The 90,713-nt window shown below is 66.1% G+C and carries 61 protein-coding genes, 2 tRNA genes, 3 pseudogenes and 1 riboswitch; of the genes and pseudogenes, 43 read left to right on the plus strand and 23 right to left on the minus strand.

Annotation, left to right across the window (positions count from 1 at the left end; genetic code table 11):
- Nucleotides 1-56: 56 nt before the first annotated feature.
- Nucleotides 57-770, minus strand: coding sequence for a phosphoserine phosphatase SerB (serB, locus tag BSTEL_RS02830; protein ID WP_034526909.1), 714 nt, complete (start codon nucleotides 768-770; stop codon nucleotides 57-59).
- Between the two features lie 38 nt (nucleotides 771-808).
- Between serB and BSTEL_RS02835 the strand changes: the two genes are divergently transcribed.
- The 6 genes from BSTEL_RS02835 to pafA are packed head-to-tail and all read left to right on the plus strand — an operon-like array spanning nucleotide 809 to nucleotide 7,470.
- Nucleotides 809-1,537 carry a DedA family protein gene (locus BSTEL_RS02835; RefSeq protein WP_084686075.1) on the plus strand — a complete coding sequence of 243 codons (729 nt, stop codon included), beginning with the start codon at nucleotides 809-811 and terminating at the stop codon, nucleotides 1,535-1,537.
- A 16-nt stretch (nucleotides 1,538-1,553) separates the two neighbouring features.
- A complete protein-coding gene (gene arc, locus BSTEL_RS02840; protein ID WP_034526912.1) occupies nucleotides 1,554-3,107 on the plus strand; it encodes a proteasome ATPase in 1,554 nt (517 codons plus the stop codon).
- Nucleotides 3,108-3,134: 27 nt separating this feature from the next.
- Nucleotides 3,135-4,844, plus strand: coding sequence for a depupylase/deamidase Dop (gene dop / locus BSTEL_RS02845; protein WP_034526915.1), 1,710 nt, complete (start codon nucleotides 3,135-3,137; stop codon nucleotides 4,842-4,844).
- A gap of 41 nt (nucleotides 4,845-4,885) precedes the next feature.
- Complete coding sequence (locus tag BSTEL_RS02850) at nucleotides 4,886-5,743, plus strand: inositol monophosphatase family protein (RefSeq protein ID WP_034526917.1); 858 nt, start codon at nucleotides 4,886-4,888, stop codon at nucleotides 5,741-5,743.
- Between the two features lie 54 nt (nucleotides 5,744-5,797).
- The gene (locus tag BSTEL_RS02855) at nucleotides 5,798-6,007 is read left to right on the plus strand and encodes a ubiquitin-like protein Pup (RefSeq protein WP_034526920.1); all 210 of its coding nucleotides are present in this window, start codon (nucleotides 5,798-5,800) and stop codon (nucleotides 6,005-6,007) included.
- Nucleotides 6,007-7,470, plus strand: coding sequence for a Pup--protein ligase (pafA, locus tag BSTEL_RS02860; protein ID WP_034526922.1), 1,464 nt, complete (start codon nucleotides 6,007-6,009; stop codon nucleotides 7,468-7,470). Before BSTEL_RS02855 ends, pafA begins: the two co-directional genes overlap by 1 nt.
- 92 nt (nucleotides 7,471-7,562) lie before the next feature.
- Here the strand turns inward: pafA and BSTEL_RS02865 are convergent, their stop codons facing one another.
- The 3 genes from BSTEL_RS02865 to purB form a co-directional block, all read right to left on the minus strand.
- Nucleotides 7,563-7,847: an HU family DNA-binding protein gene (locus tag BSTEL_RS02865; protein ID WP_034527014.1), complete on the minus strand. Its 285-nt coding sequence runs from the start codon at nucleotides 7,845-7,847 to the stop codon at nucleotides 7,563-7,565.
- Nucleotides 7,848-8,022: 175 nt separating this feature from the next.
- Nucleotides 8,023-10,491 (minus strand): lysylphosphatidylglycerol synthase transmembrane domain-containing protein, encoded by a 2,469-nt coding sequence (locus BSTEL_RS02870; RefSeq protein WP_051922799.1) that lies wholly within the window; start codon nucleotides 10,489-10,491, stop codon nucleotides 8,023-8,025.
- A gap of 40 nt (nucleotides 10,492-10,531) precedes the next feature.
- Nucleotides 10,532-11,968: an adenylosuccinate lyase gene (gene purB, locus BSTEL_RS02875; protein ID WP_034526926.1), complete on the minus strand. Its 1,437-nt coding sequence runs from the start codon at nucleotides 11,966-11,968 to the stop codon at nucleotides 10,532-10,534.
- A 268-nt stretch (nucleotides 11,969-12,236) separates the two neighbouring features.
- Between purB and BSTEL_RS02880 the strand changes: the two genes are divergently transcribed.
- Nucleotides 12,237-12,908 (plus strand): ECF transporter S component, encoded by a 672-nt coding sequence (locus BSTEL_RS02880; protein ID WP_034526928.1) that lies wholly within the window; start codon nucleotides 12,237-12,239, stop codon nucleotides 12,906-12,908.
- 151 nt (nucleotides 12,909-13,059) lie between these two features.
- Here the strand turns inward: BSTEL_RS02880 and BSTEL_RS02885 are convergent, their stop codons facing one another.
- Nucleotides 13,060-13,272, minus strand: a complete 213-nt coding sequence (locus BSTEL_RS02885; RefSeq protein WP_034526930.1) for a Nif11-like leader peptide family natural product precursor — start codon at nucleotides 13,270-13,272, stop codon at nucleotides 13,060-13,062.
- A 380-nt stretch (nucleotides 13,273-13,652) separates the two neighbouring features.
- On the opposite strand from BSTEL_RS02885, the gene BSTEL_RS02890 reads away from it, so the two are divergent.
- Complete coding sequence (locus BSTEL_RS02890; protein ID WP_034526933.1) at nucleotides 13,653-14,054, plus strand: DUF4186 domain-containing protein; 402 nt, start codon at nucleotides 13,653-13,655, stop codon at nucleotides 14,052-14,054.
- Nucleotides 14,055-14,165: 111 nt separating this feature from the next.
- Here the strand turns inward: BSTEL_RS02890 and BSTEL_RS02895 are convergent.
- Nucleotides 14,166-14,239, minus strand: a tRNA-Arg gene (locus tag BSTEL_RS02895).
- Nucleotides 14,240-14,601: 362 nt separating this feature from the next.
- Between BSTEL_RS02895 and BSTEL_RS02900 the strand changes: the two genes are divergently transcribed.
- The 3 genes from BSTEL_RS02900 to BSTEL_RS02910 are packed head-to-tail and all read left to right on the plus strand — an operon-like array spanning nucleotide 14,602 to nucleotide 17,977.
- On the plus strand, nucleotides 14,602-15,318 hold the full coding sequence (locus tag BSTEL_RS02900) for an ABC transporter ATP-binding protein (RefSeq protein ID WP_156963139.1): 717 nt from the start codon (nucleotides 14,602-14,604) through the stop codon (nucleotides 15,316-15,318).
- Nucleotides 15,315-16,478, plus strand: coding sequence for a COG1361 family protein (locus BSTEL_RS02905; RefSeq protein WP_034526935.1), 1,164 nt, complete (start codon nucleotides 15,315-15,317; stop codon nucleotides 16,476-16,478). The genes BSTEL_RS02900 and BSTEL_RS02905 overlap by 4 nt, the downstream gene beginning before the upstream one ends.
- Nucleotides 16,475-17,977, plus strand: coding sequence for an ABC transporter permease (locus tag BSTEL_RS02910; RefSeq protein WP_034526942.1), 1,503 nt, complete (start codon nucleotides 16,475-16,477; stop codon nucleotides 17,975-17,977). The genes BSTEL_RS02905 and BSTEL_RS02910 overlap by 4 nt, the downstream gene beginning before the upstream one ends.
- Before the next feature lie 55 nt (nucleotides 17,978-18,032).
- On the opposite strand, the gene BSTEL_RS02915 is transcribed toward BSTEL_RS02910, so the two are convergent.
- The gene (locus tag BSTEL_RS02915) at nucleotides 18,033-20,210 is read right to left on the minus strand and encodes a 1-deoxy-D-xylulose-5-phosphate synthase (RefSeq protein WP_034526944.1); all 2,178 of its coding nucleotides are present in this window, start codon (nucleotides 20,208-20,210) and stop codon (nucleotides 18,033-18,035) included.
- Between the two features lie 226 nt (nucleotides 20,211-20,436).
- Here BSTEL_RS02915 and BSTEL_RS02920 point away from each other — a divergent pair, with 226 nt between their 5' ends.
- The 4 genes and pseudogenes from BSTEL_RS02920 (at nucleotide 20,437) to BSTEL_RS02935 (ending at nucleotide 23,651) form a co-directional block, all read left to right on the plus strand.
- The gene (locus BSTEL_RS02920) at nucleotides 20,437-21,429 is read left to right on the plus strand and encodes a zinc-binding dehydrogenase (RefSeq protein WP_034526946.1); all 993 of its coding nucleotides are present in this window, start codon (nucleotides 20,437-20,439) and stop codon (nucleotides 21,427-21,429) included.
- 70 nt (nucleotides 21,430-21,499) lie between these two features.
- Nucleotides 21,500-21,997, plus strand: coding sequence for a 5-(carboxyamino)imidazole ribonucleotide mutase (purE, locus tag BSTEL_RS02925; RefSeq protein WP_034526948.1), 498 nt, complete (start codon nucleotides 21,500-21,502; stop codon nucleotides 21,995-21,997).
- A pseudogene (purK, locus tag BSTEL_RS02930) lies at nucleotides 21,981-23,147 on the plus strand (5-(carboxyamino)imidazole ribonucleotide synthase); the annotation flags it as partial. The gene purE and the pseudogene purK, both read left to right, overlap by 17 nt.
- An 87-nt stretch (nucleotides 23,148-23,234) precedes the next feature.
- Nucleotides 23,235-23,651: a Fur family transcriptional regulator gene (locus BSTEL_RS02935; RefSeq protein ID WP_034526951.1), complete on the plus strand. Its 417-nt coding sequence runs from the start codon at nucleotides 23,235-23,237 to the stop codon at nucleotides 23,649-23,651.
- Nucleotides 23,652-23,701: 50 nt separating this feature from the next.
- Here the strand turns inward: BSTEL_RS02935 and BSTEL_RS11330 are convergent, their stop codons facing one another.
- Nucleotides 23,702-24,913 carry an FIVAR domain-containing protein gene (locus tag BSTEL_RS11330; RefSeq protein WP_051922800.1) on the minus strand — a complete coding sequence of 404 codons (1,212 nt, stop codon included), beginning with the start codon at nucleotides 24,911-24,913 and terminating at the stop codon, nucleotides 23,702-23,704.
- A 797-nt stretch (nucleotides 24,914-25,710) separates the two neighbouring features.
- On the opposite strand from BSTEL_RS11330, the gene BSTEL_RS02945 reads away from it, so the two are divergent.
- The 3 genes from BSTEL_RS02945 to BSTEL_RS02955 all read left to right on the plus strand — a co-directional run bounded on the left by BSTEL_RS02945 (nucleotide 25,711) and on the right by BSTEL_RS02955 (nucleotide 30,560).
- Complete coding sequence (locus tag BSTEL_RS02945; RefSeq protein ID WP_034526953.1) at nucleotides 25,711-26,625, plus strand: metal ABC transporter solute-binding protein, Zn/Mn family; 915 nt, start codon at nucleotides 25,711-25,713, stop codon at nucleotides 26,623-26,625.
- Nucleotides 26,626-26,811: 186 nt separating this feature from the next.
- Nucleotides 26,812-28,968 (plus strand): sulfatase-like hydrolase/transferase, encoded by a 2,157-nt coding sequence (locus BSTEL_RS02950; RefSeq protein ID WP_084686076.1) that lies wholly within the window; start codon nucleotides 26,812-26,814, stop codon nucleotides 28,966-28,968.
- 38 nt (nucleotides 28,969-29,006) lie between these two features.
- A complete protein-coding gene (locus BSTEL_RS02955) occupies nucleotides 29,007-30,560 on the plus strand; it encodes an aldehyde dehydrogenase family protein (RefSeq protein ID WP_051922808.1) in 1,554 nt (517 codons plus the stop codon).
- Between the two features lie 285 nt (nucleotides 30,561-30,845).
- Here BSTEL_RS02955 and purD read toward each other — a convergent pair whose 3' ends face one another.
- From purD to purF, 3 genes are all read right to left on the minus strand, one after another.
- Nucleotides 30,846-32,114 carry a phosphoribosylamine--glycine ligase gene (gene purD / locus BSTEL_RS02960; protein ID WP_034526955.1) on the minus strand — a complete coding sequence of 423 codons (1,269 nt, stop codon included), beginning with the start codon at nucleotides 32,112-32,114 and terminating at the stop codon, nucleotides 30,846-30,848.
- Nucleotides 32,115-32,173: 59 nt separating this feature from the next.
- A complete protein-coding gene (gene purM / locus BSTEL_RS02965; RefSeq protein ID WP_034526957.1) occupies nucleotides 32,174-33,211 on the minus strand; it encodes a phosphoribosylformylglycinamidine cyclo-ligase in 1,038 nt (345 codons plus the stop codon).
- A 157-nt stretch (nucleotides 33,212-33,368) separates the two neighbouring features.
- Nucleotides 33,369-34,877 (minus strand): amidophosphoribosyltransferase, encoded by a 1,509-nt coding sequence (purF, locus tag BSTEL_RS02970; protein WP_034526959.1) that lies wholly within the window; start codon nucleotides 34,875-34,877, stop codon nucleotides 33,369-33,371.
- 238 nt (nucleotides 34,878-35,115) lie between these two features.
- Here purF and BSTEL_RS02975 point away from each other — a divergent pair, with 238 nt between their 5' ends.
- The 4 genes and pseudogenes from BSTEL_RS02975 to BSTEL_RS02990 all read left to right on the plus strand — a co-directional run bounded on the left by BSTEL_RS02975 (nucleotide 35,116) and on the right by BSTEL_RS02990 (nucleotide 39,473).
- On the plus strand, nucleotides 35,116-36,855 hold the full coding sequence (locus tag BSTEL_RS02975) for a Y-family DNA polymerase (RefSeq protein WP_034526962.1): 1,740 nt from the start codon (nucleotides 35,116-35,118) through the stop codon (nucleotides 36,853-36,855).
- Nucleotides 36,856-37,007: 152 nt separating this feature from the next.
- A complete protein-coding gene (locus BSTEL_RS02980) occupies nucleotides 37,008-37,226 on the plus strand; it encodes a hypothetical protein (protein WP_034526964.1) in 219 nt (72 codons plus the stop codon).
- Nucleotides 37,227-37,373: 147 nt separating this feature from the next.
- Nucleotides 37,374-38,788: pseudogene (locus tag BSTEL_RS02985) on the plus strand (Na+/H+ antiporter NhaC family protein).
- 61 nt (nucleotides 38,789-38,849) lie between these two features.
- Nucleotides 38,850-39,473, plus strand: a complete 624-nt coding sequence (locus tag BSTEL_RS02990; RefSeq protein ID WP_156963140.1) for a hypothetical protein — start codon at nucleotides 38,850-38,852, stop codon at nucleotides 39,471-39,473.
- An 81-nt stretch (nucleotides 39,474-39,554) separates the two neighbouring features.
- Here BSTEL_RS02990 and BSTEL_RS02995 read toward each other — a convergent pair whose 3' ends face one another.
- The gene (locus tag BSTEL_RS02995; protein ID WP_420796389.1) at nucleotides 39,555-40,118 is read right to left on the minus strand and encodes a DNA-deoxyinosine glycosylase; all 564 of its coding nucleotides are present in this window, start codon (nucleotides 40,116-40,118) and stop codon (nucleotides 39,555-39,557) included.
- A gap of 285 nt (nucleotides 40,119-40,403) precedes the next feature.
- Between BSTEL_RS02995 and BSTEL_RS11335 the strand changes: the two genes are divergently transcribed.
- A complete protein-coding gene (locus BSTEL_RS11335) occupies nucleotides 40,404-44,693 on the plus strand; it encodes a fibronectin type III domain-containing protein (RefSeq protein ID WP_162178973.1) in 4,290 nt (1,429 codons plus the stop codon).
- 92 nt (nucleotides 44,694-44,785) lie between these two features.
- Here BSTEL_RS11335 and BSTEL_RS03005 read toward each other — a convergent pair whose 3' ends face one another.
- The 4 genes from BSTEL_RS03005 to purT all read right to left on the minus strand — a co-directional run bounded on the left by BSTEL_RS03005 (nucleotide 44,786) and on the right by purT (nucleotide 51,480).
- Entirely contained in the window at nucleotides 44,786-44,968 is a 183-nt protein-coding gene (locus tag BSTEL_RS03005; RefSeq protein ID WP_051922802.1) for a hypothetical protein, read from the minus strand.
- Nucleotides 44,969-45,334: 366 nt separating this feature from the next.
- Nucleotides 45,335-49,087, minus strand: coding sequence for a phosphoribosylformylglycinamidine synthase (locus tag BSTEL_RS03010; RefSeq protein WP_034526968.1), 3,753 nt, complete (start codon nucleotides 49,085-49,087; stop codon nucleotides 45,335-45,337).
- A gap of 179 nt (nucleotides 49,088-49,266) precedes the next feature.
- Nucleotides 49,267-50,019, minus strand: coding sequence for a phosphoribosylaminoimidazolesuccinocarboxamide synthase (purC, locus tag BSTEL_RS03015; protein ID WP_034526971.1), 753 nt, complete (start codon nucleotides 50,017-50,019; stop codon nucleotides 49,267-49,269).
- A 159-nt stretch (nucleotides 50,020-50,178) separates the two neighbouring features.
- Nucleotides 50,179-51,480: a formate-dependent phosphoribosylglycinamide formyltransferase gene (gene purT, locus BSTEL_RS03020; protein WP_051922803.1), complete on the minus strand. Its 1,302-nt coding sequence runs from the start codon at nucleotides 51,478-51,480 to the stop codon at nucleotides 50,179-50,181.
- A 226-nt stretch (nucleotides 51,481-51,706) separates the two neighbouring features.
- On the opposite strand from purT, the gene BSTEL_RS03025 reads away from it, so the two are divergent.
- A complete protein-coding gene (locus BSTEL_RS03025; protein ID WP_034526974.1) occupies nucleotides 51,707-52,957 on the plus strand; it encodes a pyridoxal phosphate-dependent aminotransferase in 1,251 nt (416 codons plus the stop codon).
- Between the two features lie 9 nt (nucleotides 52,958-52,966).
- Nucleotides 52,967-54,166 (plus strand): glycosyltransferase, encoded by a 1,200-nt coding sequence (locus tag BSTEL_RS03030; RefSeq protein WP_034526977.1) that lies wholly within the window; start codon nucleotides 52,967-52,969, stop codon nucleotides 54,164-54,166.
- Here the strand turns inward: BSTEL_RS03030 and BSTEL_RS03035 are convergent.
- Both BSTEL_RS03035 and BSTEL_RS03040 read right to left on the minus strand, forming a co-directional pair.
- Nucleotides 54,150-55,187 carry a threonine aldolase family protein gene (locus BSTEL_RS03035; protein ID WP_034526979.1) on the minus strand — a complete coding sequence of 346 codons (1,038 nt, stop codon included), beginning with the start codon at nucleotides 55,185-55,187 and terminating at the stop codon, nucleotides 54,150-54,152. The two genes, BSTEL_RS03030 and BSTEL_RS03035, sit on opposite strands and share 17 nt — an antisense overlap.
- A gap of 200 nt (nucleotides 55,188-55,387) precedes the next feature.
- Nucleotides 55,388-55,463: transfer RNA gene (locus BSTEL_RS03040), tRNA-His, on the minus strand.
- On the opposite strand from BSTEL_RS03040, the gene BSTEL_RS12050 reads away from it, so the two are divergent.
- Entirely contained in the window at nucleotides 55,437-55,964 is a 528-nt protein-coding gene (locus BSTEL_RS12050) for a hypothetical protein (RefSeq protein ID WP_156963141.1), read from the plus strand. The genes BSTEL_RS03040 and BSTEL_RS12050 overlap by 27 nt on opposite strands.
- Before the next feature lie 10 nt (nucleotides 55,965-55,974).
- On the opposite strand, the gene BSTEL_RS12055 is transcribed toward BSTEL_RS12050, so the two are convergent.
- The gene (locus tag BSTEL_RS12055) at nucleotides 55,975-56,211 is read right to left on the minus strand and encodes a hypothetical protein (protein ID WP_156963142.1); all 237 of its coding nucleotides are present in this window, start codon (nucleotides 56,209-56,211) and stop codon (nucleotides 55,975-55,977) included.
- A 2,322-nt stretch (nucleotides 56,212-58,533) separates the two neighbouring features.
- Between BSTEL_RS12055 and rpsL the strand changes: the two genes are divergently transcribed.
- The 12 genes and pseudogenes from rpsL (at nucleotide 58,534) to gmk (ending at nucleotide 77,670) form a co-directional block, all read left to right on the plus strand.
- Entirely contained in the window at nucleotides 58,534-58,905 is a 372-nt protein-coding gene (gene rpsL / locus BSTEL_RS03045) for a 30S ribosomal protein S12 (protein WP_003825774.1), read from the plus strand.
- A 5-nt stretch (nucleotides 58,906-58,910) separates the two neighbouring features.
- Nucleotides 58,911-59,381, plus strand: a complete 471-nt coding sequence (rpsG, locus tag BSTEL_RS03050; RefSeq protein WP_034526982.1) for a 30S ribosomal protein S7 — start codon at nucleotides 58,911-58,913, stop codon at nucleotides 59,379-59,381.
- A gap of 30 nt (nucleotides 59,382-59,411) precedes the next feature.
- Nucleotides 59,412-61,535 (plus strand): elongation factor G, encoded by a 2,124-nt coding sequence (fusA, locus tag BSTEL_RS03055; RefSeq protein WP_034526984.1) that lies wholly within the window; start codon nucleotides 59,412-59,414, stop codon nucleotides 61,533-61,535.
- Between the two features lie 140 nt (nucleotides 61,536-61,675).
- Nucleotides 61,676-62,875: an elongation factor Tu gene (gene tuf, locus BSTEL_RS03060; RefSeq protein WP_034526986.1), complete on the plus strand. Its 1,200-nt coding sequence runs from the start codon at nucleotides 61,676-61,678 to the stop codon at nucleotides 62,873-62,875.
- Nucleotides 62,876-63,550: 675 nt separating this feature from the next.
- Nucleotides 63,551-68,590 (plus strand): type ISP restriction/modification enzyme, encoded by a 5,040-nt coding sequence (locus tag BSTEL_RS03065; RefSeq protein WP_051922804.1) that lies wholly within the window; start codon nucleotides 63,551-63,553, stop codon nucleotides 68,588-68,590.
- A 568-nt stretch (nucleotides 68,591-69,158) separates the two neighbouring features.
- Nucleotides 69,159-69,518 carry an endonuclease domain-containing protein gene (locus BSTEL_RS03070; protein WP_034526988.1) on the plus strand — a complete coding sequence of 120 codons (360 nt, stop codon included), beginning with the start codon at nucleotides 69,159-69,161 and terminating at the stop codon, nucleotides 69,516-69,518.
- A gap of 450 nt (nucleotides 69,519-69,968) precedes the next feature.
- On the plus strand, nucleotides 69,969-70,526 hold the full coding sequence (gene efp, locus BSTEL_RS03075; RefSeq protein WP_034526990.1) for an elongation factor P: 558 nt from the start codon (nucleotides 69,969-69,971) through the stop codon (nucleotides 70,524-70,526).
- Nucleotides 70,527-70,592: 66 nt separating this feature from the next.
- On the plus strand, nucleotides 70,593-71,006 hold the full coding sequence (gene nusB / locus BSTEL_RS03080; RefSeq protein WP_034526993.1) for a transcription antitermination factor NusB: 414 nt from the start codon (nucleotides 70,593-70,595) through the stop codon (nucleotides 71,004-71,006).
- A 179-nt stretch (nucleotides 71,007-71,185) separates the two neighbouring features.
- Complete coding sequence (carA, locus tag BSTEL_RS03085; RefSeq protein ID WP_420796390.1) at nucleotides 71,186-72,406, plus strand: glutamine-hydrolyzing carbamoyl-phosphate synthase small subunit; 1,221 nt, start codon at nucleotides 71,186-71,188, stop codon at nucleotides 72,404-72,406.
- 1 nt (nucleotide 72,407) lies between these two features.
- Nucleotides 72,408-75,791, plus strand: a complete 3,384-nt coding sequence (gene carB, locus BSTEL_RS03090; RefSeq protein ID WP_034526998.1) for a carbamoyl-phosphate synthase large subunit — start codon at nucleotides 72,408-72,410, stop codon at nucleotides 75,789-75,791.
- A gap of 37 nt (nucleotides 75,792-75,828) precedes the next feature.
- Nucleotides 75,829-76,737 (plus strand): annotated as a pseudogene (gene pyrF / locus BSTEL_RS12475) (orotidine-5'-phosphate decarboxylase); the annotation flags it as partial.
- A gap of 348 nt (nucleotides 76,738-77,085) precedes the next feature.
- Entirely contained in the window at nucleotides 77,086-77,670 is a 585-nt protein-coding gene (gmk, locus tag BSTEL_RS12675) for a guanylate kinase (protein WP_238567610.1), read from the plus strand.
- Nucleotides 77,671-78,028: 358 nt separating this feature from the next.
- On the opposite strand, the gene BSTEL_RS03100 is transcribed toward gmk, so the two are convergent.
- Both BSTEL_RS03100 and thiD read right to left on the minus strand, forming a co-directional pair.
- Entirely contained in the window at nucleotides 78,029-78,460 is a 432-nt protein-coding gene (locus BSTEL_RS03100) for a thiamine-binding protein (protein ID WP_051922809.1), read from the minus strand.
- 19 nt (nucleotides 78,461-78,479) lie between these two features.
- Nucleotides 78,480-79,286 (minus strand): bifunctional hydroxymethylpyrimidine kinase/phosphomethylpyrimidine kinase, encoded by an 807-nt coding sequence (gene thiD / locus BSTEL_RS03105; RefSeq protein ID WP_034527000.1) that lies wholly within the window; start codon nucleotides 79,284-79,286, stop codon nucleotides 78,480-78,482.
- 167 nt (nucleotides 79,287-79,453) lie between these two features.
- On the opposite strand from thiD, the gene BSTEL_RS03110 reads away from it, so the two are divergent.
- Both BSTEL_RS03110 and BSTEL_RS03115 read left to right on the plus strand, forming a co-directional pair.
- The gene (locus tag BSTEL_RS03110) at nucleotides 79,454-80,662 is read left to right on the plus strand and encodes an AAA family ATPase (protein WP_034527053.1); all 1,209 of its coding nucleotides are present in this window, start codon (nucleotides 79,454-79,456) and stop codon (nucleotides 80,660-80,662) included.
- Between the two features lie 130 nt (nucleotides 80,663-80,792).
- Nucleotides 80,793-81,503 (plus strand): ATP-binding cassette domain-containing protein, encoded by a 711-nt coding sequence (locus BSTEL_RS03115; RefSeq protein WP_084686078.1) that lies wholly within the window; start codon nucleotides 80,793-80,795, stop codon nucleotides 81,501-81,503.
- Between the two features lie 767 nt (nucleotides 81,504-82,270).
- Here the strand turns inward: BSTEL_RS03115 and thiC are convergent.
- Together thiC and thiM are read right to left on the minus strand one after the other, a co-directional pair.
- The gene (thiC, locus tag BSTEL_RS03120) at nucleotides 82,271-85,021 is read right to left on the minus strand and encodes a phosphomethylpyrimidine synthase ThiC (RefSeq protein ID WP_034527002.1); all 2,751 of its coding nucleotides are present in this window, start codon (nucleotides 85,019-85,021) and stop codon (nucleotides 82,271-82,273) included.
- Nucleotides 85,022-85,201: 180 nt separating this feature from the next.
- Nucleotides 85,202-86,092 carry a hydroxyethylthiazole kinase gene (gene thiM, locus BSTEL_RS03125; RefSeq protein ID WP_051922805.1) on the minus strand — a complete coding sequence of 297 codons (891 nt, stop codon included), beginning with the start codon at nucleotides 86,090-86,092 and terminating at the stop codon, nucleotides 85,202-85,204.
- Nucleotides 86,086-86,195: riboswitch (TPP riboswitch) on the minus strand. (Overlaps the previous gene by 7 nt.)
- A 182-nt stretch (nucleotides 86,196-86,377) precedes the next feature.
- Between thiM and BSTEL_RS03130 the strand changes: the two genes are divergently transcribed.
- The 3 genes from BSTEL_RS03130 (at nucleotide 86,378) to ftsZ (ending at nucleotide 90,565) form a co-directional block, all read left to right on the plus strand.
- A complete protein-coding gene (locus tag BSTEL_RS03130; RefSeq protein WP_034527006.1) occupies nucleotides 86,378-87,853 on the plus strand; it encodes a glycine--tRNA ligase in 1,476 nt (491 codons plus the stop codon).
- 194 nt (nucleotides 87,854-88,047) lie between these two features.
- Nucleotides 88,048-89,295: a tRNA dihydrouridine synthase DusB gene (gene dusB / locus BSTEL_RS03135; protein WP_420796391.1), complete on the plus strand. Its 1,248-nt coding sequence runs from the start codon at nucleotides 88,048-88,050 to the stop codon at nucleotides 89,293-89,295.
- 142 nt (nucleotides 89,296-89,437) lie between these two features.
- Nucleotides 89,438-90,565 (plus strand): cell division protein FtsZ, encoded by a 1,128-nt coding sequence (gene ftsZ, locus BSTEL_RS03140; protein WP_051922806.1) that lies wholly within the window; start codon nucleotides 89,438-89,440, stop codon nucleotides 90,563-90,565.
- Nucleotides 90,566-90,713: the final 148 nt, after the last annotated feature.

Raw genomic sequence — 90,713 nt, forward strand, 5'->3', positions numbered from 1 at the left:
CACCGGTTTTGCGCACCAAAATCGCGCATAGCGCATAGGAAAGGAAGGAAAGGGAATCAGCGGCGTAGGAAGTCGAGGACCTTCGTCAGGTCGCGTTCGTTGATGGCCTCGTGGGCGGCCAGCTGGGTCTTCGGCTTCGCGCAGAACGCGATGCCGAGCCCCGCGGCCTGGATCATCGGGATGTCGTTCGCGCCGTCGCCCACGGCCACGGTTTGCACCATCGGGATGCCGTCGCGTTTCGCCCATTCGCGCAGCGCGTGCAGCTTCACCGTCTTGCACACGATGTCGCCGACCACCTTGCCGGTGAGACGGCCGCCGCGCACGTCGAGACGGTTCGCGAGCCAATGGTCGATGTGCGCCTCCTCGGCGAGACGGTCCACCACCTCATGGAATCCGCCGGACACGACGCCCACCTTCCAATGGTGCGCGTGCAGCTCGTCGATGAGCGCCAACGCGCCGTGCGTGAAATGCAGCTTGTCGTGCACCGTGTCGAACACGGAGACCGGCAGCCCCTCCAACAGTGCCACGCGGGCGCGCAACGCGTCGCAGAACTCGAGTTCGCCGCGCATCGCACGCTCCGTCACCTCGGCGATGCGTTCGCCGCAGCCGGCCGCCTCGCCCAGCTCGTCGATGACCTCCTCGTCGATGAGCGTCGAATCGACGTCCATGACCAGCAGTCCCGGCTCGGCGAGCGTCGGCGGCTCCGGAAGATCGTGTCCGGCCGCGCCGGCGTCGTGTTCGTCAAGGAATTGCGTGGTTTCAAGCGTCATGCCTCCGATTGTCGAAAAACCTTGGGACAATACCCCCTATGCTTTTCGACGCCATCCATGACGCCACGATCACGACCGCAACGGCCGTCAGCACCCCCACCCTCGCCGCCTCCGCCGCCGCGCCTGTCTGCCCGACCGGCGACGGCGGCCTCATCCAGATCATCACCGACTGGCTCGTCTCCCTCATGGAGACGGTCGGCGGCATCGGCGTGGCCCTCGCCATCGCCCTCGAATCGATCTTCCCGCCGATCCCCTCCGAAGTGATCCTGCCGCTCGCCGGATTCACCGCCTCCCGCGGCACCCTGCATCTCGCCGAGGCGATCATCTGGGCGACCGTCGGCTCCCTCGTCGGCGCGTGGGCGCTGTACGGCATCTCCCGGTGGGTGGGCCTGCATCGCATCCACAAGGCCGCCGACAAGATCCCCGGCGTGAGTCGCAACGACGTGGACAAGGCGAACGACTGGTTCACCCGCTACGGCACGTGGAGCGTGCTCATCGGCCGCGTGATCCCCGTCGTGCGCTCGCTCATCTCCATTCCCGCCGGCTTCAACCGCATGAACTTCCTGCACTTCACCGGATGGACGCTGCTCGGCTCGGCCGTATGGAACACGATCCTCGTCTCCGCCGGCTACTTCCTCGGCGCCGGATGGTGCTCGATCCTGGGATACCTCAACGTGTTCGAGGATGTGGTCATCGTCGCCTTCATCGTGGTCATCGCCGTGTGGGCCGTGCGCAAGGTGCGTACAGTGATGCAGAACAGACGATGAACGGAAAGGAGCGACGATGAGCGAGGAGACCGCCCGCGAACTGGCGGAGGCGAACGACCGGCTCATGGCGAGGAACCATGCGCTCGCCGAGGCGCTGAACCGCGCCGGCAAGGAGCTCACCAAGGCGCGCTCGCAGTTGGCGCAGCTCGCCCAGCCGCCGCTCACCTTCGCCACGATGGTGAAGGTCGACTCGTCGCGCATCGACGACATGGGCGTCCAGCACGCATCCGCCGAGGTCATCGCCGGCACGCGCCGCATGGTCGTGCCCGTCGCCGCGAACCTCAACGCGTCCCGTCTCGCCGCCGGCGCCACCGTCGTGCTCAACGAGAAGATGGTGCTCGTCGAGCAACGTGACCATGACGTGCTCGGCCCGGTCCGCACCGTCACTGAGACGCTCGCCGACGGCCGTCTCGTCGTCGCCGACGCGGGCGGCAATCCGAGCGTCGTCCGCCGCGCCAGCGCGCTCGCCTCCACCGCGTTCGACAAGGGCGACCGTGTCGTCGTCGAGGCGTCCGGCCGCATCGCCGTCGCCGCCCTGCCGAAGCAGGACGACGCCGACCTCGTGCTCGAGGAGACGCCCGACGTCACGTTCGACGACATCGGCGGCCTCGACCGTCAGATCGACCGCATCCGCGACGCCGTCCAACTGCCGTTCCAGCATCGCGACCTGTTCGCCCGCTACGATCTCGCCGCGCCCAAGGGCGTGCTCCTGTACGGTCCTCCCGGCAACGGCAAGACGCTCATCGCGAAGGCCGTCGCCCACGCGCTCGCCGAAGGCGTGGACGGCACGGGCACGGGCAAACCCGGCGTGTTCCTCTCCGTGAAGGGCCCCGAACTGCTCAACAAGTTCGTCGGCGAATCGGAGCGTCTCGTCCGCCTCATCTTCCAGCGTGCGCGCGAACGCGCCGCCGACGGCCGTCCCGTCATCGTGTTCATCGACGAGATGGACTCATTGCTGCGCACGCGCGGCTCCGGCGTCTCCTCCGACGTGGAGACGACGATCGTGCCGCAGTTCCTCGCCGAATTGGACGGCGTCGAATCGCTCGGCAACGTGATGGTGATCGGCGCCTCCAACCGCGTCGACATGATCGACCCGGCCGTATTGCGTCCGGGCCGTCTCGACGTGAAGATCCGCATCGACCGGCCGGACGGCGAGGCGGCCGTCGCCATCGTGCGCCACTATCTGACCGACGACCTGCCGCTCGAACACGGTCTCGACGCGGACGCGCTCGCCCGCGTGCTCGTGCGTGACATCTACACGCGTTCCGCACGCCGTCATCTCGCCGACGTGCGCGACGAGCACGGCACGTGGAACGCGCTGTTCCTCGCCGACGTGACGAGCGGCGCAAGCCTCAAGAACATCGTCGACCGGGCGAAGACGCTCGCCGTGAAGGCGTCGATCGAACGCGGCGGCGACGTGGCGATCGGCGTGGACCTGCTCGCGCGGGCCGTCGAGGACGAGTTCGCGGAGACCCGCGACTCGCTGCTCGACGCCGATCCCGTGCAGTGGAGTCGCGTCAACGGCTTCGACGCCGGAACCGTCACCGCGATCCGCGGCGTGGAACAGTAGCCGTGGAACAGTAGCAAGGAGTGGAACATGACCGTCAGACGAGTGATGGGGACGGAGACCGAATACGCGGTGTCGCAGCCGGGCGTCGCCTACTACCAGCCGGTCAAACTGAGCTTCGACGTGGTCGGCGCGGCCGCCGACGAGGCCACACGGCACATCCGCTGGGACTACCGGCAGGAGGACCCGGTCAACGACGCGCGCGGCACCAGGCTCGACCGTGCCGCCGCGCGCCCCGACATGCTCACCGACGCGCCCCAGCTCAACATCACCAACGTGATCGCCCCCAACGGCGGACGCATCTACGTGGACCACGCGCACCCCGAATACTCGGCGCCCGAAACCACCGACCCGTTCCAGGCGCTGCTCTACGACCACGCCGGCGACCGGCTCATGCTCGCCGCCGCCCAAGCCGCCAGCGCCGCCGATCCCGAACTCAAGGCGTCCAGACGCCCGGTCGTGCTCCACCGCAACAACGTGGACGGCAAAGGCGCCAGCTGGGGCACGCACGAAAACTACATGATGCGCCGCGACGTGCCGTTCGCGGACGTGGCAGCCTTGATGACCGCGCACTTCGTCTCCCGTCAGATTTGGGCCGGTTCCGGCAGGGTCGGCATCGGCGAGGCGAGCGAGACCCCCGGCTTCCAATTGAGCCAGCGCGCCGACACGATCCACGCGAAGATCGGCCTGCAGACCACGTTCGACCGGCCCATCATCAACACGCGCGACGAATCCCACTCCACCGGCGAATTCCGCCGCCTCCACGTGATCGTCGGCGACGCGAACCGCATGGACGTGCCCCAAGTGCTGAAGCTCGGCGTCACCTCCATCCTCCTGTGGACGCTCGAACACGCGCGCGAGGCCGGCTACGACCTCGACACGCTGCTCGGCTCCCTCCAACTCGCCGACCCGGTCGAGGCGATGCACACCGTCTCCCACGACCTGACGCTCGCCGCCGGACTGCCGCTCGAAACCGGCGGCACGACCACCGCGTGGCTCATGCAGGTGGCCCTGCGCCGCGCCGTCTACGAGGTCGCCGCCGCCACGCTCGGCACCGACACGAAGGGCGAACCCGCATGGGAGGACCGCGAGACCCGCAACGTCATGGCCATGTGGGGACAGGCGCTCGCCGACACCGCCGCCATCCGTCACGCCGACGACGACAAGCGCCTCACGATGAAGGCGGAGGCCGGGCGCGTCGAATGGCTGCTCAAATGGCAGCTGCTCGAAAAGCTGCGCCGCAAGATCGCCGGCAGGAACGGCATCGGCGCCGGCACCGCTGCCGCCTTGTGGGCCGACGCGCGCCTCGCCGCCGTCGACCTGTCCTGGGCGGCGCTCGACCCGGCGAAATCCGTGTTCGCGAAACTCGCCGCCGTGGGAAGCGCCGAACGCCTCGTCGACGACGACGCGCTCGCCCACGCCGCCCAGAACCCGCCCGAGACGACGCGCGCCTGGCTGCGCGCCGCGCTCGTGCGCACGTTCCCCGCCGACGTCGTCGCCGCCAGCTGGTCGCACCTCACCGTGCGCAAGCCCGCCGCCGCAGGCGACGACGCGGCGGACGCGATGCCGGCGACGTACGGCAACGCGTCCGTCGCCGAGGCGACGAGCGTGCGCCCCGGCGACCTCGTCAGCCTCGACATGTCCGACCCGCTCGCCTTCCGCAAGGAGAACGTCGAGACCGCGCTCGCCGAAGCGAACGACGCGGCCTCGCTGATCGAACGGCTCGCGCTGCGCCGATAGCCGCACGACACCGCCACAAAACACCGATAAGATGGTGAACCATGGCACAACAGGAGAATCTGCGCGACCTCGCGATGAAGGTCGCCGCCATCGCCCAGGCCGCCGGCAAACACGCCCTGCAGGATCAGATGGCACCGCATGACATGCTCATCTCACGCGACAAGCCGGAGGAACAGTCCAACGCGGAAGTCGACGGACGACTGCTGCGCTACATGTCCGGCCGTCTCGCTGACATGGAGCACTTCGACGGCTTCTGGCAGACGCGCCCCGCGCAGTCCCGTCCCGGGCAGCGCTACTGGTGCGTCGGCAAGATCGACGGCACCATCAACTACATCCGCAACATGAGCGAATGGGCCGTCACCGTATCCCTGTTCGAATTCAACGAGGAGGGTTCCGCGCAGCCGATCCTCGGCGTCGTGCACGCGCCGGCGCTCGGCGAGACGTATCTCGCCGCGAAGGGCGCGGGCGCGCTGCGCATCCGCAACACGCCCGTCGGCGAGAAGCGCGAGAAGGTCGTCCCGTCCATGACCTCCTCGCTGGACGGCGCGGTCGTCAGCTTCGGCATGTCCTACGTGCCCGGCGAGGCCGACCGCGCGCTGCACACCGTCGCCGCGCTCGCCGAAGGCCATCCCGCCGACATCAAGCGCGTCGGCCCCGCCTCCCTCGACCTGTGCAAGGTGGCCGACGGCACGTACGACGCGTACTTCGAGCCGATGCTGCACGATTGGGACATCCCCGCCATCTCCGCGGCCGCCGTGGTCGTCTGGGAGGCGCAGGGCACGCTGCGCCGTTGGAACGGCAACGGCATCCACTGGCGCCGGAACAACGACGTGCTGTGCACGAACGGTCTGATCGACCGGGAGCTCAAGCCGTATCTCATCCAACGCGACGGCGAGTGACGGTCGGACGGACGGACAAGGCGTACAGACAAGGAAGGAACGGAAGGGATCATCATGCCTCAGGAATTCGCACAGGCGAACCGGCAGGGCCGGACGGACGGGCAGGCCGCGGGCGAGGACCTGCAGTCCATGGCCGCGCAGGCCGCGCAGCAGTCGGACGTCGAATTCGACGCGCTCGATGCGGTGCTCGACGACATCGAATCCACGTTGGAGACCAACGCCGAGGAGTACGTGAACAGCTTCGTGCAGAAGGGCGGCGAGTGATGCCGCAGCTGCGCGACAGCGGCACGCGCGCCGCCCATGAGGCGGGCGCGACGCCGGCCGCCGAACTCGACGGCTTCATGCGCATCTTCGGTGTCGAGACCGAATACGGTGTGTCCGTCACGGGTGCCGACCGTCCGGTGGACGCCGGGCAGGTCGCGATGACCATGTTCCAGCCGGTCGTCTCCCGCGCCCGTTCGACGAACACGTATCTCGACAATGGCTCGCGCCTCTACCTGGACGTCGGCTCCCACCCGGAGTACGCGACCGCGGAGGCGCGCGACCCGTTCGACGCGCTTGCGCAGGACGCGGCCGGCGAACGCGTGATGGCGTCGCTCGCGGCCGACGCGCAGACGCGGCTTCGCGCGGGCCACGGCGAAGACGCGACGATTCACGTGTTCAAGAACAACGTGGACTCCGCCGGTCACGCGTTCGGCTGCCACGAGAACTATCTCGTGCGCCGGTTCGTGCCGTTGGAGACGATCGAGCGGCAGCTGCTGCCGTTCCTCATCACCCGCCAGCTGTACACGGGCGCCGGCCGGTTCACGCCGGACGGCTTCCAGATCACGCAGCGCGCCGACTTCCTCGACGAGGCGGTCTCGTCCGCCACGACGCGCTCCCGCCCGATGGTGAACACGCGCGACGAGCCGCACGCCGACCCCGAATCGTTCCGCCGCCTGCACGTCATCATCGGCGATTCCAACCGCTCCCAGTGGGCCACGTGGATGAAGCTCGCCGTCACGCACCTCGTCCTGTGCGTGATCGAGGACGCGGTGCGCCGCGGGCGTCCGAGCGGATTCGAGGATCTCACGTTCGACGATCCGGCCGCCGCGAACCGCGCGGTCAGCCGCTGGCTGGACGCGGGGGAGCGGCGGGTCGGCGATGCCGGGGCCGCCGGCATGCCCGACCCGCTCGCCATGCAGCACCGCTATCTCGACATCGTCGAGGCGTTCGTGCGCGACCATCACGACGCGGTCGCCGCGTCCCTGCCGAAAAGCGAGGTCGACGTCGTGCTCGCCGATTGGCGGTGGGCGTTGGAGATGCTGGAACGCCGGGACTTCCTCGCGTTGTCGACGCGCGTCGACTGGGCGGCGAAGCACGTGCTCGCCTCCGCGATGCGCCGTCGCAGGCCGGATCTGGACTTCGCGCAGCTGGAACGGATGGAGCTCGACTACCACGACGTGGCCAACGGGCGGCTCTACGGGTCTCTCGTCGCGCACAGCCGGTTGCAGGTGCTTCTGGAGGATTCGACCGTGGCGGCCGCGAAGCATGAGCCGCCCGCCGACACGCGCGCCGCGCTGCGCGGCGCGTTCGTGCGGCGCGCGCTCGACACGGGCGCGCAGTTCTCCTGCGACTGGACGACGCTCGTCGTCACCGCGCCGACCCGCCGCGAGGCGACGCTCCTCGACCCGTTCGGCGCCGAACCGTCCGACGCCTACCGCGCGTTGATGGCCGCGATGGAGTGAGAGGGTACAGGGAGACATACGCGAGGGCCTCCGCACCGATTCGGTGCGGAGGCCCTCGAAGTTCTATGCTGCTACACCGCTGGGCGGAAGGCTCACTTGGTGGTGACGGCCTTCTTCAGCAGGGAGCCGGCGGAGATGCGCACGCCGTAGGTGGCGGGGATCTCGATGGTCTCGCCGGTGCGCGGGTTGCGGCCCGTGCGGGCGGCGCGCTTGACGCGCTCGGCGGAGAACAGGCCGGTCAGCTTCAGGCCTTCGCCGGACTGCATGGCCTCGACGAACACATCCTGGAAGGCGTTGACGGCGGCCTCGGCCTGGGCCTTGGTCAGGTTGGACTTCTGGGCGATCTTCGAAACGAGATCAGACTTGTTGTATGCCATGAACAGCATCCTTCTTTGTCCGGGGACCGGCAACTTGGCCGCCGGTCCGTTTATTTCATCAATGATGATAGCGCATGATGAGGCCAAACAGCGCATTTTTCAACGATTTCACGTGTTCCGCGACGGATTTTCACGGATTTCGCGGATTGGTGGAACCCGCTCATTGCGGGAACCGTCACACGAGGTTGCGCTTGTCGAGCCACTTCATCGCCAACGCCCCCAACGGGATGCGCAGCCAGTAGAAGACGACGCGGTGCAGCAGCGTCGCGGACAGGGCCACGCCCTGCGGCACGCCCACCGCGGCGAACGAGACGGTGAGCGCCGCCTCCACGCCGCCCAGGCCGCCCGGTGTCGGCACCGCCGAACCGAGCGCGTAGGCGAGCATGAACACGAACGTCGTCTCGATCGGATTCGTGTTCACGCCGAACGCGAGCAGCGCCGCCCAGAACGCGAGCCCCGTCGTGATGTTCTGCAGAAGCGCGCCGGCGACGCTCACCGTGAGCTGGGCGGGCTGGCCGAGCACGTCGAGCAGCTGGTTGAGATAGCGTTTCGCGACCGGCACGAGCCGCTGCATGACGGTATGGCGCACCGGCGGGACCATCATCGCGACGGAGAACACGGCGACGGCGATGCCGAACACGATCGCCAGCGTGTTCGTCGGAATCATGCCGGAGAACGTGTTGCGTCCCGTGAACAGGCCGATGACCACGATGATCACCGCGTACGTCGCATAGTAGACGACGAGCGCCGCGCTCATGATCGCGGTCGCCGCCGTATTGCGGTAGCCGGATCGGCGCAGGAACTGGAGGTTCACGAACGAGGGGCCCACGCCCGCGGGCATCGACACGGTCGCGAAGCCGCCCGCCACTTGGCTCATGAACACGCCCGCCGGGTTGCGCCGGTCGCGGTCCATCAGCGCGCCGAGCGAGACCGACGACCCGATCCAGCCGCACAATCCGAACGCGAGGCAGACGAGCGCCATGACCGGATTCGCGTTGCGCACCGCGGCGATGATCTCGTCGGGGCGCATCTGCGTGAACACGACGACCGCGGCGACGATGAGCAGCAGCATCGTGATCATCGAACGCAGCGAGAACCGCGCCAACGTGACCGTCTCCACGGGGGCGTCCGCGGCGTCGGACTGGACGGCGCCGGCGGCCGCCGGCACGCCGTCCGACGACGCGGCGACGGTTTCGGCGTCGTCGTCGCGGCGCGGCGCGACCGCCTCACGCAACGATGTGAGCGTGGACTTGTCCCACGAGTCGAGCGCGCGCGTGGGGGCGGGCACCGCGATCTTCTGGATGAACGGGGCGATCGCGGCGAGCGTCGCCTCGTCCCACGCGTCGCGGGCCGCCGCCACCGCCTCGTCCACGCCGATCAGCGCGGCGAACAGGGCGAGCAGCTGGACCTTGTCCAACGCGACGTTGGCGGGGGAGGACGCGGCGTCGCCGTTCTGCCATCCGGCGATCACCGGCGTGCCGTCCTCGAAGCGCGACAGCACGCCCGGCGTGATGCGCCGGTGCGTGTAGCCGCGACGGTTCGCGACGGCCAGATAGCGCATGTAGTCGACGGCGTCGGCGCGCGTCAGCGTGTTCGGGTTCGCGGCGAGCTCCGTCGTATGCGCGTTGAGGATGAGGATCGCGGACTCCTCGGTGTCGGCGATCGCGTAGGGCGCCGGCGCGGGCAGCTTCACGTTGTGCAGGCCGAGCAGCATCGACAGGTGATGCTGGACGGCGTCGCGCGCCGACCGGTCGCGGCGCATCGCCACGCCGGAGAAGCGCAGCCAGTCCCACAGCTGTTTGAGATAGCCGGCCGTATGCGTCTGCGCGTCCAGCACGGACACCGTGTACCGGCCGCCGTCGCGGGTCTCGAGATCGTAGATGCGCGAGCCCTCGACCAGATCGTCGTCGAGGGAGGCGCTGAGCGAACGCACGCCCGGCGACGGGTCCTCGCGGCGCACCAGCGACGACGGGTCAAGGCCGACGCCGCGCAGCGCGGCCGCCAGATCCTCGCCCCACACGCCCTTGTTCTGCGTGCCGACCGCGAACCGGATGAGCATGCCGACCGTGCGCCCGCAGGCGAACGAGACGAGCATGCCGGTCACCGAATGCCAGGAGAGCACCACCATGACCGCGGCCGTCGCATACAGGATGTTCCACCCCCATTTGACGCTGGAACGCGTGCGGCGCGGGCCGGCGACGGTGAGGAACGAGGCCATGCCCGCGTACATGTTCGGCAGCAGTCCGGAGCCGAACGCGGTCGCGGCGGAGGCGAGTGACAGGGCGAGCGTCTTGTCGGCGAGCCCGCTGATGCCGGCGGACGCCAGCCAGACCGCGCCGTACCCGGCGAACATGGAAAGCGCGGAGACCGCGGACTGCAGCCATTCGCGGCTGAGCAGCAGCTGGCACAGGACCATAACCACGATGACGAGCGTGGCGAACTGCTGCAGGACGGTGGACGGGATCCCGGCCAGCCAGTCGATGGCCCGGGCGGCGGTGTGCGCGTCGGATTCGACGCCGCGCGTCATGCCGCCCAGATATACGGCGAACACCATGACGACGGCCGCCAGTCCGAGGGACATGGCGGCGCGTGTCAGATCACCGAAGTCGTGTGTGCGCCGGGGCGCCACATCGTCGATGTGCATGGGCTTATGCGGCTCCTTGCAGGGTGCGGGGTGGGACGGGTCAGCGATCGAAGGCGACGAGCTTCGAGGCGACGCCCGTGTACGTGGCCGGGGTGAGCGCCTTGAGACGGGCGGCGGTCTCCGGATCGAAGGACTGCTGGTCGATGAACGCCTCGACCTGCGCCTGGTCGATCGTGTGGCCGCGCATGAGCTCCTTGACCTTCTCGTACGGCTTCTCCATGCCCGGCAGGCCGCGCAGCTCGCAGGCGCGCATCGCCGTCTGGATGGGCTCGCCGAGCACCTCCCAGTTCTCGTCGAGCTCGCGCGTGATGACGTGCTCGTTCGGGTGGATGGACTTGAGGCCGCCCATCAGGTTGTACAGGGCGAGCTGCGAGTAGCCGAGCGCCGAGCCGATGTTGCGCTGCGTGGTCGAATCGGTCAGGTCGCGCTGCCAGCGGGACTCCACCAGCGTGGCGGACAGCGTGTCGAGCAGCGAGCAGGACAGCTCGAAGTTGGCCTCCGCGTTCTCGAAGCGGATCGGGTTGACCTTGTGCGGCATCGTGGAGGAGCCGGTCGCGCCCTTGACGGGCACCTGGGCGAACACGCCGCGCGAGATGTACATCCACACGTCCACGCACAGGTTGTGCATGATGCGGTTCGCGTGGGCGATGGTCGAGTAGAGCTCCGCCTGCCAGTCGTGGGATTCGATCTGCGTCGTCAGCGGGTTCCAGGTCAGGCCCATACGGTTCTCGACGAACTCGCGGGAGACGGCGATCCAGTCGACGTCCGGGCAGGCGGCCAAGTGAGCGCCGAACGTGCCGGTCGCGCCGTTGATCTTGCCCAGGTACTCCTGGTTCTCGATGTGCTTGAGCTGGCGGTTCAGACGGTAGACGTAGACGGCGAGCTCCTTGCCGAGCGTGGTCGGCGTGGCCGGCTGGCCGTGCGTGAGGGAGAGGAGCGCGAGGTCCTTGTGCTCCTCGGCCTTGGCGGCGAGATGGTCGATGATCTCCTTGAACGCCGGGGTCCAGACGTTCTCGACGGCGTTCTTCACGCAGCGGGCGATCGACAGGTTGTTGATGTCCTCGGAGGTGCACGCGAAGTGGACGAGCGTCTTGAGACGGTCGTTGATGTGCGTGGAGCCGGCCGGGGCCTTGGCGAACTGGTCATCGATGTAGTATTCGACGGCCTTCACGTCATGGTGCGTGACGGCCTCGTGCGCGGCGTGCTGCTTGATGCCCTCGGCGCCGAAGTCCTCCGGGATGGAGCGGAGGAACGCCTTCTCCTCCTCGGTGAACGGCTCGACGCCGTCGATGATCGGCCGATTGCCGTTGCCCTCGAAGCCGTTGGCCAGGAGGATCATCCACTCGACCTCGACGCGCATGCGCTCGCGGTTGAGGGCCGGCTCGCTCAGGTATTCCACGAGCGGGGCGGTGGCGTTGTGGTAGCGGCCGTCGAGCGGCGTCAGTGCGATTGCGGGGGAAATATCGGTAAGCTTCATAGTTGTTAGGGTACTTCCAGCCGTGAACCGGGGGAATGGCTGCGATTTGTGCCGTTCTGTGCGGTTTCTCTGTGCGATATTGTGCGGTTTTGCGGCTGTTCGCCCCCGTTTACATGGCCGTTTCCCGCGACCGTATACTGGCATGCGGCGTTCCCGCCCGGACCGCGCAGGTCAAGGAGCGCCGACGCGGGGCGTCGTCACGACGCCGGCGCCATCGTATCGTACCGTGCGCGGTCTTGGGAATCATCGAAGGGATCGTGGGAACAGCATGTCCGCCATCACCGATCGTCAATCATCGCAATCATCGAACTCCGTCGCGCCGGAAGCCGCGCACGACGGGACGCGCCTCAAGTGGCGGCCGCTCGACATCGCCGTCGGCGCGACGCTTGGCGTCGCCTGCGGCGTCATCTTCTGGGGCTTCAACTTCGCGTACATGCCGATCTCGTCGTTCCTCGGCGCCGTGCTGCCGGGACTTGCCAGCGTGACGCACGCCATGTGGTACTTCTCCGGCACGCTCGCCGTGCTCGTCCTGCGCAAGCCGGGCGCCGCGCTCTACGTGAACGTGGTCGGCACGCTCGTCGAGACCGTGATCGGCAGCCAGTACGGCATCGGATTCGTGATCGTCTCCGCGCTGCTGCAGGGCGTATTCGCCGAGATCCCGTTCTTCGTGACCCGCTACCGCGTGTTCAACCTGCCGGTCTCGATCGCCTCCGGCGCGATGGTCGCGCTCGAATACGGCTTCTATCTGCTGTTCTTCCGCTACCAGGGCGTGGCGCTCACGAGCCCGCGCGGCATCGTGCACATGATCTCCGAGGTGACGGGCGGCGTGGTGCTGAGCGGCGTCATGCCGTGGTTCCTCATGCTCGCCCTCGCCTCGACCGGCGTGCTCGACCGCCTCGCCTCCGGCCGGGCCCTGCTCCGCGCCCGTCCCCAGGCCTGACGCGCCGATTCGGCTCCCTCTGACGAGGGAGCTGTCAGCGAAGCTGACTGAGGGAGAGAAAGCGGGCGTCAGCCCGCATACGCAAACAGCGGACCTTCCGAAAGGAAGGTCCGCCGCTCTGCTCTGTATTACGATTACGCACCGGCCCGGCTCAGATGCCGAACTCCGCCTCCGCCACGGACTGCACCGAATCGCCGACCAGCTCGGCCGTATCCGACTTGGCCTGCTCAATGCGGCCGAAGAACGCGTCCGCCTCCTCGTAGGTCAGCGGATGGCCCGCCTCCTTGGCGATGGCCATGACCTCGTCGATGGTCTGCGCCGCCGCAAGCTTTTCGTCAAGTTCCTTCTCGCTGATGCCAGTCATAGTCGACTCCTTGCGTCTCGTACCGCGGCCGTCGCACATACGCCATCGGCGTCGGTGTCGTCGTGCGCCGCGGATTTCAGGAACCCCGCCCTCGGGATTCCCCGGCTGATTCCCGTTCTAGTCGTTTCCGGTCCGGGTGGGTAGCGTTCCGCCCGGCGTTTCTCCATATCCGTCACGGTTCGCTCCGTGCCTGTCACCGTTCCTTCCCCGTCCGTCACGCTTTGCTCCTTGGTTTGCCATGGGAATGTGCGTCGAATCATGGAGCGAACCGTGACGGTCGTGGAGGGAGCCGTTGGATTCACGGAACGAACCGTGCTAATCCGGGAGTGAACGGATGATGACGACGTACGGACGCACACGGACGACGAGGAGGATCCGATATGGACGATGACGAACGGCGGTGGATCGGCGGGACATTGGAACGGCTTTCGCATTCGGCGTTCCGCGCGAAATTCGAACTGACCGCCAAGGACCGCGCCTATGCGCGCGACAAAGGCAAGGCGACCATCGACCGGCATGCGCGCGAGATGCTGCGCGCCCGCGTCGGCGACGCCGAGCCGAGGAACGACGGGCGGCAGACCCCGTGGCGCGGGCATCCGGTGTTCACCGCGCAACACGCGACCGCCACCTGCTGCCGCGGATGCATCGAGAAATGGCATCACATCCCCAAAGGCCGTGCACTGACCGACGCGGAGGTGGACCGTCTCGCCGACCTCGTCATGGCATGGATCGAACGCGACCTCGTGAACCATCCCGTGAATCAACCCGCCGGTCCGAGATGACGTGTCCGGCGGCGCGCGCCGAAACGGTACGCCGGGGACCATCAGGGACGCAACGGGGATGACGGAAAAATCAAACCCCTTGGAATCGTTGGAATTCCAAGGGGTTTCCAGTGACCCCGGCCGGGCTCGAACCGGCGACCTACAGATTAGAAGTCAGTTGCTCTATCCAGCTGAGCTACGGGGCCAAACCCGTCACACTATAGCGGCTGGGGTGGAACGGCGCATGGAAGTGGCGCATGGGACGGCACACGCGCTTGCACGCCCATCGGGGAACACCCCTAGGGGATGCGGCGACGGACCGGTAGCTATACACTGGCCCTGGAAACGGCCCGACGGCCGGACCGAGGAAGGAAGTCCGTCAAGGACGACGAACGAAAAACGGGATACAGACGCATGCGACCGATGCGCGCACGTCCCGCAGGAGTGGAAGAGGGCCGCGACCATGCCGAAGCCAGAGGAGCCGCACGGATCGCCGATATCACGCGGACCGCAACGATTACACGGACCGCAGCAATCACGCGAACCGCGGGAATCCCACGCGCCTCCGATGATCGAAGTGCGCGACCTGCGCAAGGAGTATCCCGCCGACGACGAGACCGTGGTCGCGCTCGCCGGCATCGACCTGGTCATTCCGCGCGGCCAGATCTGCTGCATCTATGGTGAATCCGGATCCGGCAAATCCACGCTGCTCAACCAGCTCGCCGGCATGGAGAAGCCGACCCGCGGCGGCGTGCGCATCGGCGGCACCGTCATCTCCCGTCTCGACGAGCGCGAGCTCGCCGCGTTCCGCCAGCGTCATCTCGGATTCGTGTTCCAGTCGTACAATCTGCTGCCCAACCTCACCGCCGTGGAGAACGTCGCGATGCCGCTCATGTTCCGCGGCGTACCGAAACCGGAGCGCGAACGGGCGGCGCGCGCCATGCTGAGACACGTCGGCCTCGGCAGGAGGTTGTCCCACTATCCGACGCAGATGTCCGGCGGGCAGCAGCAGCGCGTCGGCATCGCCCGCGCGTTCGTCGCCAGGCCTCAGGTCGTGTTCGCCGACGAGCCGACCGGCAATCTCGATTCCAGGACCAAGATCGACGTGATGGAGATGATCGTCTCCTTCGCGCGCTCTCTTGACCAGACGATCGTGCTCGTCACGCACGACGACAACATGGCCGCCTACGCGGACCGCGTCGTCACACTGCTCGACGGCCGCATCATCGACGATCGCGTCATCGACCATACGACCGACATCCCGAGCCAAGGAGACCCACGATGACCCCATCCATCCACCGCGCCCTCACCGCGTTCACGGTGCTGCTCGCCACGCTGGCGCTCGCATGCTCCGTCGCCGTTGCGGCCACGCCGTCGTCCGCCTTCGCCGACGACTCCGCGACCACGGCCGACCAGGGCTCGTCCGTCACGGCTCCCGCTCCGATCTCCGGCCCGGTGCCGAACATCATCATCACGAACTTCACGTACGGCGACGGGTCGGTGGCGGTCGGCAGCGACTTCACCCTCACGTTCACGTTCCAGAACATGGGCCGCGTGGCGGTCGGCAACATGGTCGTCACCGTGGACGGCGGCGAGAACTTCGCCATCTCCGGCGGCACGAACACGTTCTACTTCGACACGCTGTACGCCGGCTGGTCGCTCACGCAGAGCGTGCCGATGCAGGCGCTGCAGAGCGCGAAGAGCGGCGCCCAACCGGTGAATGTGAGCTTCCGGTACGAGTACGTCGACAACGGCGCGCGCTCGTCGAACACGTCCGACATCCGCATCTCCGTGCCGGTCTCGCAGCCGGACCGCTTCCAGCTCAACGATCCGGTCGTGCCCGAGGGCGTGACCGTCGGCGCGGAGACGACGATCACGATGGACTATGTGAACAAAGGCAAGGGCGACATCGCCAACGTGGAGGCGTCGATTGAGGGCGACGGACTCGAGACGACCGTCAAGACGCAGTACGTGGGCAACGTCGCGTCCGGCGCGAACGGCTCGATCGGTTTCGCGTTCACACCGACGCAGTCCGGTGCGATCGAGGCGAAGCTGCATGTTGCCTACGAGGATTCCGACGGTCATGCGCAGTCGAAGGAGTTCCCGGTCACGATCGAGGCGGCCGAGCCGGCGCCGACGCCCGACGACATGGGCGCGACGGTGGAGGAGCCGCAGCCCGCCGTACCGTGGTGGGCGGTGGCGCTCGTCGCAGGCGGCATCGTGCTGCTGGTCGTCGTGGTCGTGGCGCTCGTCGTGCGCCGCCGTCGCAGGAAGCGCAAGGCGAAGGCCGATGCCGCGGACGACGAGGATTGGGACGATTGGGGAAGGCCGGTGTCCGCGTCGTCGGCTCCGGCGCAGCCCGCCGACGCGGTCGCCACGCAGGTGATCGCCGGCGCCGGTACGATCGGCGGCGCCTCGGCCTCCGATGTGAAGGGGCGTGCATGAGATTCGCGGACATCCTGCGATTGTGCGGGCAGAACCTGCTGCGCCGCAAGTCGCGCACGATTCTCACCGTGCTGGGCGTGGTCGTCGGATGCTGCTCGATCGTCATCATGGTCTCGCTCGGTGCGGGACTGACCGAGCAGAACCGTGCGATGCTCAGACAGATGGGCGACCTGACCATCATCAACGTGTACGCGCAGGGCTCGGCCTCCGGCGCGATGACGATGGGCGGCGCGTCCTCCTCCGGTTCGGGTTCGGGCACGTCCGCGAAACTCGACGACGCGACCATCGACGACATGAAGCGGATTCCCGGCGTCGTCGGCGCGAGCGCGCAGATGACGCTCGACACGCCGGTGCGGCTCACCGCCGACAACGGGCGGTACATCGCCGACTACGGCACCATCGAGGCCGTGGATCTGAGCCAGCTCGACGTCCTCGGATTCGCGATCGCGGACGGCGCGAAGCCGGTGAAGGACGACGAGGTGCTCGCCGGCCAGTACTTCGCCTACCAGTTCATGGACAAGTACCGTCCCGAGGGGCAGAACTACCGGCAGCAGCCGTATGACATGGGCGACGGCACCGTCATGGAATGCGACGACATGGGCAATTGCGCCGCCGTGCCCGCGGACCAGGCGAAGGGCGCGTTCTTCGACCCGATGACCACGCAGATCACGCTCACCATCGGCGACGAGGAATCGGGCGGCGCCACGGCCGCGACCGGCACGACCGGCGCTACGGGGACTTCGGACGGCGGCTCCGGCACCGCCGCATCCACCGCGCCGAACGTGTTCAAGCTCAAGGTGACCGGCACGCTCAAGGAGGACTACAACAAGGGGCAGTCCACCTCCAACGGCCTGCTCATGGACCTGGACCAGCTCAAGGCGATGATTGCGAAGGCCGACAGGACCGCGGCGAAGACCACGACCTACGGTTCGGCGCTCGTCAAGGTCTCCGACATCTCGCAGGTCTCCGACGTGGAGCAGCAGATCCGCGACATGGGCTTCGGCACGAACTCGAGCGAACAGACGCGCAAGAGCCTCGAGGAGCAGTCGCGCGCCATCCAGCTGGTGCTCGGCGGCATCGGCGCGGTCTCGCTGCTCGTCGCCGCCATCGGCATCACCAACACGATGATCATGTCCGTCACCGAACGCACGCGCGAGATCGGCATCATGAAGGCGCTCGGCTGCTACGTGCGCGACATCCGCATCATGTTCCTGGGAGAGGCGGGATTCATCGGTCTGCTCGGCGGCCTGATCGGCTGCGTGGTGAGCGCCCTCGTCTCGCTCGTCATCAACCTGATCGCGTTGGGCGGCGTGAACGGCACGACCATATGGAACGCGATCGTCGGCGGCGAGGACGTGAGCCGCGTCTCCGTGATCCCGTGGTGGCTGTACCTGTTCGCGTTGGCGTTCTCTTGCGCGATCGGCGTCGTCTCGGGCTTCCAGCCCGCCAACCGCGCGGTGAGGATTCCCGCGCTCGACGCCATCAGGAACGACGGCTAGCGCGGGGTCGGCTGGCCGTCGTGGCGAGGCCGCCGGCCGACCGGGAGGCCGCCGGTCAGCGGCCGAGCGTCTCGCGGATGCGGCGCGTGATCGTCTTCACGGTGAGCCCGTAGCGCTCGTTGAGTTCCGTCAGCGGCACGCGGTCGGTGAACTCCTTCGCAGCGCCGAAGTTGAGCACGCGCATGCCGTCACCTGCACCTGCACCGTCACCTGCACCTGCACCTGCGCCCGTGGCCCCGTGGTTCGCGTAGTACGCGGTCACCTTCTCGCCCCAGCCGCCTTCCAGCTGTCCGTCCTCCAGCGTGACGACGAGGCGATGCCCGTCGCGCAGCGCCTCGAGCGCGGCGACGTCGAGCGTCGTGCACTGCCGCGGGTCGATGAGGGTCGCGTCGATGGGGGAGCGGCTGGTATCCGCGCCGGTCTCGCCGGTCTCGCCGGTCTCGCCGGTCGCGTCATCGGTGTCCGTCGTCGGCGCGGACAGCGCCTCGACGACCCGCTCGCCCAGCGGATGCGTGTTGCCGAGCGCGATCACCGCCACATCGGCACCCGCATGATCCACGCGGTACGCGAGCATGTCCGCCGCCTTCGCGTCCCCGCGCCCCCTGGAGGGGGAGCTGCCGTCCGCAGGACGGCTGAGGGGGTGTCCGCCGTAATCGAACTCCCCGCGCAGCACCGCCTCGGGCGACGACTCGCGTCCCAGCGCGCGTTCGCGGTCGAGGATCGCCTGACCGGGCACGCGGATCACCACCGGACCGTCCGGCGCATCGGCCGCGTCCGCCGGCGACGTCGCCCACGCGAGATCGTCGAGATAGTCGCGCGTCGAGGTGGGGACAAGCATCGTGACTCCCGGGATGTTCGCGAACATCGCGACGTCGTACGCGCCGGAATGTGTGTTGTCCGAACCGGACAGGCCGCCGAGGAAGTCGAGGACCGTCACTCGCGAACGGTTGAGGCTCATCTCTTGGAAGAACTGGTCGTAGGCGCGTTGGAAGAACGACGCGGTCGTCGCCACCACCGGCGTGCCGCCCGCCTTCGCGATGCCGGCCGCGAACGTGACCGCATGCGCCTCGGTGATGCCCGTGTCCACGTAATGCGCGCCCGCGCGCTCGCGGAACTCGTGCGTGATGCCGTTCGAGCCGGGCGTCGCCGGCGAGATCACGACGAGTCCCGGCTCGTCGGGGAAGCGGCGTTCCAGCGCGGCCATCGCGAGTTTGCCGTAATGCTTGCGCGGGTCGTCGAGGCGTCCCAGCGCCTTGTCCGGCGTCTGCCAGTGCGACGCCTCGCACTGGCCCTCGTGCGGCGCGGCGTCCGGCAGGTCGCAGTGGTCGGAGCGCCACGGCTCGGCGTGCGCGATGTTGCCAGTCGCGTTGACGCCGGTGTCGGTAGCGTCGACGGCGTCGGCCGCGGTCGTGCCCGCGCCGTCCGCGCCCACGGCCGCGACGTCGCCGCCCGCGAAACCGGCGCCCTTCAGCGTATGGATGTGCACGACGACCGGACGGTCGGTGCCCTTGACCGCCTCGAACGCCTCGACGAGCGCGTCGACGTCGTTGCCGCGCGCCACATACCGGTAGCCGAGGCCGAACGCCTCGAACAGGTTCGGCTGCGCGGTGCCGTTCGACTCGCGCAGCCGCGCCAGCGGGCCGTACATGCCGCCGAAGTCGCCGGCGATCGACATCTCGTTGTCGTTCAGCACGATGATGAGGTTGCCGCCCTGCTCGGCCGCGTTGTTCAGTCCCTCGAACGCGATGCCCGAGCTCAGGGAACCATCGCCGATCACCGCGACCACGGCACCGATGCCCGCGTCGTCGGTGCCGTCGGAGGCCGCGAGCGCCATGTCGCGCGTCTTCGCGAGGCCGCAGGCGAGCGAGATCGACGTGCCCGTGTGGCCGAGCGTGAACTGGTCGTGCTCGCTCTCCGCGGGGTTCGTGAAGCCGGTCACCTCATCGAAGCGCGCCGGATCGAGATACGCGGCGGCGCGGCCGGTGAGCATCTTGTGCACGTAGCTCTGGTGCGACACGTCGAACACGATGCGGTCGTGCGGCGAGTCGAACACGCGGTGCAGCGCGACCGTCGCCTCCACCATGCCGAGGTTCGATCCGATGTGGCCGCCGTGCGCGTGGCCGTAGGCGAGCAGCGTGGACCGGATCTCGCGGCACAGTCCGTGCAGTTCGGCGCGGGAGAGCGCCTTGACGTCGGCGGGACCCGAAATCCGTTCCAGAATGCCGTTCGTCATATGCGTCTCGCTCCTCCCGATGGTGTCCTCTGCCGACCGCAAGCCTAGACGCTCCCGCCGCCAGCGGTCATACGCCACGCGGCGATACTCCCAACATCTCCGTAAATCGCCCGGCGTCATCCGCGAATCGGCGCGTGTCCGTGCGACAATGATGGCGGGACGGCGCCGCCCGCGCGTGGGTGCGGGGGCCGGTGCCGCGCGACACCGCATGACGAAAGGAACGCCGATGAAGGCCGTATACGCTTCCCGCGTCGACAATGCCGATCCACTCGCCGCGCTCGCCGTGGGCGAGCTTCCCGGACCGGAGCCGAAACCGTTCTGGTCCACCGTGTCCGTGAAGGCCGTGACCGTCAACCACCATGACGTGTGGAGTCTTCGCGGCGTGGGACTGCGCGCCGAACAGACGCCGATGATCCTCGGCACCGACGCGGCCGGGATTCTCGACGACGACGTGCCGGGCCGCGGCGGGCTCAAGGCGGGAAGCGAGGTCGTGCTCTACACGTTCGTCGGCACCGACGGCACCGGCGTCGCGCCGGGGGAGCGCCGCACGATCCTGTCCGAGAAGTACCCGGGCACGATGGCCGAGAAGACGCAGGTGCCGGCCGCGAACGTGTTCGCGAAGCCGGCGAACCTGAGCCTCGCCGAGGCGGCGGCGCTCGGCACCAGCTGGCTCACCGCCTACTCGCTCGTGTTCACGTCCGCGAACGTCAAGCCCGGCGACGCGATCCTCGTGCAGGGCGCGGGCGGCGGCGTGTCCACCGCGGCGATCCAGCTCGCCCATGCGGCCGGGCTGGAGGTGTTCGTCACGTCGCGTTCCGAGGCCAAGCGCGAACGCGCGCTGGCGTTCGGCGCGGACGCCGCGTTCGAGACGGGCGCGCGCCTGCCGCGCAAGGTCGACGCCGTCATCGAATCGGTGGGCGCGGCCACATGGTCCCATTCCGTCAAGTCCGTGCGCCCCGGCGGCACGATCGCCGTGTGCGGCGCGACCACCGGCGACCAGCCGGGCGCGGAGCTCACGCGCGTCTTCTTCCAGGACATCCGTGTGCAGGGCAACACGATGGGCTCGCGCGACGACTTCGCGCGCCTGCTGCGCTTCGTCGAGCACGCCGGCATCCATCCCGTGATCGACTCGACGTTCGCCGGACTCGACGCTGCGCCGGACGCGTTCCGCCGTCTGATCGGCGGCGACGTGTTCGGCAAGGTCGCCATCACCGTGTGAGCCTCCATGTTTCCGGGGTGGCGGGGGAGTACAGTGAAACCACATTCTCAATAACGTGGAGGTAATGATAATGACGGACAGCAAGCCCGAAGTGGCGGTCGTCATGGGATCGTCCAGCGACTGGGAGACCATGAAGCGCGCCTGCGACATCCTCGACCAGTTCGGCGTGGCCTATCACAAGCAGGTGATCTCGGCCCACCGCACCCCGGAGCTCATGGCCGACTTCGCGCACAACGCGCGCGCCAACGGACTCAAGGTCATCATCGCCGGCGCCGGCGGCGCCGCCCACCTGCCCGGCATGATCGCCGCGCAGACCACGCTGCCCGTCATCGGCGTGCCCGTGCGCTCCCACGCCCTGTCCGGCTGGGATTCGCTGCTCTCCATCGTGCAGATGCCCGGCGGCATCCCCGTCGCCACCACCGCCGTCGGCAACTCCGGCGCCACCAACGCCGGCCTGCTCGCCGTGCAGATGCTCTCCGCGTTCGAGCCCGACCTGGCCGACAAGCTCCAGGCCTACCGTGAGTCGCTGAAGGAGAAGGTGGCGGAATCCAATGCCCAGCTTGTTTGAGGAAACCCACGGCGCCACGCAGATGCTGCAGCCGGGCGCGACCATCGGCATCATCGGCGGCGGCCAGCTCGGCCGCATGATGGCCCTGAGCGCCAAGTACATGGGCTTCCGCATCGGCGTGCTCGACCCGACCCCCGACTGCCCGACCGCGCAGGTCGCCGACTTCCAGGTCGTCGGCGAGTACGACGACAAGACCGCCATCCACGATCTGGCGGAGAAGTCCGACGTGCTCACCTACGAGTTCGAGAACGTGGACGCCGACTCCATCGACGAGGTGCGCCACCTGGTCGCTGCCCCGCAGGGCACCGACCTGCTGCGCGTCACCCAGGACCGCATCAACGAGAAGACGTTCATCAACAAGCACGGCATCGAGACCGCCCCGTGGCGCGAGGTCAACGACTTCGACGAGCTCGAGGCCGCCATCGACGACCTGCACTACCCGTGCGTGTTGAAGACCCGTTCCGGCGGCTACGACGGCCACGGCCAGCACGTGCTGAGGAACGACATGGATCTGGAGAAGATCCGCGCGCGCGGCGACCGCGGCGGCGGCTTCCCCCCGTCCATCCTCGAAGGTTTCGTCGACTTCGCGTTCGAGGCGTCCATCCTCGTGTCCGGCAACGGCAAGGACTACGTGACGTTCCCGATCGTGCGCAACGACCACCGCAACAACATCCTCCACATGACGATCGCCCCCGCCGAGGTCGACCCCTCGATCGCGCAGGCCGCGCACGAGATGGCGCTCGCGCTCGCCAAGGGCTTCGAACTGGCCGGCACGCTCGCCATCGAGCTGTTCGTCACCAAGGACGACCGCGTGATCGTCAACGAGCTCGCGCCGCGCCCGCACAACTCCGGCCACTACACGATCGAGGCGTGCTCCATCGACCAGTTCGACGCGCACATCCGCGGCATCGCCGGCTGGCCGCTCGTCCAGCCGAAGCTGCTGAGCCCCGCCGTCATGGTCAACGTGCTCGGCCAGCACGTGCTGCCCACGCGCGCGCAGATCGCCACGCACCCCGAGTGGAACGTGCATGACTACGGCAAGGCGCAGCTGCGCCACAACCGCAAGATGGGCCACATCACCGTGCTCACCGACGACACCGCGCGCACCGTGGACGAGCTCGAGGCGACCGGCTGCTGGGACGACCTGAAGCCCTATGCGCGCCCGTTCGTGCGCCCCGTGCCGCCCGCCGCCTCCGTCGCGTCCGGTTCCGCCGAAGCGAAGGCGTGAGTCGCGTCCATGGTCGAACACATCGAACGACAGACCAAGCAGAAGGACGCGATCCACGCGGCGCTCGCCGGCTGTGACGAGTTCATCTCCGCGCAGGACCTGCACCGGCGCATGCAGGACGAGGGATCGCGCATCGGACTGGCCACCGTGTACCGGCAGCTGAACGCGCTCGCCGACTCGGGCGCGGCCGATACGATCCGCCTGGACGGCCAGCAGCTGTTCCGCCTGTGCGGCGACGACGCGCACCATCATCATCTGGTGTGCAAGCGATGCGGCCGCACGGTCGAAATCGAGCCGCCGGACGAGGCGTGGCTGCGCGGCGTTGCCGCCAGACATGGGTTCACCGTCGAAAGCCACACGCTCGAGGTCTTCGGCCTGTGCCCGGAATGTCAAGGGAAGACAGCCGAAGCCGGGACGGCCGACTGAACTTGGCACCCGATGAGCCCCGCCACGGCGGGGCTCATCGGGTGCCAAGTTCAGTCGTCGCGACCGTATTCGTTGGACAGGCCCGCGGTCACATCGGTGAGCGTATCGCTGCCCTTGTCGTAGACGAACGTGCGGGTGCCGCCCTCGTCGTCGGTCAGCGTGTACGTGACGCCGTCGTCGGAACTCACCTGATAGACGACCGTCTGCGTGTCGTCGGGACGCATCGACTGCCATTGGGTGCTGGTCGCCTGGCCGTTTCCGAATTCGATACTCTCGCGGTACCCGCCGACGCCCGCGGCGAAGAAGAACGACCCGTGCGGGCCTTCCGCCGCCTTGCGCGCCGCCTCCGCGGCGTCCGCCTGCTGCTTCGCGGCGATCGACGAGTTCACCTTGCCGATCGCGTCGGTCAGCGACTGCGTGGCCTTGGCCATCTCCTTCGCGCTCGGCTTGCTCTTGCCCGCCACCTTGCGCGCGTCGTCGATCGCGGACTGCAGATCGGAGCGCGTGGAGTCATCGGCCACCTGCCCGGCCGAACTGTCGAGCACGTTCTGCGCCTGCGTGATCGCATCGTCGAGATCGGTCTTGGAATCCTTCAACGTCTTGGCATCGACGCTCGCGTTCACGGCCTTGACGGATGATTCGAGTTTTCCGCGCAGATCGCGGTTGTCGCCGGCGAGGTCGTCGAGCTTGCCCCGCACGGACTCCAGATCGTCGGTGACGAGCGCCGGATCGCAGGCCGGCGGATTCGTCGCGGTCGCGGTCTTGCTGTCGACGAGCTTCCTGAGCTTGTCGAGGGAATCCTTCGAATCCATGGTGCCGGGGTCCGTGGAGGCGAGCGTCTTCGCCTCCTTGAGGGCCTTCGTCATCGCCGTGTGCGCCTTGTCGTACTCCTTGGCGGATGACTGGCAGGCGGCCATCGCCGCGTCCCTGCGATGGTTCGACCACAGCATATACCCGCCGAAGCCGCCCGCGACCGCAACGACCGCGGCGACGATCGCGGCGATGACGATGACGCGACGGCGTTTGCCGTCCGATGCCCGCGATGCGGTCGGCGACGGTGTCGCGCCGGACGCCGCGGATGCCGACGGCGCGACCGGCATCGGTGACGGAGCCGCCGGCGCGTCCGGTTCGTCGTCGATGAACGTCGACTCGCTCGCCACGGCGGCGAGCGGGGCGAGCGGCGACGGTTCAATCGCCGGCGGCAGCGCCGACACGGGGGACGATGCGGCGGATGCGGATTCGGGGGCCGGTACGGGCGTCACCGGCGGCTGGGGAACGGCGGTCGGAGCGGGGGTCGATGCCGACGGCCGCGGTACGGGTGATGCGGACGGTTGCGGCACTGGGGATGGCGCGGGGGCCGGTGGTGCCGTGGGAGACGGCGGTGCCGGCGCGTCGACAATGGTCGCGTCGCTGATGGGTGAGGTGGCGGTTGGTGCTGCGCCGAGGGGCGCGGCGTCGGCCGGCAGGGGAGGCGCGCCCGTGTTCCGTTGCGACGATGGCGTCGGTGATGGGGGTGTGGGTGATGGCACGGATGGTGCCGAGGATGCCGGCTGGGGAACCGGTGGCAGGCGTCGCATGGTCGTGGATCCTTCTTCCTCTGCGCGTGCAGGTCTCCTGGGTCTCTCCCCATCGATTCTATTGCGCCGCATCGTCACGGCATCCCAGGTCTTTCCGGCGGTTCACAGACCGTGCGGCGGCTGCATGCCATCGACAGGAATCGCCCTCCGCGACGTGCGTTTTTCGTTTCTTTGTGTTTCTTAGGTAGGTTTTGCGTTTCTTAGGTACGTTGCGGCGGAGGCGGGAGGTCCGGGGACCGCGAGTCTGCGGTTCATGGGCGTGGTTTCGCCGGGGAGATGTACCTAAGAAACGTGCAACCTACCTAAGAAGTGAAAGCGTGCGCGTGATATGTGTGTGGCATGCGCGCGCCGGCCGCCGTTCCTGTTCCTTGTAGCGCGACACGCCGTTTCATTGCTAATGATAATAGTTCTCAATATGTGTTATGGTGTGACGCGTCACATGAAGCGGCCGGACATCGGCCGCGTAGAGAGGAATCATCATCATGTCCATTCCGACCACCATCAGGACCGCCGCCACACGTACGCTGGCCGCCGTCGCGGCGATCGCGGCGCTCGGCTCCCTCGCCGCCTGCGGTTCCGGTTCCGGTGCCGACGGCTCGTCCTCGGGGAAGATCGAGGTCGTCGCGTCGATTAACCAGTGGGGTTCCGTCGCCCGCGACCTCGGCGGCGACCACGTCGACGTCACCGCGATTATGACCAAGACCAACGTGGAGGCGCACGATTATGAGCCCACCGCGCAGGACGTCGCGAAGATCGGTTCGGCGAAGGTCGCCGTCGTCAACGGCGCCGACTACGACGCGTGGGCGACCAAGGCCGTCGCATCCACCAAGGCCACGCTCGTCGACGCGGCCGAGGCGGGCGGCGTCAAGCAGGGCGGCAACCCGCACGTGTGGTTCTCCGCCAAGGTGCGTTCCGCCGCCGCCGACGCGATCACCAAGGCCTACCAGCAGGCCGATCCGGCCCATAAGGACGACTACGCCGAGCTCAACAAGGACTGGCACGCCAAGGAGGACAAGCTCGAATCGAAGATCGAGGACGCCTCAGCCAAGACCAAGGGACTGCCGTACGCCGCCACCGAGTCCGTCGCCTGGTACCTCGCCGACGACCTCGGCATGACCGACGCCACGCCGAAGGGCTACAAGCAGGCCTCCGCCAACGAAAGCGAGCCGACCCCCGGCGACATCACCGAGTTCCGCAAGGCCCTGACAGGCGGCGGCATCGACCTGCTCGTCCTCAACACGCAGGAGGAGAACTCCACCACCACGCAGATCGTCTCCGCCGCCAAGGAAGGGAACGTGCCGACCGTCGAGCTCACCGAACAGATGCCGTCGCAGTACGACGACCTGCTCGACTGGATGGACGCGCTTGTCGCCGATTTCGCTTCCGCCGCGAAGTAGGGGCGTGATCCGCGGCCGGGCGTGAGGGGTGTCTCGGAACGGAACGGACCGAGGCACCCTTTGCGATAAGGTGAATGGTTGGAAAACGTGAGGAAACCGTCGCGGCTCTGGTCTTTCCAAGGTTCGACGGCGACAATGAACGGTTGTATGTCACACGGAACCGAGCGTATGGGTGAGTCAAGCAGTATGAATCAGGAATCACACGCCAAGATCGGGCATGATGCCGCGCAGACCGCATCTGACGGGACGGCCTCGAACGCATCTGGCGCATCTGGCGCATCCACGGCGTCCGCGTCCGCGGCGCCCGACCGCCCGGGACGGCGCCCGCATCCCGGACTGCCCGAGCCGCGGCCGTTCCCCGGCTGGCTGTACGCTGTGCTGTTCCTCGTCTTCGACGTCGCCGCGGTCGCGATTCTCGAGGTCGGCGTCAGCCTCGGCGCCTCCTCGCGCGTGACCCTGTCCAGCCCGGAGGTCGGCTGGGATTTCGTCGGCAAGATGTTCAACGCCCGGGAGCCCAACTTCGTGTTCCTGCTCAACATCCTGCTCGTCGGCGTGCTCTACCTCGCGCTGCTCATGATCTTCAACCGGTTCTGGATCGCCACGCCGGTGCTGGTGGCCGCGGCGATCGTCGTCGCCGTCATCGAGCATTTCAAGATTTCGATCCGTTACGAGGCCGTGCTGCCTTCCGACCTGAACTTCCTCAAGGCGGACGCCGGCAACCTCATGGGCTTCATGCCGGCCGGCGCGCATTGGGTGATCCTCGCCGCCGTCGCCGTGTTCGCCGTGTTCGTCGCCGTGTTCGTCGCGCTCAACCACATCGACGCGCGCCACGGCAGGCTGTTCCGCGGCTCCGACCGCCAGGCCCGATCCGTGGACGCGGTCGCGCGTCTGCTGCTCGTGCTCGTGCCCGGCCTGTTCTTCGGCCTGTACGCGATGCAGGTGAGCACCGTCGGCAGCTGGGCGAAGAACCTCGCCACCGTGATGGGCGACAAGCCGTCCATGTGGGATTCCGTGTACGACGCGCAGCGCAACGGCCCGCTCGTCGCGTTCATGCGCCAGGTCAACCCCAAGGTGATGGACAAGCCGTCCGAATACTCCGAGGAGACGATGCAGCAGGTCGCCCAACGCTACCGGAAGGCCGCCGCGAAGATCAACGCCACGCGTAGCAACAACCTCACCGACTCGACCGTCATCTACGTGCTGTCCGAATCCTTCTCCGACACGTCGCGCGTGCCCGGACTCAAAGTCAACAAGGATTCGATGCCGAACATCCGCTCGATCAAAGAGAACACCACCTCCGGCCTCATGCTCTCCTCCGGCTACGGCGGCGGCACCGCGAACCTCGAATACATGGGGCTCACCGGCCTGTCGATGGCGAACTTCGACTCGTCGCTGACGAGCCCCTACCAGCAGCTCGTCCCCGGCGAGCACTGGACGCCCACGATCAACCAGATGTGGGGCGCTCCGAAGAACTCGATCGGCCTGCACCCGTACGAATCCTCCATGTACTCGCGCGCCACCAACTACAAGAAGTTCGGCTTCTCCCACTTCTACACGCTCACCGGTCCGGACGTCATCTCCCATCAGGACAAGATCGACGAGAGCCCCTACGTCTCCGACGCCGCCACCTACCAGAGCACGCTGGAGGAGGTGAGGAAGACCAAGACCAACCAGTTCCTGCAGGTCATCACCATGCAGAACCACATGCCCTACCACGAGTGGTACAAGGACAACGACTTCACCGCCGAATCCACCACCGGCACGCCGCTCGGCAAGGACGAGCAGGAATCCATCGAGACCTACCAGAAGGGCCAGGCGATCACCGACGAGGCGACCGCCGACTTCCTCGACCAGCTCGACGCGATCGACAAGCCGGTCACCGTGGTCTTCTACGGCGACCATCTGCCCGGCATCTACTCGTCCGCCAGCGAGGACGACGACAACTCGCTCGCCCTCCACCTGACCGACTACTTCATCTGGTCGAACAAGGCCTCCAGCACGCAGGGCGTGAAGATCGACAACGCCGACTACTCGTCGCCGAACTTCTTCGTCGCGCAGGCCGCCGAACACATGGACGCCAAGGTGTCGCCGTACCTCGCGTTCCTCACGCTCATGCACCAGCACGTCTCCGCCATGGAGCCGCCGGTCGTCAACAAGATCCAAGGCTGGGACCGCATCCCCGAAGGCCAGGCGATCTACCTCGACAACGCGGGCAAGCCGATGGCCGCAAGCGACTTCGACGAGGAGACGAAACAGCTGCTGGAGGACTACAAGCTCATCCAGTACGACATCACCGACGGCCACAACTATCTCAAGGACACGGATTTCCTCACACTGCCGTAAAGCGGACACGTAAGGGGGCTTTCATGACCGACGGCGCCATGACCGGCGGCATCGACGACGGCATCGGCGACGCCATCGCCGCGACGTTCACGCGGCTCAGGACCACCTATGATTCCGGCCGCACACGCCCGCACGCATGGCGGCGCGCGCAGCTCGACGCGCTGCGCCGCATGCTGCGCGAGCATCGCGACGATTTCGCCGAAGCGGTCCACGCCGATCTCGGCAAACCGGTGGCCGAGACGATGCTCACCGAGCTCGATCTCGTCGCCGCCGAAGCCCGGTTCGCACGCGACCGGATCGGCCTGTGGACGCGTCGCAAGCCGGTCGTGATGCCGTTGGCGCTGCAGCCCGCGGCCGGCTGGACCGTCGCCGAACCGAAGGGCGTCGTGCTCGTCATCGCGCCATGGAACTATCCGGTGCTGCTCACGCTCGAACCGTTGGCCGACGCGCTCGCCGCCGGCAACGCGGTCTGCGTCAAACCGTCCGAACTCGCGCCGCGCACGTCGGCGTTGCTCGCGCGGCTGATCCCACGCTATCTCGATCCGGACGCGGTCGCCGTGGTCGAAGGCGGGGCGGGGGAGACCGGCGCATTGCTCGCGCATCCGTTCGACCACGTGTTCTACACGGGCGGCGAGCGTGTGGGCCGTATCGTCATGAAGGCGGCAGCCGAGCACCTGACGCCGGTCACATTGGAACTCGGCGGCAAATCGCCGGTCTTCGTCGATGGCACGGCCGATCTCGCCGTGGCGGCGCGGCGCATCGCATGGGGACGGTTCACGAACGCCGGTCAGACGTGTGTGGCCCCCGACTATGTGCTCGCCACGCCGGACGTGGCGGAGGCGCTGGCGGAGCGCATCGCCGTCGCCATCCGCGAGTTCTACGGGGACGATCCGCGCTGTTCGCCCGACTATGGGCGCATCGTCAACGTGCGTCACGTCGAGCGGCTGCGCGGGCTGTTGCCCGCGGCCGCCGCGTCGACCGCCGCTCCGGCAGGTCCGGCGCGTCCGACGTCGTCGTTGATCAGGGTGGCGTCCGTGTTCGGCGCCGTTTCGGATATGGTGCGCCGCCGTCTCGGCTCGTCCGGCGGCGGACCCGCGCCGGACGCGGCCGGACGCGTGGTGTGCGGCGGCGTGGTCGACCGTGCGGCGCGGTACGTCGCGCCCACCGTGCTGTTCGGCACGTCGCCGGACGCGCCGGTGATGCGCGAGGAGATTTTCGGTCCGATTCTGCCGGTCCTGGTCGTGCGTGACGCGGATGCGGCGATTCGGTTCGTGAACGCCCGTCCGCGTCCGCTCGCCGCGTACGTGTTCTCACGGGATCGTGCGACGCGGCTCGCCTTCGAGCGGCGTACTTCGTCCGGCGCGTTGGGGTTCGGCCTGCCGTTGGGGCATCTTCTGTCCGCGCGCCTGCCGTTCGGCGGCGTGGGCGCGTCCGGCATGGGTGCCTACCATGGCAAGGCCGGGTTCGACACGTTCAGCCACGTCAAGACGGTGACGGTGAAGCCGGAGCGTCCGGACACGCTGCGGCTGGTCTATCCGCCGTTCGACGCGATGACGCGAGGCGTCGTCGACGTGCTGCGACGATTGAGTTGATTGATTGGCTGTTTTCCGTAAAAAACGCCGCTGAGCGCTACTCAGCGGCGTTTTTTACGGAGATACGTCTATCCGGGCTGAACGTGGGACGATGCGTGTGGTAGCAAGGCGCGGAACATGAAGGCGTACGAAGGTACGTCGAGTCTCCCGCAACGCTGCTAACACACCATCGTCACGCGTTCAGGTTCCTGAAGTGAGGAAGGTGGTGCAGCTGCAAGGCGCACCGAGGGAAGGCGTACGAAGGTACGTCGACCGAGGAGCAACGCCGCAGATGCGGCGCATTCCTCACTTCAGGGCTTTGAAACCGATGTCGTGGCGATAGAACATGCCTTCGGTGGGCAGCGCGTCGATGACCGCGTACACCTTGTCCTGCGCGTCCTTGATGGTGGGCGCGGAGGTTTCGACGAAGAGGACGCGGCCGGAGGAGGCGACGAGCTCGCCGTTCTCGTCCTTGGCGACGCCGGCGTAGTAGACGTGGGAGTCCTCGTCGACGGGGATGGTGGGGATCTTCGCGCCCTTGACGACGTTGGTCGGGTAGCCGTCGGAGGCGAGGACGACGCCGAGGGTGACGCGGTCGTCGTCCCACGTGAACTCGGGGGTTTCGCCGTCGAGGATCGCGCTGATGCCGGCGGCCAGGTCGGAGGTGAGCTTCGGGAGGACGACTTCGGTCTCGGGGTCGCCGAAGCGGGCGTTGAATTCGATGACCTTCGGTCCCTCGGCGGTGGCGATGAGGCCCGCGTAGAGGATGCCGGTGAACGGCGTGCCCTCGTCGGCCATGGCCTGCACGGTGGGGCGCACGATGGTCTCGATGGCCTCGTCGACGACGGTCTGCGGGATCTGCGGCACGGGGCTGTAGGCGCCCATGCCGCCCGTGTTCGGGCCCTTGTCGTCGTCGTAGGCGCGCTTGTGGTCCTGGGAGATCGGCATCGGCCAGAACTCGGTGCCGTTGACGAAGCTCATCAGGGAGAATTCCTGGCCTTCGAGGAAGTCCTCGATGACGACCTTGGCGCCGGCGTTGCCGAAACGGTGGTCGATGAAGATGTCGTCGAGCGCGGCGACGGCGGTTTCGACGTCCATGGCGACGGTGACGCCCTTGCCGGCGGCCAGACCGTCGGCCTTGACGACGATCGGCGCGCCGTGTTCGCGCACGTAGGCGACGGCCGGTTCGAGCGTGTCGAAGGTCGCGTACTTGGCGGTGGGGATGCCGTGGCGTTCCATGAGCTGCTTGGCGAAGTCCTTGGAGCCTTCGATCTGGGCGGCGGCCTTGTTCGGGCCGAACGCCTTGAGGCCGGCGGCGGCGAAGTCGTCGACGAGGCCGTCGATGAGCGGCACTTCGGGGCCGACGAACGCCCAGTCGTAGCCGTTGTCCTTCATGAAGTCGATGAGCGCCGCGTGGTTCGACTCGTCGATGTGCGAGGTGCGGATGCCGTCGAGCTCCATGCCCGGGTTGCCGGGGGCGACGGTCACCTCCTCGACGCTGCCGCCGCGCTGGAGCGCGTGGGCGATGGCGTGCTCGCGCGCGCCGGAACCGATGACCAGAACCTTCTGACCCATTGCGTGTTGTCCTTTCAATCCAAAGCCCCCGCTGGCGGGGGCTTCATGAAGCGTGAATGTTACTTGAGCGCGATCTGCGTGCCGTCGGCGTCCTCGACGATCTCGCCGATGCGGTAGCCGGCCTCGCCGTTGGCCTCGAGCAGCTTGATGGTCTCGTCGGCGCGCTCGGCGGGGACGGCGAGCACCATGCCGATACCCATGTTGAAGATGTTGTACATCTCCATGTGGTCGATCTCGCCGGCCTTCTCCAGCACGTCGAAGATCGGCAGCACGGGCCAGGAGCCGAGCTTGATCTCAGCGGCGAGGCCGTCGGGGATCATGCGCGGCACGTTCTCGATGAAGCCGCCGCCGGTGATGTGCGCGACGCCCTTGACGACGCCCGCCTCGAACAGGGGCTTGAGGGCCTTCACGTAGATCTTGGTGGGGGTGAGGAGCACGTCGCCGAGCTTCGCGCCGCCGAGCTCGTCCAGTTCGGTGTCGACGGTGTAGCCGGCCTGCTCGAACAGGGCCTTGCGCACGAGGGAGAAGCCGTTGGAGTGGATGCCGGTGGACGGCAGGCCGATGAGCACGTCGCCCTTGGTGATGCCGGAGCCGTCGACGATCTTCGACTTCTCGGCCACGCCGACCGCGAAGCCGGCGAGATCGTACTCGTCCTCGTCGTACATGCCGGGCATTTCGGCGGTCTCGCCGCCGATCAGGCCGCTTCCGGCCTGCACGCAGCCGTCGGCCACGCCGGCGACGACCTGCTCGAGCAGGGCCGGATCGTTCTTGCCGCAGGCGATGTAGTCGAGGAAGAACAGCGGTTCGGCGCCCTGGGCGGCGATGTCGTTGACGCACATGGCGACGCAGTCGACGCCGATGGTGTCGTGCTTGCCGACCATCTTGGCGACGACGAGCTTGGTGCCCACGCCGTCGGTGCCGGAGATGAGCACCGGCTCCTTGTAGCCGAGGGAGGCGAGGTCGAACAGGCCGCCGAAGCCGCCGATGCCGCCGACCACGCCGGGGCGGTTCGTGCGGGCGACGTGCGACTTGATGCGCTTGACGACTTCGTAGCCGGCTTCGACGCTCACGCCGGCGTTCTCATATGCTTTGGGCATTGGGTTGGGCCTTTCTGATGTGGTGTGCCGCTCCCGCTGGCGGGAGCTGTCGGCATAGCCGACTGGGGGTTGGTCGTTGGTGGTGCCGCTCCCGCTGGCGGGAGCTGTCGGCGGGAGCCGACTGAGGGTGGTCTTGCCGAGGAGGCTCCTTCAGCCGTCATTCCGCGTCGGGCTGCACGGTGTACTCGTTGCCGATGTACTTGCTCTTGTACAGCGCGAACTCGGGCAGGCGCACGCGGTCCTCGGGGGTGAGGGACTTGAGGAAGTCCTCCTCGTAGTCGTCGAGCGCGGTCGGGTAGTCGCCGTTGAAGTAGGCGACGCACAGGCCGCCGTACGGGGCGTCCGCGCCGAGGCCGATCGATTCGACCAGACCGTCGAGCGACAGGAACGCGAGCGAGTCGGCGCCGATGTACTCGCGAATCTCCTCGACCGACTTGTGGCCGGCGATGAGCTCGCGCGTGGTGGAGATGTCGATGCCGTAGAAGCACGGGTACTTGAGCGGCGGCGAGCTGATGCGCATGTGCACCTCGGCCGCGCCGGCCTCCTTGAGCAGCTGCACGATGCGCTTCGACGTGGTGCCGCGCACGATCGAATCGTCGATGACGACGACGCGCTTGCCCTTGACGACGCTGCGCACGGCGGAGAGCTTCATGCGCACGCCCTGCTCGCGCAGCTCCTGCGTCGGCTGGATGAACGTGCGGGCCACGTACTGGTTCTTGATGAGGCCCATCTCGTTGGGCAGTCCCGCGGCCTCCGCGTAGCCGGACGCGGCGGACAGCGAGGAGTTCGGCACGCCGATGACCATGTCGGCGTCCACGCCGGATTCGGCGGCGAGGCGCGCGCCCATGCGCTTGCGGGCGGAGTGGACGTTCACTCCGTAGATGTCGGAGTCGGGGCGGGCGAAGTAGATGAACTCCATCGAGCAGATCGCGAGCTGCGTGTTGTTCGTGTACTGGACGATGCGGTAGCCGTGCTCGTTGACGACGACGATCTCGCCCGGGCGGATGTTGCGCACGAGTTCGGCGCCGACCACGTCGAGCGCGCAGGTCTCGGAGGCGAGCACGTAGGCGCCGTTCTTCATCTTGCCGAGGGAGAGCGGGCGGAAGCCGTTCGGATCGAGCGCGCCGATCATCGCGTCCTCGGTCATGAGCAGGTAGGCGAAGCCGCCGTGGACGGTGTTGAGCGCCTCCTTGAGCTTGTCCATGAAGGTGCGCTGCATGGAGCGGCGGATGAGGTGCATGAGCACTTCGGTGTCCGAGTTGGAGTGGAAGATCGCGCCCTCGTCCTCCAGCTTGCGGCGCAGGGACGGGCAGTTGGTGAGGTTGCCGTTGTGGCACAGGGCCACGTCGCCGTCGTGGAAGCGGAAGATGAACGGCTGGATGTTGTCCGTCGTGCCGGAGCCGGCGGTCGCGTAGCGCACGTGGCCGATCGCGCGGTCGCCCTTGAGGCGTTCGATCTCGCGTTCGTCGCCGAAGACCTGGGTCAGCAGGCCCAGGCCGCGGTGTCCGGTGAGGTGGCCGTTGTCGTTCGCGACGATGCCGGCGCCCTCCTGGCCGCGATGCTGCAGCGCGTGCAATCCGAAATAGGTGAGTCGTGCGGCGTCGGGGTGTCCCCATACGCCGAAGATGCCACATTCCTCATGAATGTCTTCGAGTTCAGCCGACAAGCCAAAGCTCCTTTTCAAACGTGGTCAGACATGGAGTTCACTACCTGTTCACCCTACCAATCGCCGGCTACATCATGGCGGCGCGTCGCGGCCGTGTCCGTCCCGCTATGTGGGCGTTTCCGGGGGCGGCGCGCGGGCGCGACACACGAAAGTAGAACAGACGTTCGATTGTTTGATATGATGATGGCGTTGCGTGATGATTGTCCGAACGTTTGTTTGATGATGGGAGGTGGTGGCGATGCCGGGTGCGGGCGGTTCCGGGCGGGGGCGCGTCTATCTCGCCATCGACCTCAAATCCTTCTACGCGTCCGTCGAATGTCATGCTCGTGGCCTCGATCCGTTGACGACGAACCTCGTCGTGGCCGACGAGACGCGCACCGACAAGACCATCTGCCTCGCCGTGTCGCCGTCGCTCAAGGCGTACGGGCTGCCGGGGCGTCCGCGCCTGTTCGAGGCGAAGGAACGGCTGCGGCGGGTGAACGCCGACCGCGCGCTCGCCGCGCCCGGCATGCGGCTGATGGGGGAGTCGTGCGACGCGCGCGACCTCGAACGTTCGCCGCGGCTCAAGGCGTCGATGATCATCGCCCCGCCGAGGATGGCGACGTACCTTGACGTCAGCGGGAGGATCTACGGCATCTATCTCAAATACGCGGCGCCCGAGCACATCCACGTGTATTCGATCGACGAGGTGTTCATCGACGCCACGCCGTATCTCGCATCGCTCGGCATGACCGCGCATCAGATGGCCATGACCATCGTGCGCGACATCCTGAGCGAGACCGGCATCACCGCGACCGCGGGCGTCGGCACGAACCTGTACCTCGCGAAGGTCGCGATGGACATCGTCGCCAAGCACATGCCCGCGGACGCGGACGGCGTGCGCGTCGCCGAGCTCGACGAGGCGTCGTACCGCCGCCTGCTGTGGGACCATCGCCCGCTCACCGACTTCTGGCGGGTCGGGCGCGGGTATGCGCGCAAGCTGGAGAAGGCGGGATTGATGACGATGGGCGACATCGCCCGGTGTTCGGCGGGGCGCGCCTCCGACTACTACAACGAGGAGCTGCTCTACCGCATGTTCGGCGTGAACGCGGAACTGCTCATCGACCACGCGTGGGGGTGGGAGCCGTGCACGATCGCCGACATCAAATCGTATGAGCCGGACGCGCACAGCACCAGCATCGGCCAGGTGCTCACCGGTCCCGCGGACTGGTCCACCGCGCGGCTCATCGCCAAGGAGATGGCCGATGCGCTCGCATTGGACCTCGTCGGCAAGGGGGTGCGCACGAACCGGCTCACGCTCGCCGTCGGGTACGACATCGGCAGTCTCGACGCGAGCCGGCTCGACGATTGCGAGACGCCGGAGATGAAACGGCTGGCGCGACGCGCCGCCGAGTCCTATCGCGGTCCGGTGGCGGTCGACCATTATGGGCGGAAGGTTCCCAAACCGTCGGTCGGCTCGATCGGACTGGGGGAGTTCACCTCCTCGTCGGCGCGCATCCGCGAGGCGATGACGCTGCTGTTCGAGCGCATCGTCGATTCGCGGCTGCTGGTGCGCAGGCTCACCGTCGTCGCCGACGATCTCGCCACGGACAAGGAGCTCGCCGCCGGCAAACGCTACGAGCAGCCCGACCTGTTCGCGCAGGATGATGGCGATGGGGGTGACGATCCGGGTGGCGACGGGTCGATGGCGGGAATGTCGGGCCATGCCGTGATGTCGACGGAAGATGGGCGCTCCGGCGGCGACGGTGTCCGGCCCCGTGGCGATGCCGGTGGGGGCGGCGGCGATGACGGTTGTCCCGTCGGAGAACCGGGTGGCGGCTCCGCCGGCGGCGACGGGCCCGACCGCGACGCGGTGGACCGCACGCTGCTGGCGATCAAACGCCGGTTCGGGAAGAACGCGGTCGTCAAGGCCATGAACATGGAACCCGGCGCCACCGGCATCGAACGCAACAACCAGATAGGAGGACACCATGCATGATCACCGGCTGTGCCGCTCCCGCTGGAGAAACCAGACCGCGGCAGAGGGCATCCGGCGATTGCCGGGCCTGTTCTTCGCTCCCGCTGGCGGGAGCTGTCCCGCGTATGCGGGACTGAGGGTGGCCGTGGAGATGCCGTCAGGAGGCGCCCGTCATGGCATTGCATGAGACGCACCGCTACGACGACATCATCGACATGCCGCACCACGTGTCCCGACGGCATCCGCCGATGTCGCGGCACAAACGCGCGGCCCAGTTCATGCCGTTCGCCGCGCTTACCGGCTACGAGCAGGTCATCGAGGAGACCGCGCGCCGCGTCGAGGAGTCCGTCGCCGCCCGCGACGCGCAATACGACCGCGACTTCGGCGCGTGACCATGGAACGGGTGCGGCTCGCGCGGCCGCGGTCAGGCATCCGGCCGGAGTCCGGTCGCGGTCAGGCATCCGATCGTAGCGCGGCCGCGAACGGTGACGCGGTGTAAGGTGTGTCGGCATCGGATCGGACGGGAAGGAGTCGCGGGAATGGTGGAGGCCGTCGTGATGCTCGCGTTCTGTGCGGCGCTGTTCGCAAGCGTCGCGCAAGGCTGGTCGATCATCCCCGCGCTGCTGATCGGCGTGGTGCTGTTCGCCGGATACGGGTTGGTGCGCGGCCGGAAGCTGTCCGCGATGACGCGCCGTGCGGTCGGCAGCATCCGCGCCGCGGGCATGATTCTCGTGACGTTCGCGCTGATCGGCATGCTGACCTCCCTATGGCGGGCCAGCGGCACCATCGCGTTCATCGTCGCCCACGCCTCGTCCCTGATTCACGGCGCGACCGTACTGCCGCTGACGTTCCTCCTCTGCTCGGCGATGTCGATACTGGTCGGCTCGTCGTTCGCCAGCGCCGCGACCATGGGCACGATCTGCATGTCGCTGGGGCTGTCGATGGGCGCCCATCCGGTGATGCTCGGCGGCGCGGTGCTCGCCGGCGTGTACGTGGGGACCGGTTCTCCCCGGTCTCCACCAGCGCGCTGCTCGTCGCGCAGCTCACTCACACGAACCTGTTCTCCAATCTCGGGCGCATGCTGCGCACCGGAGCGATACCGTTCGCCGTGAGCTGCATCGTCTACGTGGCGGCGGCCGTGGCCGGCGTCATGTCCGGAGATGGAACGACGACGGCCGTCGGTTCCGGCGGCGTACCAATCGCCGGATTGTTCGCGAAGGCGTTCGACCTGCATTGGCTCACCGTGACGCCGGCGATCCTCGTGGTCATCATGGCGCTGCTGCGCGTGGACGTGCGGCTGACCATGCTGACGAGCATCGCCGTATCCGCGGTGGTGTGCGTCGGCGTGCAGCGCATGGCCTGGCCGGAACTGCTGCGCCTCCTCGTGGACGGATACCATGCCGGCAATCCGCGCGTCGGCGCGCTGCTCGACGGCGGAGGCATGATCTCCATGCTGAACGTGGCGGCGATCGTGTGCATCTCATCCGCCTACGCGGGCATCTTCGCCGAAACCCGCATGCTCGCCCGGTTGCGGCACGCCATCGACGCGCTGGGCTCCCGTTTCGGCGCGACCGGCGCGACCACGGTCGTCGCGTCGTGCGCCGCGGCGCTCTCCTGCAACCAGACCCTGACGATCATGCTCACCCACCAGCTCTGTTCGGGACTGTACGGCGACGACGAGGCGTCGCGCGGTGACCGCGCCGTCGATCTGGAGGACTCCGCCGTCGTCATTGCGCCGCTGATCCCCTGGTCGATCGCCGGCGCGGTGCCGTTGGCCACGATAGGTGCCCCCACCGCGAGCATCGCCGCCGCGACGTTCCCCTATCTTCTGCCGCTCACCCGGCTCCTCACGGCAGTGCCGCGCCACCGGCGCCACAGCCGGAGGGAAAAGACCGTCGGTCTCGGACATCCGCGGCCGCGCGGGGGTGATGACGCTATCATGGCATCCGTATGACGTGGACGGCATCCATATGACATGGGTGAGGACTTCAACGAAAGGACGGCCGAGGATGGGCGTGAGAATCGGAAGGGCGTTGGCCGCCATGATGCTGTGCGGTGCGCTCGCCATCGGACTGGGCGCATGCGGGTCGTCGAACGCCTCCGACGCGAACGGGTCGGCGAACGGCTCCGCGAACAGTTCGCAGACCAGCGGGGATTCCTCCAAGAAGTCCGAACAGTCCGGCAAGTCGGATTCCGACGGTTCGGCCACGACGACGGATGGCTCGGACAGCGCGTCCACTTCCTCGGACGCATCCGGCTCCGGCGACGCTTCGGCATCCGCCGCTCCGGTCGACATTACCGGCACCTACGAGTTCTCCGATTTCGGCAAGGACTGCACGAAGGACTGCAAGATCACCGTCACCGTCAAGGACGGCATGATCTCCGCCGTCATGTCCGACGACTTCGGCGAATACCCGTACTGGTACGGCACCGTCGACTCCGCCTCCATCGCGAAGACCGGCAAGTGGACCAGCAAGGCCGATCCGAAGTCCGCGCAGGGCAGGAAGGTCGCCAAGTCCGAGTTCGGCTCCGAGGATTCCACCAAGGAGTTCACCTACGACGCGAAGGCCAAGAGCATCAACTTCGACCTTAAATTCTATGTGCGCGTCAACCACGTGAAGGCCAAGCTCGTCGGCTGAGGCAGGGGCCGCCCGTATCGGCGGGGCACATGTGAGTCACATGTCGGTGGTTGGCACGTCGATGGGCCGCATGTCGGTGAATCACATGTCGGTGAGCCCGGCCGCGGCGAACGCCTTGCGGTAGACGGCGACGAGGTCGTCCAGCCGCATCGACGCGTTCGCCGGACTCGTCGACGGCAGCGGCGTCATCGGCACGTCGAGACCTGCGGCCGACAGTTGCGGCGTGATGAGTCGCCGGTACAGTTGCGCCGCCTTGCCGCCCGTCGTGAAGACTCGGACGATCGGTGCGGCGCGTACGATCGGAACGATGTCGTTCGGCGTCGCGTCGCGGATGCTCGCGTCCGCCGCGCCGTCGATGTCACATGACGCGATCACATCCCATAGGGCGACGTGATGCCGCAATGCGAACGCGCGGCGCGATTCGGGGGAGTCGCCGACGCGGTCGGACGCGTCGCCGGGGTCCGTAAGCACCGCCTGCAGCACCGGCCAGAACCGGTTGCGCGGATGCATGTAGTAGAACGCCGCCTCCCGCGATTTCGGACTCGGCATCGATCCCAACACCAATGCCCGCGACGATCCGTCCCACACCGGCCCGAAGCCATGCTCCACATGCACCATGCCGTCCATCATAGGCAGTGCCGACATGGGTGGTGTCGGTATGGGTGGCACTGGCGTGGGTGGCACCGGTACGAGTGGTGTCGGTATGGGTGGCACCGATATGGACGGTGCCGGCCGTCGGAGCGATGCGCGGATTGTCCGACACACCATGTAGTTATGTACATAACACATAACTATTGAATAAGTAGCCGTTGTCTGAACTTTATGGCATGGTCGCCGTTCGATGGTCGATGTGTTGGCGGCGTGCCGCCGACGGTACGCCGTATCGCGCCCGGGCATGGAAGACGGGCGAAGATGAAGGAAAGGAACCTCATGAGGAACAACAATGGGGGAGGGCTCCGGGTTTCATGGCGTGCCGCGGTCGGCGCGCTGGTCTCCTGCGCCACACTGCTGTGCGGTCTGACCGTCGCCTCCACGGCCCAAGCCGATGAATCGACCGTCGACACGAATCTGGGCAACGCCGTCAGAATCGAACCGGCGACGAAGAACGGGAACGACTACACGGGCACGAAGCAATATCTCGCCTCATCGGACACAGTCAAGACCCCGCTGGTGTTCAGCGACAAGGAAGACGATAATACGCTGTGGAACATCGCAGGCTGGGGTGATAACACGGTCTATGACGATGCCGTATATGCTCAGGCGCCGCACACCGTCTCCCTCAAGAACCAGAAGACCGGTTTCCGCATCAAGGGTGGCAACGTCGCTTGGAACGGCCAGTACCAGGAGGATCTGAACCAGTACAATAAGAAGGTGCTGTCCTGGGATGGCGACGGCCATGGCGGCTGGGAATCTATCAAGGTCGAACCGGCTGGCAACGGCACCGTCGCTTTGAGGGACACCGATACCGGTCTGTACTTCAAGTTCGACGGAACCAATCTGGTGACCACCGATAAGACGGACGCCATCGACGATGCAGGCCACTTCCTCCTGCACACCAGCCAGACCACTCCCGTCGCGCCGACCGGCGTGAAGGTCTCCGACATCGCCGACACCGTCGCGACCGTGAGCTTCGCGGAGGCGAAGGACTCCTTCGTCACCGACTACGAGGTCACCGCCACGCCGACGACCGACAAATCCGCGAAGACCATCGACGTCAAGGCGACGACCACCACCGTCAAGCTTGAAGGACTCACCTCCCACACCGCATACACGGTGAGCGTCAAGAGCCTGTTCGGCAATACCGCTTCCGCAGCCGGTGATGCCGCCACGTTCAAGACGACCGCCGGCGCCCCGCTGCCCGCCCCGAAGAACGTGAAGGCGGAGGAAGCCAAGGACAAGGACGGCAACGCCACCGGCATTACGCTCACCTGGGACAACGTCGACGGAGCCAAGGGCTATGAGGTCTATCGCGCCAAGTCCGGTTACGCCAAGGACTCGGACTTCGTGAAGGTCAGCGGCGACCAGCCGGTCAACGCCACCACGTTCACCGACAAGCTCGCGGACCTGAACAAGAACGACAAGGGCAAGACCGACGAGTACGCCAACTACTACAAGATTCGTACCGTGAACCAGTACGACGACCTGTCCGTCTTCGATGACGCGACCGCCTCCCTCGACCAGACCCTCTTCGGCGACCACACGCTCGTGTTCGCCCCGACAGACGACATGGCCAAGGTGGACAAGGTCCTCGCCGACCTGTTCACCAAGCAGAACGACCGCGGTGCCGACGCCCAGTTCAAGAGCGAGCACTGGCAGGTCTACTTCAAGCCGGGCGATTACGTCAAGACCAAGGACTCGGCCATCTCCACCATCGATCTCGGCTTCTACACCAACATCAACGGTCTGGACAAGACGCCGAAGGATACGATGCTGAACAACATCTCCATTCCGGCGTATCTTGACAGCAACAACGCCACCTGCAACTTCTGGCGTGCGATCGAGAACATCGGCGTGAAAAACACCGGCTTCGACAACGGTCAAGCCGGCAACGGCTCCTGGCGTCCCCAGTATCTGAACTGGGCCGTGGCCCAGGCCGCACCGATGCGTCGCGTGTGGACCGACCGCCCGGTCGCCTACGATTGGCAGTACGGCTGGGCCTCAGGCGGCTATGTGGCCGACTCCCAGTTCGAAGGCCAAGGGGGCGACAAGAAGGAGGGCGCCGGCACCTGGTCCGGCCAGCAGTTCTACACCCGCAACTCCGATTTCAACGACAACACCGCCTACGGCACCACGCTCAACAACTTCCTGCAAGGCGTGACCGGTGCGAATAACGTCAAGGCGCTGGACGGACAGAACGGTATGACCCTCAAGGATGCCGCCGGCAAGCGCGTGGGCGTCAGCAATTGGGGAGTCGCCGGTGCGGACGGTGCCCAGCAGGTTCTGACCTCCATCGACTCCACCGAGAAGATCGCCGAGAAGCCGTTCCTCTACCTTGACGACAACGGCGAATACCAGGTGTTCGTGCCCGGCTACCGCAAGAACGCCAAGGGCGTCAGCTGGGGCGACGGCAAGGACAACAACGGCATGGGCGTGGGCGAAAGCATCCCGCTCTCCAAGTTCTACATCGCAGATCCCAATGACGACCAGTTCGCCGAGCATGTCAACAAGGCCATCGAAGACGGCAAGAACGTCTATCTGAAGCCCGGCGTGTACCACGCGAAGTCCCCGATCGACGTCAACCGCAACGACGTGGTCGTGCTCGGCACCGGTATGGCGACCATCATCCCGGACAACGAGGACGCCGCCCTCAAGATCGGCGACAAGGCGAAGAAGGGCGTGCGCATCGCGGGTCTGATCTTCGATGCCGGCAAGCACTCGAAGTATCTGGTGAAGGTCGGCGACACGAAGAACAACGCGGGCGATGCAGACGATCCGATCGAGCTGCAGGACATCTTCTACCGCATCGGCGGCACCACCGACAGCACCACCTCCGCCGATTACGGCATCGTGATCAACACCAAGAACACGATTACCGATCACTTCTGGATCTGGCGCGCCGACCACGGCGCCGGCGTCGGCTGGCCCAGCGGCGAGAACAAGTGGAACTACTCCAAGAGCGGCATGGTCGTGAACGGCGACAATGTGATCGCATACGGCCTGTTCAACGAACACCACGAGGAGTACGACACGCTCTGGAACGGCGAGAACGGCAAGACGTTCTTCTACCAGAACGAGAAGTGCTACGATCCGATCTCCCAGGATTCGTGGAAGTCCCACAACGGCACCGTGAACGGCTACGCCGCCTACAAGGTCGCCAACGGCGTGAAGAACCACTACGCCGTCGGTCTCGGCATCTACAACGTGTTCATCTACACCGGTCCCGAGGTGAAGAACGACGGTAATGACGGCAGCAGCCCCACCGACCCCAACCAGCACACCGGTGACGGTACGGCGGCCATGGAGATGGACAACGCCGTCGAAGTGCCGAACTCCAAGGGCGTCGTCATCGAGAACGTCACCACCCAGTCGTTCGCCGATCTGAAGGATAAGGAGAAGAACAACAAGGCCGTCCGCAAGTTCAACTCCATCGTCAACGGCGTTGGCGGCAAAGTCGGCAGCGGCCCGAACATCACGAGCTGGAACCGCAAGTTCCTGCTTCGCTACCAGGGCAACGACACCAAGGACAAGGACAGCAAGACGGTCGACGGCAAGACCGGTGACGCCAAATACGGCACCGCCGAGTACGGCAAGGACCCGGGTCTGACGAATACCGATGAGAACGGCACGGACGTCACGTCCAAGTTCAACAAGTTCATCGGCACCGACAAGTCTGAAACCGTCCGCCAGCTGGGCGAGGAGGTCGACCTGACCAAGCTGCCCGACCTGAAGAAGGCGATCGACGCCGCCGAGGCGAAGACCAAGGAATCGGACTACACGACGAAGTACACCGCGGACAGCCGCAAGGCAATCGAAAAGGCTCTTGCCGACGCGAACACGGTCTACAAGAACCTCACCAATGCCGACTACCTCAAGTACGACGCCAAGTCCTCCGATGCCAAGGCCATTGAGAGCAGCCTCGCCGCCCTGAACAAGAAACTCGATCTGAACGGCGCCGACTACTCCAACCTGGACAAGGCCATCAAGGAGGCCGAGTCCAAGAAGCAGTCGGACTACACCGAGAAGACGTGGACCCCGTTCGCCGCGGCGTTGAAGGCCGCGAAGGACGTCAAGCGCGATCTCAAGGTCACCGACCAGGCGACCGTCGATGCTGCGACCAAGGCCCTGACCGATGCCGCCGCCGCGTTGGCGAAGAAGGCCGACTACTCCAACCTGGACAAGGCCATCAAGGAGGCCGAGTCCAAGAAGCAGGATGAGTACACCGAGAAGACGTGGACCCCGTTCGCGAATGCGCTCGCCTCCGCAAAGGGCATCGACCGTGACCTCGCCGACTCCGACCAGAAGACCATCGACGATGCGGCCAAGGCCTTGACCGATGCGGCCGCCGCGTTGACGAAGAAGGCCACCGAGCCGTCCGAGCCGAACAAGCCGTCCGAGCCGAACAAACCGGGTAACGACCAGTCCGGCCAGCAGTCCGGTCAGAAGCAGTCCGGTGGCCAGATGGCGAACACCGGTGTGTCGGTCCTCGTACCGGCCGTGATCGTGCTGCTGTGCGCGATCGCCAGTGGCATCGTGCTCACGTTCCGCCGCGTGAAGCACTGACCTCAGCCGAAAAGGGCCGGTGCCCGGAGCCATCGCACTCCGCGCACCGGCCCTTTCGTCTTTTCCGATTCACGATTCCAGCATCACGGCAATCACGAATCGGAGACGGATGATATTCCCCGATACTCAAGGATGTCGGAATAGGTGACGAGTTCGACGTTGCCCATGCGCCGCGCAAGTTCCCCGCACCCATCGGTGAATCCCGACTTGGAGAACAGGTACAGACGCGTCCGGGTGTATCGGAACAGCCGGCTGCGATGATCGAGCAGTTCCAAGACTCCGACATCGACCGGCTCGTTGGTCCATTTGCACTAGGCACCGCAAATTAGTCGACCATACTTTAGTCGAGTACGATTGACTAAAGTATGGTCGACTAATTTGCATGACGAATCAGCATCCCGGTTCACGATTTTCAAGGTCTATGGAATCGTGAACTGGAACCGAACGGAATCGCGCATGTGCGTTCCGCGGGAACGGCGGATTCCCAAGGAACCCCGTGTTCATATGAACAGGTTCCCGGTTCACGATTCGCCAAGCCTCAAAATCGTGAACCGGGAAACCCAAAGGGGCTGGCCCCCGGAGCCATCACGACCCCGGGAACCAGCCCCTACCTTATCGACCTACCTTATCGACCTACCCGATCAGGCGGCGAAGTAGTCGACGCCGGCCTCGAAGATCGGCTGGACCTTGTCGCCGGGCACGTTCACGTACAGGCCGTTGCCGGAACGCTCCGAATGGCCCATCTTGCCGAACACGCGTCCGTCCGGGCTGGTGATGCCCTCGATGGCGAGCATCGAACCGTTCGGGTTGACGTCCAGGTCCATGCCGGGCACGCCGGCCTCGCTCACGTACTGCGTGGCGATCTGGCCGTTGGCCTTGAGGCGCGCGAGCGTCTCGTCGGAGGCGACGAAACGGCCCTCGCCGTGCGAGATGGCGACCGTGTGCACGTCGCCCACGGAGGTCTTCGCGAGCCACGGGGACAGGTCGGAGGCAACGCGCGTGCGCACGAGACGGCTCTGGTGGCGGCCGATCGTGTTGAACGTCAGCGTCGGGCAGGTCGCGTCCATGTCGACGATGTCGCCGAACGGCACCAGGCCCAGCTTGATGAGCGCCTGGAAGCCGTTGCAGATGCCGAGCATGAGGCCGTCGCGGTTCTTCAGCAGGTCGCGCACCGCCTCGGTGACGGCGGGGGCGCGGAAGAACGCGGTGATGAACTTGGCGGAGCCGTCCGGCTCGTCGCCGCCCGAGAAGCCGCCCGGGATCATCACGATCTGGCTCTTGCCGATTTCCTCGACCAGCTTGGCGGTGGACTCGGCCACCGCGGCCGGCGTGAGGTTGTTGACGATCAGCGTGTGCGCCTCGGCGCCCGCGCGTTCGAACGCGGCGGCCGAATCGTACTCGCAGTTGTTGCCCGGGAACACGGGGATGATGACGCGTGGGCGCGCCACGCCGGAGCCGACGTACACGGTCTTCTTCACACCGGCCTCGGCCGCGTGGAAGTCGATGGTCTCGACGGTCTCGGTCTTCTCCGCGCCGTGGGAACGGTACGGGAACACGGATTCGATGCCGCCCTCCCACGCGTCCTGCGTGGCCGCGAGGCCCAGCGTCTCGCCGGCGGCCGTGAACTCGTAGGCTTCGGTGGTCACGCCGATCTCGCCGACCTCGACCAGGTTGGAAACGGCCGGGATCTTCTCGTTGTCCTTGAGCTCGACGATGAACGAGCCGTACGCCGGCTTGAACAGGTCGTCGAGCGCGATGCCGTCGTTGAGCGCGACGCCGATGCCGTTGCCCACGGTCATCTTGAACAGCGCCTCGGCGGTGCCGCCGTAGCCCGGCGTGGAGACGGCCAGCGCGGTGCCGAAGTCGGTGAGCTCCTCGACCAGGCCGAACGCGTCGAGCAGCGCGTCCTTGTCCGGCGTGAGGCCGTCGGCCAGGTAACGCGGCGCGATGCGCACGATGCGGTGGCCGGCACCCTTGAACTCGGGGGAGGTGGCGCGCTTCATATTGCCCACGGCCACGGCGAAGGAGATCAGCGTCGGCGGCACGTCGAGATCCTCGAACGAACCGGACATGGAATCCTTGCCGCCGATCGCGCCGGCGCCGAGGTCGATCTGAGCCATGAGCGCGCCGAGCACGGCGGCCATCGGCTTGCCCCAGCGTTCCGGCTCGTCGCGCAGCTTCTCGAAGTACTCCTGGAAGCTCAGGTACGCCTTCTCATGCTCGAAGCCGGCGGCGACCAGCTTGGCGAGCGATTCGACGACGGACAGGTAGGCGCCGGTGAACTGGTTCTTCTCCATGATGTACGGGTTGAAGCCCCACGCCATCGCGGAGGCGGTGGTGGTCTCGCCGAACACGGGGAGCTTGGCGACCATCGCCTCGTTCGGGGTGAGCTGCTTGACGCCGCCGAACGGCATGAGCACGGTGCCCGCGCCGATCGTCGAGTCGAAGCGCTCCGACAGGCCCTTGTTGGAGGCCACGTTGAGGTCGGTGACGAGCGCGTGCATGCGCTCGGCGAACGTGCCGGTGGTCCACGCGGCGGGCACCTCGTACGCCTGCTGCGCCTCGATGTGCACGGCCTGGTGCTTCGGCGCGCCGTTGGAGGCGAGGAACTCGCGGGTGAGGTTCACGATCTCGTCGCCGTTCCAGGTCATCACCATGCGCGGGTCCTCGGTCACGGTGGCGATTACCGTCGCCTCGAGGTTCTCCTCGCGCGCGTAGCCGAGGAACTCCTCGACGTCTTCGGCGGCGACGTCCACGGCCATGCGCTCCTGCGATTCGGAGATCGCCAGCTCGGTGCCGTCGAGACCCTCGTACTTCTTCGGGACGGTGTTGAGGTCCACGTACAGGCCGTCGGCCAGCTCGCCGACCGCCACGGACACGCCGCCCGCGCCGAAGTCGTTGCAGCGCTTGATGAGACGGCACGCGTCGCCGCGGCGGAACAGGCGCTGCAGCTTGCGCTCGACCGGCGCGTTGCCCTTCTGCACCTCGGCGCCGTCGAGTTCCAGCGATTCGACGTTGTGGGCCTTCGAGGCGCCCGTCGCGCCGCCGATGCCGTCGCGTCCGGTGCGTCCGCCGAGCAGGATGATCTTGTCGCCGGGGGCCGGGGTCTCGCGGCGCACGTGGTCGGCCGGGGTGGCGGCCACGACCGCGCCCACCTCCATGCGCTTGGCCACGTAGCCCGGGTGGTAGATCTCGTCGACCTGGCCGGTGGCGAGACCGATCTGGTTGCCGTAGGACGAGTAGCCGGCGGCCGCGGTGGTCACGAGCTTGCGCTGGGGGAGCTTGCCCTCCAGCGTCTCGGAGACCGGCACGGTCGGGTCGGCGGCGCCGGTCACGCGCATCGCCTGATACACGTAGGAACGGCCCGACAGGGGGTCGCGGATGCAGCCGCCGATGCAGGTGGCGGCGCCGCCGAACGGCTCGATCTCGGTCGGGTGGTTGTGGGTCTCGTTCTTGAACAGGAACAGCCAGTCCTGCATCTCGCCGTCGACGTCCACCTTCACCTTGACGGTGCAGGCGTTGATCTCCTCGCTCTCGTCGAGACCGGTGAGGATGCCGTTCTTCTTGAGCCACTTCGCGCCGATCGTGCCCATGTCCATCAGACACAGCGGCTTGCCCTCGCGGCCGAGCTCGCGGCGCAGCTCGAGGTAGCGCTCGAACGCGGCCTTCACGACCTCGTCGTCGATGGCGACGTCGGTCAGGATCGTGCCGAACGTTGTGTGGCGGCAGTGGTCGGACCAGTAGGTGTCGATGACCTTGATCTCGGTGATCGTGGGTTCGCGGCCCGCCTCGGCGAAGTACTTCTGGCAGAACTTGAGATCCGCCAGGTCCATGGCGAGACCGCGCTCGTCGATGAACTTCTGGCCGGCTTCGGCGTCCATCTCGTTGAAGCCGGCGATGACCTCGACCTTGCCGGGCGTCGGCACGGCGGTCTTCAGCGTCTCCTTGACGTCGAGGGACGCCTCGCGCGCCTCGACCGGGTTGATGACGTAATGCTTGATCGCCTCGACGTCCGCCTCGGTCAGGTCGCCTTCGAGGGCGTACAGCTTCGCGGAGCGCACGGTGGGGCGCTCACCCTGCGAGATGAGCTGGATGCATTCGCTGGCGGAGTCGGCGCGCTGGTCGAACTGGCCGGGCAGGAACTCGGTGGCGAACACCTTCGCCGCGCCGAAGTCCGGCAGGTCGTTGGTCACGTCGTCCACCTGCGGCTCGCTGAACACGGTGGGCGTGGCCTGGGCGAACAGCTCGGCGCTGATGCCCTCCACGTCGTAGCGGTTCACGATGCGCACGGACTTGAGGCCGGCGATGCCGAGGATGGTCTTCAGCTCGCCTGCGAGCTGCTGCGCCTCGACGTCGAAGCCGGGCTTCTTCTCCACGTACACGCGGAAAACCATGAGGGTCCTTTCGTTATCAGGTTCTTAAACGGGCTGGGATGGGGAGTGATATGAATATGGCCCCCGCCGGCGGGGGGCTGTCCGCGAAGCGGACTGGGGGTGGTCTTCCGGTTCGTTCCCGGACAGCCACCCTCAGTCAGCCTGTGGCTGACAGCTCCCGCCGGCGGGAGCCAACGGTGTCACTCGGCGCGTTCGACGCCTTCGGCCTCGGCCAGCTTGACCAGACGGCCATAGATCTCCTCGTACGCGGGGATGATGTTGCCCAGGTCACGGCGGAAGAGGTCCTTGTCGAGGTGTTCGATCTTGCCGGACTTGTCCTTGAGGTCCCACAGGCGGCAGGTGTCCGGGGTGATCTCGTCGGCGAGCAGGATGGTGCCGTCGGAGGTCTTGCCCTCTTCGATCTTGAAGTCGACGAGCTGCACGTCGATCTTGGAGAAGATGTCCTTGAGCGCCTCGTTGACGGCGCGGGCGATGCGGGAGATCTCGGCGAGCTCCTCCTCGGTCACGAGGCCGAGCGCGATGAGGCCGTCGTCGTTGATGAACGGGTCGCCCAGATCGTCGGACTTCACGCAGAACTCGAGGATCGGCTTCTTGAGCGGGGTGCCCTCCTCGACGCCGTAGCGCTTGGCGAAGGAGCCGGCCGCGGTGTTGCGCATGATGATCTCAAGCGGGAACATGTCCATCTTCTTGACCAGCTGCTCGGTGTCGGACAGACGCTTGATGAAGTGGCTCTCCACGCCGCGCGCCTTGAGCAGGTCGAAGATGACGGAGGTGATGTGGTTGTTCAGGTTGCCCTTGCCCTCGATCTGGGCCTTCTTCGCGCCGTTGCCGGCGGTCGCCTGATTCATGTATTCGACCCACAGCACATCGGGGTCGTCGGTTGCGTACATCTTCTTGGCCTTGCCCTTGTAGAGCATTTCCAGTTTCTCCATTACTCGCCTTTCAGGAGTGGAATATCTGGGTGAACTAACGGTAAAAGGGTACCAATCGCCGGCTACATGCAACACACGACCGCGGCATGGTCACCGCCGGTGGGATCATCTCCGCGCCGAATCGCCTCCGGCGAGACGGGGAGTGCGGAGAGTACGCCCTTACCGCACCTCGATGTCGAGCGCGTCGGCCACGTGCGCGGCCTTGGCACGCGCGTCGGCTTCGCTCTCGCCGATCGCCAGCGCGACGGCCATGCGGCGATGACCGTGCACCTCCGGCTTGGCGAAGACGCGCAGGTCGGTGCCGGGCTCGGCGAGCGCGCCCGCCAGATTCGAGAATTCCGCCTCGCCGTCGCCCGCGACCACGATCGCATGGCTGGCCGCGACGGAGCCCTCCGGCAGCGACAGCGCGACGTGCCCCGCCGTAACCGGCAGACCGAGGACCGCGCGCGCGTGCAGCGCGAACTCGCTCAGGCGCTGCGAGGCCATCGTCACCATGCCCGTGTCGTGCGGGCGCGGCGAGACCTCGTTGAATAGGACCGAACCGTCGGTCAGTACGAACAGTTCCACGCCGAACACGCCCCAACCGGTCTCGCCGCTCGCCTGCGCCTTCGCGACCAGTCCCTCGACGGCCGTGCACGCGATGAGACCGGCCTGCGCGAGCACCTCCTCGGACGAGGTCGCCGGCTGCCAGGATTCGCGGTAGTCTCCCGACTCCTGACGCTGCCCGATCGGCGCGCACGTCACGATGCCGGCGCTCGACGAGACCGTCAGCACGGTCAGCTCGTAGTCGAGCGGCGCCAGCGCCTCGACGATCACGCGCGACACGTCGCCCTCGCCGGCGGCGCGACGGCCCTCTTGCGCCTCCGTCCACGCGGCGTCGATCGCATCGGCGGAACGTACGATGGACTGGCCGTGACCGGACGAGCTCATCACCGGCTTGACGACGCACGGGTATCCGACCTTGTCCGCGCCGGCACGCAGCTCCTCCAGGGAACCCGCGAAACGGTACGGCGTGGTCGGCAGTCCCAACTCCTCATGCGCGATGACGCGCAGGCGCTCGCGGTCCATGCAGATCGCCGCAATCTCGGCGCTCGGCACCACCTGCACGCCACGTGCGGCCGCGTCGGCCAGCTCGGACGTGGCGATCGCCTCCACCTCGGGTACGACGATGTCCGGCCTGACCTCATCGAACAGGGCCTTGAGCTCGTCGGCGTTCGCCATGTCGAGCACGCGCGCCTCATGCGCCACCTGCTGGGCCGGCGCACCCGCGTAGGAGTCCGCGGCGCACACCCACGCGCCCAGACGCATCAGTTCGATCGTCACCTCTTTGCCGAGCTCGCCCGAGCCGAGGAACAGCACGCGCGTCGGATGCGCGCCCAGCGGCGTGCCCAGCACTCGGTCGGAAGCGGGGGAGTGGGAATCGGACAGGGAATCAGGGGAAACATTCACGCTATCGGTCATGCGTCACATTCTCCCATCGTGTCCCGATACGCCGTGCCGTCGCGTGTCCCGCCGCGCCGGCACGACATGTTCATCCGATGTGCGTCCGCTGATAACCCTCCATAAACACCGTGTATAGACACGCCGTTGCCATGCGCCGGTCCGCGGCGTACCTTGAATACCACCGATCGGTTGGGAATAAACGATCGGGCCAACGTTTCCTGAAGGGGAAGAAGGGAGTTGGGACATGGGGAAAGGGAATCCGTCGCCCGCGGGGAATCCGATCGCGGATCTGATCTCACGCAGGGCGGCGGCGCTCCCTCCGAACCCGTTCGCTCAGGCGGACGCGCGCACCGCCGCCGCGATTCGCGCCGGGCATGACGTCATCGACCTGTCCAAAGGCAATCCCGACGGCGCGCCTCCCGTGTTCATGCAGGACGCGCTCGCCCACGCGGCGCACGACCCGTCCCTGTTCCGCTATCCCGCATTCGACGGCATCCCCGCCTATCTCGACGCCATCGCGTACTGGTACGACACGCGTCACGGCGTCACGCTCGACCCGCGCACGCACCTGCTCGCCACCGCCGGCGCGTCGGTGGGCATCGCCACCGTCATCGAAGCGCTCGTCGACGAAGGCGACACTGTCGTGGCCGTCGACCCGTACTATCCGCAATACGAGGGCTCCACCGCCGTCGCGAAGGGGCGTTTCGTGACGATTCCCGCGGACCCGGCCCACGGCTACCTGCCCGATCTCGACGCCGTCTCGCCGCGTCTGTGGGACGAGGCGAAACTGCTCATCCTCAACTATCCGAACAATCCGACCGGCGCGGTCGCCACGCCGGAATTCTATGGGCATGTCGTCGCGCTCGCCCACGCGCATCGGTTCGCGGTGATGAACGACTTCGCCTACGCGGGCATCGAATTCGGCAGCGAACCCTCTCCCAGCATTCTTGAGGTGCCCGGCGCGTCCGACGTGGCCGTGGAGCTCGGCTCGCTGTCGAAGATGTTCATGGTCGCCGGGTGGCGAGGCGGCTGGATCGCCGGCAATGCCGACATCCTCGCCGCCGCGAAGGCCGTCCATCAGCAGACCACCGTGCTCGCCTCCAGCGTCGTGCAGCAAGCCGGCGCGGTCGCGCTGAGCGGCGACCTGCGGTCCGTGACGGCGCTCGGTGCAAGCTACGGACACCGCGCGCAGGTGCTCGCCGACGGGCTTCGCGACGCGGGAATCGACGTGGCGCCGCCGCGCGGAGGACTGTTCCTGTGGGCGCGAGTGCCGGACGACTTCCGTGCGTCGGATGGAGGCGTGTCGGACGGAGACACGTCGGATGGAGGCGTGTCGGACACGTTCACCGCATGGCTCATCGAACACGCGGGCGTGGCGGTCATGCCCGGATCGTGCTTCGGCCCCGCATCGGACGGATTCGTGCGCCTCAGTCTGCTGAAACCTGAACGCGACCTCTATCAGGCGGTGTCGCGCATCACGCACGCGCTGGCATAGACTGGAGCAATGCGTGAACAGGAGAATGCTGAGGAGTTCGGGAAGACGTCGATCGTCGAGGAGGACATCGACCGCCCGCTGACGATCGCGCTGGTGGTCGACACGGTCGGCAACCAAGGCAACGGCACATCGAATTCGGCGCTTCAATGGGCGGCCGAACTGGAACGGCAAGGGCATCATGTGCGTCTCGTCGGTGTCGGCGCGCCCGATTATCCGGCCCGCGTCAACCGGGTGCCGCTCGTCTCGTGGGTGGCGGCCAAACAGCAGATGCAGTTCGCCGAACCGAGCGACACGCTGTTCCGTACCGCGTTCCAGGGTGTGGACGTCGTCCACATCTACATGCCGTTCAAATTCGGGCGTCGCGCCGCGAAGATCGCCCGCCAGATGCACATCCCCGTGACCGCCGGATTCCATCTGCAACCGGAGAACGTCCTGTATTCCGCGGGACCGCTGCGCTACATCCCCGGCATGGAGAAGTTCCTCTACTGGCTGTTCCGCCAATGGCTGTACAAGCGCGTCGACCATATCCACACGCCCACCGAGATGACCGCGAGCCTGCTGCGCGAACACGGCTACAAAGGCACAATGCATGTAATCTCCAACGGGTATTCGCCGCGATTCACCGCGCGTAAGCCGCTCGACTCGGACGCGCCTGCGCACGTGCCGTTCCGCGTCGTCGCGTCCGGGCGTCTCGCCCATGAGAAGGACCAGATCACGCTCATCAAGGCGATCTCGATGAGCCGGCACGCCAGCGACATCCAATTGGTGATCGCCGGCACCGGTCCGCTCAAACGCTATCTCACGTTCCGTGCGAACCGTCGCCTCAAGCGCAAGGCGGATATCGGCTTCCACCGCAACGCCGACATGCCGGCGCTGCTGCGTTCATGCGACCTGTTCGTGCACTGCTCGATCGCCGACATCGAATCGGTGAGCGTCATCGAGGCGATGGCGTGCGGACTCGTGCCGGTGATCGCCGCGTCCGAACTGTCCGCGGCGAGCCAATTCGCGCTGACGGACGCCTCGCTGTTTCCGGTGCGCGACGCGGCGATGCTCGCGCGCCGCATCGACTGGTGGATCGACCATCCGGACGAGCTCGCGCGGTGGGGCGAGATTTACGCCGAGCACACGCGCGAGCATTATTCGGTGGAGGCGTCCGTCCACCGGTTCGTCGACATGGAACGCGAGGCGATCGCTACAGCAGGGCGATAAGCCGATCGGTCTCCTCGTCCGTGGTCGCCCAGCTCGTGCAGATGCGCATCACCGTGTGCGTGTCGTCCGCCTTTTCCATGAAGCCGAGACGCACGTCGCGCTCCAGACGTTCGATCGTCGGCTTGTCGAGCGTGATGAAGATCTGGTTGGTGGGCGCCTCGAACGTGAGCGTGTAGCCCTTCTCGCGCAACGCGGCGCGGATGCGGTCCGCCTGCACGTTCGCATTGCGGGCGATGCGGAAGTAGAGATCGTCGGTGAACAGCGCATCGAACTGCGCGCCGAGCAGGAAGCCCTTCGCGAGGAGGGCGCCATGCTGCTTGATCTCGGTAAGGAAATGCCGCGGGGCGGTGGAAAGCGTGTCGCGGTTCGCGAACACGACCGCCTCGCCGAACATCGCGCCGACTTTCGTGCCGCCTATATAGAAAACATCGGCGATGGCGGCGAGCTCGGGCAGGGTCATGTCGCAGCCGGTCGCGGTCAGCCCGTAGCCGAGACGCGCGCCGTCGACGAACAGGGGCATGTCGTAGCGGTGCGCGACGTCGGCAATGGCCTGCAGCTCGGATTTCGCGTAGACCGTGCCGTACTCGGTCGACATGGAGACGTAGACGGAACCGGGGAAGACCATGTGGTCATGGTTGCCGTCAGCGTAGAAGGTTGCGCAGTATTCATCGAGCTCGTGAGGGTCCATTTTGCCGTCGTGGTGGGGGAGCGTGAGCACCTTGTGACCGGAGTATTCGATGGCGCCCGCCTCGTGCACGTTCGGGTGGCCGGATTCGACGGCGACGACGCCCGCATACGGCGGCGTGATCGCGTCGATGACGACCTGGTTGGCCTGCGTGCCACCGACCAGGAACCAGATGTCGGCGTCCGGCAACTCGCATGCCTCGCGGATGCGCGTTTTGGCGCGCTCGCAGATCGGGTCGGAGCCGTAGCCGGGGTAGAGGCCGTCGTTGAGGCGCGTGATCGCGTCGATGACCGCCGGATGGGCGGCGCGGGAGTAATCGTTCTCGAAAGAAAGCATGATGACGAGTGTAGGGCGTGGGGCGTTCCTATCGGGGCGTTACGCTCGACATTCGTCTGCGGACTGTACTTCCGGATGCCGGCCGTGTCTCGTGGTATCGGATTCGCGGTATCGGATTCTCGGATTCGGGGTGATGGGCTGTAGGCCGATGCTTCGCTGAAAACAAAAGACCCCCCGAGGTTTTCCTCGGGGGGTCTTAGTGGGGTGGCTAACGTGGCTCGAACACGCGACCTTCTGAACCACAATCAGATGCTCTACCAACTGAGCTATAGCCACCATTGTTCTCGACCCGCTTGCGCCGGTCGGCAACGAGTGAATACAATACAGGACTTTTCGCCGTTGTCCAACTACGGCGTGTCGCTCTTGATTTCAAGGGTTGGGGTCAAATCGGACGGTCGTGGTGTGGCGGGCGATTGTTCGGTCGTTCATGTGGATGCCGTTCGTGGAGCGGCATCCATGCGGGATCTGTCGCTCGGATGTCCGGCGTATATCCGGTCATGGCCGGCGGCAGGCCGTGGCGGTACGGCGGGTCTGTGGCTTGGCCGTGCGGCCGTGTTCGCTTACGCGCATTCGACGCTTGCCGTCCGGTGTGGTCGCGCATGCCGCAGGCTTGCCGTGCCGCAGGCCTGCTGCATCAACCGCTCGCATGTGCACATGGCAACGGTCACATTGTTCGTTTATGTTCATTTCAATAATGACGGCGAGCCTTACTGCTTATTGGTATTTCGGCGTGTCGCCTTACATGCGATGTTCGGTTTTTGGTATACTTCCAAGTGAAGGCCGGAGTTTAAGATCGGCCGGGAATCCGGCAGGTCGCAACGAAGCGCAGAAAGCCGTAAGGCCGCAGGCGCAACGCCTTCGAACTGATAATTGAACAGCGATCGATGGTGAATTCACCGAGGTGCGGCATGGAAGCACGGCGCAGGCGCCGGACCGCGAAGCAAACACGTGTACTGGTTAATGAGTGGTTCATCATTGCAAGGAGGCCGCGCAAGGTGGCGCGGCGAAACAGATAGCGTACCATCGCCTCCTTCCCCATTACAGATGGCTCCCCGGAACTTCTTCCCTTCGGTTCCGGGGAGCCATCTTCTTGTTGTCGGGCGTATTCTTCGGAGTAGACACTTCGAAGTAGCGGGATTCTTCGCTTTGATGGTTCTTCGGGTTATAGGCAAAATGTGTGTCCAGCGGTCTAGTCGTTCTTCGTATTTTGTCGTGTATGTCCCATGCGGCTCCATGCGGCTCCGGCGGCTCCGGCCTTCGTTTCGGCACCGCGTTCTTCGACCTGTGGGTGCCGGTATGTCCCTTGCGGCTCCGGCCTTCGTATTTCCCTCCCGCTGGCGGGGGCGACGTGCACGAGCCGCGCTTCTTTTTTCCCTCCCGCTGGCGGGAGGTGGCGCGTAGCGCTGGAGGGTGGCCCACGGGAGGGTGGTCGCATGCAGGCGGTTCGTGGGAGGGCGGACGCGTGCAGGCGGGGCGACCCCGCATTCGTCCCATCGTCCCGCATCGTCATTGTCCGCCGTCGAAAAGGGACAGGCCTGAAGGTCCTCCGGCGTTACGCGATGGGAAACCGGACCGGGGTCCATGGAATCCGATGCGGCGTCTTGGGATTCCGGCTCCCGTGTCGCCCGTCGGGCCGGCCCGTGGCCCGGAGCCGTCGCTTCCGTCCCGGTAGGTGGCCGCCGTATCCGCTCCGGCAGGTGGCCGCCCCGGTAGGTGGCCGCCGTATCCGCTCCGGCGGGACGATATCCGCTTCGGCGTCACAAATCCCGGAGATGAGCGGCTTCGTCCGGGATTTATGACGCTGGGAGCTGGTCAGCGTCACAAATCCCGGAGAACGAGCCCATCATCCCGACAGCGGGACGCTGAGCCGCTCTCAGCGTCACATATTCCGGAGAATGGCCCCGTCGTCCGGGATTCCTGACGCTGAGTTCCGCGCTCAGTGTCCCGGATTCGGGAGATGAGCGGCTTCGTCCGTAACCCGGGACGCTGAGCCTCTCCCAACGTCCCGGATTCGGGAGATGAGCGGCGTCGTCCGGGATTTGTGACGTTGACCCGCTCTCAGCGTCAGTAATCCCGGACGATAGGGCTGTTCTCCGGGATTTGTAACGCTGGTGGCGAACTCCTGGGGTGATGCGGTGGGCGGCCTTCGGGCCGGGGGCGTTCTCGGGCCGGGGGCGTTCTCGGGCCAGGGGGTGTTCTCGAGTTCCACTCGCTGTGCCGTTTCGTGCCGCGGGGCGCGGCGATGCTCCACTTACGACACGCGGAATCCATGCCGTGAGGCGGTCGTAGGGGTGACGGCGCTCCACAACGGCATGTGGGGATCGTGTTGTGGAGCGGCGGTGCGCCACAACACGGCCGTGAGAGGCGGTTCGTGGGAGTCGTGGCGCGATTTGAGGGCCCGTCCGCTCCACGACGTGCGGTGGGAGCGATACCGGCGGCTGTTGTGGAGCGGGCCCGCTCCACAACAGGGACGGAACCCGGGGTTCCGGGGAGTTGTGGCGCACTTTACGGGCCGGGAACGCCGAAAATGGTGGTTTGTACGGGACAAGCGGCGGGATGCCGCTCCACAACAGGCTCTCCGGCACGTATTGTGGAGCAGGACCGGATGGGACGCGGGTTCGGGAGCCACGCGCCGCGCGCATCCGCAGCACGCGCCCCGAAAACGGCCGGCCCCATTAACCGAAACGGCCGTCCCATAACCGAAACAACCGAATCACGACCGAAACAACCGGATCACGACCGAACGACTAGCCCGGCAGTGACGAACGCATCGGACTCCGGCCCGTGACCACCCTCCGGCGCTGCGCGCCACCTCCCGCCAGCGGGAGGGGAAGAAGAGGACGACGGTCGCATGATTCGGCACCACTCCCACGCGACCGCCCTCCGACACCACACCGCCTCCGGCCCGTGGCCACCTTTCGGCGCTACGCGCCACCTCCCGCCAGCGGGAGGAAGATAACGATCATCCCGCCGCGCATCGCGACCTGGCCGTCACCCCGCCGGCGGGAGGAAGATGACAATCACAACCGCACGGCCATACACACCACCAGGCGAAGAACCGGATGCCGTATGTCGTCAGCGTGTCGTTGTCCGGGCGGTCCGTATTATGGATATTCGTGTGTGCCAGCGGTACGCCTTATGTGACAGGGGTACGGCGCTGGGATATCCCGTGAATCGCATGGATCGCGCGCAGCAATGCGGCGGCGAGAGATGAACGGGCCATCGGGCCGGTGGGCAGTGGCTGACTTTCCGATTCGGAACAGGTTCCGGATGCAAGGGAAAGTGTGGCTCACGGTGCTGCGGGCCTCACGGAACCAAGAGATAACACTGAATCGGAGAATTCAAGTTGCCTACTATCGAACAGCTCGTCCGTAAGGGACGTTCGCCGAAGCCGAAGAAGTCGAAGACTTTGGCGCTGAAGGGCAGCCCGCTGCGTCGCGGCGTGTGCACCCGTGTCTACACCACCACCCCGAAGAAGCCGAACTCGGCGCTTCGTAAGGTCGCCCGTGTCCGTCTGTCCTCCGGCATCGAAGTCACCGCCTACATCCCGGGCGAGGGCCACAACCTGCAGGAGCACTCCATCGTGCTCGTGCGCGGCGGCCGTGTGAAGGATCTGCCGGGCGTGCGCTACCACATCGTGCGTGGCGCGCTCGATACCCAGGGTGTCAAGGACCGCAAGCAGGGTCGTTCCCTGTACGGAGCAAAGAAGGCGAAGTAAGAGATATGTCACGTAAAGGACCCGCTAAGAAGCACGTCGTGCTGCCCGATCCGATCTACGGCTCGACCGTCGTCGCGCAGCTGATCAACAAGATCCTCCTGGACGGCAAGAAGTCCATCGCCGAGGACATCGTCTACTCCGCGCTCGACATGGTCAAGGAGAAGACCGACCAGGAGCCGGTCGCCGTCCTCAAGCGCGCGCTGGACAACATCCGCCCGTCTCTCGAGGTGCGTTCCCGCCGAGTCGGCGGCGCCACCTACCAGGTGCCGGTCGAGGTCAAGCCGAACCGCGCCAACACGCTGTGCCTGCGCTGGCTGACTGACTTCTCCCGCGCCCGTCGCGAGAAGACCATGGCCGAGCGTCTCGCCAACGAGATCCTGGACGCCTCCAACGGCCTCGGCGCTTCTGTCAAGCGTCGCGAGGATACTCATAAGATGGCAGAGGCCAACAAGGCCTTCGCCCACTACCGCTGGTAATCACTCGCCTGAGGAAGACTAAGGATAAAGATGGCTGCAGAGCTTTCGGACCTTCATTTCGTCCGCAACATCGGCATCATGGCCCACATCGATGCCGGTAAGACCACCACCACCGAGCGCATCCTGTACTACACCGGTAAGAACTACAAGATCGGTGAGACCCACGATGGCGCCTCGACGATGGACTTCATGGCGCAGGAGCAGGAGCGCGGCATCACGATTCAGTCGGCCGCCACCACCTGCTTCTGGAGCCGTCAGTCCCACGACACCAAGGAAAAGTTCCAGATCAACATCATCGACACCCCGGGCCACGTGGACTTCACGGCCGAGGTGGAGCGCTCCCTGCGCGTGCTCGATGGCGCCGTCGCCGTCTTCGACGGCAAGGAGGGCGTGGAGCCGCAGTCCGAGACCGTGTGGCGTCAGGCCGACAAGTACGGCGTGCCGCGCATCTGCTTCATCAACAAGATGGATAAGCTCGGCGCGAACTTCTACTACTCCGTCGACACCATCAAGGAGAAGCTGGGCGCGACCCCGATCGTGATGCAGCTGCCGATCGGTGCCGAGAACGACTTCACCGGCGTCGTCGACCTGGTCGAGATGGTGGCCTACGTGTGGAACGGCACCGACAACCTCGGCGCCAAGTACGACACCACCGAGATTCCGGCCGACCTGAAGGACAAGGCCGACGAGTACCACGAGCAGCTGGTCGAGGCCGCCGCCGAGGCGAACGACGACCTGATGAACAAGTTCTTCGAGGACGGCGAGCTGTCCAAGGAGGACATCCGCGCGGGCGTCCGCCAGCTCACCATCGAGAAGAAGGCCTTCCCGGTCTTCTGCGGTTCCGCCTTCAAGGACAAGGGCGTTCAGCCGATGCTGGACGGCGTCGTCGACTACCTGCCGTCCCCGGAGGACGTGCCGGCCATCCAGGGCTTCGAGCCCGGCGACGAGTCCGTCGAGATCGACCGCAAGCCGACCAAGTCCGATCCGTTCGCGGCCCTCGTCTTCAAGATCTCCACCCACCCGTTCTACGGCAAGCTCGTGTTCGTGCGCGTCTACTCCGGCTCCGTCAAGCCGGGCGACAACGTGCTCGACTCCACGCGCGGCAAGAAGGAGCGCATCGGCAAGATCTTCCAGATGCACGCCGACAAGGAGAACCCGGTCGACGTGGCCGACGCCGGCAACATCTACACCTTCGTGGGTCTGAAGAACGTCACCACCGGCGACACCCTGTGCGCCATGGACGCTCCGATCTCCCTCAACTCGATGACCTTCCCGGATCCGGTGATCCAGGTCGCCGTCGAGCCGAAGACCAAGGCCGACCAGGAGAAGATGGGCATCGCCCTCGCCAAGCTGGCCGAAGAGGATCCGACGTTCCAGGTCACCACGGACGAGGAGTCCGGCCAGACCCTGATCGCCGGCATGGGCGAGCTCCAGCTCGACATCATCGTCGACCGCATGCGTCGCGAGTTCAAGGTCGAGTGCACCCAGGGCAAGCCGCAGGTCGCCTACCGCGAGACCATCCGCAAGGCCGTCATGGACCAGGGCTACACGCACAAGAAGCAGACCGGTGGTTCCGGCCAGTTCGCGAAGGTCCTGATGAACTTCGAGCCGCTCGAGACCACCGAGGGCAAGACCTTCGAGTTCGAGAACGCCGTCACCGGCGGCCACATCTCCCAGGAGTTCATCCCGTCCATCGAGGCCGGCGTCAAGGAGGCCATGGAATCCGGTATTCTCGCCGGCTTCCCGGTCGTGGGCGTCAAGGCCACCGTCACCGACGGCCAGATGCACCCGGTCGATTCCTCCGAAATGGCCTTCAAGCTCGCGGGCTCCATGTGCTTCAAGGAAGCCGCCCCGAAGGCGAAGCCGGTCATCCTCGAGCCGATCATGGCCGTGGAAGTCCGTACCCCGGAGGACTACATGGGCGAAGTCATCGGCGATCTCAACCAGCGCCGTGGCAACATCCAGTCCATGACCGACGCCACCGGCGTCAAGGTCATCGACGCCAAGGTCCCGCTGTCCGAGATGTTCGGCTACATCGGCGACCTCCGCTCGAAGACCCAGGGCCGCGCCATGTTCACCATGCAGATGGACTCCTACGCCGAGGTGCCGAAGAGCGTCTCCGACGAGATCATCAAGGCCCAGCGCGGCGAGTGACACGCGTAGCTACGTTGATTTGCGCCACGTCTCCAGTCAGCGGTAATATCGTGTACCGCTGACTGGGTTCTGGCTCCTTTCAATGTGGCACGAAACCCAGAAACCCAGTAAACCTACGAAACGTCCAGGAGGACAAAGTAATGGCAAAGGAAAAGTACGAGCGTACTAAGCCGCACGTTAACATCGGCACCATCGGCCACGTCGATCACGGCAAGACGACCCTGACCGCGGCCATCTCCAAGGTTCTGCACGAGGAGTACCCGGATGTCAACCCGGAGTATGACTTCAACCAGATCGATTCCGCTCCGGAAGAGGCCGCCCGCGGTATCACCATCAACATCGCCCACATCGAGTACCAGACCGCGAAGCGTCACTACGCTCACGTGGACTGCCCGGGCCACGCCGACTTCGTGAAGAACATGATCACCGGTGCCGCCCAGATGGATGGCGCCATCCTCGTGGTCGCCGCCACCGACGGCCCGATGGCCCAGACCCGCGAGCACGTCCTGCTCGCCCGTCAGGTCGGCGTCCCGAAGATCCTGGTCGCCCTGAACAAGTGCGACATGGTCGACGATGAGGAGCTCATCGAGCTCGTCGAGGAAGAGGTCCGTGACCTCCTCGACGAGAACGGCTTCGATCGTGACTGCCCGGTCATCCACGTCTCCGCTTACGGTGCGCTGCACGACGACGCTCCGGACCACGAGAAGTGGGTTGAGCAGATCAAGAAGCTCATGGACGCCGTCGACGAGTACATCCCGACCCCGGTCCACGACCTCGACAAGCCGTTCCTGATGCCGATCGAGGACGTCTTCACCATCTCCGGCCGTGGTACCGTCGTCACCGGCCGTGTTGAGCGTGGCCAGCTGGCCGTCAACACCCCGGTCGAGATCGTCGGCATCCGCCCGACCCAGAACACCACCGTCACCTCCATCGAGACCTTCCACAAGACGATGGACTCCTGCGAGGCTGGCGACAACACCGGTCTGCTCCTCCGTGGCCTCGGCCGTACGGACGTCGAGCGTGGCCAGGTCGTGGCTGCTCCGGGCTCCGTCACCCCGCACACCAAGTTCGAGGGTGAGGTCTACGTCCTGACCAAGGATGAGGGTGGCCGTCACTCGCCGTTCTTCTCCAACTACCGTCCGCAGTTCTACTTCCGCACCACCGACGTCACCGGCGTCATCGAGCTGCCGGAAGGCGTCGAGATGGTCCAGCCGGGCGATCACGCGACCTTCACCGTCGAGCTGATCCAGCCGATCGCTATGGAGGAGGGCCTGACCTTCGCCGTGCGTGAGGGTGGCCACACCGTCGGCTCGGGCCGTGTCACCAAGATCCTCGCCTGATTCCCATCAGAGAGATCTTCAAGACGCGCTTGAACTAGCGTTCTAAACGAAAGCCTCGGAACCGCAGTGTTCCGAGGCTTTCGTCATATTCAAACCCAATCTCGCTGAGCGAGTCGGCTCTTGTGTGGGTGACCACCCTCAGTCAGCCTGTGGCTGACAGCTCCCGCCGGCGGGAGCAAAGCATCGTCTCGCTTCGCGAGTCTGTTGTTGTGGGGTGGCCACCCTCAGTCAGCCTGTGGCTGACAGCTCCCGCCGGCGGGAGCAAAGCATCGTCTCGCTTCGCGAGTCTGTTGTTGTGGGGTGGCCACCCTCAGTCAGCCTGTGGCTGACAGCTCCCGCCGGCGGGAGCAGAGCATCGTCTCGCTTCGCGAGTCTGTTGTTGTGGGGTACTACCCTCAGTCAGCTTGTGGCTGACACAGCTCCCGCCGGCGGGAGCAAAGCATTGCCTCGCGCAGCGAGTCCGGCTCCTGCGGGGATGTCGTCTCGCGGGGCGAGTCCTTCTTTTGCCCCCGCTGGCGGGGGCTGTCGGCGTAGCCGACTGGGGGTGGTCGACGGAAGCGACCAGAGGACTCGTCAAGAAGACCGCGCATCTCATCGCAGAGTTGCGATACTGGCATGGAACCGTTATGACGGTATTCTGGTACTCGTTGTGGTATCGACGAGGGAGCCTGGAAATTGAGTATTGATGAGATCTTCGCGCGTATCGTCACTGAATCGGTAGACAAGCGCGAGCAAGGCACGCGTTTCGAGCATGCCGTGGAGTTCTTTCTCGAACACGATCCCTCATGGCTGGAACGTATCACGCAGGTATGGTTGTGGGACGAGGCGCCCACGAACAGCGGGAAGATGGACACGGGCATTGACCTGGTCGCCGAGGATGAGGACGGTTCGTATTGGGCGATTCAGGCGAAGTGCTACTCGAAGCCGAAGCTCGCGGCAGGTGATGTGTCCACGTTCTTCATGAACGCGTTGGCCGACGAGAGATACCAGCATTACATGATTGCCGACACGACCTCCGGATATACGAGCGTGCTGGAGGAGTTCATGCTGTCACATCCCGGCATGGATATGGTGCGTTTGGATCTGGATACGATGCGCGAATCGAATCTCGATTGGGGCGCGTTCATCGACGGTACGGAGTCCTCGACCCGTGTGACCTATGATCCGCGTCCGCATCAGCGTGAGGCCATCGACGCGGTGAAGACCGAGCTTACCGAGCATGACCGGTGTTCGCTGGTGATGGCGTGCGGCACCGGCAAGACCTTGACCTCGCTGCGGCTCGTGGAGGAGCAGGTGGGGGAGGGCGGCACGGTCCTGTTCCTGGCGCCGTCGATCAGTCTGGTGTCGCAGTCGATGCGTGACTGGGTGAACCAGACGCGTTGCCGTATCAACGTGTACGTGGTGTGCTCGGACGGTAAGGCCAGCAAACTGTCGAAGTCGGACCGGGAATCCTATGGCCAGTTGACGGACATCCCGTTCCCGGCGACCACGAATCCGGAGACGGTCGCCAACCGGTTCAAGCCACGCGAAGACGCGTTGAACGTGGTGTTCTCCACGTACCAGTCGATCCAGGTCATCCACGATGCGCAGGAATTGGGCCTGCCCGCGTTCGATCTGACGATCTGCGACGAGGCGCACCGCACCACGGGCGTGATGGACGGTGAGGCCGCGTTCCAGAAGATTCACGACGCCGGTTTCGTCCATTCCGAGAAGCGTCTGTACATGACGGCCACGCCCCGCATCTACGGTGAGGGGGCGAAGAGCAAGGCCAAGGAAGGCGCGATCGAGATCGCCAGCATGGACGACGAGAACGTGTACGGGCGCATCGCGTACCGGCTGAGCTTCGGCAAGGCCGTGGATCTTGGATTGCTCACGGACTACAAGATCGTGGTCATGCAGGTCGCGGAAAGCATGATGGGTTCGGTCATGCAGAAGCAGTACGGTGCGAAGGACTCCGAGATTCCGTTGGATGATGCAGCCAAGTTCGTGGGCTGTTGGAAGGCCTTGTTCGACCGGCGTCATTCCAAGAGCGTGGACGAGCTTGTCTCGCGCGGCCGGCACGCGGCCGAGACCGCGCCGGACGATTCCAAACGCGTCCTGCATCATGCGATTGCGTTCGCCGCGAGCATCAAGGACTCCAAGGCGCTTTCCGCGAAGTTCCGCACGGTCATCGACGATTACACGCGCAACCTCGAGGACACCGACGCGAACAGGGACGTCATCGCCGCGAACCACGAGGTGCACGTGGAGATCGACCATGTGGACGGCGGTATGGACGCCGCCACCCGCCGCGGCAAACTCGACTGGCTGGCCGCCAAGACCGCGGACAACGAGTGCCACATCCTGTCGAACGCGCGCTGCCTCGCGGAGGGCATCGACGTGCCCGACCTGGACGCGGTCATGTATCTCAACGCCCGGCGCAGCAAGGTGGACATCATCCAGTCCGTCGGTCGCGTCATGCGCAAGTCTCCCGGCAAGGAATACGGATACATCATCATCCCTGTGGTCATTCCGCTGGGCGCCGACCCTGACACGATCCTTTCCTCGGGCGTGTACGAGGTGGTCTGGCAGGTCGTACGCGCCCTGAGAAGCCACGACGAACGGTTGGACGCGATCATCAACGCCGCCGCGCTCGGCGATGAGGACTCGCTGAAGCGCATCATCGAAGTCGAGGTGTTGGACGAGTCGAAGCTGCGCAAACGCAAGCGCGGCGGCAAACCGCTTGACGGCGGCTCCGGCGTCGGTGGCGGCGATGATCCATCGGGAGGAAGCGACAACGGCGACGAACCCGGCGACGGCAACGGGCCGGATGACGGCAAGGGTTTCCAGCCGGAGTTCGATTTCGAACTGGGCGAGATGGCGAAGGCCATCAACGCGCAGATCGTGCGCAAGTGCGGTACGAAGATCTACTGGGGCGAATGGACCGACGACATCGCCGCCATCACCCGCCGCCGCGCCGAAGCCATCTACCAGTTGGTCGACCAGACCGGCCCGGCGCGCGACAATTTCCTCGAATTCGTGGACGGGTTGAAGGACAGCCTCAACCCCGGCTACACGGAGGTGGACGCCATCGCCGTGCTCGCCCAGCACGAGGTCACCAAGCCGATCTTCCAGACCCTGTTCACCAACAAGGAGGTCATCGACCACAACCCCATCGTCCGCGGCCTCGACCGCACCATGGGCGCCCTGTATGCGGCTGGCCTGCCAAGCATGGCGGACAACCCGACGCTGCGTGACCTGTACGCGTCGGTGCGTCTGTCCGCGAGCCAGTTGGAGACGGACGTCGCCAAGCAGAACCTCATCAAGGAGATCTACAACGAGTTCTTCACCAAGGCGTTCAAGGACACCGCCGATTCGCTCGGCATCGTGTACACGCCTGTCGAGGTCGTCGACGCCCAACTGCACATGGTCCAGCGCGCGTTGCAGCGCGAGTTCGGACAGTCATTGGGTTCGCGTGGCGTGCACGTGTTGGACGGGTTCGCGGGCACTGGCACGTACATCTGCCGTCTCATCGAGGACGAGACGCTGATTGACACGGCGGATCTGCCGTACAAGTACGCGCACGACCTGCACTCCAACGAGATCGTGCCCCTGGCCGCCACCATCATGGACATCAACATCGAACAGTCGTACCACAAGCGCGTCGGCGGCGACTACCAGCCGTTCCCGGGCGCGCTGTTGACGGACACGTTCCAGATGCACGAGGACGGCGACACCCTGGACGACGCCGTGTTCACCGAGAACACGGAGCGCATCAAGGAACAGAAAGCCTTGCCGATCAAGGTCATCGTCGGCAACCCGCCATACCGTGCCGGCGACGTCGGCCACACCGGCACCGATACCCAGAAATACCCGACCCTCGACAGACGGGTCGAGGAGACCTACGTCGCGAGCTCCGACGCGAACAACAACAACTCGCTGTACGACCACTACATCCGCGCGTTCCGCTGGGCGTCCGACCGCATCGGCGACTCCGGCATCGTCTGCTTCGTGTCCAACGGAGGATGGCTCACCGGAGCGTCAGGGGCCGGTGTACGTCGATGCTTCGCCAACGAGTTCAACTCGATCTACGTGTACAATCTGCGCGGCAACCAGCGCACTTCAGGAGAGGAATCCCGACGCGAAGGCGGCAAGATCTTCGACTCCGGCTCCCGCGCCACCATCGCCATCACCATGCTCGTCAAGAACCCCGCATCCACCGAGTATGGCGCCATCCACTACCGGGACATCGGCGACTACCTCACCCGCCAACAGAAACTCGACATCCTTAAGGACGCCGTGACCGACGACCCCGAATGGCTTCAGCTCACGCCCGACAAGCACGGCGACTGGATCAACCAACGCGACGACAGCTACACCACCTTCATCCCCACCGGAGTACAGGACGGAAGCAAGAAACTCCCCACCGGCCTGTTCTCCATCTGGTCCAGGGGATTGGCAACATGTCGTGACGTATGGGCATGGAACATGTCACTGCCCGCCCTGCAGTCAAACATGAGCCGTCTGCTCGACGACACCAATCACGCCATCGAACGGCATCACGCGGACGGGACGCCCCTGGAACAGGACACCACTCGGTACAGCTGGACACGACGATTGCAAGACTACGCCGACAAGGGCACCACGGTCCCGTACGATCCGGAACATTGCGTACTAGGCGTGTACCGCCCGTTCTGCAAACAATGGGTGTATTTCGACTCGTTCATGAACGAAAGGACCTACCAGCAGCCACGCATTTTCCCGATCGCCGGAGGCGATCGGGCGAAAGGACCTACCAGCAGCCACATTTCCATTCAAAGCCCCCACCGGGAAAATGCGCCGAACGAAATGACCTACCAGCAGAGTTCCCCTCAATGCTTGGAAAACACAGTCATCATCTCGTCGGTGACGAACAAGCGTGACTACACCTGCTTCATCAGCGACATACTTCCGGACCTGCACGTCGATCCGGATGCTACCCAGTGCTTCCCGTTGTACCGCTATGAGAAGGTCGAACCGTCGGACGATGACAGCCTGTTCTCCGAGTCGGACATGTCCGGTGCGGACGAGCACGGCTATATCCGTCATGACGCGATCACCGACACGGGGCTCAGGGTGTTCCGTGAGGTGTATCCGAACCTGCGCATCGACAAGGAGGATATCTTCTACTACGTGTACGGCGTGCTGCACAGCCCCGAATACCGGCGCCGGTTCGCGAACAACCTCAAGAAGGAACTGCCGCGCATCCCGCTCGCCAAGGACTTCAAGGCGTTCATGAAGGCCGGACGCGCCCTCGCGCACCTCCACCTGGATTACGAGTCGGTGGACCCGTGGCCGGTCATGGAGGTCGGCGATGGCGCGAACCCGGGGCGTACTGAGAAGATGACGTACCCGAAGAAGGTCAAGGACCCGGAGACCGGCAAGAAGGTGCCCGACCGTACGGTGCTCAGGGTCGCGGAGAACCTGACCATCGAGGGCATCCCATTGCGCGCGTACGAGTACGTGGTCAACGGCAAGAGCGCGATCGGCTGGCTCATCGATAGGTATAAGGTCACGACCGACAAGAAGTCCGGCATCGTCAACGACCCGAACGACTACTCGGACGATCCTCGCTACATCGTGGACCTCGTGGAGCGGGTCGTCCGCGTGAGCATGGAGACGTTGGACATAGTCGACGCCCTGCCGGCTCTGGAGGAGCTGCCCCAGCCCGCCGACTGGCCCGCCGCGTGGAAGTGACCAGCGGCGGCAACCACCCTCAGTCAGCCTGTGGCTGACAGCTCCCGCCAGCGGGAGCAGAGCATCGTCTCGCTTCGCGAGTCTGTTGTTGTGGGTGACCACCCTCAGTCAGCCTGTGGCTGACAGCTCCCGCCGGCGGGAGCAAAGCTGTGTCTCGCGGTGCGAGTCCGGTTTCTGCGGGGATGCCGTCTCGCTTCGCGAGTCTGTTGTTGTGCCCGACCACCCTCAGTCAGCCTGTGGCTGACAGCTCCCGCCAGCGGGAGCAGAGCATCGTCTCGCTTCGCGAGTCTGTTGTTGTGGGTGACCACCCTCAGTCAGCCTGTGGCTGACAGCTCCCGCCAGCGGGAGCATGATGCCGTCTCGCTTCGCGAGTCAGTTTCCTGCGCGGACACCGTCTCGCGGTGCGAGTCCCTTTTGCCCCCGCTGGCGGGGGCTGTCGGCGTAGCCGACTGGGGGTGGTCGGCGGCTGGTACTTCGGTCGGCAATCGGGACTTCGGCCTGTGGTCCGGAGATTACGGAATCGCCGGCATAGGACGAGATGCTCTTCTCGCTACTACACTTCGGAGCCATGCTTCCCTACAACAAGGCCAACGTGCCTCTCGCACGGCGGCTCCGCTCCAACGCGACCCCGTGGGAACGCAGACTGTGGGCCGAGTATCTCCGCGCGTATCCGCTGCGTTGGCAGCGGCAGAAGCCGATACTTGACTACATCGTCGATTTCTATTGCGATAAAGCCAAGCTCATCGTCGAGCTCGATGGCGGTGGACATTACACCGAAACACAACGCGATGCCGATCTGCGACGTACGCGCGAGTTGAACGGTCTCGGCCTCATGGTGTTGCGCTATACGAATCTCGATGTCGATCGTCACCTCGATTCGGTATGTCACGATATCGACAGGCATGTGCGGGAACGAGTGACGGTGTAGGGACGCCTGGACGGTAGTAATAGGTGCCCGACCACCCTCAGTCAGCCTGTGGCTGACAGCTCCCGCCAGCGGGAGCATGATACTGTCTCGCTTCGCGAGTCTGTTGTGCGTGGGTGACCACCCTCAGTCAGCTTGTGGCTGACAGCTCCCGCCAGCGGGAGCATGATACTGTCTCGCTTCGCGAGTCTGTTGTGCGTGGGTGACCACCCTCAGTCAGCCTGTGGCTGACAGCTCCCGCCAGCGGGAGCGGGATACCGTCTCGCGGTGCGAGTCCGTTTCCGGCGGGAGCGGGGGATTGTCTTGCGCAGTGAGTCCGTTTCCGCGGGGCGAGTCCGTGGCTCCGGTGACGATGCCTGTTTCGGTGGCGTGGCGCGGTAGAGGGGTGGTGGCATAATAGCCAAGGCAAATTTTGGGTAAGCCCTCGAACACTAGAAACATAGGTGAGACATCGTGGCACAGACTACCAATGACATCAAGAACGGTTCCGTCCTGAACCTCGACGGCCAGCTGTGGACCGTCCTCAAGTTCCAGCACGTCAAGCCGGGCAAGGGCCCCGCCTTCGTGCGCACCACCATCAAGAACGTGCTCTCCGGCAAGATCGTCGACAAGACCTTCAACGCGGGCATGAAGATGGAGTTCGAGACCGTCGACAACCGCAACCTCCAGTACTCCTACGAGGACGGCGACAACCTGGTCTTCATGGACATGACCACCTACGATCAGGTCTACGTGCCGAAGTCCATCGTCGACACCAAGTTCCTCCTCGAAGGTACCGACTGCATCGTGTCCTTCCACGATGAGACCCCGCTGAGCGTCGAACTGCCGGCCTCCGTCGTGCTGACCATCACCCACACCGAGCCGGGCCTGCAGGGCAACCGCTCCAACGCCGGCACCAAGCCGGCCACCGTGGAGACCGGCGCCGAGATCCAGGTCCCGCTGTTCATCAACGAGGGCGAGAAGGTCAAGGTCAACACCACCGACGGCTCCTACCTGGGTCGCGAGAACTGATTCGCGTTCCCGCGGATCACGTGAGTTCCAACCGGCAACCAACGATACGAAGGACGAGAGAGCTGCATGGCACGTTCCACCGCCCGTAAGAGGGCTCTGAACACGTTGTACGAGGCTGACGAGAAGGATCAGGACATCCTGTCCCTGCTCGACGAGCGCATTGAGACGCCCGGCGCGCAGACGCCGCTGCCCGAATACGCCATCGAGATCGTCAAGGGCGTGGCCGAGCACCTGAGCGAGATCGACTCCACCCTGGACGAGCACTCCACCGGGTGGAAGGTTCGCCGTATGGGTGTGATCGACCGCAACATCCTGCGTATCGCCGCATGGGAGATTCTCTTCAACGACGACGTGCCCGACAAGGTCGCCATCGACGAAGCGCTCTCCCTCGCGAAGACGCTGTGCGACGGGGATTCCCCCGCGTTCATCCACGGACTGCTGTCCGCTATCTGCACGGCCAAAGAAAAGCCGTTGGATTGATATTTTCTATTGACGCCTCCCCGCAACAAGGGAGGCGTTTTTATGAGGGCGTGGGCCGGGCGCGACAATCCGGCATGACGGCCGACCGGAACGGAAGACCATGCGTGTCCTGCGCGTGTGCGTCGGCGTTGGCCGATAACCTTAAGTACTGACGACCCGAGAACGAAAAGGGGGTTTTGGTGAGCGAGATCGCGAACTACGGCAAGGACGATGCCGTCCTTGTACTGGAAGATGGGCAGGTGTATGTGGGTGAACCCTACGGGGCCCATGGCGCGACCACGGGTGAGATCGTGTTCGCCACCGGCATGACCGGATACCAGGAGACGCTCACCGACCCGAGCTACGACCGTCAGATCGTCGTGCAGACCTTCCCGCACATCGGCGACACGGGCGTCAACCACGAGGATCCGGAATCCTCCCGCATCTGGGTGGCCGGCTACATCGTGCGCGAACCCTCCCCGAACGTGAGCAACTGGCGCGCCGAAGGCAGCCTCGACGGCGACCTCGAAGCCAACGGCATCGTCGGCCTCGCCGACATCGACACCCGCAAGCTGGTGCGCCACTTGCGTTCCGCCGGCGTGATGCGCGCCGGCATCTTCTCCGGCGACGCGCTGCTCGGCGCCGACGGCCGCCTCAAGACCGTCGACGAGCTGCTCGACGCCGTCAAGGCCACCCCGCAGATGCAGGGTCTGAGCCTGTACGACGAGGTCTCCACCAAGGAGGCCTACACGATCGAACCGTGCGGCGAGTTCGAAGGCAAGGAGCCGCTGTACACGGTGGCCGCCGTCGACCTCGGCATCAAGGCGATGACCCCGCACCGCATGGCCGAGCGCGGATGCCGCGTGCACGTCGTGCCCTCCACCATCACGTTCGATGAACTGACCGCCCTCAACCCGGACGGCGTCTTCTTCTCCAACGGCCCGGGCGATCCGGAGCAGGCCGGTCCGGAGGTCGAGCTCCTGCGCAAGGTTCTCGACGCCGGCTACCCGTTCTTCGGCATCTGCTTCGGCAACCAGCTGCTCGGCCGCGCGCTTGGCTTCGGCACCTACAAGCTGAAGTTCGGCCACCGCGGCATCAACCAGCCGGTCAAGGACCTCACCACCGGCAAGGTGGAGGTCACCGCCCACAACCACGGCTTCGCCGTCGACGCGCCGATCGGCGAGACCGTCGACGCACCGTTCGACAACGGCCGTTACGGCAAGGTGTTCGTCAGCCACATCGATCTCAACGACGACGTGGTCGAAGGCCTGCAGTGCGTGGACATCCCCGCGTTCTCCGTGCAGTACCACCCGGAGGCCGCCGCCGGTCCGCACGACGCCGCATACCTGTTCGATCGGTTCTGCGATCTTATGAAGAACAATCCGCGCGATTCCCGCGCCGACTCCAAGGAAGGTAAGTGATATGCCGAAGCGCACCGACATCAAATCCGTGATGGTCATCGGCTCCGGCCCGATCGTGATCGGTCAGGCCGCGGAGTTCGATTACTCGGGCACCCAGGCATGCCGCGTCCTCAAGGAGGAAGGCATCCGCGTCATCCTCGTCAACTCGAACCCGGCCACCATCATGACCGACCCCGAGATGGCCGACGCCACGTACATCGAGCCGATCGCCACGCCGATCCTCGAGCAGATCATCGCCAAGGAACGCCCCGACGCGCTGCTGCCGACCCTCGGCGGCCAGACCGCGCTGAACGCCGCGATGGCGCTCGGCGAGGCCGGCGTGCTCAAGAAATACGACGTCGAGCTGATCGGCGCGTCCCTCGACGCCATCGACCGCGGCGAGGACCGTGAGCTGTTCAAGAAGGTCGTCGACGAGGCGGGCGCCGAATCCGCACGCTCCCGCATCGCCCACACGCTCGCCGAAGTGGACCGCATCGCCGACGAGTTCGGCTACCCGCTGGTCGTTCGCCCGAGCTTCACGATGGGCGGCCTCGGCTCCGGCATCGCGCACGACGAGGAGGAGCTGCACCGCATCGCCGGCGCCGGCATCCACTACTCGCCGACCGACGAGGTGCTCATCGAGGAGGGCATCGAAGGCTGGAAGGAGTTCGAGCTCGAGCTCATGCGCGACCGCAACGACAACGTCGTGGTCGTCTGCCCGATCGAGAACGTCGACCCGGTTGGCGTGCACACCGGCGACTCCATCACCGTGGCCCCCTGCTTCACCCTGACCGACCGCGAGTACCAGAAGCTGCGCGACATCGGCATCGCCATCATCCGCGGCGTGGGAGTGGACACCGGCGGCTGCAACATCCAGTTCGCCATCCACCCGGACACCGGCCGCATCATCGTCATCGAGATGAACCCGCGCGTCTCCCGTTCTTCTGCGCTCGCCTCGAAGGCCACAGGTTTCCCGATTGCGAAGATCGCGACCAAGCTGGCCCTCGGCTACACGCTCGACGAGATTCGCAACGACATCACCCAGTCCACGCCGGCCTCCTTCGAGCCGACCATCGACTACGTGGTCACCAAGGTGCCGCGCTTCGCGTTCGAGAAGTTCCCGGGCGCCGATCCGACGCTCACCACGTCGATGAAGTCCGTCGGCGAGGCCATGGCGCTGGGCGGCAACTTCCAGGAGTCCCTCGGCAAGGCGATGCGCTCCATCGACAAGCGCCACATGGGCTTCAACTGGGATGGCCCGAAGCCGACGGCCGACGAGGTCGCCGAACTGCTCAAGGCGATCCACACGCCCACCGAGAACCGCTACCTTGAGCTCATGCGCGCCATCTGGGGCGGCGCCACCATCGAGCAGCTGTACGCGGCCACCAAGATCGATCCGTGGTTCCTCAAGCAGCTCACGCTCATCAACGAGACCGCCCAGGCGGTGCGCGAGGCCGAGACTCTGACGCGCAAGCTGCTGCGCCGCGCCAAGCTCGCCGGCCTGTCCGACCTGCAGATCGCGCACCTGAGGAACCTCGGCGACGAGGGCGAGAACACGATCCGCGAGCTGCGCTGGACCTACGGCCTGAAGCCCGTGTACAAGACGGTCGACACCTGCGCCGCCGAGTTCGACGCCGCCACGCCGTACTACTACTCCTGCTACGCGGACGAGTCCGAGGTCAAGCCGCGCGAACGCGAGGCCGTGATCATCCTCGGCTCCGGCCCGAACCGCATCGGCCAGGGCATCGAGTTCGACTACACCTGCGTGCACGCGGTGCAGGAGCTCGGCAAGGACTATGACACGATCATGGTCAACTGCAACCCGGAGACCGTCTCCACCGACTACGACATCTCCGACCGCCTCTACTTCGAGCCGCTCACCTTCGAGGACGTGCTCGAGATCTACGAGGCCGAGAAGCGCATGGGCCCGGTCAAGGGCGTCATCGTGCAGCTCGGCGGCCAGACGCCGCTGTCGCTCGCCGCGCGCCTCAAGGCCGCCGGCGTGCCGATCCTCGGCACCACCCCGGAGGCCATCGACCTCGCGGAGAACCGCGAGCTGTTCGGCGAGGTGCTCAAGAAGGCGAAGATGAACGCGCCGCGCTACGGCACCGCCCTGTCGCTGGAGGAGGCCCAGGAGGCCGCCCACTCGATCGGCTACCCGGTGCTCGTGCGCCCGAGCTACGTGCTCGGCGGCCGCGGCATGGAGATCGTCTACGACAACGCCCAGCTCGAGAAGTACGTGAACCGCGCCCTCGCCGAGGCCCAGGCCGATACGGTCGTCTCTGGCCGTCTGCCCTCCCCGCTGCTCATCGACAAGTTCCTCCAGGATGCCATCGAGATCGACGTCGACGCGCTGTTCGACGGCGAGGAGCTGTACATCGGCGGCATCATGGAGCACATCGAGGAGGCCGGCGTGCACTCCGGCGACGCCGCCTGCACGCTGCCGCCGTCCACGCTGTCCGACGACCAGATCCGCCGCCTGCGCGAAGGCACCTACGCGATCGCCAAGGGCTGCAACGTCAAGGGCCTGATCAACGTGCAGTACGCGTTCATGGCGAACACGCTGTATGTGATCGAAGCCAACCCGCGCGCCTCCCGCACCGTGCCGTTCGCCTCCAAGGCGACCGGCGTGGCGCTGGCCAAGGCCGCCGCGCGCATCATGGCGGGGGAGACCATCGCCGACCAGCGCGCCAACGGCCTGCTGCTGCCCAAGGGCGACGGCGGCGTCATGCACCGCGGCCAGCAGGTGGCGGTCAAGGAGTCCGTGCTGCCGTTCAAGCGTTTCCGTACGCCCGTCGGCAAGACCGTCGACATCCTGCTCGGACCGGAGATGCGCTCCACCGGCGAGGTCATGGGCTTCGACCGCGACTTCCCGCACGCGTTCGCCAAGAGCCAGCTCGCCGCCTACGAGGGTGGCCTGCCCACCCACGGCAACGTGTTCATCTCCGTGAACGACACCGACAAGCGCCAGCTGCCGCTCATGGCCGTGCGTCTCGTCGAGCTCGGCTTCACGATCTGGGCGACCGAGGGCACCGCCTCCGTGCTGCGCCGTTACGGCATCGACTCGAAGATCGTCGACAAGATCTCCACCCGCGTGGACTCCGATCCGGAGGCGCCGGTGAAGGTCGTGCACGCCGAAGGCTCGATCGGCAAGAACGTCGTCGAACTCATCGAGGACGGCGCGATCGACATGATTCTCAACACGCCGAACTCGCGCGGATCGCGCTCCGACGGCTACTCGATTCGAGCCGCCGCCATCGCCGCCGACCTGCCGCAGTTCACGACCATCACCGAGTTCTCCGCGGTGCTGCTGGCCATCGAAGCGGTCAAGCGCAACGACTACCAGATCATGAGCATCCAGGAGCACTCCAAGCAGCTGTTCGCGTTGGAAAGCAAGGATTTCTGATCAACGGATTTCCTCTCACACGAAAGAAGGGATCGCGATGAGTGACAGCCCCATTGAGGAACAGGATACGGAACGGCTCGCCAGGCGTTCGGACTTCGGTCTGCGTCTGCGCAATTCGATGGACAAGTACGGTCCGTTGTGCGTGGGTATCGACCCACACCGGAAACTCCTGACCGATTGGGGCTACAACGTCGACGCCGACGGCGCGGAGATGTTCGCCATGCGCATGCTGCAGGCCGCGAACGGACGCGCCGCCGCTGTCAAGTTCCAGTCGCCGATGTTCGAGCGTTACGGCTCGAAGGGATTCGCCGCGCTGGAACGCGTGCTGTATGCGGCGCGCCAGATGGGCATCATCACGATCGTCGACTGCCTGCACGGCGGATTGTCCACGACGATCTCCGCCATCGCCGACGCCTACTTCAAGCCGGGCGCGCCGCTGAGGGCCGACGCGATCACGCTGCTGCCGTACTACGGCGCGCGGTCGCTGCAGGGCCTCATCGACGACGCGCTCGACAACGGGCGCGGCGTGTTCATCGCATCCCTCACCTCCAACGAGGAAGGCAAGAGCCTGCAGAGCGCCATCCGACAGGTCGGCGACTATGAAGGCAAGACGGTGGCGTACGGCATCGCCGCCACCGCGCAGAAGAACAACCGCAACGTGGACGGCATGGGTTCCGTCGGCCTCGTCATCGGCGCGACCATCGGCCAGTGGATCAGGGAGACCGGCGTCGATCCGGCGCGCTTCACCGGACCGATCCTCTCACCCGGATACGGCTGGCAGGGCGCCGACGCGAAGGACCTGCGCACCGTGTTCAAGGGGACGAAGGGCAACGTGCTCGTCACCGTGTCCCGTTTCATCGCCTCCCATGGGCCGGACATCGCCGCGCTGAGCGAAGCCACCGAAGCGATTTCGCTCGACGTGCGTCAGGCGCTGATGGAGGCGACGCGCGTCGCCGAACTGCCGCAGGAGACGGAACGTCACGACGCTCCGGAATCCGCGGCGACGGCCGAGACGCCGACGCCGACGGATTCCGCCGGCGATTCCGCCGACGCTCCGGATGCCGCGACCGTTGCAACCGAGACGACCGGCGCGACGGACGCGCCAAGGGAGACCATCACCGTGACCGACACCGACAAGACCGCCGAAACCGCAACCGCCGCCGCGAACGACGGGAACGACGCCGGGAACGATGCCGCGGCACAGACCGACACGGCCGCCGAGACTACTGCCGCCGGGGCCGCTGGTGCCGCCGGCACGCAGCCGGAGACCCCGGCCGAGGCGGACGAGGAGGCGCTGCGCGGCGGACGACTGCTCGTGCTCACCGGCCCCGCCGGCGTCGGCAAGGGCACCGTCGAGATCGCGCTGCGCAAGAAGCACCCGGAGATCTGGGTGTCCGTCTCCGCCACGACGCGCGACCCGCGCCCGGGCGAAGTGAACGGCGTCAACTACTGGTTCATGAGCGAGGAGGAATTCGCCGCCAAGGAGAAGGCGGGGGAGTTCCTGGAGACCGCGCTCGTGCACGGACTCGCGCACTACGGCACGCCGTTGAAGCCGCTTGAGGACCACATGGCCGTCGGCACGCCGACGATTCTCGAAATCGACCTGCAGGGCGCGCGCCGCGTCAAGGAGAAGGCCAAGGAACTTGGGCTCGAAGTGGTGACCGTGTTCATCGCCCCGCCGAGCTTCGACGAGCTGGTGCGACGCCTCACAGGCCGCGGCACCGAAACCGAGGAGCAGCGCAAGCGCCGCCTCGAAACCGCGAAGGTGGAGCTCGCCGCGGAAAGCGAATTCGACGTGACCATCGTCAACGAAAACGTCGAAGAAGCCGCCGACCAGCTCTGGTCGCTCATCGCCAAGGAATACGGCAAGGAGGCATAAGCCTTCCCGCACATCCCGTATATACGTGAGCTCCCTCTGATGAGGGAGCCTCACGTATATGTTCGCCGTCGGGATAGCGGTCTCGCCAGTGGCGAGTCGGGTGTTCCTCCCGCTGGCGGGAGGTGGCGCGTAGCGCCGGAGGGTGGTTCCGGTGCGGTTCTTGTGGGGGACCACCCCCACCCGGCTTCGCCGGGAGCCCCCGCCAGCGGGGGCACGGTTGGTGACATCGCTTCGCGGGAACCTCTGCCGGCGGGGCGTGGTTGTTTACCGTTTTGCGGGGGTCTTCCGATGAGGCGGCTGTTCCTCCCGCTGGCGGGAGGTGGCGCGTAGCGCCGGAGGGTGGTTCCGGGGGCGGGTGCTATTTCGCCGCGGCGGCTTTGCGGTCGGCGATGAGCTGGTCGGCGAGCTTTGGCTTTTCGGTGAGCTGGCCGGTGAAGCCGGGGCGGATGTCCATGTGGAGCACGAGGCTCGTGCGGTAGCCCTGCTCGGCGAGCTTCTTCGCCGCCTCGCCGGCCACGTGCAGCACGTCGTCGAGGTTGCCTTCCACGTCGGTGAACAGCGCGTTCGTCTCCTGCGGGAGGCCCGAATCGCGGATCACCTCGATCGCCTGCGAGACGTAGGGGGAGACTTCGGCGCCCGCACCAGTCACCGACACCTGGATCGCAGCCACCGTGTTGAGGTACGGTTTGCCGGTCTTCGGGTCGATCGGAACCTCCTGTTTCACGGCGAAACGGTCGGTCGCCGTGGCGAGCGCCGCGTCGCGCGTGGCGGCGTCATCGTTCTGCGTCATCGTCATCTCTCCTTCTCTTTCACCGCCACTGCCACGCGTGGTCCATCGGGCCGGAACCGTGGCCCAGATCGAGCATCGCGTTCAGCGCGCCGGTCAGATACTCCTTCGCGTGCCGGATCGCGTCGGGCAGCGTCTCGCCCTTCGCGAGGTTCGACGCGATCGCCGAACTCAACGTGCAGCCGGTGCCGTGCGTGTTCGGATTGTCGACGCGCGAACCCTCGAACCACGTGACCGTGCCGTCGGTCTCGGCGAGCACGTCGTTCGCGTCGTTCGTGTGATGGCCGCCTTTGACGAGCGCCGCGCAGCCGTAGCGCGTGACGAGGGCGCGCGCCGCAGCCTCCATCGACTCGGCGTCGACGATCGCCAGACCGGTGAGCTCCTGCGCCTCGGGGATGTTCGGCGTAATGACCGTGGCGAGCGGGAACAGCTTCGACGTGAGCGCGGCGATCGCGTCGTCGCTGATGAGCTTCGCGCCGGACGTGGCGACCATGACCGGGTCGAGCACGACGTTCGTCGCATGATGGAACGTGAGCCGGTCGGCGATCACGTCGATGATGCCGGTCGCGGACACCATGCCGATCTTGACGGCCAGCGGCGGGATGTCCTCGAACACGGCGTCGATCTGGTCGGCGAGGATCGTCGGCTCGGTGTCCTGGATGGAACGCACGCCGGTCGTGTTCTGCGCGGTGAGCGCGGTGATCGCGCTCATGCCGAACACGCCGTTGGCGAGCATGGTCTTCAGATCCGCCTGCATGCCCGCGCCGCCGGACGAATCCGAACCGGAGATCGCGAGCACGGGGGGAAGCGTGGTTGCATGTGTTGACATACGGTTCAGCTTAGTCGTGGACGGCTTGTTTTTCACCTGTTTCCGCCGCTGACGCGCCGTTGGTTTTCTGCCGGATTTCCCTCGGATCCGCCTTGATTCCGGGCCGTCGGTGTGGTGTGATGGAACGGGCCGGGACAACGGCCGGAACCGAGCAGTGGGAGAGGGGAATCATGTCCGACGACGTGTTGCGCCGCGACGGCGTGCTGGCGCGCATCACCGGATTCGACGAGGGGCGCGTCGCCTATTACGCGACGATGCCGAACGGGCGGAGCACGCAGCTCACGTTCCCGCGTCAGGAGGTGTTCGACGTGGGCGACGTGCTGCTCGTCGGCGACGGCTTCTACACGAAGGTGCCCGCCTCCGTCTGGCCGATTAAGCCCCGCGTCGGCGTCGTGCGCCGCGCATTGGAGGACGCGGTCGTCCTGGAGACCTCGGACGGGCTGGAACTCCTCGAAGGCGACTATCCGGTGGACATCGTGCCCGGCAACACGGTCGAGTTCACCGACCTGTTCGGCATCGAACGCGTGCTGTGGCCGACGGCCATCCGCCCCGGCGAATCCGACCATGACGACGACATCAAACAGTACCGGATCACGCCGAGCGCCGACCCGGACCTCACGTTCGCGTCGTTCGGCGGCTACGAGCAGGTCGTCACGCGCGCCAAGGAGCTCATCGAGACGCAGCTCGGCAACAGCGTGCAGATGCGCGCCATCGGCGCGAAACCGATCAAGGGCGTGATCTTCACCGGCGCGCCCGGCACCGGCAAGACGCATCTGGCGCGCATCATCGCCAACGTGGCCGACGCGCAGTTCTACCTCGTCTCCGGCCCGACCATCGTGAGCAAATACGTGGGCGACAGCGAGGAGACGCTGCGCATGATCTTCGCCGCCGCGCAGGCCGACCAGCGTGCCATCATCTTCTTCGACGAGATCGATTCGATCGCCTCCTCGCGCGACACCGACACGAACGGCGTCGGCAAGCGTCTCGTCGCGCAGCTGCTGACGCTCATGGACGGTTTCGCGTCCAAAGGCAACGTGGTGGTCGTCGCCGCCACGAACCGCATCGAGGACGTGGATCCGGCGCTGCTGCGCCCTGGCCGCTTCGACTGGCAGATCCCGTTCCCGATGCCGAGCGAGCACGACCGTCTCGCGATCCTCGAAGTGCAGGAGCGCGCGCTCTCGACCGAGGGGGAGCTGCCGCTCGCAGACATCGCGCGGCGCACCGAGGGGTGGAGCGGCGCCGAGGTGTGCGCGATCTGGACGGAGGCGGCGCTCGTCGCCGCCAAGGATCGCCGCGCCGCGATCCGCGCGAACGACCTCACGACCGCGTTCGAACGCGTCGAACGCCGCCCCGAACTGCGCGCGCACCGGGGCTAGGAGGAGCGGGATAGGAGAAGCGGAATGGCATCCGAACCGCTGCGATTGGCCGTCGTCGACAATGACAGGATCACGTTGATCGGATTGTGCTCGATCATCACGCACAGCATGCCGCAGGTGCAGGTCGTCTGTGCTCAAGGACATCGGCCTCACGGTCCCCCAAGGCCAGTCGCTCGGCATCCTCGGATACAACGGCGTCGGCAAGACCACGCTGCTCAACCTCATGATCGGTCTGCTGCGCCCGCAGCAGGGGCGGTGCGCCATCAACGCCGCGCTCGTGCCTGCGATGCGCGACGTGTTCGAGATGACCGAACTAGGCAACCTCATCGATACGATGACCGTGCGCGACAACATCCGGTTCCGCGCCATGCTGTTCGCCGACCCGAAATCCGGGCACCGGTTCGATATGGCGGCGCTCGCGGACCAGCCTCTGGTCAAGGCGTTCGAACTCGGCGACCAGCTCGACAAGAAGGTCTCCGAGTTGTCGTCGGGCCTGCGCAAACGCGCGGGAATCGTCGCCGGCATGCTGTTCGACCCGCATGTGATCATGCTCGACGAGCCGACCAACTCCATCGACCCGATGACGCGCAAGCTGCTCATCGACTACGTGAACGAGCTGCGCGCCGACGGACGCACCCTGCTGACCGTCACCCACGACCTCGACTACTGCTGGAAGGTGACGGATCGCATCATCGTGCTCGACCATGGCCGTATCGTGGAGGATGCGCGTGTCGCCGACTTCGCGGACTACGTGTCCTTCGAGCATGCGGCCACGCTGGGGCGCGAGGACCGCAAGGTCGACTTCGGCGTCAGGAAGACGACGCAGGCACATGCGTTGTGATTGCTTGGGTGATTGGTGAGGTTGGGATTTCGGCCTGCGGTTGGTCCGGAGCGTCGTCACCGTGCCATGGTTGGCGCGATGACGACGCTGAGCGACTCCATTGTGTCGGTTCCGTGCCAGCTATGGCACGGTGACGACGGAGAAACCGCCTACAGCGTCGGGTTCGTGCCATGCTTGGCGCGGATCAGACGGAAAGCCACCCTTGCGGCGTCGGTCTCATGCCAACTATGGCACGGAACCGACGCGAACCCCTCCCTCAGCGGCGTTTGCGCGCCGGGTTTGGCACGCAAACGACGGATGAACAAGGTGCTGTCCGGCCGAGAAATGCCATGCCCCCACTGGCGGTGTCGTATACGGGACTGGCGTAGGTCTTCCACGCTGAGGTGATGCCCCCCGCTGGCGGGGGCTGTCGACGTAGTCGACTGGGGGTGGTCGCCTGATGGGGAACCGGACGACCACCCCCAGTCATGCTCGCGCATGACAGCCCCCGCCAGCGGGGGCGAGAAGGGCACGTCTGGGCGAGATGGGTTCTGCTCCCCGACCACCCCCAGTCATGCTTGCGCATGACAGCCCCCGCCAGCGGGGGCAGAAGGTGAAGTTTGTTGTGCGGTGTGTGAGGTTTTGCCGGGCCCTGCCGGCGGGGCGAAAGATAAGGCATCGCTTTGCGATGTTGTTTCGCCGGAACCGGTGGGCCGAAACAACACGGTTTGGCCCACCGGTTCCGCAACGGAGCGAAAAGGGAGGCCACTTGGTGGCCTCCCCTTGGATCACTCGGTGGCGGTGGAGTAGAGCTTGCCGCCTTGGGCGGTGTACTTCTCGCTCATCGCGTCGAGGCCGGCGCGAATCTCCTCGGGGCTCAGCACGTTGGCGGAGACGACGCCGTCGGCCGCGGCCGAAGTGGTGTCGGCGGAGGCCGGGATGCGGCCGGCGAGCGAATCCTTCACGATCTGCTCCTGGGCGGCCGCGCCGCCGAAGGCCTTGCGGATGTTCTGCGAGATGGCCATCGAGCAGAACTTCGGGCCGCACATCGAGCAGAAGTGCGCCATCTTGGCCGGCTCGGCGGGCAGCGTCTCGTCGTGGAACGCGATTGCGGTGTCCGGGTCGAACGCCAGGTTGAACTGGTCGAGCCAGCGGAACTCGAAGCGGGCCTTCGAGATCGCGTCGTCACGGTCCTGCGCGTGCGGGTGGTGCTTGGCGATGTCGGCCGCGTGGCAGGCGATCTTGTAGGCGATCACGCCCTGCTTGACGTCGTCCTTGTTCGGCAGGCCGAGGTGCTCCTTCGGGGTCACGTAGCACAGCATGGCGGTGCCGTAGCGGGCGATCTCCACGCCGCCGATTGCGGACGTGATGTGGTCGTAGCCGGGGGCGGTGTCGGTGGTGAGCGGTCCCAGCGTGTAGAACGGGGCGCCGGAGCACACGGCCTTCTCCAGCTCGATGTTCATGCGCACCGTGTCGAACGGAATGTGGCCCGGGCCCTCGATCATGACCTGGACGTCCTTCGCCCAGGCGCGCTGGGTGAGCTCGCCCAGCGTCATCAGCTCGGAGAGCTGCGCCGCGTCGTTGGCGTCCGCGAGGGAGCCGGGGCGCAGGCCGTCGCCGAGCGAGAACGCCACGTCGTACTTGGCGAAGATGTCGCACAGCTCGTCGAAGTGCGTGTACAGGAAGCTCTCCTGATGGTGGCGCAGGCACCAGTCGGCCATGATCGAGCCGCCGCGGGAGACGATGCCGGTCATGCGGTTCGCGGTGAGCGGCACGTAGCGCAGCAGCACGCCGGCGTGGATCGTCATGTAGTCGACGCCCTGCTCGCACTGTTCGATCACGGTGTCGCGGAACAGCTCCCAGCTGAGCTTCGAGGCGTCGTCCTCGACCTTCTCCAGCGCCTGGTACATCGGCACGGTGCCGATCGGCACGGGGGAGTTGCGCAGGATCCACTCGCGGGTGGTGTGGATGTCGTTGCCGGTGGACAGGTCCATCACGGTGTCGGCGCCCCACTTGGTGGCCCACGTGAGCTTCTCCACCTCCTCGTCGATGGACGAGGTCACGGCCGAGTTGCCCATGTTCGCGTTGAGCTTGGTGAGGAAGCGGGAGCCGATGATCATCGGCTCGGCCTCCGGGTGGTTGATGTTGCACGGCATGACGGCGCGGCCGGCGGCCAGCTCGGAGCGCACGAGCTCCACGTCGCAGTTCTCGCGCTCGGCCACGTACTTCATCTCCGGGGTGACGATGCCGTGGCGGGCGTACCACATTTGGGTGATCGGATGGTCCTTGGCGCGCAGCGGCTGGTGCTTGCGCCCACGCCATTCCTTCGTGGCGCGGCCGCGCTTGATGGCGCGCTTGCCGTCGTCCTCGAGGTTGCGGGCGCGGCCCTCGTACTCCTCGACGTCGCCGCGGTCGCGGATCCAGTCGAGGCGCAGGGGCTTCAGACCCTCCTTCGGATCGCATTTCGGACCTTCGGTGTTGTAGTCGATGAACGGCGGGTTCGGGCCGACGCCGGGGGTGTCGGAGAGCTTGATCTCCGTGTACGGCACTTCGAGATCGTAGGAGCCGTATTCGTAGGAGAACGGCACGGTCTTCGTCTTGCGGATGTGCGCCTTGTCGCGCTGCTTGGAGCCGCGGGCGGCGATGTCAACGCGCTGCTGCTTGGCGAGCTTCTGCGCCTCCTTCGCCTCCTTGGCGTTCGTGAACTTCTTCTCGGTGGCTTCGGCGCCCGGCTTGGCGGCGCCCTCCTGCGCGGCCTGCGTGTCGGCGGCCGGCGTGTGGGTGACGATGCGCGGGGCGTAGCCGTGGCGCTTGTCGCCGCGCACGGCCTTCCAACCCTCGACCATCGCGCGGGTGGCCTCCTCGGGGTTCTCGGCGCCCGCGATGGCGGAGACCGCGAACCAGCCGGCGGCCTTGGTGCCGGCGAGCATGGCCATGTCGGCCGCGGTCACGCCGCCGCCGACCACGACCGGGAACTCGCTGGCGGCGCAGATCGTGTCGATCTGGCGTGCGTCCAGCGTCTTGCCGGAGCCGTCGTTGCCGCCGACCGAGGCCTCCGGCTTGGTGGAGGAGACGTGCAGCGGGCCGGCGCCGATGTAATCGATGCAGCCGTCGGGCAGCTCGTTGATGAGACGGACGAGCGATTCGGTCTCGGCGGAGAGTCCCACGATCGCCTCGTCGCCGAGCAGGGCGCGCGCCTCTCGCGGCTCCATGTCGGTCTGGCCGATGTGCACGCCGTCAACCTTGATGCCCTTGCGGCGGGCCTGCCAGACGACGTCCGCGCGGTCGTCGATAACGAACGCGACCGTGTCGGACTTGCCGGCGTCCTCGATGATCTGCGCCACGTCGCGGGCCATCTCGGTCAGTTCGGAGGCGTCCGCACCCTTGGCGCGCAGCTGGATGAACGTGGCGCCGCCGTGCAGGGCCTGGTCGACCACGTCGGTCAGCGGGCGGCCCTTGCAGTCGTCGGGCCCGACCACGAAGTACGCGGAGAGGTCGAACGAATCGCGCATCGAGGCGTAGGGGTATTCGTTGCTCATTTTCCTATTCCTTTTGATTGGTTGGTGGAAGTCCTGCGGTCTTCTCCCGGACGGGAGGAGACAAGTCCCATGTTCCTCCCGCCGGCGGGAGGTGCCGCGTAGCGGCGGAGGGTGGTCGGTGCGTCGGTCCGTCGACCACCCCGGTCGCTGTCGCCGACAGCCCCCGCCGGCGGGGGGCGGCTATACGGTGAGGATCTCGCTGGAGGCGATCTGGTCGGGTGTGGTGTTCCAAAGGGCGTCGAGGAAGGCGACCTGGAACGATCCGGGGCCGTTCGAGACCTGCTCCGCGGCTTCGCCGGCACGGTCGTAGAGCGCGGTCGCGGCAAGCGCCGCGGTCAGCGGGTCCGTGACGGCGAGGCAGACGGCGGTCACTCCGCCGAGCGAGCATCCGGCGCCGGTGATCTTCGCCATCATCGCGCTGCCGCCGGGAAGGCGGTAGACGGTCTCGCCGTCGGTGACGAGATCCGCCTTGCCGGAGACGGCGACGGCCGCCTCGCCGTCAGGTGCGGACGCGGCGAGGAAGCGGGCGAGCGCCTTCGCCGGTTCGACGGCGGCCTCCACCTCGTCGACGGATTCGACGCCGGCCGGCCGGGTCGCGTCGTCGGGGGAGACGAGGCCCCACATCGTCGCCAGGGCGATGATCTCGGAGGCGTTGCCTCGCACGATGGTCGGCGGGGCGGCACGGAAGGCGCGCAGGATCTCGGTGCGTGTCGAGCCGATGCCGGCGGCCACCGGGTCGAGCACCCACTTGTGTCCGGTCTTGTGGAAGGCGCGCGCGATCTTCGGCAGCGCGTCCTTGTAGAAGGGCAGCAGCGTGCCCACGTTGATGTAGTCGGCGCCGGACATGGTCGCGGTGTCGATCACGTCGTCCGGCAGGAAGCTCATCGCGGCGGCGCCGCCGGCGGCGAGCTGCGCGTTGGCGACGAGGTTGATGGTCACGAAGTTCGTGAACGACTGCGCCATCGGCGTGCGTTCCCGCACCGCCTCGGCGGCCTTCCTGATGCGTGCCTTCAATGCGGCGATGTCCGCGTCGTCGCGGTCCGCTGCGATTGCCTGCGATGATTCGCTCATATATCACTGCTCCCTACGCTGGTCTTAACCAACAGGTTCAAAGGGTCGGGCGTCGCGCCCATCTCAACCCGCCGAGTGGCTGCGGGTTCCCCTGCATTGCGTTATCGGATTCGACGCTATGCGGTTATATGGACAACCTGTGACGAAGACGGATTTCAGCGCGTCACGCCTCTTGCGTGTCGTGCGGCGGAGTGGTATTCGTGACGCGGTCTTTCGCCGGTCGGCGTATACAGGTAGTCTGAACGGGTTGTAAGACCCCAAACCGTTCAAACCAGAAGGTGCATTGTGGCTCAGTCCAAACTTGATGAAGTCGTGTCCCTCGCGAAGCGTCGCGGATTCGTGTTCCCCGCCGGCGAGATCTACGGCGGTACCCGTTCCGCCTGGGACTACGGCCCGCTCGGCGTCGCGCTGAAGGACAATATCAAGCGCGAGTGGTGGCGTTCGATGGTCGTCACCCGTCCCGACGTCGTCGGCGTCGACACCTCCATCATCCTGCCGACCCCGGTGTGGGTTGCCTCCGGCCACGTCGCCGTGTTCAACGACCCGCTGGTCGAGTGCCTGAACTGCCACAAGCGCAACCGTGCCGACAAGCTGCAGGAGTCCTACGCCGAGAAGCACGGCGACAAGCTGCCGGAGAACGGCATGGCCGACATCGTCTGCCCCGACTGCGGCACCCGCGGCAAGTGGACCGAGCCGCGCGACTTCAACATGATGCTGCGCACGCACCTCGGCCCGGTCGAGGACGAGAACAGCCTGCACTACCTGCGTCCGGAGACCGCGCAGGGCATCTTCGTCGACTTCAAGAACGTGATGACCTCCTCGCGTTCCAAGCCGCCGTTCGGCATCGCCAACATGGGCAAGTCCTTCCGCAACGAGATCACGCCCGGCAACTTCATCTTCCGCACCCGCGAGTTCGAGCAGATGGAGATGGAGTTCTTCGTCGAGCCCGGCACCGACGAGGACTGGCACCAGTACTGGATCGACGCCCGCACCCAGTGGTACCTGGATCTCGGTGTCAAGCCGGAGAACCTGCGCCACTACGAGCACCCGAAGGACAAGCTCGCCCACTACTCGAAGCGCACCGTCGACATCGAGTACAAGTTCGGCTTCCAGGGCTCCGATTGGGGCGAGCTCGAGGGCGTGGCCAACCGCACCGACTTCGACCTCTCCGCGCACGCCAAGCACTCCGGCGAGGACCTGAGCTACTTCAACCAGGCCACCGGCGAGAAGTACGTCCCGTACGTCATCGAGCCGGCCGCCGGCCTGACCCGCTCCCTCATGTGCTTCCTCGTCGACGCCTACGACGTGGACGAGGCCCCGAACACCAAGGGCGGCGTCGACAAGCGCACCGTGCTCCGCCTCGACCCGCGCCTCGCCCCGGTCAAGGCCGCCGTGCTGCCGCTGAGCAAGAAGCCGCAGCTGCAGTCCGTCGCCCAGGACCTGGCCGCCGACCTGCGCCAGAACGAGTGGATGATCGACTACGACGAGTCCGGCGCCATCGGCCGCCGCTACCGCCGTGAGGACGAGATCGGCACCCCGCTGTGCATCACCGTCGACTTCGACACGCTCGACGACCACGCCGTGACGATCCGCGACCGCGACACGATGAGCCAGGAGCGCGTCGCGCTCGACAAGGTCGCCGACTACGTGGGCGCCCGTATCGGCGAGAAGCGCACCCGCGTGCCGATGAAGCCGGTCTCCATGGGCGGCGAGGCCTGGCCGGACTCCGTCAAGATCAACGAGGCCGGCGGCCTGTACTGATCGGCGATACGTCGCCGGAAGGCGGCGGCAATGGCCCCCTCTGACGAGGGGGCTCCCGGCTCGGCCGGGTGGGGGAGAGAAGGAGCGGCCGACGCGCCGCGGTCTCTCCCCCAGTCATCCCGCGGATGACAGCCCCCTCGTCAGAGGGGGCCTGCATGTCCCGAACCCCAGCAACGAGCGGAAGGCCTGTGACAGTGAGCGACATCACCGAAACCATCATCAACGCGCCGCATGAGACGGACGATCTCGACCCGCGCACGGACGTGCCGCGCCACGCGGCCGGCGAACCCGCTCCGGCTATCGCGCCGGTCAGGCTCGGGAATATCAGCGTGCCGACGCCCGTCGTGCTCTCGCCGATGGCCGGCGTGACCAACTGGCCGTTCCGCGTGATCTGCGAGGAATACGGGCCGGACGGCCTGTACGTTGCCGAGATGATCACCGCCCGCGCGCTCGTCGCCCGCAACCCGAAGGCCCTGCGCCTGTGCCGGTTCGCGCCCTCCGAACGCGTGCGTTCGCTCCAGCTGTACGGCGTGAACCCGGCCATCGTCGAGCAGGCGGCGCGCATCGTCGTCGACGAGCATATGGCCGACCACGTGGACCTCAACTTCGGGTGCCCGGTGCCCAAGGTGACGCGCCGCGGCGGCGGATCGGCGTTGCCGTGGAAGACCGACATCTACACGGATCTCATCCGCCGCGTCGTCAAGGTGTGTTCCGAGGCCGGCATCCCGGTCACCGCGAAGATCCGCGTCGGCATCGACCACGACCATGAGACCTTCCTCGAAGCCGGCCATATCGCGCAGGAGGAGGGGTGCGCCGCCGTCACGCTGCACGCGCGCACCACCGCCGAATACTACGGCGGCCACTCCGACTGGAGTCGCATCGGCGAGCTCAAGGAACGGCTCGACATCCCCGTGTTCGGCAACGGCGACATCTGGGGCGCGGACGACGCGCTCGCGATGATCCGCGAGACCGGATGCGACGGCGTGGCCATCGGCCGCGGCTGCCAGGGCCGCCCCTGGCTGTTCGCCGACATCAAACATGCCTTCGAGGGCTCGGACGAGCGCTTCAACCCGACGCTCGGCGAGGTGTGCCGCGTGATCCGCCGCCATGCGGGCCTGCTCGTCGAGTTCTACGACGGCGACGAGCGTATGGCCGTGCACGACCTGCGCAAGCACATCGCCTGGTATCTCAAGGGGTTCCCGGTGGGCGGCTCCACGCGCAAGGCGTTCATGGAATGCGAGTCCCTGGCAGACGTGGACCGCGAGATCGCGCGCCTCGACCCGTCCGTCACGTTCCCCGAGCGCGTGGTGGACAAGCCTCGCGGGCGCGTGCGGTTCGCCAAGAAGGTGCATCTGCCGTACGGCTGGCTCGAGTCGCGCACGACCAGCCATGAGGAGCGCGAGACGCTCTTCGGCGACGATCCGATGGACGCCAGCTACTGACGCCGATCCGACCGTCGGACGCGATGCGCGGTGAAAACGTCGTCATCGCCTAAAATACGCGCTACACGCGCGAAAATATCACACAATACGGGGTAGCCCTGCGCTAGTCTAGGGTGTAACCGTGAAGTGACAGGAGCCAAACGTGAGCGAGAACGCCCAGACTGAGTTCAACGACAAGACCAACATCAAGGTCGTCGGCGTAGGTGGCGGCGGCGGCAACGCCGTCAACCGCATGATCGCCGAAGGTCTGCAGAACGTTGAATTCATCGCAGTCAACACCGATGCCAAGGATCTGCTGCGTTCCGAAGCCGACGTGAAGATCGCCCTGTCCGACCAGTCCAGCCGCGGGCTCGGCGCCGGCGCCGACCCGGAGAAGGGCGCGAAGGCCGCGCAGGACCACCAGTCCGACATCGAGGAGGCCCTGAAGGGCGCCGACATGGTGTTCGTCACCTGCGGCGAGGGTGGCGGCACCGGCACCGGCGCCAGCCCGATCGTCGCGCGCGCCGCCCACCAGCAGGGCGCGCTCACCATCGCGGTCGTCACCCGTCCGTTCTCGTTCGAGGGCCCGCAGCGCTCCGCCTCCGCCGAGCTCGGCATCGACAACCTCCGTCAGGAGGTCGACGCCCTCATCGTCATCCCGAACGACCGCCTGCTTGAGCTGTCCGACCGCTCCATCACGATCATGGACGCGTTCAAGACCGCCGATTCCGCGTTGCTGTCCGGCGTGCAGGGCATCACCGACCTCATCACCACCAACTCGTACATCCACGTCGATTTCGCCGACGTCACCGCGATTCTGCGCGGCGCCGGCACCGCGCTGTTCGGCATCGGCTCCGCGCGCGGCGAGGACCGCGCCACCCAGGCCGCCGAGCTGGCCATCAGCTCGCCGCTGCTCGAGGAGAGCATCGAAGGCGCCCACGGCGCGCTCATCAACGTGGCCGGCCCGACCGACATCGGCCTGCAGGAGGCCTCCTCCGCCGTGGAGCTCGTGCGCAAGGCCATCCACCCGGAGGCGCAGATCATCTGGGGTCTCGCCCTCGACGACGCCTACGGCGACGAGGTCCGCGTCACCGTCATTGCCGCCGGCTTCGACACCGCCAAGGAGAAGGCCGCGCAGAACGCGGCCCAGCCGCTCGCCGTCGCCGCGCAGCAGGCGCAGAACGTCGCCCACAACGCTGCGCCCGCCGCTCCCGCGGTTCCGGCCCAGCAGCCGGTCGGTGGTGGCCTGAAGCACGTAGCCGGGCGTATTGGGGTCGAAACTCTCGCCTAGAATGGAGATTGAATCCTTGGCCCCGACATTCCCGGTGTTGGGTTCTTTTTTGCTTGCATGGCTTATTCCTCCCCCGCGAACTTGCGCACGCTAGAGAGGTTCACAAGGAACGTGTTGCCGACCTTGCGCGCTCTGATCTTGCCGGTGC

The organism is Bifidobacterium stellenboschense (assembly GCF_000741785.1).
Lineage (GTDB): Bacteria > Actinomycetota > Actinomycetes > Actinomycetales > Bifidobacteriaceae > Bifidobacterium > Bifidobacterium stellenboschense.

Excerpts from the sequence above, each read along its gene's own strand:
- fusA (WP_034526984.1), top strand. The coding sequence starts at position 59,412 with ATGGCTGCAGAGCTTTCGGACCTTCATTTCGTCCGCAACATCGGCATC.
- BSTEL_RS03070 (WP_034526988.1), top strand. The coding sequence starts at position 69,159 with ATGCTTCCCTACAACAAGGCCAACGTGCCTCTCGCACGGCGGCTCCGC.
- BSTEL_RS02915 (WP_034526944.1), bottom strand. The coding sequence starts at position 20,210 with ATGACGAACGGCATTCTGGAACGGATTTCGGGTCCCGCCGACGTCAAG.
- BSTEL_RS03025 (WP_034526974.1), top strand. The coding sequence starts at position 51,707 with ATGGGGAAAGGGAATCCGTCGCCCGCGGGGAATCCGATCGCGGATCTG.
- thiC (WP_034527002.1), bottom strand. The coding sequence starts at position 85,021 with ATGAGCAACGAATACCCCTACGCCTCGATGCGCGATTCGTTCGACCTC.
- BSTEL_RS12050 (WP_156963141.1), top strand. The coding sequence starts at position 55,437 with ATGCTCTACCAACTGAGCTATAGCCACCATTGTTCTCGACCCGCTTGC.
- BSTEL_RS02835 (WP_084686075.1), top strand. The coding sequence starts at position 809 with ATGCTTTTCGACGCCATCCATGACGCCACGATCACGACCGCAACGGCC.
- BSTEL_RS03100 (WP_051922809.1), bottom strand. The coding sequence starts at position 78,460 with ATGACGCAGAACGATGACGCCGCCACGCGCGACGCGGCGCTCGCCACG.
- BSTEL_RS02995 (WP_420796389.1), bottom strand. The coding sequence starts at position 40,118 with ATGTCGGCACTGCCTATGATGGACGGCATGGTGCATGTGGAGCATGGC.
- tuf (WP_034526986.1), top strand. The coding sequence starts at position 61,676 with ATGGCAAAGGAAAAGTACGAGCGTACTAAGCCGCACGTTAACATCGGC.
- BSTEL_RS02890 (WP_034526933.1), top strand. The coding sequence starts at position 13,653 with ATGGACGATGACGAACGGCGGTGGATCGGCGGGACATTGGAACGGCTT.
- BSTEL_RS02920 (WP_034526946.1), top strand. The coding sequence starts at position 20,437 with ATGAAGGCCGTATACGCTTCCCGCGTCGACAATGCCGATCCACTCGCC.
- BSTEL_RS02855 (WP_034526920.1), top strand. The coding sequence starts at position 5,798 with ATGCCTCAGGAATTCGCACAGGCGAACCGGCAGGGCCGGACGGACGGG.
- BSTEL_RS02905 (WP_034526935.1), top strand. The coding sequence starts at position 15,315 with ATGACCCCATCCATCCACCGCGCCCTCACCGCGTTCACGGTGCTGCTC.
- serB (WP_034526909.1), bottom strand. The coding sequence starts at position 770 with ATGACGCTTGAAACCACGCAATTCCTTGACGAACACGACGCCGGCGCG.
- BSTEL_RS02935 (WP_034526951.1), top strand. The coding sequence starts at position 23,235 with ATGGTCGAACACATCGAACGACAGACCAAGCAGAAGGACGCGATCCAC.
- BSTEL_RS02945 (WP_034526953.1), top strand. The coding sequence starts at position 25,711 with ATGTCCATTCCGACCACCATCAGGACCGCCGCCACACGTACGCTGGCC.
- BSTEL_RS03030 (WP_034526977.1), top strand. The coding sequence starts at position 52,967 with ATGCGTGAACAGGAGAATGCTGAGGAGTTCGGGAAGACGTCGATCGTC.
- purC (WP_034526971.1), bottom strand. The coding sequence starts at position 50,019 with ATGGAGAAACTGGAAATGCTCTACAAGGGCAAGGCCAAGAAGATGTAC.
- BSTEL_RS12055 (WP_156963142.1), bottom strand. The coding sequence starts at position 56,211 with ATGGTACGCTATCTGTTTCGCCGCGCCACCTTGCGCGGCCTCCTTGCA.
- BSTEL_RS02980 (WP_034526964.1), top strand. The coding sequence starts at position 37,008 with ATGGCATTGCATGAGACGCACCGCTACGACGACATCATCGACATGCCG.
- BSTEL_RS02975 (WP_034526962.1), top strand. The coding sequence starts at position 35,116 with ATGCCGGGTGCGGGCGGTTCCGGGCGGGGGCGCGTCTATCTCGCCATC.
- BSTEL_RS03035 (WP_034526979.1), bottom strand. The coding sequence starts at position 55,187 with ATGCTTTCTTTCGAGAACGATTACTCCCGCGCCGCCCATCCGGCGGTC.
- BSTEL_RS02880 (WP_034526928.1), top strand. The coding sequence starts at position 12,237 with ATGTCCGCCATCACCGATCGTCAATCATCGCAATCATCGAACTCCGTC.
- BSTEL_RS02950 (WP_084686076.1), top strand. The coding sequence starts at position 26,812 with ATGAATCAGGAATCACACGCCAAGATCGGGCATGATGCCGCGCAGACC.
- BSTEL_RS02955 (WP_051922808.1), top strand. The coding sequence starts at position 29,007 with ATGACCGGCGGCATCGACGACGGCATCGGCGACGCCATCGCCGCGACG.
- BSTEL_RS02850 (WP_034526917.1), top strand. The coding sequence starts at position 4,886 with ATGGCACAACAGGAGAATCTGCGCGACCTCGCGATGAAGGTCGCCGCC.
- dop (WP_034526915.1), top strand. The coding sequence starts at position 3,135 with ATGACCGTCAGACGAGTGATGGGGACGGAGACCGAATACGCGGTGTCG.
- BSTEL_RS02870 (WP_051922799.1), bottom strand. The coding sequence starts at position 10,491 with ATGCACATCGACGATGTGGCGCCCCGGCGCACACACGACTTCGGTGAT.
- purT (WP_051922803.1), bottom strand. The coding sequence starts at position 51,480 with ATGACCGATAGCGTGAATGTTTCCCCTGATTCCCTGTCCGATTCCCAC.
- BSTEL_RS02865 (WP_034527014.1), bottom strand. The coding sequence starts at position 7,847 with ATGGCATACAACAAGTCTGATCTCGTTTCGAAGATCGCCCAGAAGTCC.
- arc (WP_034526912.1), top strand. The coding sequence starts at position 1,554 with ATGAGCGAGGAGACCGCCCGCGAACTGGCGGAGGCGAACGACCGGCTC.
- thiD (WP_034527000.1), bottom strand. The coding sequence starts at position 79,286 with ATGTCAACACATGCAACCACGCTTCCCCCCGTGCTCGCGATCTCCGGT.
- pafA (WP_034526922.1), top strand. The coding sequence starts at position 6,007 with ATGCCGCAGCTGCGCGACAGCGGCACGCGCGCCGCCCATGAGGCGGGC.
- purM (WP_034526957.1), bottom strand. The coding sequence starts at position 33,211 with ATGCCCAAAGCATATGAGAACGCCGGCGTGAGCGTCGAAGCCGGCTAC.
- BSTEL_RS02885 (WP_034526930.1), bottom strand. The coding sequence starts at position 13,272 with ATGACTGGCATCAGCGAGAAGGAACTTGACGAAAAGCTTGCGGCGGCG.
- thiM (WP_051922805.1), bottom strand. The coding sequence starts at position 86,092 with ATGAGCGAATCATCGCAGGCAATCGCAGCGGACCGCGACGACGCGGAC.
- BSTEL_RS02900 (WP_156963139.1), top strand. The coding sequence starts at position 14,602 with ATGATCGAAGTGCGCGACCTGCGCAAGGAGTATCCCGCCGACGACGAG.
- nusB (WP_034526993.1), top strand. The coding sequence starts at position 70,593 with ATGGCACGTTCCACCGCCCGTAAGAGGGCTCTGAACACGTTGTACGAG.
- purE (WP_034526948.1), top strand. The coding sequence starts at position 21,500 with ATGACGGACAGCAAGCCCGAAGTGGCGGTCGTCATGGGATCGTCCAGC.
- BSTEL_RS11335 (WP_162178973.1), top strand. The coding sequence starts at position 40,404 with ATGAGGAACAACAATGGGGGAGGGCTCCGGGTTTCATGGCGTGCCGCG.
- BSTEL_RS03010 (WP_034526968.1), bottom strand. The coding sequence starts at position 49,087 with ATGGTTTTCCGCGTGTACGTGGAGAAGAAGCCCGGCTTCGACGTCGAG.
- purB (WP_034526926.1), bottom strand. The coding sequence starts at position 11,968 with ATGAAGCTTACCGATATTTCCCCCGCAATCGCACTGACGCCGCTCGAC.
- BSTEL_RS02910 (WP_034526942.1), top strand. The coding sequence starts at position 16,475 with ATGAGATTCGCGGACATCCTGCGATTGTGCGGGCAGAACCTGCTGCGC.
- rpsG (WP_034526982.1), top strand. The coding sequence starts at position 58,911 with ATGTCACGTAAAGGACCCGCTAAGAAGCACGTCGTGCTGCCCGATCCG.
- purD (WP_034526955.1), bottom strand. The coding sequence starts at position 32,114 with ATGGGTCAGAAGGTTCTGGTCATCGGTTCCGGCGCGCGCGAGCACGCC.
- carB (WP_034526998.1), top strand. The coding sequence starts at position 72,408 with ATGCCGAAGCGCACCGACATCAAATCCGTGATGGTCATCGGCTCCGGC.